Annotated in this window: 107 protein-coding genes and 2 pseudogenes (2 of these 109 cut by a window edge); 57 read left to right on the top strand and 52 right to left on the bottom strand. The window is 68.1% G+C overall.

The genetic code is table 11. The features are described from left to right. The 4 genes from AC2YG9_RS10745 to AC2YG9_RS10730 all read right to left on the bottom strand — a co-directional run. Positions 1-571, bottom strand: partial view of a phosphotransferase family protein gene (locus AC2YG9_RS10745; RefSeq protein ID WP_487297960.1) — the 5' portion only. 509 nt of this gene lie to the left of the window's left edge; only the first 571 of its 1,080 coding nucleotides appear in the window; it begins with the start codon at positions 569-571; the stop codon falls past the left edge of the window. Positions 572-801: 230 nt separating this feature from the next. Next, positions 802-1,020, bottom strand: a complete 219-nt coding sequence (locus tag AC2YG9_RS10740; protein ID WP_487297959.1) for a hypothetical protein — start codon at positions 1,018-1,020, stop codon at positions 802-804. After that, complete coding sequence (mnmA, locus tag AC2YG9_RS10735) at positions 1,017-2,198, bottom strand: tRNA 2-thiouridine(34) synthase MnmA (protein WP_487297958.1); 1,182 nt, start codon at positions 2,196-2,198, stop codon at positions 1,017-1,019. Before mnmA ends, AC2YG9_RS10740 begins: the two co-directional genes overlap by 4 nt. Before the next feature lie 298 nt (positions 2,199-2,496). Continuing rightward, the gene (locus AC2YG9_RS10730; RefSeq protein ID WP_487297957.1) at positions 2,497-3,033 is read right to left on the bottom strand and encodes a CDP-alcohol phosphatidyltransferase family protein; all 537 of its coding nucleotides are present in this window, start codon (positions 3,031-3,033) and stop codon (positions 2,497-2,499) included. A 421-nt stretch (positions 3,034-3,454) separates the two neighbouring features. On the opposite strand from AC2YG9_RS10730, the gene groES reads away from it, so the two are divergent. Both groES and groL read left to right on the top strand, forming a co-directional pair. Continuing rightward, positions 3,455-3,745: a co-chaperone GroES gene (groES, locus tag AC2YG9_RS10725; RefSeq protein ID WP_271066481.1), complete on the top strand. Its 291-nt coding sequence runs from the start codon at positions 3,455-3,457 to the stop codon at positions 3,743-3,745. 51 nt (positions 3,746-3,796) lie between these two features. Then, the gene (gene groL, locus AC2YG9_RS10720; RefSeq protein ID WP_487297956.1) at positions 3,797-5,449 is read left to right on the top strand and encodes a chaperonin GroEL; all 1,653 of its coding nucleotides are present in this window, start codon (positions 3,797-3,799) and stop codon (positions 5,447-5,449) included. A 325-nt stretch (positions 5,450-5,774) separates the two neighbouring features. Here the strand turns inward: groL and AC2YG9_RS10715 are convergent, their stop codons facing one another. Further along, positions 5,775-6,317: a demethoxyubiquinone hydroxylase family protein gene (locus AC2YG9_RS10715; protein ID WP_487297955.1), complete on the bottom strand. Its 543-nt coding sequence runs from the start codon at positions 6,315-6,317 to the stop codon at positions 5,775-5,777. Continuing rightward, complete coding sequence (locus AC2YG9_RS10710) at positions 6,314-6,769, bottom strand: hypothetical protein (RefSeq protein WP_487297954.1); 456 nt, start codon at positions 6,767-6,769, stop codon at positions 6,314-6,316. The genes AC2YG9_RS10715 and AC2YG9_RS10710 overlap by 4 nt, the downstream gene beginning before the upstream one ends. Positions 6,770-6,853: 84 nt before the next feature. On the opposite strand from AC2YG9_RS10710, the gene AC2YG9_RS10705 reads away from it, so the two are divergent. Together AC2YG9_RS10705 and AC2YG9_RS10700 are read left to right on the top strand one after the other, a co-directional pair. Further along, a complete protein-coding gene (locus AC2YG9_RS10705) occupies positions 6,854-7,171 on the top strand; it encodes a metalloregulator ArsR/SmtB family transcription factor (RefSeq protein ID WP_487297953.1) in 318 nt (105 codons plus the stop codon). A 76-nt stretch (positions 7,172-7,247) separates the two neighbouring features. Further along, the gene (locus tag AC2YG9_RS10700) at positions 7,248-7,937 is read left to right on the top strand and encodes a DUF6624 domain-containing protein (RefSeq protein ID WP_487297952.1); all 690 of its coding nucleotides are present in this window, start codon (positions 7,248-7,250) and stop codon (positions 7,935-7,937) included. Positions 7,938-8,151: 214 nt separating this feature from the next. On the opposite strand, the gene AC2YG9_RS10695 is transcribed toward AC2YG9_RS10700, so the two are convergent. Beyond that, positions 8,152-9,480 (bottom strand): acyl-CoA dehydrogenase family protein, encoded by a 1,329-nt coding sequence (locus AC2YG9_RS10695; protein WP_487297951.1) that lies wholly within the window; start codon positions 9,478-9,480, stop codon positions 8,152-8,154. A gap of 285 nt (positions 9,481-9,765) precedes the next feature. Here AC2YG9_RS10695 and AC2YG9_RS10690 point away from each other — a divergent pair, with 285 nt between their 5' ends. The 13 genes from AC2YG9_RS10690 (at position 9,766) to AC2YG9_RS10630 (ending at position 20,541) form a co-directional block, all read left to right on the top strand. Beyond that, positions 9,766-10,092, top strand: coding sequence for a DUF8200 family protein (locus AC2YG9_RS10690; protein ID WP_487297950.1), 327 nt, complete (start codon positions 9,766-9,768; stop codon positions 10,090-10,092). A gap of 138 nt (positions 10,093-10,230) precedes the next feature. Beyond that, positions 10,231-10,473: a hypothetical protein gene (locus AC2YG9_RS10685; protein WP_487297949.1), complete on the top strand. Its 243-nt coding sequence runs from the start codon at positions 10,231-10,233 to the stop codon at positions 10,471-10,473. 383 nt (positions 10,474-10,856) lie between these two features. Further along, positions 10,857-11,411: a F0F1 ATP synthase subunit delta gene (locus AC2YG9_RS10680; RefSeq protein WP_487297948.1), complete on the top strand. Its 555-nt coding sequence runs from the start codon at positions 10,857-10,859 to the stop codon at positions 11,409-11,411. Between the two features lie 4 nt (positions 11,412-11,415). Beyond that, positions 11,416-12,948 (top strand): F0F1 ATP synthase subunit alpha, encoded by a 1,533-nt coding sequence (atpA, locus tag AC2YG9_RS10675; protein ID WP_487297947.1) that lies wholly within the window; start codon positions 11,416-11,418, stop codon positions 12,946-12,948. A gap of 29 nt (positions 12,949-12,977) precedes the next feature. After that, positions 12,978-13,856, top strand: coding sequence for a F0F1 ATP synthase subunit gamma (locus AC2YG9_RS10670; RefSeq protein ID WP_487297946.1), 879 nt, complete (start codon positions 12,978-12,980; stop codon positions 13,854-13,856). Positions 13,857-13,886: 30 nt separating this feature from the next. Beyond that, the gene (gene atpD, locus AC2YG9_RS10665) at positions 13,887-15,524 is read left to right on the top strand and encodes a F0F1 ATP synthase subunit beta (protein ID WP_487297945.1); all 1,638 of its coding nucleotides are present in this window, start codon (positions 13,887-13,889) and stop codon (positions 15,522-15,524) included. Positions 15,525-15,529: 5 nt separating this feature from the next. Next, a complete protein-coding gene (locus AC2YG9_RS10660) occupies positions 15,530-15,769 on the top strand; it encodes a hypothetical protein (protein WP_487297944.1) in 240 nt (79 codons plus the stop codon). Beyond that, positions 15,769-16,032 carry an ATP synthase F1 subunit epsilon gene (locus AC2YG9_RS10655; protein ID WP_487297943.1) on the top strand — a complete coding sequence of 88 codons (264 nt, stop codon included), beginning with the start codon at positions 15,769-15,771 and terminating at the stop codon, positions 16,030-16,032. The genes AC2YG9_RS10660 and AC2YG9_RS10655 overlap by 1 nt, the downstream gene beginning before the upstream one ends. A gap of 109 nt (positions 16,033-16,141) precedes the next feature. Next, the gene (locus tag AC2YG9_RS10650) at positions 16,142-16,822 is read left to right on the top strand and encodes a hypothetical protein (protein ID WP_487297942.1); all 681 of its coding nucleotides are present in this window, start codon (positions 16,142-16,144) and stop codon (positions 16,820-16,822) included. A gap of 77 nt (positions 16,823-16,899) precedes the next feature. Beyond that, a complete protein-coding gene (gene sugE, locus AC2YG9_RS10645) occupies positions 16,900-17,226 on the top strand; it encodes a quaternary ammonium compound efflux SMR transporter SugE (RefSeq protein ID WP_487297941.1) in 327 nt (108 codons plus the stop codon). A 60-nt stretch (positions 17,227-17,286) separates the two neighbouring features. After that, positions 17,287-19,341: a S9 family peptidase gene (locus AC2YG9_RS10640; RefSeq protein ID WP_487297940.1), complete on the top strand. Its 2,055-nt coding sequence runs from the start codon at positions 17,287-17,289 to the stop codon at positions 19,339-19,341. Between the two features lie 78 nt (positions 19,342-19,419). After that, complete coding sequence (locus AC2YG9_RS10635; RefSeq protein ID WP_487297939.1) at positions 19,420-19,947, top strand: hypothetical protein; 528 nt, start codon at positions 19,420-19,422, stop codon at positions 19,945-19,947. A gap of 78 nt (positions 19,948-20,025) precedes the next feature. Then, positions 20,026-20,541 (top strand): hypothetical protein, encoded by a 516-nt coding sequence (locus AC2YG9_RS10630; RefSeq protein WP_487297938.1) that lies wholly within the window; start codon positions 20,026-20,028, stop codon positions 20,539-20,541. Positions 20,542-20,554: 13 nt separating this feature from the next. On the opposite strand, the gene AC2YG9_RS10625 is transcribed toward AC2YG9_RS10630, so the two are convergent. The 8 genes and pseudogenes from AC2YG9_RS10625 to rsfS form a co-directional block, all read right to left on the bottom strand. Then, positions 20,555-21,316 carry an alpha/beta hydrolase gene (locus AC2YG9_RS10625; RefSeq protein ID WP_487297937.1) on the bottom strand — a complete coding sequence of 254 codons (762 nt, stop codon included), beginning with the start codon at positions 21,314-21,316 and terminating at the stop codon, positions 20,555-20,557. Next, a pseudogene (locus tag AC2YG9_RS10620) lies at positions 21,313-22,413 on the bottom strand (alpha/beta hydrolase); the annotation flags it as partial. The pseudogene AC2YG9_RS10620 and the gene AC2YG9_RS10625, both read right to left, overlap by 4 nt. Before the next feature lie 24 nt (positions 22,414-22,437). Next, positions 22,438-22,908, bottom strand: a pseudogene (locus AC2YG9_RS10615) (RNA pyrophosphohydrolase); the annotation flags it as partial. Positions 22,909-22,958: 50 nt separating this feature from the next. Then, on the bottom strand, positions 22,959-24,167 hold the full coding sequence (locus AC2YG9_RS10610) for a divergent polysaccharide deacetylase family protein (RefSeq protein ID WP_487297936.1): 1,209 nt from the start codon (positions 24,165-24,167) through the stop codon (positions 22,959-22,961). 108 nt (positions 24,168-24,275) lie between these two features. Then, complete coding sequence (locus AC2YG9_RS10605; RefSeq protein ID WP_487297935.1) at positions 24,276-25,643, bottom strand: S41 family peptidase; 1,368 nt, start codon at positions 25,641-25,643, stop codon at positions 24,276-24,278. An 84-nt stretch (positions 25,644-25,727) separates the two neighbouring features. Further along, entirely contained in the window at positions 25,728-26,771 is a 1,044-nt protein-coding gene (locus tag AC2YG9_RS10600) for a murein hydrolase activator EnvC family protein (protein ID WP_487297934.1), read from the bottom strand. Between the two features lie 41 nt (positions 26,772-26,812). Beyond that, positions 26,813-27,277 carry a 23S rRNA (pseudouridine(1915)-N(3))-methyltransferase RlmH gene (rlmH, locus tag AC2YG9_RS10595; RefSeq protein WP_487297991.1) on the bottom strand — a complete coding sequence of 155 codons (465 nt, stop codon included), beginning with the start codon at positions 27,275-27,277 and terminating at the stop codon, positions 26,813-26,815. Further along, complete coding sequence (gene rsfS / locus AC2YG9_RS10590) at positions 27,274-27,720, bottom strand: ribosome silencing factor (RefSeq protein WP_487297933.1); 447 nt, start codon at positions 27,718-27,720, stop codon at positions 27,274-27,276. Before rsfS ends, rlmH begins: the two co-directional genes overlap by 4 nt. Before the next feature lie 137 nt (positions 27,721-27,857). Between rsfS and AC2YG9_RS10585 the strand changes: the two genes are divergently transcribed. Continuing rightward, positions 27,858-30,383: an ATP-binding protein gene (locus AC2YG9_RS10585; RefSeq protein WP_487297932.1), complete on the top strand. Its 2,526-nt coding sequence runs from the start codon at positions 27,858-27,860 to the stop codon at positions 30,381-30,383. Here AC2YG9_RS10585 and AC2YG9_RS10580 read toward each other — a convergent pair. The 5 genes from AC2YG9_RS10580 to AC2YG9_RS10560 form a co-directional block, all read right to left on the bottom strand. Continuing rightward, positions 30,380-30,928 carry a YbjN domain-containing protein gene (locus tag AC2YG9_RS10580; RefSeq protein WP_487297931.1) on the bottom strand — a complete coding sequence of 183 codons (549 nt, stop codon included), beginning with the start codon at positions 30,926-30,928 and terminating at the stop codon, positions 30,380-30,382. The two genes, AC2YG9_RS10585 and AC2YG9_RS10580, sit on opposite strands and share 4 nt — an antisense overlap. A gap of 81 nt (positions 30,929-31,009) precedes the next feature. Next, a complete protein-coding gene (locus AC2YG9_RS10575) occupies positions 31,010-31,666 on the bottom strand; it encodes a nicotinate-nucleotide adenylyltransferase (protein ID WP_487297930.1) in 657 nt (218 codons plus the stop codon). Next, positions 31,632-32,906, bottom strand: a complete 1,275-nt coding sequence (locus AC2YG9_RS10570; protein ID WP_487297929.1) for a glutamate-5-semialdehyde dehydrogenase — start codon at positions 32,904-32,906, stop codon at positions 31,632-31,634. The genes AC2YG9_RS10575 and AC2YG9_RS10570 overlap by 35 nt, the downstream gene beginning before the upstream one ends. 72 nt (positions 32,907-32,978) lie before the next feature. Continuing rightward, positions 32,979-34,409, bottom strand: coding sequence for an alpha/beta hydrolase (locus tag AC2YG9_RS10565; RefSeq protein WP_487297928.1), 1,431 nt, complete (start codon positions 34,407-34,409; stop codon positions 32,979-32,981). A gap of 27 nt (positions 34,410-34,436) precedes the next feature. Beyond that, positions 34,437-35,537 (bottom strand): dipeptidase, encoded by a 1,101-nt coding sequence (locus AC2YG9_RS10560; protein ID WP_487297927.1) that lies wholly within the window; start codon positions 35,535-35,537, stop codon positions 34,437-34,439. Positions 35,538-35,692: 155 nt separating this feature from the next. On the opposite strand from AC2YG9_RS10560, the gene AC2YG9_RS10555 reads away from it, so the two are divergent. Beyond that, entirely contained in the window at positions 35,693-36,940 is a 1,248-nt protein-coding gene (locus AC2YG9_RS10555; protein WP_487297926.1) for an acetyl-CoA C-acetyltransferase, read from the top strand. A gap of 170 nt (positions 36,941-37,110) precedes the next feature. Here AC2YG9_RS10555 and AC2YG9_RS10550 read toward each other — a convergent pair whose 3' ends face one another. The 3 genes from AC2YG9_RS10550 to AC2YG9_RS10540 form a co-directional block, all read right to left on the bottom strand. Next, positions 37,111-37,287, bottom strand: coding sequence for a hypothetical protein (locus tag AC2YG9_RS10550; protein WP_487297925.1), 177 nt, complete (start codon positions 37,285-37,287; stop codon positions 37,111-37,113). 82 nt (positions 37,288-37,369) lie between these two features. Next, a complete protein-coding gene (fixJ, locus tag AC2YG9_RS10545; RefSeq protein WP_487297924.1) occupies positions 37,370-37,975 on the bottom strand; it encodes a response regulator FixJ in 606 nt (201 codons plus the stop codon). Then, positions 37,968-39,440 carry a sensor histidine kinase gene (locus AC2YG9_RS10540; RefSeq protein WP_487297923.1) on the bottom strand — a complete coding sequence of 491 codons (1,473 nt, stop codon included), beginning with the start codon at positions 39,438-39,440 and terminating at the stop codon, positions 37,968-37,970. The genes fixJ and AC2YG9_RS10540 overlap by 8 nt, the downstream gene beginning before the upstream one ends. 147 nt (positions 39,441-39,587) lie before the next feature. On the opposite strand from AC2YG9_RS10540, the gene AC2YG9_RS10535 reads away from it, so the two are divergent. After that, complete coding sequence (locus AC2YG9_RS10535; protein WP_487297922.1) at positions 39,588-40,277, top strand: alternative oxidase; 690 nt, start codon at positions 39,588-39,590, stop codon at positions 40,275-40,277. 58 nt (positions 40,278-40,335) lie between these two features. On the opposite strand, the gene AC2YG9_RS10530 is transcribed toward AC2YG9_RS10535, so the two are convergent. Genes AC2YG9_RS10530 through AC2YG9_RS10515 form a run of 4 tightly spaced genes read right to left on the bottom strand, consistent with a single transcriptional unit; the run spans position 40,336 to position 45,346 of the window. Then, the gene (locus AC2YG9_RS10530) at positions 40,336-41,241 is read right to left on the bottom strand and encodes a DMT family transporter (RefSeq protein WP_487297921.1); all 906 of its coding nucleotides are present in this window, start codon (positions 41,239-41,241) and stop codon (positions 40,336-40,338) included. Next, complete coding sequence (gene greA / locus AC2YG9_RS10525; protein ID WP_487297920.1) at positions 41,238-41,717, bottom strand: transcription elongation factor GreA; 480 nt, start codon at positions 41,715-41,717, stop codon at positions 41,238-41,240. Before greA ends, AC2YG9_RS10530 begins: the two co-directional genes overlap by 4 nt. Positions 41,718-41,772: 55 nt before the next feature. Next, the gene (locus tag AC2YG9_RS10520; protein WP_487297919.1) at positions 41,773-42,204 is read right to left on the bottom strand and encodes a response regulator; all 432 of its coding nucleotides are present in this window, start codon (positions 42,202-42,204) and stop codon (positions 41,773-41,775) included. Next, the gene (locus tag AC2YG9_RS10515) at positions 42,194-45,346 is read right to left on the bottom strand and encodes a PAS domain S-box protein (protein ID WP_487297918.1); all 3,153 of its coding nucleotides are present in this window, start codon (positions 45,344-45,346) and stop codon (positions 42,194-42,196) included. Before AC2YG9_RS10515 ends, AC2YG9_RS10520 begins: the two co-directional genes overlap by 11 nt. A gap of 177 nt (positions 45,347-45,523) precedes the next feature. Here AC2YG9_RS10515 and AC2YG9_RS10510 point away from each other — a divergent pair, with 177 nt between their 5' ends. Continuing rightward, a complete protein-coding gene (locus tag AC2YG9_RS10510; RefSeq protein WP_487297917.1) occupies positions 45,524-47,179 on the top strand; it encodes a M20/M25/M40 family metallo-hydrolase in 1,656 nt (551 codons plus the stop codon). Here AC2YG9_RS10510 and AC2YG9_RS10505 read toward each other — a convergent pair. The 3 genes from AC2YG9_RS10505 to AC2YG9_RS10495 all read right to left on the bottom strand — a co-directional run bounded on the left by AC2YG9_RS10505 (position 47,176) and on the right by AC2YG9_RS10495 (position 48,056). Continuing rightward, positions 47,176-47,442, bottom strand: coding sequence for a hypothetical protein (locus tag AC2YG9_RS10505; RefSeq protein ID WP_487297916.1), 267 nt, complete (start codon positions 47,440-47,442; stop codon positions 47,176-47,178). The two genes, AC2YG9_RS10510 and AC2YG9_RS10505, sit on opposite strands and share 4 nt — an antisense overlap. A 132-nt stretch (positions 47,443-47,574) precedes the next feature. Beyond that, a complete protein-coding gene (locus tag AC2YG9_RS10500; protein WP_487297915.1) occupies positions 47,575-47,826 on the bottom strand; it encodes a hypothetical protein in 252 nt (83 codons plus the stop codon). Then, a complete protein-coding gene (locus AC2YG9_RS10495) occupies positions 47,823-48,056 on the bottom strand; it encodes a hypothetical protein (RefSeq protein WP_487297914.1) in 234 nt (77 codons plus the stop codon). The genes AC2YG9_RS10500 and AC2YG9_RS10495 overlap by 4 nt, the downstream gene beginning before the upstream one ends. 369 nt (positions 48,057-48,425) lie before the next feature. Between AC2YG9_RS10495 and AC2YG9_RS10490 the strand changes: the two genes are divergently transcribed. Beyond that, positions 48,426-48,833 (top strand): hypothetical protein, encoded by a 408-nt coding sequence (locus tag AC2YG9_RS10490; protein WP_487297913.1) that lies wholly within the window; start codon positions 48,426-48,428, stop codon positions 48,831-48,833. On the opposite strand, the gene AC2YG9_RS10485 is transcribed toward AC2YG9_RS10490, so the two are convergent. Further along, complete coding sequence (locus tag AC2YG9_RS10485) at positions 48,824-49,633, bottom strand: hypothetical protein (RefSeq protein WP_487297912.1); 810 nt, start codon at positions 49,631-49,633, stop codon at positions 48,824-48,826. The two genes, AC2YG9_RS10490 and AC2YG9_RS10485, sit on opposite strands and share 10 nt — an antisense overlap. After that, on the bottom strand, positions 49,630-50,277 hold the full coding sequence (locus AC2YG9_RS10480; protein ID WP_487297911.1) for a S24 family peptidase: 648 nt from the start codon (positions 50,275-50,277) through the stop codon (positions 49,630-49,632). The genes AC2YG9_RS10485 and AC2YG9_RS10480 overlap by 4 nt, the downstream gene beginning before the upstream one ends. An 80-nt stretch (positions 50,278-50,357) precedes the next feature. Between AC2YG9_RS10480 and AC2YG9_RS10475 the strand changes: the two genes are divergently transcribed. From AC2YG9_RS10475 to AC2YG9_RS10465, 3 genes are all read left to right on the top strand, one after another. Further along, positions 50,358-50,585, top strand: coding sequence for a hypothetical protein (locus tag AC2YG9_RS10475; protein WP_487297910.1), 228 nt, complete (start codon positions 50,358-50,360; stop codon positions 50,583-50,585). A gap of 67 nt (positions 50,586-50,652) precedes the next feature. Continuing rightward, entirely contained in the window at positions 50,653-51,183 is a 531-nt protein-coding gene (locus AC2YG9_RS10470; RefSeq protein WP_487297909.1) for a GcrA family cell cycle regulator, read from the top strand. Next, positions 51,180-52,961 carry a carph-isopro domain-containing protein gene (locus tag AC2YG9_RS10465; protein ID WP_487297908.1) on the top strand — a complete coding sequence of 594 codons (1,782 nt, stop codon included), beginning with the start codon at positions 51,180-51,182 and terminating at the stop codon, positions 52,959-52,961. Before AC2YG9_RS10470 ends, AC2YG9_RS10465 begins: the two co-directional genes overlap by 4 nt. Here AC2YG9_RS10465 and AC2YG9_RS10460 read toward each other — a convergent pair. Further along, on the bottom strand, positions 52,958-53,323 hold the full coding sequence (locus AC2YG9_RS10460) for a DUF2200 domain-containing protein (RefSeq protein WP_487297907.1): 366 nt from the start codon (positions 53,321-53,323) through the stop codon (positions 52,958-52,960). The genes AC2YG9_RS10465 and AC2YG9_RS10460 overlap by 4 nt on opposite strands. A 484-nt stretch (positions 53,324-53,807) precedes the next feature. Between AC2YG9_RS10460 and AC2YG9_RS10455 the strand changes: the two genes are divergently transcribed. Genes AC2YG9_RS10455 through AC2YG9_RS10445 form a run of 3 tightly spaced genes read left to right on the top strand, consistent with a single transcriptional unit; the run spans position 53,808 to position 56,137 of the window. Then, positions 53,808-54,494, top strand: coding sequence for a hypothetical protein (locus tag AC2YG9_RS10455; RefSeq protein ID WP_487297906.1), 687 nt, complete (start codon positions 53,808-53,810; stop codon positions 54,492-54,494). Next, complete coding sequence (locus AC2YG9_RS10450; RefSeq protein WP_487297905.1) at positions 54,484-55,026, top strand: hypothetical protein; 543 nt, start codon at positions 54,484-54,486, stop codon at positions 55,024-55,026. The genes AC2YG9_RS10455 and AC2YG9_RS10450 overlap by 11 nt, the downstream gene beginning before the upstream one ends. After that, a complete protein-coding gene (locus tag AC2YG9_RS10445) occupies positions 55,007-56,137 on the top strand; it encodes a ComEC/Rec2 family competence protein (protein WP_487297904.1) in 1,131 nt (376 codons plus the stop codon). Before AC2YG9_RS10450 ends, AC2YG9_RS10445 begins: the two co-directional genes overlap by 20 nt. A 472-nt stretch (positions 56,138-56,609) precedes the next feature. Here AC2YG9_RS10445 and AC2YG9_RS10440 read toward each other — a convergent pair whose 3' ends face one another. From AC2YG9_RS10440 to AC2YG9_RS10430, 3 genes are all read right to left on the bottom strand, one after another. Continuing rightward, positions 56,610-57,470 carry an OmpA family protein gene (locus AC2YG9_RS10440; RefSeq protein WP_487297903.1) on the bottom strand — a complete coding sequence of 287 codons (861 nt, stop codon included), beginning with the start codon at positions 57,468-57,470 and terminating at the stop codon, positions 56,610-56,612. 194 nt (positions 57,471-57,664) lie between these two features. Continuing rightward, a complete protein-coding gene (locus AC2YG9_RS10435) occupies positions 57,665-58,126 on the bottom strand; it encodes a RidA family protein (RefSeq protein ID WP_487297902.1) in 462 nt (153 codons plus the stop codon). Positions 58,127-58,133: 7 nt separating this feature from the next. Beyond that, on the bottom strand, positions 58,134-60,251 hold the full coding sequence (locus AC2YG9_RS10430; protein WP_487297901.1) for a PAS domain-containing hybrid sensor histidine kinase/response regulator: 2,118 nt from the start codon (positions 60,249-60,251) through the stop codon (positions 58,134-58,136). Between the two features lie 181 nt (positions 60,252-60,432). On the opposite strand from AC2YG9_RS10430, the gene AC2YG9_RS10425 reads away from it, so the two are divergent. From AC2YG9_RS10425 to AC2YG9_RS10410, 4 genes are all read left to right on the top strand, one after another. Further along, the gene (locus AC2YG9_RS10425; protein WP_487297900.1) at positions 60,433-60,612 is read left to right on the top strand and encodes a hypothetical protein; all 180 of its coding nucleotides are present in this window, start codon (positions 60,433-60,435) and stop codon (positions 60,610-60,612) included. Between the two features lie 153 nt (positions 60,613-60,765). Then, entirely contained in the window at positions 60,766-62,406 is a 1,641-nt protein-coding gene (locus tag AC2YG9_RS10420; protein ID WP_487297899.1) for a portal protein, read from the top strand. Then, positions 62,403-62,681, top strand: a complete 279-nt coding sequence (locus AC2YG9_RS10415; protein WP_487297898.1) for a Bbp19 family protein — start codon at positions 62,403-62,405, stop codon at positions 62,679-62,681. Before AC2YG9_RS10420 ends, AC2YG9_RS10415 begins: the two co-directional genes overlap by 4 nt. Beyond that, positions 62,674-63,531, top strand: coding sequence for a hypothetical protein (locus tag AC2YG9_RS10410; RefSeq protein ID WP_487297897.1), 858 nt, complete (start codon positions 62,674-62,676; stop codon positions 63,529-63,531). Before AC2YG9_RS10415 ends, AC2YG9_RS10410 begins: the two co-directional genes overlap by 8 nt. 11 nt (positions 63,532-63,542) lie before the next feature. Here the strand turns inward: AC2YG9_RS10410 and AC2YG9_RS10405 are convergent, their stop codons facing one another. Together AC2YG9_RS10405 and AC2YG9_RS10400 are read right to left on the bottom strand one after the other, a co-directional pair. Beyond that, positions 63,543-64,490, bottom strand: coding sequence for a hypothetical protein (locus AC2YG9_RS10405; RefSeq protein WP_487297896.1), 948 nt, complete (start codon positions 64,488-64,490; stop codon positions 63,543-63,545). Positions 64,491-64,582: 92 nt separating this feature from the next. After that, positions 64,583-65,143 (bottom strand): hypothetical protein, encoded by a 561-nt coding sequence (locus tag AC2YG9_RS10400; RefSeq protein ID WP_487297895.1) that lies wholly within the window; start codon positions 65,141-65,143, stop codon positions 64,583-64,585. A gap of 100 nt (positions 65,144-65,243) precedes the next feature. Here AC2YG9_RS10400 and AC2YG9_RS10395 point away from each other — a divergent pair, with 100 nt between their 5' ends. From AC2YG9_RS10395 to AC2YG9_RS10385, 3 genes are all read left to right on the top strand, one after another. Continuing rightward, positions 65,244-65,831, top strand: a complete 588-nt coding sequence (locus AC2YG9_RS10395) for a hypothetical protein (protein ID WP_487297894.1) — start codon at positions 65,244-65,246, stop codon at positions 65,829-65,831. Between the two features lie 179 nt (positions 65,832-66,010). Then, positions 66,011-66,436: a hypothetical protein gene (locus AC2YG9_RS10390; RefSeq protein ID WP_487297893.1), complete on the top strand. Its 426-nt coding sequence runs from the start codon at positions 66,011-66,013 to the stop codon at positions 66,434-66,436. 113 nt (positions 66,437-66,549) lie between these two features. After that, positions 66,550-67,173 carry a hypothetical protein gene (locus tag AC2YG9_RS10385; RefSeq protein WP_487297892.1) on the top strand — a complete coding sequence of 208 codons (624 nt, stop codon included), beginning with the start codon at positions 66,550-66,552 and terminating at the stop codon, positions 67,171-67,173. A 57-nt stretch (positions 67,174-67,230) separates the two neighbouring features. Here AC2YG9_RS10385 and AC2YG9_RS10380 read toward each other — a convergent pair whose 3' ends face one another. Next, positions 67,231-67,731 (bottom strand): hypothetical protein, encoded by a 501-nt coding sequence (locus AC2YG9_RS10380; RefSeq protein ID WP_487297891.1) that lies wholly within the window; start codon positions 67,729-67,731, stop codon positions 67,231-67,233. Positions 67,732-68,113: 382 nt separating this feature from the next. On the opposite strand from AC2YG9_RS10380, the gene AC2YG9_RS10375 reads away from it, so the two are divergent. The 15 genes from AC2YG9_RS10375 (at position 68,114) to AC2YG9_RS10305 (ending at position 82,316) form a co-directional block, all read left to right on the top strand. Beyond that, positions 68,114-68,986: a phage capsid protein gene (locus AC2YG9_RS10375; protein WP_487297890.1), complete on the top strand. Its 873-nt coding sequence runs from the start codon at positions 68,114-68,116 to the stop codon at positions 68,984-68,986. A gap of 211 nt (positions 68,987-69,197) precedes the next feature. After that, positions 69,198-69,707 (top strand): hypothetical protein, encoded by a 510-nt coding sequence (locus tag AC2YG9_RS10370; RefSeq protein ID WP_487297889.1) that lies wholly within the window; start codon positions 69,198-69,200, stop codon positions 69,705-69,707. 150 nt (positions 69,708-69,857) lie between these two features. Continuing rightward, the gene (locus AC2YG9_RS10365) at positions 69,858-70,460 is read left to right on the top strand and encodes a phage connector family protein (protein WP_487297888.1); all 603 of its coding nucleotides are present in this window, start codon (positions 69,858-69,860) and stop codon (positions 70,458-70,460) included. A 108-nt stretch (positions 70,461-70,568) separates the two neighbouring features. Continuing rightward, positions 70,569-72,857 carry a phage tail protein gene (locus AC2YG9_RS10360; RefSeq protein WP_487297887.1) on the top strand — a complete coding sequence of 763 codons (2,289 nt, stop codon included), beginning with the start codon at positions 70,569-70,571 and terminating at the stop codon, positions 72,855-72,857. Then, positions 72,847-73,338 carry a GNAT family N-acetyltransferase gene (locus AC2YG9_RS10355; protein ID WP_487297886.1) on the top strand — a complete coding sequence of 164 codons (492 nt, stop codon included), beginning with the start codon at positions 72,847-72,849 and terminating at the stop codon, positions 73,336-73,338. The genes AC2YG9_RS10360 and AC2YG9_RS10355 overlap by 11 nt, the downstream gene beginning before the upstream one ends. Before the next feature lie 17 nt (positions 73,339-73,355). Beyond that, positions 73,356-73,805: a hypothetical protein gene (locus tag AC2YG9_RS10350; RefSeq protein ID WP_487297885.1), complete on the top strand. Its 450-nt coding sequence runs from the start codon at positions 73,356-73,358 to the stop codon at positions 73,803-73,805. Continuing rightward, positions 73,806-76,139 carry a pesticin C-terminus-like muramidase gene (locus AC2YG9_RS10345; protein ID WP_487297884.1) on the top strand — a complete coding sequence of 778 codons (2,334 nt, stop codon included), beginning with the start codon at positions 73,806-73,808 and terminating at the stop codon, positions 76,137-76,139. A gap of 244 nt (positions 76,140-76,383) precedes the next feature. After that, a complete protein-coding gene (locus AC2YG9_RS10340) occupies positions 76,384-76,815 on the top strand; it encodes a hypothetical protein (protein WP_487297883.1) in 432 nt (143 codons plus the stop codon). 308 nt (positions 76,816-77,123) lie between these two features. Beyond that, a complete protein-coding gene (locus tag AC2YG9_RS10335) occupies positions 77,124-79,826 on the top strand; it encodes an SGNH/GDSL hydrolase family protein (protein WP_487297882.1) in 2,703 nt (900 codons plus the stop codon). Continuing rightward, positions 79,826-80,077 carry a hypothetical protein gene (locus AC2YG9_RS10330; protein ID WP_487297881.1) on the top strand — a complete coding sequence of 84 codons (252 nt, stop codon included), beginning with the start codon at positions 79,826-79,828 and terminating at the stop codon, positions 80,075-80,077. Before AC2YG9_RS10335 ends, AC2YG9_RS10330 begins: the two co-directional genes overlap by 1 nt. Positions 80,078-80,083: 6 nt before the next feature. Further along, positions 80,084-80,449, top strand: a complete 366-nt coding sequence (locus AC2YG9_RS10325; protein ID WP_487297880.1) for a tlde1 domain-containing protein — start codon at positions 80,084-80,086, stop codon at positions 80,447-80,449. Beyond that, positions 80,446-80,877, top strand: a complete 432-nt coding sequence (locus AC2YG9_RS10320) for a hypothetical protein (protein ID WP_487297879.1) — start codon at positions 80,446-80,448, stop codon at positions 80,875-80,877. The genes AC2YG9_RS10325 and AC2YG9_RS10320 overlap by 4 nt, the downstream gene beginning before the upstream one ends. Continuing rightward, complete coding sequence (locus AC2YG9_RS10315; RefSeq protein ID WP_487297878.1) at positions 80,819-81,091, top strand: hypothetical protein; 273 nt, start codon at positions 80,819-80,821, stop codon at positions 81,089-81,091. Before AC2YG9_RS10320 ends, AC2YG9_RS10315 begins: the two co-directional genes overlap by 59 nt. Further along, positions 81,088-81,339: a hypothetical protein gene (locus AC2YG9_RS10310; protein WP_487297877.1), complete on the top strand. Its 252-nt coding sequence runs from the start codon at positions 81,088-81,090 to the stop codon at positions 81,337-81,339. The genes AC2YG9_RS10315 and AC2YG9_RS10310 overlap by 4 nt, the downstream gene beginning before the upstream one ends. 80 nt (positions 81,340-81,419) lie before the next feature. Next, positions 81,420-82,316 (top strand): hypothetical protein, encoded by an 897-nt coding sequence (locus AC2YG9_RS10305; RefSeq protein WP_487297876.1) that lies wholly within the window; start codon positions 81,420-81,422, stop codon positions 82,314-82,316. A 12-nt stretch (positions 82,317-82,328) separates the two neighbouring features. On the opposite strand, the gene AC2YG9_RS10300 is transcribed toward AC2YG9_RS10305, so the two are convergent. Both AC2YG9_RS10300 and AC2YG9_RS10295 read right to left on the bottom strand, forming a co-directional pair. Beyond that, on the bottom strand, positions 82,329-83,072 hold the full coding sequence (locus AC2YG9_RS10300; protein WP_487297875.1) for a class I SAM-dependent methyltransferase: 744 nt from the start codon (positions 83,070-83,072) through the stop codon (positions 82,329-82,331). 9 nt (positions 83,073-83,081) lie between these two features. After that, complete coding sequence (locus AC2YG9_RS10295; RefSeq protein ID WP_487297874.1) at positions 83,082-85,064, bottom strand: acyltransferase family protein; 1,983 nt, start codon at positions 85,062-85,064, stop codon at positions 83,082-83,084. Between the two features lie 115 nt (positions 85,065-85,179). Between AC2YG9_RS10295 and AC2YG9_RS10290 the strand changes: the two genes are divergently transcribed. Together AC2YG9_RS10290 and AC2YG9_RS10285 are read left to right on the top strand one after the other, a co-directional pair. Next, positions 85,180-86,460, top strand: a complete 1,281-nt coding sequence (locus AC2YG9_RS10290) for an oligosaccharide flippase family protein (protein WP_487297873.1) — start codon at positions 85,180-85,182, stop codon at positions 86,458-86,460. Between the two features lie 46 nt (positions 86,461-86,506). After that, positions 86,507-87,145, top strand: a complete 639-nt coding sequence (locus AC2YG9_RS10285) for a Crp/Fnr family transcriptional regulator (protein ID WP_487297872.1) — start codon at positions 86,507-86,509, stop codon at positions 87,143-87,145. Here the strand turns inward: AC2YG9_RS10285 and AC2YG9_RS10280 are convergent. Genes AC2YG9_RS10280 through AC2YG9_RS10270 form a run of 3 tightly spaced genes read right to left on the bottom strand, consistent with a single transcriptional unit; the run spans position 87,142 to position 90,959 of the window. Beyond that, positions 87,142-88,725 (bottom strand): tetratricopeptide repeat-containing protein, encoded by a 1,584-nt coding sequence (locus AC2YG9_RS10280; protein WP_487297871.1) that lies wholly within the window; start codon positions 88,723-88,725, stop codon positions 87,142-87,144. The genes AC2YG9_RS10285 and AC2YG9_RS10280 overlap by 4 nt on opposite strands. 12 nt (positions 88,726-88,737) lie before the next feature. Beyond that, a complete protein-coding gene (locus AC2YG9_RS10275; RefSeq protein ID WP_487297870.1) occupies positions 88,738-89,394 on the bottom strand; it encodes a hypothetical protein in 657 nt (218 codons plus the stop codon). Further along, complete coding sequence (locus AC2YG9_RS10270; RefSeq protein WP_487297869.1) at positions 89,394-90,959, bottom strand: toll/interleukin-1 receptor domain-containing protein; 1,566 nt, start codon at positions 90,957-90,959, stop codon at positions 89,394-89,396. Before AC2YG9_RS10270 ends, AC2YG9_RS10275 begins: the two co-directional genes overlap by 1 nt. Positions 90,960-91,129: 170 nt before the next feature. On the opposite strand from AC2YG9_RS10270, the gene AC2YG9_RS10265 reads away from it, so the two are divergent. Continuing rightward, complete coding sequence (locus tag AC2YG9_RS10265; protein ID WP_487297868.1) at positions 91,130-91,414, top strand: hypothetical protein; 285 nt, start codon at positions 91,130-91,132, stop codon at positions 91,412-91,414. After that, positions 91,411-92,439: a hypothetical protein gene (locus AC2YG9_RS10260; protein WP_487297867.1), complete on the top strand. Its 1,029-nt coding sequence runs from the start codon at positions 91,411-91,413 to the stop codon at positions 92,437-92,439. Before AC2YG9_RS10265 ends, AC2YG9_RS10260 begins: the two co-directional genes overlap by 4 nt. Positions 92,440-92,445: 6 nt before the next feature. On the opposite strand, the gene AC2YG9_RS10255 is transcribed toward AC2YG9_RS10260, so the two are convergent. From AC2YG9_RS10255 to AC2YG9_RS10235, 5 genes are all read right to left on the bottom strand, one after another. Beyond that, a complete protein-coding gene (locus AC2YG9_RS10255; protein WP_487297866.1) occupies positions 92,446-93,141 on the bottom strand; it encodes a nitroreductase in 696 nt (231 codons plus the stop codon). A gap of 232 nt (positions 93,142-93,373) precedes the next feature. Next, positions 93,374-93,775: a hypothetical protein gene (locus AC2YG9_RS10250; protein WP_487297865.1), complete on the bottom strand. Its 402-nt coding sequence runs from the start codon at positions 93,773-93,775 to the stop codon at positions 93,374-93,376. A gap of 104 nt (positions 93,776-93,879) precedes the next feature. Continuing rightward, positions 93,880-94,221 (bottom strand): hypothetical protein, encoded by a 342-nt coding sequence (locus AC2YG9_RS10245; RefSeq protein WP_487297864.1) that lies wholly within the window; start codon positions 94,219-94,221, stop codon positions 93,880-93,882. A 132-nt stretch (positions 94,222-94,353) separates the two neighbouring features. Then, a complete protein-coding gene (locus AC2YG9_RS10240; RefSeq protein WP_487297863.1) occupies positions 94,354-94,713 on the bottom strand; it encodes a hypothetical protein in 360 nt (119 codons plus the stop codon). 83 nt (positions 94,714-94,796) lie between these two features. Further along, the gene (locus tag AC2YG9_RS10235) at positions 94,797-95,687 is read right to left on the bottom strand and encodes a hypothetical protein (RefSeq protein WP_487297862.1); all 891 of its coding nucleotides are present in this window, start codon (positions 95,685-95,687) and stop codon (positions 94,797-94,799) included. A gap of 194 nt (positions 95,688-95,881) precedes the next feature. Here AC2YG9_RS10235 and AC2YG9_RS10230 point away from each other — a divergent pair, with 194 nt between their 5' ends. Next, positions 95,882-96,796: a winged helix-turn-helix domain-containing protein gene (locus AC2YG9_RS10230; RefSeq protein WP_487297861.1), complete on the top strand. Its 915-nt coding sequence runs from the start codon at positions 95,882-95,884 to the stop codon at positions 96,794-96,796. A gap of 151 nt (positions 96,797-96,947) precedes the next feature. On the opposite strand, the gene AC2YG9_RS10225 is transcribed toward AC2YG9_RS10230, so the two are convergent. After that, a complete protein-coding gene (locus AC2YG9_RS10225; protein WP_487297860.1) occupies positions 96,948-98,051 on the bottom strand; it encodes a L,D-transpeptidase family protein in 1,104 nt (367 codons plus the stop codon). Between the two features lie 363 nt (positions 98,052-98,414). On the opposite strand from AC2YG9_RS10225, the gene AC2YG9_RS10220 reads away from it, so the two are divergent. Next, a complete protein-coding gene (locus AC2YG9_RS10220; protein ID WP_487297859.1) occupies positions 98,415-109,655 on the top strand; it encodes a hypothetical protein in 11,241 nt (3,746 codons plus the stop codon). Between the two features lie 81 nt (positions 109,656-109,736). Here the strand turns inward: AC2YG9_RS10220 and AC2YG9_RS10215 are convergent, their stop codons facing one another. Both AC2YG9_RS10215 and AC2YG9_RS10210 read right to left on the bottom strand, forming a co-directional pair. After that, positions 109,737-110,696, bottom strand: coding sequence for a D-alanyl-D-alanine carboxypeptidase family protein (locus AC2YG9_RS10215; protein WP_487297858.1), 960 nt, complete (start codon positions 110,694-110,696; stop codon positions 109,737-109,739). A gap of 24 nt (positions 110,697-110,720) precedes the next feature. Further along, positions 110,721-111,956 (bottom strand): TIGR03862 family flavoprotein, encoded by a 1,236-nt coding sequence (locus AC2YG9_RS10210; RefSeq protein WP_487297857.1) that lies wholly within the window; start codon positions 111,954-111,956, stop codon positions 110,721-110,723. 158 nt (positions 111,957-112,114) lie between these two features. Between AC2YG9_RS10210 and AC2YG9_RS10205 the strand changes: the two genes are divergently transcribed. Further along, positions 112,115-112,371, top strand: partial view of a hypothetical protein gene (locus AC2YG9_RS10205; RefSeq protein WP_487297856.1) — the 5' portion only. 1 nt of this gene lie beyond the right edge of the window; only the first 257 of its 258 coding nucleotides appear in the window; it begins with the start codon at positions 112,115-112,117; the stop codon is cut by the window's right edge — 2 of its three bases fall inside, at positions 112,370-112,371.

Below are 112,371 nucleotides of genomic sequence, written 5' to 3'. Positions count from 1 at the left end.
CGGAGGCCTGGTACTGCTTGGTCCAGCGGCTGACCTGGCGGCTGAAATAGTTGCCCGGCTTGCCGTAGTCCTCCAGGCCGATGGCCTTGTAGTCGACGTTGTGCAGGGCCGCGAGGGTGCCGATCTCGGCCTCGTAGATCTTGCGGCGGTCGGCGGGGCTGTAGTCGGGCAGGGTGCCGTCCCACAGGATGCGGCCCTCGACCTGTTCCATGACGTAGAAGATGGTCCCCAGGACGCCTTCGTCCATGCAGAGGGCGTAGGCCTTGGCGACCGGGAAGTTGACCTTGTTCAGCGCCGAGATGACGGCGAACTCGCGGTCGACGGCGTGGGCGGAGGGCAGGAGCTTGCCAGGCGGTTTGCGGCGCAGGACGTAGCGCTGGCCCGGCGTGACCAGCTGGTAGGTCGGGTTGGACTGGCCGCCCTTGAACTTGCGGATTTCCAGCGGGCCCTTGAAGCCTTCGACGTTGGCCTCGAGCCAGGGCAGCAGCTTGGCCTCGTCGATCCGGGTGCGCTCGTCGAGCGGCTCGGTGCCGCTGTTCAGGTCCTGGGCGCTGGGCGCGGCGTCGGCCATGGTCTCGTCCCCAATTCGTACGCTTGTTTGAAGTGGCGGCACTTTAGCGGGGGAAGGCGTCGGCGCAAGGACCGTTCCTCCCCCTCCCGGGGGAGGTGGCAGCGGCGTAGCCGCTGACGGAGGGGGTCACCGCTCAAGTCGGCGGGTAAAACTGATTGCAGTTGAACCGCCGGTGGGGACCCCCTCCACCATCGCTGCGCGATGGTCCCCCTCCCCCGATGGGGGAGGAACTATGTGAGGAGCACCGCCGCCACGAACAGGATGATCAGCGCCACCACCCCGACCCCCACGAACTGCGTCCAGAAGCGCAGCGGCTCGTCGGCGCGGACGATGTCCGGCATCTTGGTGAAGAAGACCGGCAGGGTCCCGGTCATCAGGCCACGGGCCAGCGCCACCAGGGCCAGGAGGCCGATGATCGCCAGGCTGACGCCAACGGGAAGGTCGATCACGCCGCCAGCTCCGCCCGCACCGCCGTGGCGATGAAGCCGCCGCCCAGGACCCGGTCAGGGGCTTCCGGGGCGTAGAGGACGCAGGCCTGGCCGGGGGCGACGCCTTCCTCGTGGGTGTCGAGGGCGACCGCGACCTGGCCGTCGACCAGGGTCAGGCGGCCGGGCACCGGTTCGCGGGTGGAGCGGACGCGGGCCAGGACCGGGCGGCCGGCGGCGCAGGCCTCCTCGATGCCTTCGGTCCCGAGCCAGTTTGTCTCTTTCAAGGTCAGGGCGGTGGTCAGCAGGGCCTCGCGGGGGCCGACGATGACCTGGCGCTTGCCCGCGTCGATGCGGGTGACGAACAGGGGGTCGCCGACGGCGATGTTGAGGCCGCGGCGCTGGCCGATGGTGTAGCGGGTGACGCCCTCGTGGGTGCCGAGGACGCGGCCGTCCATGTGGACGATCTCGCCCGGCAGCGCGCCCTGCGGGCGGATGCGGTCGATGACGGTGTGGTACTTGCCCTCGGGCACGAAACAGATGTCCTGGCTGTCGGGCTTGTCGGCGGCCGTGAGGCCGAGCTCGGCGGCGATGGCCCGGACCTGGGGCTTGCTCATGCCGCCCAGCGGAAAGCGCAGGTAGTCGAGCTGTTCGGCCGTGGTGGCGAACAGGAAGTAGCTCTGGTCCTTGGCCGGGTCGGCGGCGCGCCGCAGTTCGGCGCGGTTGCCGGCCTCCACGCGCTGGACGTAGTGGCCGGTGGCCATGGCCACGGCGCCGAGGTCGCGGGCGACGTCCAGGAGGTCGCGGAACTTGACCGTTTGGTTGCAGCGCACGCAGGGGATCGGGGTCTCGCCGCGCAGGTAGGCGTCGGCGAACTCCTCGATGACCTGGTCCTTGAAGCGGCTCTCGTAGTCGAGGACGTAGTGCGGGATGCCGATGGCGTCCGACGCCGTGCGGGCGTCGTGGATGTCCTGGCCGGCGCAGCAGGCGCCCTTCTTCTGGATGGCGGCGCCGTGGTCGTAGAGCTGCAGGGTGACGCCGACGACGTCGTAGCCGGCGCGGTGGAGCAGGGCGGCGGTGACGGTGGAGTCCACGCCGCCGGACATCGCCGCCACGATCCGGCTGCCGGCGGGTAAGGCCACGGCCGCGCGCACGGCGTCGAGCGCGGCGTCTACGGCGGAAGGGGCGAGGGCGGTCGTCATCGGCGGCTATGTAGAGGTTTGGGGGTCAAATTGCGAGGTGAGGGGCGGGGGCGGCGCTGGCGAAGCGGCGCCCATTATACCGCGTCGGCGGGGCAGGCGATACCGAAGGGCGGAAATAGGTCAGGGAAATCAATTTTCTAGCACCAATCGAAGACCCATCGAAGGACCGCCGGGCGGGTCTTTTCGACCTACCGGGACCACCCTTTTCACCAGCCGATGACCACCCTCGATCCGCGTCGCCCGTGAGGGCCGGTGCGCGGGGCGAGAGAGGGGACATACCCGGGATTGGAATTTGCCTTTAGTCGGCCCGCAGCCGCGCCAGGCCGGCGCGCAGGTAGCCGGCGACGGTGACCAGGGTGAGCAGGGCCGAGACCCCGACCAGCCAGCCGCCGATGTCGGTCGACTGGACCGGGCCGATGGGGAAGCCGGGGGCGGCGAGGAGGGCGAGGCCGGTGAACTGGGCGGCGATCTTGGCGGCCTCGAGTTTCGAGCCCCCGACGCGGGCGTCCGGGCCGAGGGCCTCGTTGAGGGTGGCGACGACGAAGCAGCGGCCGGCGAGGATGGCGGCGGCCGCGGCCACCCAGCCGTCGAGGGCGCCGGCGACGGCGAGGCCCAGCACCATGACGAAGGTGAGGAGCCGGTCGCCGACGAGGTCGAGCATGGCGCCGAGGCGGGAGGTCTCGTTGAGACGGCGGGCGACCTGGCCGTCGACGACATCGAGCAGGCCGGCGGCGAGGTAGACGGCGACGGCCGGCCAGCCGGCGTTGGCAGTCAGCAGCCAGAACAGCGGCGCGATCAGGGCGATGCGGAACAGGGTGATGGCGTTCGAGATCATTCTCGCAACGTCGCTCATCGGGGATGGGGCGGCAATCGCGGTCGTTCAAGCTCTCCGCCCTCTGGGCGGAGGACCGCTTTCGAGCCTTCAAGCGAGAAAGCAGGAGGCGGGCCCACCGGCGTTTGAAGGTTTGCGTGTCACCTTGGATGCTGGCGCGCTCGGACACAGCGCACGGCCGCCGGTGGAAGTCCCGCCTCCTGCTCTGTCGCTCGCGCTCCAGAGCGGTCCTCCGCCCCAAGGGCGGAGAGCTTGATCTCGCTGCGGCGTCTGACACGGAAACTTCGCAGCCCCGTCTCTTGACTCCCCAAGGCCCTCCACCTACTTCCCCGCCACCGTTGGCACTCACGGGAGAGGACTGCTAACAGCGGTCGCTCCCCTGCCTGCGAACACACAAATGCAGTCATCGATTGGAGAGCATCCGATGAAATTTCGCCCCCTTGGCGACCGCGTCCTGGTGAAGCGCGTCGAAGAAGAATCCAAGACCAAAGGTGGGATCATCATCCCCGACACCGCCAAGGAAAAGCCGCAGGAAGGCGAAGTCGTCGCCGTCGGCCCCGGCGCGCGTGATGACAGCGGCAAGGTCCAGCCCCTGGAACTGAAGGCCGGCGACAAGATCCTGTTCGGCAAGTGGTCGGGCACCGAGGTCAAGGTCGACGGTGAAGACCTGATCATCATGAAGGAAAGCGACGTCCTGGGCGTCCTGCAGGCCTAAGCGCCCGCTTCTTCCTTCCCTCCAATTTCCTACTGAAAGAAGGCAACCATCATGGCCGCCAAAGACGTCTATTTCTCCTCCGACGCCCGTGACCGCATGCTGCGCGGCGTCAACATCCTCGCCAACGCGGTGAAGGTGACCCTCGGCCCCAAGGGCCGCAACGTCGTGATCGAAAAGTCCTTCGGCGCCCCGCGCTCGACCAAGGACGGCGTCTCGGTCGCCAAGGAAATCGAACTGAGCGATCGCTTCGAGAACCTCGGCGCCCAGATGATCCGCGAAGTCGCGTCGAAGACCAACGACAAGGCCGGTGACGGCACCACCACCGCCACGGTGCTGGCCCAGGCCATCGTCGTCGAAGGCCTGAAGTCGGTCGCCGCCGGCATGAACCCGATGGATCTGAAGCGCGGCATCGACAAGGCCGTCGCCAAGGTCATCGCGGAGATCAAGTCGACCTCCAAGAAGGTCTCGGCCAACAGCGAAATCGCCCAGGTCGGCACCATCTCGGCCAACGGCGACAACGAAGTCGGCGAGATGATCGCCCGCGCCATGGAAAAGGTCGGCAACGAAGGCGTCATCACGGTTGAAGAAGCCAAGACCGCCGAGACCGAGCTCGACGTCGTCGAAGGCATGCAGTTCGACCGCGGCTACCTGTCGCCCTACTTCATTACCAACGCCGACAAGATGGAAGTCGTGCTCGAAGAGCCGATGATCCTGCTGTTCGAAAAGAAGCTGTCGGGCCTCCAGCCCCTGCTTCCGGTCCTGGAAGCCGTGGTCCAGTCGGGTCGTCCCCTGCTGATCATCGCAGAGGACATCGAAGGCGAAGCGCTTGCCACCCTGGTGGTCAACAAGCTGCGCGGCGGCCTGCGCGTCGCCGCCGTCAAGGCTCCGGGCTTCGGCGACCGCCGCAAGGCCATGCTGGAAGACATCGCCGTCCTGACCGGCGGTGAAGTGATCAGCGAAGACCTGGGCATCAAGCTCGAGAACGTCACCCTCGAAATGCTCGGCAAGGCCAAGAAGGTCACCATCACCAAGGACGACACCACCATCGTGGACGGCGTCGGCGGCAAGGACGGCATCGAAGCCCGCATCGGCCAGATCAAGAAGCAGATCGAGGACACCACCTCGGACTACGACAAGGAAAAGCTGCAAGAGCGTCTGGCCAAGCTGGCCGGCGGTGTTGCGGTCATCCGCGTCGGCGGTTCGACCGAAGTCGAAGTGAAGGAAAAGAAGGACCGCGTCGATGACGCCCTCAACGCGACCCGCGCGGCCGTGGAAGAAGGCATCGTCCCCGGTGGCGGCGTGGCCCTGCTGAAGGCCTCGAAGATCCTCGCGGGCATGGAAGGCGACAACGCCGACCAGACGCAAGGCATCGCCATCGTCCGTCGCGCCCTGCAGGCCCCGATCCGTCAGATCGCCGAAAACGCCGGCGTCGAAGGCTCGATCGTGGTCGGCAAGATCCTCGACAGCGACTCGGCCACCTTCGGCTTCAACGCCCAGACCGAGCAGTACGTCGACCTGGTCGCCGACGGCGTCATCGACCCGGCCAAGGTTGTGCGTACCGCTCTGCAGGACGCCGCTTCGGTGGCCGGCCTGATGATCACCACCGAAGCCGCCATCGTCGAGGCGCCGAAGAAGGCGGCCGGCGGCGGCGCTGGTGGCGGCATGCCCGGCGGCATGGGCGGCATGGGCGACATGGACTTCTAAGAAGTCCATAAAGTCGCCCATCACTTTGGGTGCTCGGATCGGCCAAGCCGATCCGAGTGGCGACATGGACTTCTAGTCCACGTCACTCAGCTACGAGTATGGGAAGGGCGGGATCGAAAGGTCCCGCCCTTTCTCTTGGGTCCTGCAGACGGCCTCACGCACCGCCGTCATCCTAGGCCTTGTGCCTAGGACCCATGGTCAGGCGGCCTGCGAACATTTGCCATGGAGGCGCGGCCGCGCCTCCACCCCACGGTTCGTGCAGGCGGACAAATGGGTCCTAGGCACAAGGCCTAGGATGACGAGGGTTGGGGAAGGCGCTGTTCCTCTATCCCCTGGCGGCGGCGATGGCCGACGAGCCGCCTCGCGTCGAGAGCCAGATGAGGGCTTCGGTCACGGCGCCGATCAGCCCGTCGAGCGGTGTGTGGGCCCCCGGCGCGCCGGCCTCGGCGAAGCTGAGGTGTTCCAGCTCCTCGACCTCGATTTCGGCGATGACCCGGGCAAGTTCCGGGTCGCGGTCGGCCAGCCAGCGCTTCTGGTCGATGAGGTGGCGGTGAACGGTGCGTTCGACCGCCGCCGTGCAGGTCATGATCGCCGAACGGCCCATCAGGCCGGTGGCCAGGCCGAGCAGGCCGCCGCCGAGGGACCACAGGCCCATCAGCCGGCAGGGCCGGGCGGCGCGGGCCGGCATCAGGGCGCGGAAGGCGGCGCGGTGGCGGATCTCATGGGTGAGGATATCGCGCAGGGGCGCGACCAGGTCGGGGGCGGTGAGGCGGGCCATGGCGATCTGGCCGCGGTAGATGGCGACGGCGCCATGTTCGCCGCCGTGGTTGACCCGCAGGATGCCGGCGATGATCCGCTCGGGGCTCAAGCGAACACCTCGTTCACGCGCGGGGCCGGGCGGCGGTAGCTGAACTTCCAGGTCGCCAGCCCCGCGACGATACCGGCGACGCCGATGACGGCCGGAAGCTCCATTGACCTGCCCCCGGTCAGGAGGAAGGCGACGAGGAAGGTGGAAGCTCCGACCCAGGTCATCCCGGTCATGGGGCCGCGCAGGCGCAGGGCATGCAGGACCGCCCAGCCGCCGGCCCCGACGGTGAAGGCCCCGATCATCCAGACGATGAAGATCGGGATGCTCAGAAACAGGCCGCCGGCGATGGTCCGCAGGAGGGTTCCCGGGATGCTGAGCGGCTCTTCAGCCGTCACGATGACCATGCCGAGGAAGCCGAGAAGGGTAACCACCGTGCCGGTGGCGCTGCCGACGACGAGCCCGAGCGTGGCCCGCCCGAGGCTGGTTTCCTGCCGTTCGTCATAGAACCACATCGGCGCCTCCTGTAAATAAGGAATGACTTAATTACCTAAACACCGTGTTTGCAAGCGTTTAATTTATCGCTTAAATAAGTGGTGATGCAGCGAGTCTTCGAAGCCCTCTCCTCGACCGTCCGGCGGAAGATCCTCGCCTATCTGGCGCATGCCGATCTGACGGCGGGGGAGATCGCCTCGCGGTTCTCGATCTCCAAGCCGGCGGTGTCGCAGCACCTCAGCGTGCTGGAGGCGGCGGGTCTGGTGAGCAGCGAGAAGAAGGGCCAGTTCGTGCACTACAGCCTGGTGCGCGAGAGCCTGGTCAACACCCTGAACGACTACGTCCAGGAGGTCTGTCCGGTGTCGCGGCCGCTGAAGGCCGAGAGCGCGGCGCTGGCCGGCAAGCCCAAGCCTGAAACCTGACGCCGCCGTTGCGCCCCGCCGGGGCCGCACTTTCGCCGCCGACGCGCCGGCCAATGGCAGGGTCGGGAGGAACGCCATGCTGCGGATTGCTATCGCCTGCCTGTTGCTGATCGCCGCGCCGGCGGTGGCGGCGGACGCCCCGCTGTCGCCTCAGGCCCAGGCCCTGATCGCGCCGGTCAAGGAAGCGCTCGATGCCGAGCGGGCCCGGCAGGCGGCGCTGCCGCCGGCGGCCAACGATTCCGAGACGCTGGTGCGCATGGGGGCGATGGACCAGGTTGGCCGGCGGGTGCTGACCAGGATCGACCTGACGGCCTTGCCGCCGGCCGAAATCCCTGCCGCCCGCAAGGCCATGTGGGCGCCGATCGAGGCGGCGGACGCGGAGAACCTCAAGGCGCTGTTGAAGATGGTGCCGGCCGAGGGATGGTTCCTGAAGAGCCGCTATGGCGACAAGGCGGCGGACGCAGCCTTCCACATCATCCAGCACAGCGATGTCGCGCAATGGAAGCGGTTCGTGCCGGTGCTGGAGCCGCTGGTCGTCACCGGCGAGGTCGACGGGCAGTCGTTCGGGCTGATGTACGACCGGCTGGCGATCAACGAGGGCCGGCCGCAGCGCTATGGCTCACAGATGACGTGCGAGGCGGGGAAGTGGGTCCCCGACAAGCTTGAGGACCCGGCGCGGGTCGAGGAATGGCGCAAGGCGATGGGGTTCCCGCAGACGTTCGCGGAATACCTGGAGCACTGGAAGACGTATCCGCCTTGCACGTGAGGGCCACGGGCGTCTTGTGAGTTCGCCTCTGGGCGTCCTTCTCCCCTCGCGGGAGAAGGTGGCGCGAAGCGCCGGATGAGGGGGCTCCCGGGTCTTTCAGCTTCGAAGCGACGGTAAGGCCGGGCTGTGTCGAAGGCCGGTGCGACCCCTCACCCGACCCCTTCGGGGCCACCCTCTCCCACAAGGGGAGAGGGGAGACCTGAGGCGAAACCTTCTAGTGCCGGGCCGGGATCGGCTGGGTGTATTCCCCGGCGGCCGCCGCCTGTTCAGCGAACTGCTTCTTGCGGGGGCCCAGGTAGCCGAACAGGAAGGCCGCCACTTTGCGGATCTGGATCTCTTCGCTGCCTTCGGTGATCCGGTAGCGGCGGTGGTGGCGGTAGATGTGCTCGAAGGCCTTGTGGCGGCTGTAGCCCATGCCGCCGTGGACCTGCATGGCCCGGTCGGCGGCCTCGCAGCAGAGGCGGTTGCCCCAGTAGTTGCACATCGAGACCTTGTCGGAGAGCTCCTTCTCGATCTGCTTGTGCTCCATGTGATCCATCTGCCAGGCGGTCTGGCGGATCAGCAGGCGCAGCATCTCGCACTGGGTGGCCAGCTCGACGAGGGGGAACTGGATGGCCTGGTTGTCGCTCAGCGGCTTGCCGAACGGCTTGCGCTGGCGGGCGTACTTCACACTTTCTTCGATGCAGTAGACGGCGGCGCCGAGCGAGGAGGCCGCCTGGCGGATGCGGTTCTGGTGGACGAAGGACTGGCCCAGACCCAGGCCCCGGTCGATCTGGCCCCAGTAGCTGTCTTCCGGAATCCAGCAGTCGAAGCTGATGCGCGGGTGGTCGGTGGGCATGTTGAAGGTCCACATCCACTCTTCGATCTTGATGTGCTCGCGGGGCACGATGAAGCAGGTGATGCCGGTGGCGTCGCCGTCCTTGCCCGAGGTGCGGGCGAAGACCATGACGTGGCTGACCACGTGCATGCCGGTGGTCCACATCTTCTCGCCCTTGATGCGCCAGCCGGGCTTGCCGTCCTTCTCTTCGCGCGTCCCGGTCGATTCCATGAAGGTGGCGTCGGAGCCGTGGTTGGGCTCGGTCAGGCCGAAGGCCGTGCGCATCGTGCCGTTCAGCACCTTTTCGCCGTCCCGGGCCATCTGCTCGGGGGTGGCGAACTCCTTGAACATCAGGATGAAGGGGTTGTTGCCGACGATGCTGTGTTCGGTCTGCAGGTCGTTGAACAGGCCCAGGCCCTTGGCGGCCAGGTGCTCGCGGATCACCGCCATGTCGAGGTTGGTGCCGGCCTTGCCGCCCATGTCCTTGGGCCAGGCGTAGCGCAGGTGGCCGGCCTCGTCGGCGGCGCGGCGGCATTCGGCCAGCAGCTCTTCCCACTCCTTGCGGGGCAGGCCGTTGTTGTCCCAGTCGGTGCGGGCGTGCTCGCGGCGATGATCGAAGAAGCGCTCGTTGTCGTCGCGGGCCTGGATCGGGTTGATCTTCTCCTCGATGAACCGGTCCAGCTCGGCGAGATAGTCGACGAGATGTTGGGGGAGGTTGAAATCCATGGCGCTCGTCCCGATGTGATTGTTATTGGCCGCCACTATGCGCCGCTTGACGCGCGCGGCAACCGTGACCCGGCGTAAGGCCCGCGACAAAAGATTTTGCGGGTCGGCCAAAAAAACCGCTTGCACGATTATAGGTTATCGTTGATATCTAAGCAGTGCTTAGTTCACGTCGCGTCGTTCGGTGGGGATACCGGACGACAGACCAGCGGCGGGTTCGAAGGCAAAAAGTCTAACTCGATCCAAGCGTAGCGTTTCCTCACCTCAAGCGCCCTGGAGGGCCTCCACATGAAATTCCAAGTCCTCGCGGCTGCCGCCGCCCTGTCGCTCGCCTTCGCCGGCACGTCGTTCGCCGCTGACGGCAAGATCGTCGTCTCGCTGAAGACCCCCGTCGCCGCCAAGACCAAGGTCGTCGCCGGCGGCGCCGTCTGGAACTGCGAAGGCGCCACCTGCGTCGCCGCCGCCGCTCCGGCCCGCACCGACACCACCAAGGGCTGCAAGGCCCTGAGCAAGGAAGTCGGCGAAGTCGTCTCCTTCGGCTCGCTGGGCAGCGACGACCTGGCCAAGTGCGGCGCGGTCTCGGCCACGACCCGTTCGGTCGCCTCGAACAAGTAAGAATTACCCCGCTCGGGCGGTCTCACCCACCGCCCGGCATTTCCTCGAGCAAACTCGACCTTGCGAATGGTCAAGGGGCGGCTGGTTCATCCGGCCGCCCCTTTTCTCTTTGTGGACCTGGGACTAGGAGATCGGCGCATGACCACGACACGCCTCGCCATCCTGCTCGAAGACGCCCTGACCGCCGCCGCCGCCGCCGACCGGCCGGTGCTGCCGGTGTCGCTGGCCGTCGATTACGGGGCCAGCGGCGAGGGCCAGCCGGCGGTGACCGCCGAGGTCGACCGCTCGACCAAGAGCCTGGTGTTCGTCAGCGCCCGCGCCACCTGGCCGGACGGGCGAGTCGCCGGCGGCGGGCAGGGCATCTTTCGGGTCATCTCCTAACCATCGTCATCCCGGACGGCCGCAGGCCGATCCGGGACCCAGGGGCCTCATCCCCGCGATCAGCGGCTGCGATACCAGCGCACGGCCCTTCCTGGGTCCCGGCTCTCCCCCCGGCTTTCGCCGGGGTGCGGCCGGGATGACGGAGAGGGGGAAGGGCTTACCCTGCGTGAGCGGCCGAAAGGGTCGAATTTCCCCGTCGCGCAACCTTATTTCCCCACGACATTGCGATGCACAACGCCCCGTGCTATCAGGCGCCCGGCTTCGGGCAGGCGGTTCGTAACGACCCCCTCGCCCACGTGCTTTTCTCAAGCGCTTTCAAGCCTTTAGGATCGTGGTGAGGGTAACCTTGCTGACGACGGACAGAACGCACCGGACGGACCAAATTGGCGGACGACAGCAAGACCAACGATGTGGGCGATCGATACGCCCAGGCCCTGTTCGACCTGGCCATGGACAACAACGCCCTGAAGGCCGTCGAGGCCGACATGGAAACCCTCTCGCGCGCGCTCGCCGAGAGCAAGGACCTCAAGCGCCTCGTCGAATCGCCGGCCTTTACCGCCGAAGACAAGGGCAAGGGCCTGGTGGCGGTCGCCGCCAAGTCCAAGGTCAACATGCTGACCGCCAAGTTCCTGGGTCTGCTGGCCGCCAACGGCCGGGCCCGTGACCTGGCCCTCGTGATCAACGCCTTCCGCAACCTGGCCGCCGCCCATCGCGGCGCGGTCACCGCCGAAGTCGTCTCCGCCCTTCCGCTCACGCCTGCCCAGTCGAAAGGGATCGCCGCGGCGCTCCGTCAGTCGCTGGGCAAGGAACCGGAAATCTCCACCCGCGTGGATCCCGCCCTTCTGGGTGGGCTCAAGGTCCGCGTGGGCTCTCGTCTGTTCGATGCTTCGCTGAAGTCGAAGCTCGACTCCCTGAAATTCGCCCTGAAGAGAGCGTAACGTTATGGACATCCGCGCCGCCGAGATTTCGGCCATCCTCAAGTCGCAGATCGCCGGTTTCGGCGAAGAAGCCGATGTCTCCGACGTCGGCTCGGTTCTGTCCGTTGGTGACGGTATCGCCCGCGTCTACGGTCTGGATAACGTCCAGGCCGGCGAAATGGTCGAGTTCCCCTCGGCCGGCGTGAAGGGCATGGCCCTGAACCTCGAGCGCGACAACGTCGGGATCGTGATCTTCGGCGCCGACAGCCAGATCAAGGAAGGCGACGAAGTCCGTCGTCTCGGCGAGATCGTGGACGTGCCGGTCGGCAAGGGCCTGCTGGGCCGCGTCGTCAACCCGCTGGGCGAGCCGATCGACGGCAAGGGCCCGATCGTCTCGACCGAGCGTCGCCGCGTGGACGTCAAGGCTCCGGGCATCATCCCGCGCAAGTCGGTGCACGAGCCCGTGCAGACCGGCCTGAAGGCCATCGACGCCCTGATCCCGATCGGCCGCGGCCAGCGCGAACTGATCATCGGTGACCGTCAGACCGGCAAGACCGCCGTCGCCATCGACGCCATCCTGAACCAGAAGGCCGCCAACGCCGGCGACGACGAGAGCGCCAAGCTCTACTGCATCTACGTCGCCATCGGCCAGAAGCGCTCGACCGTCGCCCAGATCGTCAAGACCCTCGAAGAGTCCGGCGCCCTGGAATACACCATCGTCGTCGCCGCCACGGCTTCCGAGCCGGCCCCGCTGCAGTTCCTGGCCCCGTTCGCCGGCTGCGCCATGGGCGAGTACTTCCGCGACAACGGCATGCACGGCCTGATCATCTATGACGATCTTTCCAAGCAGGCCGTGGCCTACCGCCAGATGTCCCTGCTGCTGCGCCGTCCGCCGGGCCGCGAAGCCTATCCGGGCGACGTCTTCTACCTGCACAGCCGCCTGCTCGAGCGCGCCGCCAAGCTGAACGAAGACAACGGTTCGGGCTCGCTGACCGCCCTGCCGGTCATCGAAACCCAAGCCAACGACGTCTCGGCCTACATCCCGACCAACGTGATTTCGATCACCGACGGCCAGATCTTCCTGGAAACCGACCTGTTCTTCCAGGGCATCCGCCCCGCCGTGAACGTCGGTATCTCGGTGTCGCGCGTCGGTTCCTCGGCCCAGATCAAGGCGATGAAGACCGTCGCCGGTCCGATCAAGGGCGAGCTGGCCCAGTACCGTGAAATGGCCGCCTTCGCGAAGTTCGGTTCGGACCTCGACGCCGCCACCCAGCGCCAGCTGGCGCGTGGTGAGCGCCTGACCGAGCTGCTCAAGCAGCCCCAGTACGCCCCGCAGTCGGTCGAAGAGCAGGTCTGCGTGATCTACGCCGGCACCCGTGGCTACCTCGACGGTATCGCCACCGCCGACGTCGGCCGCTTCGAAGCCGAGTTCCTGAGCCGCCTGCACAGCAAGCACCAGGACCTGCTGGACGCCATCCGCACGACCAAGGCGCTCTCGAGCGACCTGGAAGACAAGCTGAAGGCCGCCCTGGCCGACTTCACCGCGACCTTCGCTTAAGTCGGCTGACCAGGAGAGAGTAGCCCTCGATGGCCAGCCTCAAGGAAATGCGCAATCGGATCTCGAGCGTGAAAGCCACGCAGAAGATCACGAAAGCCATGCAGATGGTCGCCGCGGCCAAGCTGCGCCGCAGCCAGGACGCCGCCCAGAACGCGCGCCCCTACGCCGAGCGCATGGCTTCGGTCATCGCCAACCTGTCGGCGGGGGTGTCCGGTGACGGCGCGCCCAAGCTGCTGGCCGGCACGGGCAGCGATCGCCGCCACCTGGTGGTCGTCGCCGCCGCCGACCGTGGTCTGGCGGGTGGTTTCACCTCGTCCATCGTCCGCGCCGCCCGCGAGCGGATCAGCAAGCTGATCGCCGAAGGCAAGGACGTGAAGATCATCACGATCGGCAAGAAGGCGCTGCCGCCGCTGCGCCGGCTCTATCCCGAGCGGATCATCGAGAGCTACGACCTGTCGGCGACACGCACCCTGACCCTGTCGGTCGCCGCCCCCATCGCCGAGCGGATCATCGAGATCTACGAAGCGGGCGAGACCGACGTCGTCACCCTGTTCTACAGCCGCTTCAAGTCGGTGGTCAGCCAGACCCCGACCGCCCAGCAGCTGATCCCCGCGCAGGTGTCCGGCGGCGGCGCTCCCGCCGATCTGGGCGGCGCGGCCTACGAATACGAGCCGAGCGAGGAAGCCATCCTCGAGACCCTGCTGCCGCGCAACATCACGGTGCAGATCCTCTCGTCGCTGCTCGAGAACATGGCCGGCTTCTACGCCAGCCAGATGACGGCCATGGACAACGCCACGCGCAACGCCGGCGACATGATCCGGGCCCTCAACATCCAATACAACCGAACCCGCCAGGCGCAGATCACCAAGGAGCTGATCGAGATCATCTCCGGCGCCGAAGCCCTCTGACCGAATTAAGACCGCACGGAAGACCAAGACATGGCCACCGCCCCCAAGAAGCCCGCCGCCCCCAAGGCTGCTAAAGCCGCCGCCGCCCCGAAGGCCGCTGCCGCGCCGAAGGCTGCCGCTGCCGCCAAGGCTCCCGCCGCCAAGAAGGCCGCCGCCCCCAAGGCTGCGGCTCCCAAGGCCGTCGGCGGCGCCGGCAAGGCCGCCCAGATCTCCTTCGCCGCCGCCACCGGCCGCGTCTCCCAGGTCATCGGCGCCGTCGTCGACGTCGAGTTCACCGGCGCCCTGCCGGCGATCATGAACGCCCTGGAAACCGAAAACCGCGACCAGCGCACCGGCGAAACCTTCCGCCTGGTCCTGGAAGTCGCCCAGCACCTGGGTGAAAACTCGGTCCGCTGCATCTCGATGGACACCACCGAGGGCCTGACCCGCGGTCAGCCGGTCATCGACACCGGCGCCGGCATCCGCGTTCCGGTCGGTCCGGGCACGCTGGGCCGCATCATGAACGTCATCGGCGAGCCGATCGACGAGGCCGGCCCGATCCAGTCGGACATCTACAACGTCATTCACCGCGAAGCCCCGAGCTTCGAGGAGCAGTCGACCTCGGCCGAAGTGCTGGTCACGGGCATCAAGGTCATCGACCTGATGTGCCCCTACACCAAGGGCGGCAAGATCGGCCTGTTTGGCGGCGCCGGCGTCGGCAAGACCGTGACCATGCAGGAACTGATCAACAACATCGCCAAGGCTTACGGCGGTTACTCGGTTCTGGCCGGCGTCGGTGAACGCACCCGCGAAGGCAACGACCTGTATCACGAGATGATCGAGTCCAACGTCAACGTGGACCCGAAGAAGAACAACGGCTCGACCGAAGGCTCCAAGTGCGCCCTGGTCTACGGCCAGATGAACGAGCCCCCCGGCGCCCGCGCCCGGGTGGCCCTGACCGGCCTGACGCAAGCGGAATACTTCCGTGACGTGGAAGGCAAGGACGTGCTGCTGTTCGTCGACAACATCTTCCGTTTCACGCAAGCCGGCGCCGAAGTGTCGGCTCTGCTGGGCCGCATCCCCTCGGCCGTGGGTTACCAGCCCACCCTGGCCACCGAGATGGGCAACCTGCAGGAGCGCATCACCTCGACCAACAAGGGTTCGATCACCTCGGTACAGGCCATCTACGTTCCCGCCGACGACCTGACCGACCCGGCGCCCGCCGCTTCGTTCGCCCACCTGGACGCGACGACCGTGCTGAGCCGCGACATCGCCGCCCAGGCCATCTTCCCGGCCGTCGACCCGCTCGACAGCACCAGCCGGATCATGGACCCGCTGGTCATCGGTGAAGAGCACTACCGCGTCGCCCGCCAGACCCAGGAAATCCTGCAGCAGTACAAGCAGCTGAAGGACATCATCGCCATCCTGGGCATGGACGAGCTGTCGGAAGAGGACAAGCTGACCGTGGCCCGCGCCCGCAAGATCCAGCGCTTCCTCAGCCAGCCGTTCTTCGTGGCCGAGCAGTTCACCAACACGCCCGGCGCCTTCGTCGAGCTGAAGGACACCATCCGCTCGTTCAAGGCCATCTGCGAAGGTGAATACGACCACTTGCCGGAAGGCGCCTTCTACATGGTCGGCCCGATCGAAGAAGCCGTGGCCAAGGCCGAAAAGATGGCTCAAGAGGCCTAAGCCTGATGGAAGACGACGACATCGCCGCGGGTTACTGCTGTGACGACATGGAGACCTGCCTGTCGGCGGGTCCCGACGCGGCGCTGTTCGAACACGACAGCGGTCTGATCCTGCTCAACGCGGGCAAGACCGAGCAGGACGGGGAAGAGGGCAACCTCCTCATCTCCGTCCAGTTCTGTCCCTTCTGCGGCACCGAGCTGCAGACGGACGAAGATATCGACGCCGCGCTGGAGGCGGTGGACTGATGGCCGACAAGCTGCATTTCTCCCTGGTCGCCCCCGAGCGCGAAGTCTTCGCCGGCGAAGTCGACCGCGTCGACGCCCCCGGCATCGAAGGCGACTTCGGCGTCCTGGCCGGCCACGCGCCGTTCATGACCGCCCTGCGCGAAGGCAAGATCACCGTGGTCAACGGGTCGACCACCCGGGTGTTCGACGTCCATGGCGGCTTCGCCGACGTCACCCCGGCCGGCCTGACGATCCTGGCCGAACACGCCGTGGAAGCCGCCTAAACTATTACCGGCGTCATTTTTTCGCCGGGATTCAATCGTTGGCAGGTTGCGAGGGATCGCAAGGCGGTCTTTGATGCCGCCGCCTAATGTTCAAGAGGGTTGAAGTCCGATGCGTGTCGCCATCCTGTCCCTGCTCGCTGCGAGCGCACTGACCACCGCCGTGGTCGCCCAGGAAGCCGCGGCCCCCGCGCCGACCCCGGCCCCGGCCGCCGCGGACCCTGCCGCCCCGCCGGCCCCCGCGTCCGAAGCCGTCCCGGCTCCGCAAGCCGGCCCGCCGGCTCCGCCGCCCGCGCCCGAACCCCCGCCGCCTCCGCCCCCGCCGCCGGCCGCGCCGACCGAGGCGACCTCGGTGGTGTTCAACGACCTGATCAAGAAGGTCTGCTTCCCGCTGGTCCAGGGCGGCGACATCAACAAGCTGGCCCCGGCCTACGGGTTCAAGCTGAAGAAGCGCGACATGATCTGGGAAAAGACCTGGGCCCCGGGCCTGAAGGTTACCCTGCGCGACCAGGGCGTGAACAGGAACGTCTGCAACATCTCGGTCCAGCACACGATCAACGGCCTCGAGGCCACGATCACCGACCTGCACAACTGGGCCGTCTACAATGGCTGGACGCTGGAAGATAACGCCAAGCGCACCACCGACATGGAGCGCACCAACCGCAAGTGGTCGCATGTGACCGCCGACAACAAGCGCGAAGACATTGTGCTGATCACCGTCCGCAAGGTCGGCGGGACGCCGGTCAACAGCAAGTACGACCAGACCGACATCCTCTACGCCATCACGCCGTAAGGCGTTGAAGGGCCGGCGGGACGACCCGCCGGCCGCCTTCTCACTCGGGACGGCCCGGCTTCATAAGGAAAACTCCTATGGCCTGGATCATCCTCGTAATCGCCGGACTGTTCGAGACCGGCTGGGCCGTTGGCCTGAAATACACCGAAGGCTTCACCCGCCTGTGGCCGACCGTCTGGACGGCCATCGCCCTCGTCATCTCCATGGCCCTGCTCGGCTGGTCGGTGAAGACCCTGCCGCTGGGCACCGCCTATGCGGTCTGGACCGGCATCGGCGCGGTCGGGACGGTGATCGTCGGCATCATCCTGTTCAAGGAACCGGCCACCGTGGCGCGGCTGGTCTGCGTCGGCCTGATCGTCGCCGGAATCGTGGGCCTGAAGATTTTCTCAGGCCCCACGACCTGACCGCTTGAAGCGGGGGCGGCCCCGTCCGACAGTCGAGCCAAGACGCCGGACGGGACCACCATGACCATCTCCAGAAGCCTGGCGCTCGTCGCAGCCCTCAGTCTCGCTCTGGCCGCGCCGGCCCTGTCGGCGCCCAAGGGGACGATGAACGAGGAAATCCGCCAGGTGCGGGAGGTCCGCGCCCTGGCCCTGTCCCCGTCCGGCGGCCAGGTGGCGGCCGTGATCAGCGACAGCACCGCCGACGGCGGCAAGACCCACATCTGGCTGCTGCCCGCCGATGGCGGCGAGGGCCGCCAGCTCACCCGCTCGCCGGCCGACAAGGATGGCGGCGAGGACAGTCCCGCCTGGTCACCCGACGGCCGCTGGCTCTATTTCACGGCCAGCCGGTCCGACAGTCGCCGTTTGATGCGCCTGCCGCTCGACGGGGGTGAGGCCCTGGCCTTCCGCCTGGCCCGCAAGGGCGGCAAGCTCAGCGCCGCCTGGGCGGCGAAGGTGGACGGCGATGAGCTGTCGGTCGGCGCCGTCGCCGTCTCGCCCGATGGCCAATGGCTGGCGGTCACCGCCGCCGATAACGAGGACCCCAGGGTCGAGGAGGCCAGGGACCGCAAGGACGACGCCCGCCGCGTCGGCTTTGACCACCGGAAGACCCGCCTCTATCTGGTCTCCAGCGACGGCAGGACGGCGCGGGAGGTCGAGCTGCCGCTCGACGCCGGCACACCGGTCTGGACGCCGGACTCGCGGCGCATGACCGTGGTGGTCGATCCCGAGAGCGACGACCTCGGCCCCGCCTCGCAGGGCTGGATCGTGACGGTCGAAGGGTCGCCGCGCCGCATCGAGGGCCTGCCGCCCAGCGTCGGGGCCGTGCGGTTGACCGGCGCGGCGGATGGCGTCGTCTACCTGGCCCAATGTCAGGACGACACCCCGCCCGGATGCTCCGACCTCTATGTCCGCGAGAGCGAAGGGTCGGCGACGCGCAACCTGACGCGGGGTCTGAAGGGCTCGCTGGTCGGTGACTTCACCCTGACCCGCGACGGCCGCTCAGCGGTGATGCTGGTCGATGTCGGGGTGCGGCAGAGGGTCGGAGTCATTTCCCTGACCAGCGGCGAGATCGCCTGGGTCGACACCGGCCAGCCGGTGACCAGTGGCCTGGCGTCCAACCCCGGCCAGAGCGGCTGGACCTTCCAGACCGCCTCCAGCGTCCAGCCGAACACGCCCTTTGTCGTAAAGGCGTTGGGCGACAAGCCGGTCCGGCTGACCACCCCGCCCCTGGTTCCGGCCGGCTGGAAGCCGGTTCAGAGCAGGCTGATCAGCTGGCAGAGCGACGGCCTGACCATCGAGGGGCTGCTCTACCTGCCGCCGAATGCGCCCAAAGACGGCAGAGAGGGCAAGGTCCCCCTCATCGTCAACGTCCACGGCGGGCCGGCCGGCACCTTCCTCGACAACAACTCCAACCTCGTGAACCTGCTGGTCAGCCAGGGCTGGGCGGTGCTGCAGCCCAATCCCCGGGGCGGCACCTCCTACGGGACCGCCTTCCTGGCCGCCAACAAGAACGACATGGGCGGCGGCGACTATCGCGACATCATGGCCGGGGTCGATGCGGTGCTCCGCGACTATCCCGTCGATGAGAAGCGGATGGCCCTGATCGGCTACAGCTACGGCGGCGAGATGGCCGGCTTCGTGGCCGGCCGCACCGACCGCTTCAAGGCCCTGGTCAGCGGCGCGCCGGTCATCGACCAGTTCAGCGAGTACGGCACTGAGGACTCGAGCTGGTACGACCGCTGGTACTACGGCAAACCCTGGCGGAACTTCGAGGACGCCTGGCGCCAGAGCCCGCTGTCGACGGCCCACAAGGTCAAGACGCCCTTCCTGCTGCTGCAGGGCGAGGAGGACATCACCGATCCGCCCGGCCAGAGCTGGGAGATGTACCGCGCCCTGCGCCAGGAGGGCGTGCCGGTCGAGCTGATCCTCTATCCTCGCGCCAACCACAGCGTGCTGGGCGGCGCCTTCAGCGGCCGGGTCAGCCGCGAGCCCTGGCAGGGGGTCGATCTGCGGCGGCGAATGATCAACTTCATCCAGGGCGCCTTCGATGGCGAGAAGGTCCCGAAAGCGGAATAGGGGCGGAGTAACCCCCTTTCGGAGGTTTTCGGTCCCGGCGGCGGGCGACAAAGTGGGCGCAACCGGAGCACCGCCACCATGTCCCGTCTGCTGCTTCTCGCCGCCGCCCTGCTGGCCGCCCTGTCCTTCGCCGCGCCGGTCACGGCTCAGGGCGATAGCCCCGGCGCTCTTGTCGAGGCCGTCCAGGCCTGCCGGCGGTTCGTCGATGACGGCGCGACCGCCGCGGCCGCCTTCTCCGGCACGCGGCTGGCCAGCGCGCCGACCCACGCCGCCCTGCAGGGGGCCTTCCTCAAGGATGTCCGCGACACGGCCTGGTACAGCCGCACTCTGGCGCCGGGCGTGATCCGGGTGGCGGCCAGCCGTTCGGTCAACAACTGCAAGATTTTCCTGCTGGGCCAGCCAGGCAAGGCCGCGATCGACAAGGTCGCCGCCGAGGGTTTCTCCGGCTGGCGTGAAATGGCGTCCGATCAGGCCACCCGGTTCTTCTATCGCCGGCGCGCTGACGACAACCTGGCGGTGGCCAGCCTGCACCTGGGTCCGGAAGCTGTCAGCCAGGAGCAGATCGGGGCGCTGGTCGACGTCTACGTCATGCCGTCGTCGAAGTAGGGGAGGCAGCCCCCGGTTTTGGGGCTGACGGCCGTCGGCAAGAGGCGCTTTGTCGGGCTCGCTTCAAGGGAGTGCGCCATGCGTTCGTTGATCCTCGCCGCCGTCATCGCCTGCCTCGCCCTGCCGGCTGCCGCGCAGACGCCGGTCGATGACCTGACCGGCTTCAACCAGGCGGTTACGGCCTGCCGGATCATCGTCGAGGGGGGCAGCACGGCCACCGCCAAGGGCAAGGGGGGACTGGTCGATGGCCCACCCGATCCGCCGGCCCTGCAGAGCTTCTTCTTCAAGGACGCGACCCGGGTCGATTGGTGGCGCCGGCCGGTGACGGCGGGCCGGGTGCATGTCGGCTACGACCCGGCCAAGAACCAGTGCCGCGTCTTCCTGATGGCCACCCCGCGCCGCGACGCGATTCAGCGGACGTTGTCGGCGCTTCCGGCGGACTGGTTCGTCTATGAGGAAGGCAAGACCTCGGTGCGGCGGCGGGACGACGGCACCCTGACGGTCGCGACCATCCTGCCGGGCGACGAGAGCAAGGGTATCGGGCCCACGACCCTCTCGGCCATGGCCCACGTCTGGCACAATACCGCCAGGTAGCGGGCTGGCTTCGTCACGCGGCTTTCGACAGCTTGCCGTCCAGCCAGCCGAGGCAGCGGGCGGCGACAGCCTCCCAGCCGGGCTCGCCCGGCAGCCAGTGGCTCATCTCATCGAACACCACAGTCTCGCCGCCCATCCGCTGGGCGGTCTGGCGGACGGTGGCGGCCGGGTGGATGACATCCTTGCCGCCGGCGATGGCCAACACCGGCAGGCCGGGTTTGCTTGAGACCTGGGTGGTCATGAACGGGTCAAGCCACCAGTTCAGGGTCTCCCACAGGGCCCGGCCACTTTCCGGGACCATGCGGGCGAAGGCGGCGTCACGGTAGGCCTTGCTCGTGCGGTCGAGGCTGTAGCTATGGGCCAGGCCGCGGTCCGGGGCGATGGCCTGAAGCCAGAAAGGGCCCAGGGCATAGAGGCTGACGGCGCTCGCGCCTTCTTCCATGGTCGAGCCATAGACCCCCCAGGGGGCCGAGGGGGCCAGCAGGATCAGGGCCGACAGCCGGGCCTTTCTGGCGGCCATCTGGGCGACGAGGCCGCCCATGGAGTGGCCGACCAGGACCGGCGGCGCCTCGCAGGACGCGCAGACCGCGGCGACGTGGTCTGCATAGTCGCTCATCGACTTGCCCGCCGGGTCGGTCCCTGGGACGTGCCCCGGCAGGTCGGGAGTCAGGACGACATGGCCGGCCGCCTCGAAGGCGGTACGGAAGTCATCCCAGATCCAGCCGCCGCAGAAGGCGCCGTGGACCATGACGATCGGCGGTTTGGCGTGGCTCAAGATTTCGGCTTCGCGGCTGGTTTCCTGGCCGCCGGCTTCTTGGCCGCCGGTTTTTTGGCGGGCGCCTTGGCCTTGGCCGCCGGCTTGGCCGCGACGGCCTTCGGCGCAGACGCCTTCCTGGCGGCCGGCTTGGTCGTGGCCTCAGCCTTCGGCTTGGCGGCCTTTTTGGCCGGAGCCTTGGCGGGCGCCGGCTCGGCGACCATCGGAGCAGGGGCCGCCTTCGCCGCCGGTTTGGCTTTCGCGGGCGCCTTGGCCTTGGCCGGAGCGGCCTTCCTGGCGGCCGGAGCCTTCTTGGGCGCGGCCGCCTTCACGGCGGGCGGATCGGCGTTCAGGCCCTTGGTCGCCAGCCAGGCGGCGATGTCGGCGATGACCTGGTCGGCGCCCGGCTCGTCGATGATCCAGTGGGCGTTGTTGGGGTATTCCAGATAGTCGCCGCCGACCCGGCCGTACTTGGCCCCGACCAGCCGCACGTCGGCGATCGGGGTAGCCCGGTCCTTGGCCCCGCCGACGGTCAGCACCGGCACGGTGACCTTGCGCTCGTCGATGACAGCCATGCCGTGCTCATCCTTGGCCGGATAGGCCAGGTCGTTGTAGACGCCGCCGCTGTCGTAGACGGCGGTTGCATAGATCTCCGCATGCCGCGCGGCCGGCACGCGGTTGAGCACGCCCCATTTGAAGCCGGTCGGCCAGATCTTGTGGGGCTTGGTCTCGGGTTTTCCCGCGAACAGGATGTTGCCGAAGGTCACGGCCTGGGCGAGCGCGCTGCCGCTGCGGGCGTCGGCCGGCGAGGCGGGGGTCAGCAGGATGGCGGCCCGGCCGACGCCGCGCTCGGCCAGCTTCTGGGCGATCAGCGCCCCCATCGAATGGCCCATCAGCACCGGCGGCTGGCCGGTCTCGGCCTCCAGCTGGCGGGCCTGGGCCTCCATGGCGTCGACATAGTCCTTGAGGCGCAGCGACGGCAGGTCGGCCGGCGGCTTGCTGACCGTGCGCTTGTCCGGGAACAGGGTCGGGGTCTCGACCCGCCATCCCAGGGCGCGGAAGGCCGGCGCAAAGCGGTCCCAGGCCTGGCCCGTACAGCCCACGCCATGGATCATCAGGATCGCACCACTCATCGCCGTCCCCGCATATTGTCTGAAGGCTTGCGCCACCTGCTCATAGGCGGCGCGCTTGAACGGTACGATTAGGCCCGGGGCCTCGTCGAGTCGACCCCAGCGCCAATCGTCGAACTCGGGCGTTCCGTGGGCATCCAGCCGGACCTCCTTGTCCTTGCCGGTGAACCGCATGGCGAACCACACCTGCTTCTGGCCGGTCCAGCCCTTGGTGAACTTCGAGCCCCGCGCGTAGTGGGGGAAGTCATAGGTGATCCATCCCTCGGTGCGGCCGAGGATCTTGACCGAGGTGACGCCGGTTTCCTCCTCCAGCTCACGCCTTGCGGCGGCCTCGAAGTCCTCGCCAGGATCGATGCCCCCCTGCGGGAACTGCCAGCGGTGCAGGGTGTCCGTATTGGCGCGACGGCCCAGCCAGACACGGCCGTCGCGGTTGAAGAGGACGACCCCGACGTTGGGGCGATGCTTGGGAAACGAGTCGGTCACCGAACCATCTTAGGTCCGGGCGCCCGGGCGGCGAACCGCAAACACTTCGCCTAGCGTCCGGAGAGCAGCGCAGATGCCGGTGCGAGCTGAAATCCGCGGCTTTCCAGCGAGCGGGTCCAGACGGCGGCGCTTTCCAGCGTCACCGGATAGGCGAAGCCCGAGCCCAGGGCCTGGCCGTTGGAGCGGGCGGCGGCCTCGAGGGCGGAGAACTGGCGGGCGATGGCTTCGGCCGACAGGTCGCCGTCGACGATGCGGTCGGCGGTGGCGCGCGGCGGGCCCATGCCCTTTCGGGCGCCCAGGCCGTCGTCGATGAAGGCGACGCCGCGCTGCTTGAGCACGCCCGTAAAGCTGTTCATCGCCGGCCCAGAGGCCAGGAAGCGGCCGCCCTGGTAGTTGGTCAGGCCGAAATAGCCGCTGGCGCGCGACAGCACCCACTCGGTCTTCTTGGCGATCTCGCCCGGCGCGCCGCCGGCCAGCAGGGTGTAGGGGCCGGGGTCGTTCTGCGGGTAGTCGGTCGGCTCCATCGGGGTTTCCAGGAGCACCTCGTGACCGTGGGCGCGGGCCAGGTCGATCCAGCCCTGCAGGCCCTCGGCATACGGCGCGAAGGACAGGGTGACCTCGGGCGGCAGCAGTTCAATGGCGCGGCGGGTGTAGGCGGGGTTCAGCCCCATGCCGCCGACGATCAGGGCCACCTTGGGCTTGCCGTTGGGCGTGAAGGGGCGGGCGTAGGCCTGCCAGGGCTTCTGGCCGTTGCCGCCGATGACCGGCAGCAGGGCGCCGCCGGGGCCGGGCGCGGTCAGGCCGGCGATCGGCGCCTGGGGCAGGGCCGAGCCGCCGCCGGTGGCGATCATCGGGCCGCCGACGCCTTCGAGACGGCCGCCCTCGGGCAGGGTGATGACGGCCGAGCCGCCGATCATGCCGTTGTCGGCCAGATCGATGGGCTCGTCCGACAGGGTCATCTCGTCGGTGGTGATGGTCGGGCTCTCGCTCTCGTCGGCGAGGGCTTCCTTCCAGCCGGGGACGTCGGAGCCGGCCTGGGCCGCATGGGCGAGCGACAGGCGCACGACCGGGGCGCCGGCCTTGGCGTCGCCCATCACCATGATCAGGGTGATCAGGGTCAGCAGGAACAGCAGTCCCGCCCCGCCGGCGCTGAGCCATGGATTGGCCGCCACCCGCAGCGCGATGGCCCGCGCCTGTCCGCCACGGCTGACGGTCGGGGCGGGCGGGGTGTGCGGAATCTGCGGCTTGCGCGAGAACATGGGCGGACGGCGCCGGGGCTACTTGAAGGGTCCGCCGAAGATGCCCGGGTATGGTTAATGAACCATGGAATTTCCCTCTCCCGACAAGCGGGAGAGGGGCGCTTCGCTCTATTTCTTGGGTGTCGGCTTCGGAGCGACCGAAGCCACCTTCGGCGCGGGCGCCGGCAGCTTGGGCGTGGCCTGGACCGAGCCGAATTTCAGGACCTCGATGGCGCGGGCCAGCTGGAAGTCCTTCTTCTCGTCGAAAGTCAGCGGCGGGGCCTCGGCCGGGGTGTGAGCCTCGCGGCGCACCTTGCCCTCTTCGGCGTTCAGCGAGTTGCGCAGGGAGGCTTCGCTGAACTGGAAGGAGCGGTTGGCGATCAGTTCGGCCTGCTCGCGGGTGGCGGCGACCTCGAGGTCCGGCTCGATGCCGGTCTTCTGAATCGAGCGGCCGGCCGGCGTGTAGTAGCGCGCGGTGGTCAGCTTGACCGCCCCGTCGCCCTGGCCGGGCAGGGCGATGACCGACTGCACCGAGCCCTTGCCGAAGCTGGTCAGGCCGACCAGTTCGGCCCGCTTGCGGTCCTGCAGGGCGCCGGCGACGATCTCGGCGGCGCTGGCCGAGCCGTTGTCGACCAGCACCACGACCGGCAGGCCGTTGAGCAGGTCGCCGGCCTGGGCGTTGTAGCGCTCGATGTCCTTCGGGTCCCGGCCGCGCTGGCTGACCACCTCGCCGCCGTCGAGGAAGATGTCGGCCACGCCGACCGCCTGGTCGAGCAGACCGCCCGGATTGCGGCGCAGGTCGAAGACCAGGCCCTTCATCTTCGGGTTGGCCTTCTGCAGGGCCTTGATCGCCGCCACCGTTTCCTCGGTGGCGTTCTCGTTGAAGCTCGACAGACGGACGTAGCCGTACTCGCCCTCCATGCGGGAGGTGACGACCTTCTGCTTGATCACTTCACGGACGAGCGTCACGTCGAAGGGATCGGACTTCTCGCGGGCGATCGACAGTACGACCTTCTCACCTGGCTTGCCGCGCATCTGCTTGACCGCTTCGCTCACCGGCATGCCCAGCACGCTCTCGCCGTTGACGGCGGTGATGAAGTCGCCGGGCTTCAGGCCGGCGCGGTCGGCGGGGGTGTTGTCCATCGGCGAGACGATCTTGACGACCCCGTCCTCGCTGGTGATCTCGATGCCCAGCCCGCCGTATTCGCCGCGGGTGGTCTCCTGCATGTCGGTAAAGGCGTCCCCGTTCAGGTAGCCCGAGTGCGGATCGAGCGACGAGAGCATGCCCTCCATGGCCGCCTCGATCAGCTTCTTCTCATCGACCTCGACGACGTACTGCTTCTCGGTCATCTCCAGCACGTTGCCGAAGACTTCCAGCATCCGGTAGGTCTCGGACTTGGGCCGGGCCGTCGCCTGGGCCTGCTGGCTGATGTAGGCCATGGTTCCGGCGCCGAGGGCGAAGGCGCAGGCGCCGATCAGAAGATGCTTCTTGAACATGACCAACCTTAAAGGGCTCCAATGCGGCGCCTTGAGGGCCGCGATACGCAACAAAACTATCCCCGACAAACGGGAATATATCTCTTAACGCGCCGACAGCCAGCGAGCCGGATCCATCGGGGCCCCATCGCGCCGGAGCTCAAGATACAGCTCCGAGCTCCCCGGCGCACTTGCGGCCATGCGTCCCACCGGCTGGCCCGCCGTTACCGGGGTTCCGGCGGCGACGGTGGCCTGGTCGAGACCCGCCAGCACCAGATGGAAGCCGGTCGAGGTCCTGAGGATCAGAATGACCCCCCAGCCGGTCACCGGCCCAGCGAATTCAACCCGCCCTTGAACCGGACTGACCACCTCGCCGCCCGACGGCGCACGCAGCCACAGGCCCGGCGAGCTCGGCGCCGAATAACCGCGCACCACCTGGCCGGCGACCGGGCGGCGCAGTTGCCCTGGGCCCTCGCCCGAGGCCCGGCGGGGGAAGCTGTCGACCAGGGTCCCCGGCGAGCCCAGCTCGCGGCCCGCGGCCCTGGCGGTGTTGGGATAGCGGGCCTCGATGTCCTGTTGCTGGGCGAGCAGCCGTTCGAGGTCGCCACGCCGGCCGGCCAGGTGGCTTTCGGCGGTGAACAGGCTGGCGCTGGCCCCGGCCGCCTGGCGGCGCAGGTTGGAGATTTCCCGGGCCTCGTTGGCGTAGCCCTTGGCCCGGCGTTCGAGCTCGGGGGTCATGGCCCGCATCAGGATGGCGGCGCGCACGGCGTCGCGGGCGTCGTCAGGCCGGACAAGCAGGGCCGGCGGCGGGTCGCGGCGGAACAGGGTGAGCGCCGCCAGAAGGCTGCCGAGGCGCGAGCGCTCGCGGCCCATCTGCGCGGTCAGGGCCGTCTCGCGAGCGTTGAGCAGAGACAGGCGCTCACGGGCGGCGTCGACGTCGCGGCCGCCCTGGGCCTGGCTGGAGGCGATGCGGCGCAGCTCTTCGCGCAGGGCGGCGATCTCCTGGCGGGCGGCGTCCTGGCTCTCGGGGCTGCCCGGGCCGATGATCAGCATCGCACGGGCGGAGGGCGCGTCGGCCGGCTCCTGCGCCACGCTGGCGGCGGCCAGGGCGGAGAGTCCGAGAATGGTGGCTAGGGCGAGGGGGCGCATTCGCTTCCTGTATAGCGAATTCTTCGTCCGCCGGGTGAGCTTTAGTCGCGGTGATACGGGCTGCCGGCCAGGATGGTCACCGCCCGATAGACCTGTTCGGCCAGCATCATCCGGGCCATGGCGTGGGGCCAGGTCTGGGGGCCGAAGGCGAGGGTTTCGTTGGCGGCCTGGAGGATGCCCGGGTCCAGCCCGTCCGCCCCGCCGATGATCAGGACCAGCCGCCGCGTCCCACCGTCGCGCAGGGTCTCGACCCGGCCGGCGAAGGCGCGGCTGGTCCAGGCCTTGCCGTGCTCGTCGCAGGCTATGACGTGGGCGTCCTTGAGGTGGGGGATCAGGACTTCGGCCTCGGCGGCCTTGCCGGGTTTGCGGGCCTCGACCTCGAGGATCTCGACCGGACCCAGACCCAGCGCCCGGCCACTGGCCGTCGCGCGCTGGGCGTAGTCAGCGGCCAGGGCGGCCGCCGGGTCTCGCCCCAGCCGCCCGACCGTCAGCAGGGTGACCTTCAGTTGGCCGCCTTGATGTGGTTGGAATCGACCGACCAGATCTTCTCGATGTTGTAGAAGGTGCGGACTTCCGGACGGAACAGGTGGACCACGACGTCACCGGCGTCGATCAGCACCCAGTCACAGTGCGGCAGGCCTTCGACCCGGGCGCGGCCGTGGCCGTTGTCCTTCAGCGTGCGCAGCACGTGATCGGCCAGCGCGCCGACATGGCGGTGCGAACGGCCGGACGCCACGATCATGGAATCCGCCATCGGGCTTTTGCCCTTCAGGTCGATGAGGACAATCTCTTGAGCCTTATCGTCGTCCAGCCTGGACAGGATCAGCTCTTCGAGCGAGCCCGGACGGGGCTCCTCGGTGGAGGCCGGGATGACGGCTTCCTGCGCCTGGGGCGCCAACTCGCGGTTCAGCGGAGTGCTCCTTGTTCTCTCGCTACAAAAAGCAGCCATAGCAGGTTTTACGCGATCCGTCAGGCCAGTGATTCGACCCCTCGGCCCGACTGACCCAAAACCGGTTGCAGGACTGGCCCTTCACTCGCTCCGGTCAAACCAAATCTAAACACTCGGGCTGCTAGGACAGGCGTCTGATGAACGCCAGAACGACGTCCATTTCGCGCCGGTTCCTGATCAGCGTCGGCCTGTTGTCGATCGCGGTCACCCTGATCGCGTTCGGAGCGGCCTTCGTCGCCTTCCAGCAGGAGCTGGAGCGGCGCGAGATCGCCTATATGCGCGATTACGTCACCCAGCGGGCCAATCAGGAAGAGCGGCGCTTCACCGATCTCGCCACCCTGCACCGCGACGCGGGCGTGGCCATGAAGCTGCGCATGGACCAGCTTTCCGACCGTGAGACCAACGCGCTCTTCGACCAGTTCTTCCCGCTGAAGGCCGACGGCACGCGGCGCAGCCGTGACGCCGCGTTCGATGGCCAGAAGCTGCCGAATGGCGACTACCTCTACGGCGTCGGCGCCTTCATCAAGGACGGCGCCCATGTGCCGATGATCGAGAAGAAGGCGCTGGTCGCCGCCTATCAGGTGGCGCCGCGCTTCGGCGAGGCGGCGGTCACCCGCTACGACAACTTCTACTTCTTCACCCCGGGCACCCGGCTGGTGATGTTCGCGCCCGGCCGGCCCGACAGGCTGATGTTCTACCGCCATGAGGCGCCGGCCAATCTCGACATCTCTGGCGAGGAGATGAGCAAGATCACCGCCATGGCCGCAAATCCGGCCCGGAGCATCCGCTGCACCAGCTTGCAGCGGCTGTTGCAGGACGACGCCGGCGAGCGGCTGGCCACCGGCTGCATGACGCCCGTCGATGTCGAGGGCCGGCACATGGGCGCCTTCGGCTCGTCGATCGAGCTGTCGGGCTACTTCATGCGGGCCATCCGCGACACCAGCCGCGGGGCGGTCAACCTGATCACCACCGGCAACGGCGACCTGATCGCCTATCCGGGCTTCGCCACCCCCGGCAAGGCGCCGGAAGCCACTCTGGCGGCCTATGAGAAGGACATGGGTCTCAAGACCCTCATCGGCGAGATCAAGGCCCAGAAGGCCCCGCGCGGCGTCGTCCGCAGCGCGGACGGCAAATACATCATCGCCTATGGCCAGCTGCGCGGCCCCGACTGGTATTTCCTGATCCGCTATCCGGCCAGCGCCGTGACCATGGCCGCCGCCAAGTCGGCCGCCTGGATCCTGGCCCTCGGTCTGATCGCCGCCGCGCTGCAGGCGATGCTGGTCATGGGTATGGTCCGCAAGGCCATCGGCCGGCCGCTGCAGCAGCTGGCCGATTTCGCCGACACCCGCCGGCGCGACCCGCAAGGCCCCATCCCGGCCGCCGAATCGGTCGAGCTGGAAGCCATTGAGGCCCGCCCCGACGAGATCGGCGTCCTGGCCCGCGCCCTCAAGGCGGCCCGCGACGAGGCCACCCTGGTCATGGACGACCTGGAGAACCGCGTCCGCGCCCGCACCGCCGAACTCGAAAGGGCCAACCAGGAGAAGTCCCGCTTCCTGGCCAACATGAGCCATGAGCTGCGCACGCCGCTGAACGGCGTCGTCGCGGTGTCCGAGACCCTGGCCCGCGAGCAGACCACGGCGCGCGGCAAGGAGCTGGCCGAACTGATCTCCTCCTCCGGTCGGCTGCTGGAGCAGGTGCTGACCGACATCCTCGACTTCTCGAAGATCGAGGCTGGCGAACTGCGCCTGGAGCGGGGGGTGTTCGACGCCCAGACCCTGGTCAACCGCATCGGCGCCCTGCATGCCGAGGCCGCGGCCATGAAGGGGCTGGACCTCGACTGGTCGGTCGACGAAGCCGCCATCGGATCCTGGCAGGGCGATGCGGTGCGCATCACCCAGATCCTCTCCAACCTGCTGTCCAACGCGGTGAAGTTCACCCACGACGGCGGCATTACCCTGCATGTCGGCCGCCGCGAGCGCGGCCTGGCCTTCAGCGTCAGCGACACCGGCATCGGCTTCGACCGCGAGACGGGCGCCCGCCTGTTCCGCCGCTTCGAACAGGCCGACGCCTCGATCACCCGCCGCTTCGGCGGCACGGGCCTGGGCCTGGCCATCTGCCGCTCGCTGGCGGAGCTGATGGGCGGGACCATCCAGGCGGCCTCCAACCCGGGCGAAGGCTCGACCTTCGTGGTCACCCTGCCGCTGGAGCCCGCCGAGGCGGTGGTGGCCGGCGAGGCCGCCGCGCCCGAGGCCGAGGTCGATGGCGTCCATGTGCTGCTGGCCGAGGACCATCCGACCAACCAGCGGGTTGTCCGTCTGATCCTCGAGGCGGCGGGCGTCAGCCTGGACGTGGTCGAGACCGGCGTCGCCGCCCTGGAGCGGCTCAGCGTCCAGTCCTACGACGTCGTCCTGATGGACATGCAGATGCCCGAGATGGACGGTCTGACCGCCACCACCCGCATGCGCGAACGCGAGCGCGCCCAGGGCCTGCCTCGCACGCCGGTGATCATGCTGACCGCCAACGCGCTCGACGAACATGTCCAGGCCAGTCTGGCGGCGGGGGCCGACGCCCACCTGTCCAAGCCGGTGCGGGCCGACAGCCTGCTGGCGGCGATCTCGGCGGCGCTGGAGCCGGCCCCGGTTGAGCTGGCGGAGGCGGGCTAGGCCTCGACGGCCTTGTCCAGCTCTTCGTAGACCTCCATCAGGATGTCGTAGCCGGACAGGAAGTTATCGAGGTTCTTCTCGAGGTGGTCCTCGGTGACGCCGCCGTCGAGCATCAGGTAGTTCTCGAAATACAGCGACTTGCCGTCCTCGGAGACGTAGGCCTTGCCGATGTAGTAGTCGCGGTTGTAGCGATCGGCCGTGCGGCGGGCGAGGGCCAGGTTGCCGCTCTCCAGCTCCATCGAGGCGAAGTAGCGGACGCCCAGGCAGCCCTTCGGATAGCCGTCGGCGTCACAGGCCCGAACGTCGGCGCCCATGTAGAAGGGCGTCTTGTTCTGGGCCTCGATGGTCCAGCTCGGCTTCTCGCCTTCCTTGTGCTTGTCGGCGACGATCTTGGTCTTGAAGCCGCCCTTGCGCAGCACCTTGGCGACCTGCTCGGGCGTCACCGTATAGAGCACCTGGGCCTTGCCCGCGCGGGGCAGCTCGGCCGCCATCGCCGGCGTCGCCGCCAGCACCACTGCCGTCATCGCCAGCGCACGCCAGATCATCCCTTGAACTCCAGAAGGCCGGGCCATCGGACGCGGCCCCCGTGGACCCACCATAGCCCGGACCGGCGGCGGCTCTGCAAGTCAAGACTTGGTCCGCATCCGCTCGCGCATGGCCGTCGAGGAGGCGAAATTGAACGGCCCCCGCAGATAGACCCAGGCCGGCGTCTTCATGGTGGCCAGCAGCGGCGCCTCGCGGGCCGGGCGGCGGAAGTGGGCGAAGCGCTTGGCGGCGGGCGACAGCCGGGCTTTCAGCGAGGCCCAGGGGCGCGAGACGACAGCGACTGGGACCTCGCGCATCAGCTGGGTCCAGCCGCGCCAGCGGTGGACGTCCTTGAGGCTGTCGGCGCCCATGATCCAGACGAAATGGACGCCGGGGTAGCGGGCCTTCAAGAGACGCAGGGTGTCGATGGTGTACTGAGAGCCCAGCCGTGTCTCGATGTCGCTGACGATCATCCGCGAGTCGCCGATGGCCGCCGTGACCTCGGCAAGGCGCTGCTTCAACGGCGCCGTGTCCTTCGAACTCTTCAGAGGATTCTGCGGCGAGACCAGCCAGACGACGCGGTCCAGACCCAGCCGGGTGATGGCCGTGCGGGCGACGTGCAGATGCCCCTCGTGCACGGGGTTGAACGAGCCGCCGTAGAGGCCCACGCGCATTCCGGGCTTGAGGACGAAACCCGTCCGGAGGGCGGCCGGGCGGCCGGCCTCAGGGGCGTGTCTGGCCGGACCCGCGAACCACATACTTGAATGTCGTCAATTGTTCCGCGCCCACTGGTCCCCGGGCGTGCAGCCGGTCCGTGGCGATGCCGATCTCGGCTCCAAAGCCGAACTCTCCCCCGTCGGCGAACTGTGTCGAGGCGTTGACCAGCACGATGGCGCTGTCGACCTCGGCGATGAATTGCTCGGCCGCCGCCTCGTCCTCGGTGACTATGGCGTCGGTGTGGCCCGACCCGTAGGCGGCGATGTGACGGGCGGCGCCGGCCACCCCGTCAACGATGGCCACAGCCAGGATCGGCGCCAGGTATTCGGTGGTCCAGTCGGCCGTGGTGGCGGCCTTCATGCCGGGCTCGATGGCCCGGGCGGCGGCATCGCCACGCAGCTCGCAGCGCTCGCGGATCAGGGCGTCGGCGATGGGCGGCAGCAGGCGGGCGGCGGCGGCCTTGTCGATCAGCAGGGTCTCGGCCGAGCCGCAGACACTGACCCGGCGCAGCTTGGCGTTGACGACAATCCGCGTGGCCTTGCCGATGTCGGCGCCGGCGTGGACGAAGACGTGGTTGAGGCCCTCGAGATGGCCCAGAACCGGCGCCCGCGCCTCGGCCTGCACCCGGGCGACCAGGCCCTTGCCGCCACGCGGGATGATCAGGTCGATCTGGCGCTCGAGGCCGGTCAGCAGCTGGCCGACGGCGTCACGGTCGGTGGTGCGGACGATCTGCACAGCGCTCTCGGGCAGACCAGCGGCCCGCAGGCCGGTGGCGACACAGGCATGGATGGCCAGGTTGGAGGTGATGCACTCACTCCCGCCGCGCAGGATGACGGCATTGCCGGCCCGCACGCAAAGGGCGGCGGCGTCGGCGGTGACGTTCGGCCGGCTCTCGTAGATCATCGCCACCACCCCGATGGGCGTGCGCACCCGGGCGATGTCGAGGCCATTGGGCCGGGTCCAGCGAGCGATTTCCGCCCCGACCGGATCAGGGATAGCGGCGACGGTCTCAATGGCCTTGGCCAGATCCTCGACCCGATCCTCATCCAGCATCAGCCGGTCGAGCATCGGCCCCGACACCCCGGCGGCCTTGGCGGCGGTCAGGTCGCGGGCGTTGGCGGCGAGGATCGAGTCGGCCCCGTCGCGGATGGCGGCGGCCATGGCGGTGATCGCGGCCGTGCGCTGCTCAGCCGACGCCAGACGCAGGGCGCGCGCGCCGTCGCGCGCCGCCCGGCCCATGGCCAGCATCCTGCCCCGCAATGTCTGGCCGGCGTCGTCCATCCGCTCCGTATCCGGATTTGCTCGCGGTGAGCATTAGCGGGTTTGCCCCGGGGTGGATAGCCGACCCTTAGGTCAGCTCTCGCTGTAGTCGAACTCGAACTTCGGCGTCTCGGCCTCGAGGCATTTGCCGTCGACCGGCTTGGTCGGGTCCTGGAAGAAGCTGCGGATCATGCCCCGCGCGCACGGGCTGCCAAAGCTGACGCCGTGGGTGACGTTCGGAGCGATGAACAGCTGGCCCTTGCTGAAGCGGGCGACGGCGGCCTTGGCGAGGCTCGGCGGGCAGCCGGGGTCGATCTCGGCGGCGATGAACAGGGTCGGCACGTTGCTTGACTGCGGGCCGGCGTCGAGGGGGTCGGGCTGGCCGACCGCCCAGGCCTCGCAGACCTCGAAGTAGCGGGTCATCGAGGGCACGGCGAGGGCGGCGATCGGGTCGCCGCCGACCTCGGCCACCTTGGCCCGGTCCTCGAAGGGGAACTCCTCCTTGCACAGGTGGGTCAGATGCTGTCCTTCGAAATAGGGGCTGCGCTCGGCGCGGTGGGCTTCGAGGGCTGTGAAGTCGCCCTTGACGAAATTGGCCAGGTCCATCGGCATATGGCGGGCGCCGTAGCTGTCATAGGCGGCGTCCATCAGGAAGCCGGCCAGGTCATCGCGGGTATAGGCGCGGGCCTTGCCCTGCACCGGGCCGGCGTTGAACTTCGCGGCCAGGGCGACGAAGTCGGCCTCCACGGTCGGGAAGCGCTTGTGGCATTCGGGGTCGGCGGCGCATTTGCCGAGCACCACATGCACCGCGTCGCTGATCAGCTGCGGGCCCCCTTGCGCCCACCTGGCCTCGGGCGGCCAGGGGCTGTCCAGGACCACGGCGCGGATGCCTTGCGGCGCATGGCGCAGGATGCCCATGGCGATGCTGGTGCCGTAGCTGGCGCCGAACAGGTCTATTTCCTTGTAGCCAAGGGCCTGGCGCAGGTCCTGAACGTCGAGGGCCACTTCCTTGATGTTGTAGCGCGAGAGATCGACCCCGGCGGCGGCGTGCAGCTGGCCGCAGGCTTTCAGCGTATCGCCGGCGGCGGCGGTCAGCGGTCCGGCATCGTTCATGGCGACGTTGCCGCAGTCGAGCAGGGGCGAGGCCTGGCCCGAACCGCGCTCGTCGAAGAAGACCCAGTCCTGGTCGACAGCGATCATGTCCCTGGCCAGGGGCGAGCGGGCGACGCGCCCGGCGCCGGCGGCGGCAGCGCCGCCCGGTCCGCCCTGCAGGTAGAAGACCGGCGGCTGGCCGGCGCGGGGGTTCTGGGCCTTGATGACCACCACCGGGATGGCGACCCGGCGCGTGCTCTTGGCGCCGCGCGACTCGTCGACGATGAGGATGCCGCAGGCGGCGCGGCTGGCGGCGGCGCCGAAGTCACCCACGCAGGGGGCGGGCTTGTAGACCGGCTTGGCGGCCATGGCCGGGGCGGCGATGGCGAGACCGGCGCAGGCGAGCGCGGCGGCAAGAAGGGGGCGGATCATTCGGGACTCCGGAAAGGACGGACTAGACTAGGCGGTCCAGGTCTCGGCGAATACCCGGTGGAAGTTGGCGCCCAGCACCTTCTCGGCGACGCGGGCGGAATAGCCGCGCTTCAGGAGCTGGTCGGCGATGACGGCGCAGCGGTCGGAGCGGTTGAGGCCGGTGACGAAGGGAGGCGGACCCTCGCCCGGCGCGGCGACGCCGCTGGCCTTGCGGCGGGCGGTCTCGGCGTCCCAGGCCTTCATCATCTCGGGCGAAGTGTCGAAGGGGGTCAGGATGGTGTCGCTGCCGATGCCGACATGGTCTTCACCGGCGGTGTTCAGGGCGTGGGTCAGGTGGCCCATGTAGGCGGCCAGCGAAGGCTGTTCCGGCGCCACCGAGATGTAGCTGAGATCGAAGATGCCGATGACCCCGCCGCGCCCGGCCAGGGTGCGGATGAAGCGGTCGGACTTGTTGCGCGGGTGCGGACGGATGGCGCCGCTGCCGGCATGGGTGACCAACACCGGTTTGGTCGAGGCGGCGATGGCGGCCAGGCCCGTGGTCTCGTCGCTGTGGCTGATGTCGAGGGTGACGCCGAGGCGGTTCATCCGCTCGACCGCCTGGCGGCCAAGATCGGTCAGGCCGGTCGACTGTTTCGACATGACGCCGGAGCCGAACGGCGTGGTCAGGTTGTAGCTGAGGCCCATGATCAGCACGTCGAGGGCGCGGAACTGGTCGATGGCGTCGAGCTGGCCCTCGAGCATCTCGCCGGCCTCGAAAGAGGCGATGAAGCCGATCTTGCCGCTGTCCTTGGCGGCGCGGATGTCGGCGGCCTTGCGGACCTTGGTGAAGAGGTGGCTGTTGAAGCCTAGCGCCTTGTCGAGCAGGGCGCATTCCTCGGCGGTCTCGGCCCGGGTCTGGCTGCCCGGTCCGCCCAGCGTCATCTTGAAGGCGGTCAGGCCCGAGGCCCGGACCTGGGCCGACAGGGCCGCATCCATCGGGCCGCTGGGATCGAGCGGGGCGACCAGGTTGCCGTCGATGACGATGGCGTCCCTGTACAGCCGCCTGGCCTCCGGACTGACGCGCTCGGCCGCAAAGGCGGGCGTGGCGGCGAAGGCGGCAACGCCGGCCAGAAGCGATCGTCGGTTCATGTTGGGGTCCCTCAGCGCCGCGAACGATAGGTGGCGGCCTGCCCCGGTCAAATGAACTCGCGGAAAGGTGCCTTCCTCATGCGTCAAACAAGCGCTTGAATGCCGCAAGGTGAGGGCGTTTAGGTGCCCGCGAAAATCAATCGAGGAGGCGTTCCATGCCTGAAGCTCTGATCATCGACGCGGTCCGCACCCCCCGGGGCATCGGCAAGATCGGCAAGGGGGCCCTTGCCGAAATCCACCCGCAGGAACTGGGCGCCACCGTCCTGAAGGCCCTGGCCGAGCGCAACAAGATCAACACCGCCGAAGTCGACGACATCTTCTGGGGCACCAGCAGCCAGGTCGGCATGCAGGGCGGGGACCTCGGCCGCATGTCGGCGCTGTCGGCCGGCTACAGCATCAAGTCCTCGGCCATGACCCTTGACCGCTTCTGCGGCTCGGGCATCACCGCCGTCAGCCTGGCGGCCCAGGCCATCATGTCGGGCATGGAAGACCTGGTCATCGCCGGCGGCACCGAGATGATGTCGATGGCCGGCCGCCGCGCCCCCTCGGACGGCGCGCCGATGCTGATGGACCGCGGCAACAAGAAGCTGCGCGAGCTGCACCCGCAGTCGCACCAGGGCGTCTGCGCCGACGCCATCGCGACTCTGGAAGGCATCACCCGCGAGGACGTCGACGCCCTGGCCCTCGAAAGCCAGAAGCGCGCCGCCGCCGCCATCGCCGGCGGTCACTTCGATAAGTCCCTCGTGCCGGTTTACAACGCCGACGGCACCCTGGCCCTGGACAAGGAAGAGTTCCCGCGTCCGGAAACCACCGCCGAGGGCCTGGCCGCTCTGAAGCCGTCCTTCGCCGCCATGGCCGACGTGCCGCTGGACGAGGAAGGCACCACCTTCCGCAAGCTGATCACCGCGGTTCATCCGGGCCTGGATATCCAGTTCATGCACCACGCCGGCAACAGCTCAGGCGTCGTCGACGGTTCGGCCGCCCTGCTGCTGGCCTCGCCGGAATACGCCAAGAAGAACGGCCTCAAGGCGCGGGCCAAGGTCATCGCCACCGCCAACATGGGCGATAGCCCGACGCTGATGCTCAACGCCCCCGTTCCGGCGGCGAAGAAGGTTCTGGAGAAGGCCGGCCTGACGGTCGACGACATCGACCTGTGGGAAATCAACGAGGCCTTCGCGGTCGTCGCCGAGAAGTTCATCCGCGACCTCAAGCTCGACCGCAGCAAGGTCAACGTCAACGGCGGCGCCATGGCGCTGGGCCACCCGATCGGCGCCACCGGCGCCATCCTGATCGGCACCATGGTCGATGAGCTGGAACGGCGTGGCCTGAAGCGCGGCCTGGTCACCATGTGCGCCGCCGGCGGCATGGCTCCGGCCATCATCATCGAGCGCGTCGAAGGCTAGACCCTTTCAGGTTTTGATGTACGCATCAAAACCTGATCAAAAGGGTTTAGAATCAAACATTTAGAGCATGTCCGGGCGGGCGAACCGCATACACTTCGCCCTGACATGCTCTAGACCTTCGAAGCATCGAGACGAAGAGGGCCCCGGAGCGATCCGGGCCCCTTTTTGCGTCAGGCCGCGCGCTTCAGCGGCGCGGGCTCAGGCCGGCGGGCGGGGGTCGATTGCAGGGCCACGGGCGGGCGCTTCATCTGGTACAGGTTGGTGCTTATCCAGACGTACATCAGGGTGAAGAACAGGCTGCCGAAGGCGAGAACGACGCCGGTCAGGAAAAGGGTCTGGAAGGTCATGGCGGGCTCCTTGATTTGAGAGCCGATTGTCCCGCCTGACGAGGACGCCGAAAATTCGGGAATGGCCCCTAAGGGGTTCCCCCTAGCCCTCGGCCAGCAGGCACATCCGCACCAACTCGGATAGGGAAGCGGCCTGCATCTTGGTCATGACGTTGGCGCGGTAGATCTCGACCGTGCGCGGGCTGATGCCGAGGTCATAGGCGATGATCTTGTTGGGCTTGCCGGCCAGCAAACCATCAAGCACCTCGGCCTCGCGGCCCGACAGCGCGGCGCGGCGGTCTTTGACGTCCTGGCGAGTCTGGGCCCGCTGGCGATCGGCCTGGCTGCGGCCCAGCGCCGAATGCAGGGCCGACAGCAGGGCCTCGTCCTCGAACGGTTTTTCGAGGAAGTCGACGACCCCGGCCCGCATGGCCTCGATGGCCAGGGCGAGATCCGCGTGGCCGGTCATGACGATCACCGGCAGTCGGGCTCCGGCCGCCTTGACCCGGCGCACCATCTCCAGCCCGTTGATCTCCGGCATGCGCACGTCGGTCAGGATGCAGCCGGGCTCGAGCGCCTCCAGGGCGGCCAGAAAACTGACCGCGCTGTCATAGGCGCGGGCTTCGAGACCGGCGCTGTCGAGCAGAAACAGCAGGCTGTCGCGCATGGCCTCGTCGTCATCGACGATATGAACGACCCCGTCACTCATCGCGCAGCTCTCCATCGTTCACGGCCTGCAGGGTGAACCGGAAGGTCGCGCCGCCGCCAGGGGTTTGTTCGGGCCACAGCCTGCCGCCGTGCGCCTCGACGATGGTTCGGCAGATGGAAAGGCCCACCCCCATGCCCGCCGCCTTAGTGGTGATGAAGGGCTGGAACAGCTGGGCCTCGATCTCGGGAGCGATGCCCGGGCCGGTGTCGGCGACGCTGACCTGCGCCATGTCATCCCCAAACTCTGGCGGCGCCGGATCGATGCACACCGTCAGGTCCTTGCGGACGCTGTCCTCCATGGCGTCCATGGCGTTGCGCAGCAGGTTCAGCACCACCTGCTGAATCTGCACCCGGTCGGCCAGCACGGCGTCGACGGACGGGTCGAAGCGGAAGCGGACGATGACCCCCTGTTCCCGCGCCCCGACCAGGCCCAGCGCCGCCGCCTCCTCGACGATGCGCGGCAGGCTCTCGACCCGCCGCTCGGTCTCGCCACGGGCGGCGAACTCGCGCAGGCGGCGGATGATGTCGCCGGCGCGGAGAGCCTGATCCGCGGCCTTGTCCAAACCCGTACGGGCCTTGTCGGTCTGGCCGGTGGCGATGAGGCGGCTGGAGCCCTTGAGGTAGTTGGTTATTGCCGCCAGCGGCTGGTTGATCTCATGCGCCAGGGCCGAGGCCATCTCGCCCATGGCGGTCAGGCGCGAGACATGGATCAGTTCGCCCTGCAGCTCCTGCAGCCGGGCCTCGGTCGACTGGCGCTCGGTCAGGTCGCGGATGAAGCCGGTGAAGAACCGGCCCGTCTCGGTGCGGATCTCGCCGACCGCCAGTTCCATGGGAAAGGTGGTGCCGTCCCGCCGCTCGCCGACCACGACGCGGCCCAGGCCAATAATCCGTCGCTCGTCGGTCCGGTAATAGCGCTCCAGATAGCCGTCGTGCGCCTCCTTGTGGGGTTGCGGCATCAGCAGGCTGACGTTCCGTCCGAGCACCTCGGCGGACGTCCAGCCGAACAGGCGCTCGGCGGCGGCGCTGAACGAGCGGATCAGGCCGTCCTCGCCGATCACCACCATGGCGTCTGGAATGGTGTCGAGGATCGACTGCACATGGGCCTCGCGCTCGGCGAGCTCGCTGTTGATCCGGGTCGCCCGGCCCTGGGCCCGCTGGAAGATCTCGCCGCCGGCGACGATGCTGGCCGCGGCCAGGATGAACAGCAGCAGCGCGCTGCCGTCGTGGCCCATGGTCCAGACCGCGAGGGCGGCGACGACGGCCGCCAGGGCGCCGGGGATCAGGCCGCCGGTCGCCGCCGCCAGGACCACTGCCGGGATCATCAGCAGCGGCGTCGCCGCCTCGCCCAGCGCCGGCCCAGCCAGCACCTTGGCCGCCCAGCCGACCGACAGCCCGGCTCCGCCGGCCAGCAGGCCGAGCCAGAGCGGACGGGCCTGGTCGAGACGGAAGGGCGCGGGGTGGGACACAGGCCAGACCATAAGCCAAGGCCTGCGACAGGGCGACATAGGTAGATGCCCGTAAGGAGAGAACCGAAATTTTCGTCGGCGCCGGATAGGCGCAAAACGGGGTCATCGGCGGCCTCGGAACGGCTGCCCCTGACAGGACAGACGCCCATGACCGCCCCCGCTATCGACCTGACCGTCCATCACCAGCCGCGCGGCGCTTCGGACCGCGTCGCCTACGGTTTCGTCAAGGCGCTGCGCTTGTTCGCCGACACCTTCTTCGCCAAGCGCTACGGCCATCGGGCCGTGGTGCTGGAGACCGTCGCGGCCGTGCCCGGCATGGTCGGAGCCACGTTGACCCACCTCAAGTGCCTGCGCCGGATGTGCGACGACCGAGGCTGGATCAAGACCCTGATGGACGAGGCCGAGAACGAGCGCATGCACCTGATGACCTTTATCGAGGTCTGCAAGCCGACCGCCTTCGAACGCTTCGTGGTCGTCGCCGTCCAGTGGGTCTTCTACCTGTTCTTCTTCGGCCTCTACCTGGCCAGCCCCAAGACCGCCCACCGCGTGGTTGGCTATTTCGAGGAAGAGGCGGTGATCAGCTACACCCACTATCTGGCCGAGATCGACGAGGGCCGCTCGGAGAATGTCCCCGCCCCGGCCATCGCCCTGCGCTACTGGGGTTTGCCGGCTGACGCCCGGCTGCGGGATGTGGTCGAGGTGGTCCGCGCCGACGAAGCCCATCACCGGGACGTCAATCACGGCTTCGCCAACGAACTGGTCGGCCTGCCGGTCGGCGAGCCGGCGCCCTGTCCGCCGCATGTGGTGCTGGAACCCAACTGGAAGCGGGCGGCCTGACTTTCCGCCAAACCCGCCTGCGCCGAAAACGGGGCCCGGAGCGATCCGGGCCCTTTCCTTATGTGCGCTTGCGGCCCGTGTAGGCGGTGGCGGCGATCCCGAGGCCAATCAGGACGACCCCGGCCGCGTGATACGGATGGAAGGGCTCGCCGAGCAGGGCCACGGCCAGGACGGCGCCGAACACCGGCATCAGGTGCATGTACTGGCCGGCCGGGCCGGGACCGATCAGCTCGACGCCGCGGTTGAAGCAGAGGTAGGCCAGGAAGCTGGGAAAGAGGGCGACGTAGCCGATGCCGAGCAGGGCCTGCGGCGTGACCGCGAAGGTGCGGCCCTGGATCAGTTCGTGGGCGTAGAGCGGGGCGGTTACGAGGGCGGCCACGACGAAGGTGACCAGCAGCAGGCTCAAGGGGTGGACCTGCGGCCGACGGCGCAGCAGCAGGCTGTAGGCGGCGTAGAGCACCACGCCGATGAGGATTATGCCGTCGCCGGGGTTGAGGTGCAGGGAGAGCAGGGCCCAGGGCCGCCCCTCGCTGATCACCACCAGCACACCCAGCAGGGAGAGGGCGACGCCGGCCAGGGCGCCCAGGCCGATGCGGTCGCGCAGCAGGACGAAGCCGAAGAACAGGATCAGCGGCGGTATGGCCGCCTGCATCAAGAGGCTGTTGAGGGCCGTGGTGCTTTCGAGGCCCCAGTAGAGCAGGGCGCCGAAGGAGGCGACTCCGCTGACGCTGAGCAGCACGACCATCTTCCAGTGGCGGCGCAGGGTCGGGGCGTCGGTCTTCAGATGTCGCCAGGCCAGGGGCGCGACCAGCAGGCTGGCCAGCACCCAGCGCCAGAAGGTCAGGGTCATCGGCGGCACCACGCCGCTCATCGCCCGGCCGGCGATGCTGTTACCGGCCCAGAACAGCATGGTGGCGGCGAGCAAAAGCGGGGCCGCCTTCCACAGACGCTGCGAGAGACTCACGCGCCGATCGCCACGATCTCGACCTCGCCGCTCGCGACCATGGCCGTGTCGCCCTCGCCCTTGCCGAGCAGGGCCTGGGCGACGGGCGAGACCCAGGAGACGCTGCCCTTGGCGGGGTCGGCCTCGTCCTCACCGACGATGCGGAAGGTTTGGCGGCGGCCGTCCTCGCGGTCGAAGGTGACGGTGCAGCCGAACTGGACCGTGTCACAGGCCTCAGGAGTCGGGGTCAGCTGGGCGCTGGCGCGGCGGGCGTTGTAGTAGCGCAGGTCGCGGGTCGCCCGGGCCATGGCCGTGCGGTCGGCCGAGACGTCGCCCTGCTGGGCGGCGCGATAGGCGGCCTGGGCGGCTGTCAGGGCTTCCTCAAGGGCGGCCAGGCCCTCGGGCGTGACGAGGTTGGGGTGCGGGGAGATCGGGCGGTCCGGCAGGTCTGCCGCAGTGGCCTCGAGATCTCCCTCCTTGGTGAAGGCGACGCTCATTGCGCCATCCTACACCCTTGCATCGGCCTGTCCTGTCCGGAAGAGAGCGGCGGCTCTACAGGTAGAGCTCGTCGCCCTTCGGATGTTCGGGCGCCGCCTGCATGGCCGGGTCAGGCGCCCGCAGCAGGCGGCGGACGCGGCGCAGCAGCAGCTGGTCGTTGAACGGCTTGGCCAGATAGTCCTTGGCCCCCAGGCTGATGGCCCGGCGGACATCGTCGGCGGCGTTGCGGGCGGTCAGCATCAGGGTCGGCGGCGGGATGCGGCGGGTGCGCTTCAGCGCCTCCAGCATCTGGAAGCCGTCCATGCGCGGCATGCTGACGTCCAGCAGCATGGCGGCCGGCCGGTGCGAGGCCAGGGTGATCATCCCCTCGATGCCGTCGTTGGCGCAGACAGTGTGCAGGCCGTCGAGCTCCAGGCGGGTGCGCAACAGGTCGCGGATGTGTTCGTCGTCGTCGACAATCAGGACGAGGGGGGCGTCATGCCGCATTGCCGGCCTCCCGGGCAGCGGGGCCTTCGAGGGCCAGGTTGATGGCGGCCTGCAGGGCGGCCGGCTGGATCGGCTTGTCGATGACGCCGGCGAACACCCCGTCGATGCTTGCCTGGCGCTCTGCCGTGAAGGCCAGGATCGGCACGGCGTCGTTGGGCCCGCCTCCTTGGCGGATCGCCCGCGCCGCTTCGGGGCCGCCGAGCACGGGCATGCGCAGATCCATGAGGATGAGATCAAAGACGCCCTCGTTGGCCGCCCTCACCGCAGCGCCGCCGTCCGCGACCAGCTGGCACTCGGCGCCCATCGCCTCGAGCAGGGCGCGGGCCAGGTTGCGGTTGGCCGCGTTGTCGTCGGCCACCAGGATGCGCAGGCCCGTCAGGTCGGCCTCGGAACCGGCTTGAGCCTGGGTGGCCGAGGCGGCGGCGGCGAGGGGCGCGGGCAGCTCGAACCAGAAGGTCGAGCCCTGGCCTGGCGTGCTGTCGACGCCGATCTCGCCGCCCATGGCCTCGGCCAGACCCCGGCAGATGGCCAGGCCCAGGCCCGTGCCGCTGTGGCGCCGGGTCGAGGAGGCGTCGACCTGGGAGAACTTGCGGAACAGCAGGGCCTGGTGCTCGGGCAAAATGCCGGCCCCGGTGTCGGTGACCCCGACCCGTAGCCGGTCATTGGTCCAGCCCAGACGCACGCGGACGCCGCCCCGGTCGGTGAACTTCACGCCGTTGCCGATCAGGTTGAGCAGGATCTGGCGCAGGCGGCCCGGATCGAGCAGCAGGCCGGCGGGGGCATCTCCTTCCAGCGACAGGGTCAGGCCCTTGGCGTCGGCGTTGGCTTCGAACAGTTCGAGCGCCTCGCAGGCGACCGCGGCAGGCTCGCAGGCCTCGGGCCGGATCTCGACCTGGCCGGCTTCCAGCTTGGAGAAATCGAGGATGTCGTTGACCGTGGCCATCAGGGCCCGGCCGCCGTTCTGGATACGGCGGACATGATCCCGGGCCTTGTCCGGCAGGTCCGGGGTGGCGGCCAGCAGACCGGAGAAGCCGACGACGGCGGTCAGCGGCGTGCGGATTTCATGGCTCATGTTGGCCAGGAACTCGGCCTTGGCGGCGGCGGCGGCCTCGGCCGCGGCGCGGGCGGCGACCAGGTCGGCCTCCATGGCCTTGCGGCTGGTGATGTCGCGCAGAACGGAGACGGCCTCGACGATCTCGCCGGCCTCGTCGTGGATCAGCCTGGGACTGCCCTCCAGCCAGACTTCGCGGCCGTCCGGGGTGACGATGCGGTGCTCGCGGCGGGTCGAGCCGTCCGGCTCGATGCCCTCGAACAGGCTGTCGACCAAGGCCTGCGAGTGGGCCAGGTGGCCGGGCGCGACCAGGCTGAAGATCGACTGGCCGACCGCCGTCTCCGGATCGGCGCCGATGGCGCGGCAGGCCGGCGAGACGTAGCGGACGATGCCGTCGCGGCCGAAGCGGACCAGGATGTCGGAGACATTGTCGGCCAGGGTGCGGTAGCGCAGCTCGCTGTCGGCCAGGGCCTCTTCCATGGCCAGGCGTTCGGTGACGTCGCGCAGAATGGTGACGACCTCGGTGATCGCCCCCTCGGCGTCCCTGATGACACGCGGACTGCCCTCCATCCAGACCTCATGGCCATCCTTGGCCAGAACTCTGTGCAGGGGGCGGCTCACTGCGGTCCCGCCCAGCGTCTGGTTGATCATCGCGTTTGACGTCGCGCGATGGTCCGGAGCCACGAAATCGCTGATGAGTTGCCCGACGATATCCTCAGGTCGGTAACCCAGCCGCCCGCAGGCGGCGGAGATGTAGGTGACCCGGCCGTCAGGGGCGTAGCGGAGCAGAATGTCCGAAACCGATTCCGCCAGCGTCCGGTACCGTTCCTCGCTGGCGACAAGCGCGCTCTTCATGGTCCTGCGGGCGCTGACGTCGCGGATGACGACCACAATCTCGGAAGGCTGGCCATCCGCGTCCCGGACCAGCTTGAAATGGGCCTCGACCCAGACCGCCGAGCCGTCCTTGCGCACAGCCCTGAACTCCCGGGTCCGGTGCTCGGCGCCGTTGGCCATGTCGGCATAGACTTCGAACAGCTGCGGCCGGTCTTCCGGGTGGACGAAGGCCTGGGCGGTCCGGCCCGCCATTTCAGCCGGCTTGTAGCCCAGCAGGTCTTCGACGGCCGGCGAGATGTAGCCGCTGCGGCCGTCCAGCCGGATGCGGGTGATGACATCGCCCATGTTGTCGGCCAGGAGGCGGAAGCGGGCCTCGCCGCGGCGGGCCTCGTCCAGGACCGCGACCTGTTCGCTGATATCCTGCAGCACGCCGAAGACCGAGACCACGCCGCCATTGTCGTCGAACTCGCAGGCGGCCTTGCATGTGACCGTCCGCTCCCGCAGGTCGTGATCAGTCAGCCGGGCCTGGTATTCGAAGTCCACGCCCTTCTCGATGGCGGCGCGGAAATGGTTGCTCACCCGTTCGCGGTCTTCGGGGTGGTAGAAGCTGATCGTGTCGATGCTCTTGGGATCGAAGCGGTCCGGCGCCGTCCCATGAATGGAGAAGACGGCGTCGGACCAGGTCAGCTCGCGGTTGGCGCACTGGTATCGCCAGGCGCCGACGCCGGCCATCTGTTCGGCCAGGCCGATCAACGCATGTTCGCGGGCGGCGTCGCGGTCCTTCTTGCGAGCCTCCAGGCTCTCGACGACCATCTCGGCCAGCTGGACCAGACGATTGAGCTGGCGCTCGGAGGGGCGGGGGCGCGGAACGGTGTCAAAGACACAGAGGGTGCCCAGCGCCGCGCCCTCCGTGCTGGTCAGGACCGCGCCGGCGTAGAACCGAAGGCCGAGGCTGCCGGTCACAACCGGATAGTTATGAAAAATCGGGTGCCGGGTGGCGTCCTCGACGACCAGAACCCCGCCTCGGCCCAGGTCAAGGGCATGGTGGCAGAAGGCTTCGCTGCGCGGCGTGCCGCATTCGTCGACGCCAACGCGGGATTTGAACCACTGGCGGTCATGGTCGATGAGCGAGACGACCGACATGGGGGCGTCGAACAGGTCGGCGGCCAGGGCGGTCAGGCGGTCTAACGCCGGCTCCGGGGGGCTGTCGAGCACCTCGAGGGACCGCAGGACGGCAAGTCGGACAGATTCAGGCAAGCGCAACAAAGGAGACTCCGTTGGTCGGATTCCTGACCCCAGAGGCCTGCAAAGGTCTTAATTCCCGGTGCGGCGGGCTGACACAGGCTCAATACGAGATATCACCATTCTGTGTGTACCGCGTTGGCTCGGCCGGGCCAAAGGCGCTAACAAGGCCGGCCTCCTGGAGTGACCGTCATGCGTCTGCTGCTTGCCTTGTCCGCCCTCGCTCTCATCGCCAGCCCGGCCCTGGCCCGGCAGGTTGATCCCAAGGCGCTGTCGGAGGACACAAAGGTGCTGGCCTCGGACGCGTTCGAGGGCCGGGCGCCAGGCTCGGCGGCCGAGCAGAAGACGGTCGATTTCATCATCAAGAGGTTCAAGGAGTCCGGGCTGGAGCCGGGCGGGGAGAACGGCGGCTGGACCCAGACGGTGCCGCTGGTCCGCACCCAGGTGCAGCCGGGCGGCGCGATGGCCTTCACCGTGAGTGGCAAGGCGCGGCCGCTGGAGCAGTTCAAGGACATCTACGTCAACACGGTGCGGCCGACCGACAGCATCGCGGTCAAGGACGCGCCGCTGATCTTCGTCGGCTATGGCGTCAGCGCGCCGGAGCGTGGCTGGGACGACTACAAGGGCGTCGATGTGAAGGGGAAGATCGTCGTCTTCCTGATCAACGATCCCGACTTCGAGGCGGCGGCCGGAGAGCCCGTCGCCGGCAAGTTCAGCGGCCAGGGCATGACCTTCTACGGCCGCTGGGTCTACAAGTACGAGGAGGCCGCCCGGCGGGGGGCGGCCGGGGCGCTGATCATTCACGAGACGCCCGGCGCCGGCTACGGCTGGATTACCGTGGTCGCCCCGCGCGGCGAGAACTTCGATGTCGCCCGGGCCGACGGCGGGGCCGGGCGCGTGCCGTTCCAGGGCTGGATCGAACGCGGCGTGGCGGCCGACCTGCTGGCCGCGTCAGGCCTCGACCTGGAGATCCTGAAGAAAGAGGCCCGGACGGCCGGTTTCAAACCCGTCGAGCTGAAGGGCGCGACCTTCAGCGCCGATGTCGCGGTCAGCCACACCCGGGTCCAGAGCCAGAACGTGCTGGGCAAGATCACGGGGAGCAAACGCCCGGATGAGACGGTGGCCTATGCCGGCCACTGGGACGCCTATGGCCTGGCCGACAAGCCGGACGCGGCCGGCAAGCGGGTGCGGCCGGGGGCTCTGGACGACGCCATCGGCATCGCCGGCCTGTTCGAGATCGCCCGCAACCTGAAGGCCGGGCCGGCGCCGGAGCGGACGGTGCTGTTCGCCGCCTGGACCGCGGAGGAGCGAGGCCTGCTGGGTTCGGAGTACTTCGCGCAGCATCCGACCGTCGCGCTGGAGAAGATGGCCGGGGCCTACACCCTCGACGTGCTGCAGCCGGTGGGGCCGGCCAGGGACGTCGTGCTGGTCGGGGCTGGGCAGAATGATCTGGAGGACAGCCTGGCGGTGGCGGCGAAGGCCCAGGGCCGGGTGATCACCCCCGACGCCAAGCCCGAGCGCGGCCTCTTCTACCGCGCCGACCACTTCTCGCTGGCCAAGCGCGGGGTGCCGGTCATCCTGCTGATGGCGCTGGGCGGCGGGGCCGACCTGGTCGAGGGCGGCCGGGCGGCCGGCGACCAGTGGGTCACGGACTATACGGCCACGGCCTATCACCAGACCGGCGACGCCTGGAGCGCCGACTGGGACCTGCGCGGGGCGGCGATGGACGTCGCCCTGGTGCTGGAGGCCGGCAAGGCGCTGGCCAACAGCAGCGATTGGCCGGGCTGGAAGGCGGGATCGGAGTTCGGACCGGTGCGCGAGGCTTCGGCCGCGAGGCGCAAGCCCTAGCTGGCGGCGGCCTCGGCGGCGGCGATGCCGCTTTCCCCGACCTGGCCGATGACCGTGGCGATGCCCAGGACGTGCATGACGCCGTCGACGAAACGGATCTCGTCGTCGGCGAAGACCGGGCTGCGCTTGATCAGGGCGGCGTCGCGCAGGGTCAGGCGCAGCACCAGGTCCTTGGGTTGGTGACCATTGGCCAGGGCCTCGTCGAGCCGCTTGCGCAGCTGTGCCATGGTCATCGGCGGGGCGGGGACTGGGGTCTTGGACATGCGGCGCCTTTCGCCCCCGACGTCCCGCGGCGCGGGACCAGATATCGGGCAGGTCGGCAGAACAGGCCGGCAGGGTTCCTTGCGAATGCGGAACGGTCAGGCACTCTAGCACGGCTCATGGAACCGTGGGGCCTAATCGTCAGGCCCCGGCCCAACCCGCTCGGCGAGCACGGCCTCGGCGTCGCGCAGGCAGAGGCGGTGATAGCGGCGGGTGGCCGGGTCGTCGCCGACCGTCTCGGCCCGGTGCCAGGCGGCGAGCCGGACGAGGTCGTCGGGGCTAAGCGGCCGGGCGCCCCGACCGGCCAGGGGCAGCGGTCCGCCGAGCGCGAGGATTTCGCCGCCGCAGCGCCAGTAGCGGGCAAGCGTATCGGGGGCGGGCCTCAAGAGATCGGCCCGCTGATCAGGAAGGCGCGGCCCTGGCAATCCAGCCAGCCCTTGCGCGGAGCCGGCGGCGGCAGGCGGCGGCAGAAGCGCAGGCCCGCTCGATCGAAACTGTAGGCAAGGCCGCCGTCGGCGGCGGGTTGGAAGAAGACCCGGCCATAGTCGGGCTCGCGTGAGCCATCAGGGCGGAGTCGGGGCAGGGTGGCGAACCACGCCGGGTCGGCATGGCTCACCGGTCGCGAGGACGCGGTCAGGGGCGGCTCCTGGGATGTGGGGATGCGGAGCAGTATAAAACATACAGGATCGGCCGGTCAAGTCAGGCGAAAGGCGCGGTTCACAACCCAGGGGCGTTGGCGCGGGCGCTACGGCCTTTGACGGCTCGGCAATAACCCCAAATTGGGCAAACAGCCTTTTTGTCGCATGGACCCCGGGGGCCGGCGCGCTACCTAGCTGGCGGGACAAAACCGCTGTTTTTTTGACTGCAGGATCGTGCGGGGGGCCGCCGGACCGCTTCGAAGGATTGGGAACTGACGTTGAAGGGTATTCCGAACGATCCGGCGCTTCGCACGCCTACGCAGGAACGCTTTCTGCTGAAGTTGGGGATGGACTACTTCCTGCGGCAGCTGTCGGTGCTCAGCGCGCCGTTCGAGGGCGACGTCCTGCTGGCGGCGACCTTCGTGGCGATCGCCCAGGCGAGTGTGAAGCACCTCAATGAGCCGGGTCTGCCCAGTCCGCTGGCGGTGGAGGGGGTGTTCCCAGACGGGATGCGGCGACCGGTGACCATTGCATCGGTGGCCCGGACCCTGGGTCTGCCGCGGGAGACAGCGCGGCGGTACGTGCACCGGCTGATCGCCAGCGGCCATTGCCGCCCGGTCGGGGTGCGCGGGGTGACGGTGCCGGGGGAGGTGCTGCGCTCGGAGGCGATGAACGCCCTGGCCCGCGAGCATGTCGAGGCGATGCGCGACCTGTTCGACGGCTATGAGCGCAGCCGGGACATGCTTCAGCCCTGACCGGGGCGACCCGCGATCAGACTGATCACCAGCATGAGGGCCGCGGCGCCAAGGGCGGCGAGGCCGACCTGGGGCTTGTCGCCGTGCTCGGCGGCCCAGACGGCGATCAGACCCCAGACGATCGGCAGGCCATAGGCCAGGTGGCGCAGGCGCCAGATGACGCCGGCCCCGACCAGCAGCACGCCGGCGATGCCCGCGAACGCGGCTGGCCGGGCGAGGTCCGGACCGATCAGGCCCCAGGCGGTCAGGACGGTGATCAGGTTGATGAAGCTGGCGATGGTCAGCCAGCCGGCCAGCAGGCCCAGCGGCCAGAAGATGAAGAACCGCGTGCCCGGTCCGACCTCGCGCCCATGCGGCCGGGCGCGGAGCAGGCCGGTGGTCACCGCGGCGGCCGAGGTGACGATGATCAGGACGCTGAGCGCCTTCTGGTCGAAGGCCGCCGCGAACAGCCAGGCGGCGCAGCCGAGCAGGGCGATGACCGAGGGCCAGGCGACGGCCCGCAAGGGCGCCGACTCCGGCGTCTGACGCACCAGCTGCCAGACCCCGTAGACGAAGACGCCCAGGTAGATCAGCCCCCAAATCGAGAAGGCGTAGGGGGCGGCCCGCAACGTCTGATCGCCGTTGTCGGCGAAGGTGGCGGCGTCCATCAGCCCGAGGCTGGACAGCACCGGGGCGGCGCCGATGGCGAGGAGGACGGCGGCCATCACGGCGATGGACCGGCCGGCGGGTTTGACGGGGCGTTCGAAGGTCATGGCGCCCATGTAGGCCTGAACGTCCGGCGGTCGAGGCGGTTCGCTCACACCCGCAGCCCCATGAACGGCAGGGCCCAGAGCAGTTCGACGTCCTCGAGCGGCTTGTAGCGGGTGTTGATACTTTCAAGGGTCCAGAGGCCGGGCGCGGCGCCGCGGCGCAGGATCTTGACCATCTTCCGGCCGTCGGCGAGGCGGGCCATGACCTCCTGCCCGACCAGGGGGCTGGGATCGTCATAGCGGCGGCCGAAGATCAGGTGCTCGCCGTGGCGGAAGCGCGGCATCATGCTCTCGCCATCGACGGTCAGGACGATGCCGTCCTCGGGCACCATGGGGTCCAGCCAGTCGTGGGCGGCGCCCATCTCGTAGTCGTCGTCGAACAGGGCCTCGGCCCCGGCCGCCACCTTGCCCAGCACCGGCAGGCCGGCGCGCCTGGCCTTCATCGCCCCCTTGCCGGCGTACAGCCACTCGGCCCGCACCCCGAAGGCGCGGGCGTAGTCCTCGGCCTTGCGGAAGGAGAAGCTGGCGTTGCCGTTCTCGTTGCTGGCGTAGGTGTTGAGGTTCCAGCCGTGGGCCCGGGCCGCCTCGGCCGCCGAGCCCAGACCCTTGGCGCGGCGGGCGCGGCGCAGGCGTTCGGCGGCGCCCCTGAGAAGAGGGGCGGCATGAGGCGAAGACAGGTCGGCGGGCGGGCTCATGTAGGAAACCTACGTTAATTCCTGTATGTTGTCTACAGATGGGGGTTGAGTTCAGTCTGTATATTTAGTACAGTACCATCATGCCCGATACGACACCCCATCGGAGCCACCGCGACGTCATCGCCGTCGCGGGCGGCGCCTCGCGGCTGGCCCGGATGCTGAAATGCCCGGCCGGCCGCGCCCATCAATGGAAGCGCCTGGACTCGATTCCGCCGCGCTACTGGGCGGCCATCGTGCTGCGTGGCCACGCCAGCCTGGAAGAGCTGGCCGGGGCGGCGGCGCGGCGGCTGCGCGACAAACCCGGCTGACGGCGCGGCGCCCAAGCCCCCTTTTCCCTTCCCCCTTTTCCCTTCCCCCTGTTCACGAGTGACCGACATGCAGATCGTCGCCGACCCCGGCGCGGCGGGGTGTTCCCGCGCGCCTGTTTCCCAACCTTGTCGCCGCATCCGGGCCGAATGGCCGGGCGAGCGGCTGGACCAGCTTCGCCGCCTGTTCGACGCCGGGCTGTCGCACCTGCTGATCGCCGGCCGCATGGGCGTCGCCAAGGGGGTGATCAGCGCCAAGCTGGCCCGGCTCGGCTGGCGGCGCGGCGAGACGCGGGAGGCGGTGACGCCGATGCGCACCCTGCCGCCGCTGGTGGTCGAGCCCGCGCGCATGCGGCGGCTGGAGGATCTGGGCGAGGACGACTGCCACTGGCCGGTGGCCGAGGACGCGCGGGGGGTGCAGCTGTTCTGCGGCTGCGCCCGGGCCGGGAAGGCCTTCTATTGCGAGGGCCACCGCGCCCGCTCGGTGCGGCGCCCCCGCGCCTGGGAGCGCAAGGCCATGGAGCCGCGCGAGCCGGTGCGCCGCGAGGGCATGGGCTGGGACCGGTTCAAGGCCGAAGGGCCGGCGAAGGAGGAATGGTGAGCGCCTGGCCCCGAAGCCATCGGCGGATCATCGAGGAGGCCGGCGGGCCCAAGGCGCTGGCCAGGACGCTGAACTTCAAGCCGGACACGGTGCGCGGCTGGCGAACCCGGAACAGCATTCCGGGCTGGCACTGGCCCGAGGTGATCGTCGCCACCGGGGTAACCCCCGAGGAACTGCAGGCTGCGATCCTGGCCCGCAAGGCCGGCGTCCCGGCCGATGACGAAGCGCGGCCGAGCCGGACCGCCAAGACCGCCGCTGGTGCGGCGCGGCGCCAGCTGGAGGTCTTCTGCCAGACCATCGACGTGCCCGGCGTCGGGACGCGGCGGCAGGGCGATCCGCCCCTGCTGGCGGCCCATCACCTGCTGTGGCTGGAAAAGCTGGAGGCGGTCGAGCGCGGCGAGATCCGCCGGCTGATGGGCTTCATGCCGCCGGGGTCGGCCAAGTCGACCTATGCAGTGGATGTGTTCACGCCCTGGTTCCTCGGGCTGGAGCCCAACCGCAGCGTGCTGGTCGTCACCTACGCCACGGCCCTGGCGGCGCGGCGGGGCCGCAAGGCGCGTAGCGTCACCCGCCAGCCGGTCTTCGCAGGGGTGATGGACGTGCGCCCCGAGAAGACCCGGGCCAGCGCCATCGACTGGGCGCTGGACAACGGCAGCGAGTGGATGGGGGCCGGCATGCTGGCCGGGATCACCGGCAACCGGGCCGACTTGATCGTCATCGACGACCCGGTGAAGGGCCGGGCCGAGGCCGACAGCGAGCTGATCCGCCGCCGCACCCGCGAGGAGTTCGACGACACCGTCCGTACACGGTTGAAGGCCGGCGGCCGGATCGTGCTGATCCAGACCCGCTGGCATGAGGACGACCTGGCGGGCGGGCTGTTGCCGGCCGACTACGACGGCCGTTCGGGGCCGGTGCAATGCCGCGACGGCGAGGTCTGGGAGGTGGTCAACATCCCGGCCCAGGCCGAGCGGGCCGACGATCCGCTGGGCCGGCCGGTCGGCGGGCTGCTGTGGCCGGAATACTGGGGCGAGGACCACTGGCGCCAGTTCCGGCAGAACCCTCGGACCTGGAACGCCCTGTATCAACAGCGGCCGAGGCCCGAGGAGGGCGGCTATTTCCAGCGCTCCTGGTTTAGGCGGTTCCAGGAGGAGGAGCTGCCCAAGGCCCTGCGCTACTACGGCTCCAGCGACTATGCGGTCAGCGAGGGGCGGGGCGATTTCACCCGGCTGACGGTGTGGGGCGTCGACGAGCGGCTGAACCTGTGGCGAGTGGCCAGCTGGGGCGGCCAGACCAGCAGCGATGTCTGGATCGAGCGCCAGTGCGACCTGATCGCCGACTACCGGGGCCGGGGCGGCGTCCGCCGCTGGTTCGGCGAGGCGGGGGTGATCCAGCGGGCCATCGAGCCGATGCTGAAGGCCAAGCTGAAGCAGCGGCGGCTGAGCTGTTCCCTGGAGTGGCTGGGCTCGGCCCAGGACAAGCCGACCCGGGCCCGGGCGGCCCAGGCCCTGGTGCGCGAGGGGCGGATCTTCGTGCGCGACGACGGCGACGGGGACTGTTTCATCGACGAGTGCGTGGCGTTTCCGGCCGGGCGGCATGACGACGAGGTGGATTGCCTGTCGCTGATGGGCCGGGTCATCGACCGCCTGACGCCGCCCGTGCCGAGGTGGCGGCCGTTGCCGGAGTATGCGGAGAGCTACAACCCGCTGGACCCGCCGAGGGGGGACGAGGGCTGGGTGGGGTGGGAGTTTGCGGAGATGATGCGGGGGATCGACAACTAGGCGGCAGCCGGCGCCGTCCGCAGGATTTTCGCCATCGGCCGGCCCTTGGCCAGTTCATCGATCAGTTTGTCGAGGTAGCGGATTTCCCGCATCAGCGGGTCGGTGATCTCTTCGATGCGGACGCCGCAGATGACGCCCTTGATCTCGGTGCGGGCCGGATTGAGGGCGGGGGCCTGGCCGAAGAAGGTCTCGAAGTCGGTCTTGTCGGCCAGGTGGGCGGCGAACTGCCCGGGGCTGTAGCCGGTCATCCAGAGGATGATCTCGTCGACCTCGGTCCGGGTGCGGCCCTTCTTTTCGGCCTTGGCGATGTAGAGCGTGTGGACGCTGGCGAAGCTCATCTTGAAGATTCTGTGGCCGGACATTGCGCGCTCCTCAGCCGGGGGTCGCGACTATAGCGGTCTCGGCGGTGCAGGGCGATGGCCGGGTGGTTGACCATGGCCGGACGAGGGCGAGGGTGCCTCCGGGCCTTGGCGCCGACGCCTTCTGGATCATGTCAGCCAACCCCACGCCGTGACCCGCCTACGCCTGCGGCGCGCTCTATCCAGGGAAACAATGCGACTGGCTCCTAGTTTGGAATAATCTGCCCGGACGCCGCAATAGCTCCCAAGCGCATCAAACTGAAGTGCTGCGGCAAACAACAGCGCGGTCAGGCGGCGAAGGAAGCGCTTCGGCAGGGCAATCGGTTGTTCGAATGGCAGGACAGGACGTTGACCGCTTTGCGGGCCAAGCCGTAACAGAGGCAATCGATGAGCGGTGGGAACGTACCGCTGTCGTGATTAGTTGGCATGGGTCTTGAACGAATCCGCGTCACGGGCAGATTGCTCTAGCATCAGGTGGGAGTGCGACATGGCGGTCGAGGTTCTCGAGCGGACAGCATCAGTCGTGGTTCTCGGGAGTTTCAATCCACGCATCTTCCAGCCGGAATGGCTCCGGTCCCAAAAGATCATCGGCCAATCAGAGGCTAGTGAAGCACTCGCTGATTCCATCGAGTTTATCCATCCGGAAGTGACTTCCCTGCGATTAACGAACATGAGGTTGGTCGTTGAGCCAGAGCGATTTTTCGTCATATCGACCCAAGAGCCGTGGGAGCGCCTGAAAGATTTTGTAACCAGTTGCTTTCTCCTTCTGCCCCACACCCCATGTCGCGCGGTCGGCATCAATTACACGCACGCCTTCAGAGCCAGTTCGCGGGACCAATGGGATAAACTCGGCGACCTACTCGCTCCAAAGGATCCTTGGGCAAATTTGCTTGGTAATGAGCCTGGTGAGCGGATTGGCGGTCTGCGGTCCATGACGATGGAACGAAACCGTCGCCCGGACTCACACGCCGGATATTCCCGGGTGACGGTCGAGGCACTGGAAACTGGCGCTCCGGATACCAAAATCAGTACAAACGATCACTTCCAGCTGGACTCAAATGTTGACGGGTCTGGACAGGGTGTGGTGAAGCTCATCGACGGGGACTGGGATGCATCCATGCAGCGATCCCAGGATTTGGCAGCTAGCATAGTGGATTTGGCAAATGGCCTTTGACGGCGGTCTCCAAACGTCTGACTGGTCTCTACGTCCAACAGCGCCAACCGACGCTGAGTTGAAGCTGCAAGCCGCGTTCCCGACGCCTCCTTCAAGCACCTCAGCTAGAGAGATCGCTCCGACAGAAAGCGAGATTCGCCGCGAGCGGCCGCCAGTGAGCCCGCCTCGGCGCCCGGCAATTCACATTGATCTAGAGTCTCGCCTGACCGTCCTCCAAACTTGGGAAGGTTTTGTCGAAGAAATTGACGAGGAGGAAGGTACGTTCCGCGGTCGGCTAATGGATTTGTCGGCGGATGACACTGACGAGGAGTTCGCGGTGTTTTCGATCGACGATGTCGACCCTGATGACCGGGAGCTTCTGGTGATCGGCGGTGTTTTTCGCTGGATCATCGGTTACCGCGACATGCGTCACGGCAGGCGTGCGCGTGAGTCATCCATAGTATTTCGTCGCTTGCCGGCTTATTCAATTGCCGACATCGAAGCCGCTAAGGCTAGGGGTGAGCGGCGAGCGAATGCTTTTCGAGCAATCTAACTACGCTTCAGCACCCAAGTCTGACCAGCTGGAAGTCGCACTGATCGGTCCTGGCTATGGAGAGTCGGTGCTCTTCCACATAGGTGACGGGCAGTGGTTCGCGATCGACTCCTGCGTCGCGAAGGGGGATCCAAAGTCAGCTTCGCTCCGCTACTTGGAAGACATTGGCGCTGACCTCGGGAAGGTGTTCGCGATTGCGGCCTCACACTGGGATGACGATCATGTCAGGGGGCTGGCGGGATTGGTAAGCGCCTGTCCCTCTGCCAGCTTCATCATGGCCAAGGCCTTCGTCGCCGCCGAGTTCACCGCTTACATCGAACATCATACAACGCCGTTGACGACGAAGGTTCGGGGCGGGGCGCAGGAAATGCGCAATGTTCTCGATGTGCTGGAGGCCGCAGGCCGAACAGACATAATAGCGGCTTACCCAAACCGCTGCATCTACGGCCCGGCTGATCTGACCACGTCCCATGGACAGCCGATCGAAATTTTCACGCTGTCCCCTTCTGATGCTGAGTACGAGAACTTTCTAAACTGGGTGGCTTCCCAACTGCCTTCGGTACAGCAGACACGGAGAGTTGCCGTGTCGAGGATCAAGAACGACCTTTCAGTAGTCGTGCTGGTTTCGGTCGGTGACGATGCCATGCTGTTTGGCGGTGACCTGGAAGAAGAAGGAAGTCCAGATACTGGATGGACTGCCATCCTTAAGCGCACAGGGCGACCGCCAAACCGCTCAAATGTCCTCAAGGTGGCGCACCATGGCTCGCATAATGGCGACCACCCCGGTATCTGGTCAGAGCTGATGCAAGGGAGCCGGGTTGCGATCTTGGCTCCGTTCCGTCGCGGTCGTGTAAGCTTGCCAAAAGACACCGACATCGAGCGCATTTTGGTGAATGCTGACGATGCTTACTCCACCTCTCAGCTGACAGGGTCTCCGCTGCCCAAGCGGCATCCGGCCGTCGAAAGGACTATCAAGGAAGCCGCCATTGAGCACGGGGCGTTAGCCCAACGACCGGGCATGCTGAGGCTTCGGAAGACTGCTGGCGATCCAGGCAACTGGGCCATCGAGACTTTCGGGCGCGCTGTCCATCTCTCGAAGGTCTATGGCTAATTGCGGCCTCACAAAGCGATCAGTCTTACTAATTACATACCCGTAACCTCATTACATCTGCGTTATTCTCTTACATCGGCGTCATGACGCAAGCTTAACAAGCGTTTTCAGGTCTCCTTCAGTATACCTCCAATCACCGCAGCGCAGGGACGCGCTCGGAGACACAAACAGAGGGACTACTGCAATGACCGTTCGTATCGCCAACCTGGCCAGCCTGCTTCTCGCCGCGCTGCCCGTCGTCGCCATCCTGGGCATCGCCCAACTGGAAACCGCCGCGCGGGCCTTCGGCGCTTGAGCCGCCGCGCCCACCTCCACCGGATCTGACCGCTCCCCCCGGTCATCGATCCGGTGGAGCCTGCGGGGCCTGTGACTGTTGAACGAGAAAAGGCGCCCATCACGGGCGCCTTTTTCGTTTTGTGGGCCGCTGTGCCCCACCCTCCCCCGTAAAGCGGGGGAGGAAGAGGTTGCGCTTCTAGTCGTTGAAGCTGCTGGCCCGTTGGCCGGGCAGCGAGACCTCGACCCGGCGGTTGAGGCGGCGGCCGGCCGGGGTGGCGTTGGTGGCGACCGGCGAGGCTTCGCCGTGGCCGAACATCTGCATCCGGCCGGGGGCGACGCCCAGGGTCCGCAAGGCGCTGGACACCGCGCGGGCCCGGTTGCGCGACAGGGTCAGGTTGGAGGCGTCCGAGCCGACGGAGTCGGTGAAGCCGTCGATCCTGACGCGGACCGAAGGATTGGCGTCCAGGTAGTCGGCGAGGGGCTCGAGCCGCTGGGCCGCGCCGGGGCGCAGGGTCGCGCTGCCGGTCTGGAACAGGACGTCGTCGAGGGTGAAGACCGCGCCATAGCGGCCCTCGCGCATGCGGTAGTCGCGCATGCCCTGGCGGTTCCACTGATGGTCGCCGCGACGGCCGTGTTCGGCGCGGTCTCCGCGGTCGCCGCGGTCGCCACGGTCCGGGCCGTCATGGTCACGGCCGTCGTGGCGGCGGTCCCAGTCGAAGCGGGCGCGGTCGGGGCCGGCTTCGGCCAGGAAGGCTTCGTTGGCGGCCTGGGCTTCGCGGCGGTTGATGGCGCCGTTGCGGTCGAAGTCGAAGTTGCGCAGGACGAAGGCCTTGCCGCGCCGGGTCTCGCGCAGCTCGGGGACCAGGAGGGGGACGCCGACGCCGGTCAGCTGATAGGGGCGGCGGTCGTCGTCGCGGCCGCCGTTCCAGTCCCAGCTGCCTTGAGCGGCGGCGGGACCGGCGATGGGGCCGATGGTGATCAGCGCGATGAACGCGCCGCCGAGGATCTTGCGGGTCTGGGCCATGAAGGCCTCCTGGGTGGTGGGGGGATCGCACACCAGGGGCCCTGGGGCTTGAACCTGCTCTGAGGTCTTTTGACAGGCGAGGTTCATCGCGGCGGTCGAGCGCCCGATCTGACCTAGACCCTTTCAGGTTTTGATGTACGCATCAAAACCAGATCAAAAGGGTCTAGAATCAAACATTTAGAGCATGTCCGGGCGGGCGAACCGCATACACTTCGCCCTGACATGCTCTAGGCCGGCGCTTCGCCGGTCAGGACGACGACCGCCTCCAGCGTCACGGCGTTGTTGTTCGGCAGGGTGGCGCAGCCGAGGGCTGTTCGGGCGTGGCGGCCTTTCTCGCCCAGGCGTTCGATCAGCAGCTGTGAGGCGCCGTCGATGACCTTGTGGACCATCGGGAAGTCGTCGGCCGCGTTGACGTTGCCGCGCACGAACAGGATCTGCTCGATGCCCGCGGCATCGCCTCCGACCGCCTGCAGCATAACGGCCAACAGGTTTTCGGCGGCGCGGCGGGCGGCGGCCTGGCCGGCGGCCAGGTCGAGGTCGCGGCCGAGCTTGCCGGTGATCAGCACGCCGTCTTGCGCCGAGCTGATGGCGGAGATCGAAAGCAGGCGGCCGACGCGGACGAACGGCTGGTAGAGGCCGACGGGCTCGGGCGGGAGGTGGGGGCCGGCAGGGGTGTCGCTCGGCGCCATGCGATGCCTAGGCCGCGGCCGTTTCCGCCGCGATGGCCTCGGCGCGGGCGTCAGGCGCGCTCCAGCGGTCGAGGCAGGCGAGGAGGGCGGCGGTGTTGATCGGCTTGCCCAGGTGGTCGTCGACGCCGGCTTCGTGGCAGCGCTGGATCTGATCGGGCAGGACGTTGGCGGTCATGGCGATGATCGGCGGCTGGGGGATCGGCAGCTGGCGGATGGCGCGGGTGGCGGTCAGGCCGTCCATGACCGGCATCTGCATGTCCATCAGGACGAGGTCGAAGCCGCCGGTGCGCACGGCGTTCAGGCCCTGGAGGCCGTCGTGGGCCTCGGTGATCTCGACGTCGAAGGGGGCGAGGAGGGCGGCGACCAGCTCGCGGTTGACGGGGTTATCCTCGACCAGGAGCAGGCGCAGGGGGCGGTCGAGGTCGTGGCTGGCCGGGGCCTCGAGGGCGGGGGCGAGCTCGGCGGCGGGCAGGTCGAGCTCGAACCAGAAGGTGGCGCCCTGGCCGGGGCGGCTGGAGGCGCTGATGCGGCCGTTCATGCCCTCGATGATGCGGCGGGCGATGGCCAGGCCCAGGCCCGTGCCGCCGTACTGGCGCGAGATGGTGGCGTCGGCCTGGGTGAAGCGTTCGAACAGGGCGCCGATCTTGTCGGGAGCGATGCCGGGGCCGGTGTCGCGGACCTCGACGCGCAGGCGCTGGAGGTCGCCGTGCTTCTTGCGGGTCAGGCGGACGTGGACGCCGCCGCAGGCGGTGAACTTGACGGCGTTGGAGAGGAAGTTGAGCAGCACCTGGCCGAGGCGCGGGCCGTCGCCGAGCAGGCCGCCAGCGGCGTCGGCGGCGTCGAGGGTCAGGCGCAGGCCCTTGTGGGCGGCCTGCCCTTCGACCATGCCGAGGACGGAGCGGGCCATGACGGCGGGGTCGAAGGGGTGGCGGTCGAATTCCAGGCCGCCGGCCTCGAGCTTGGAATAGTCGAGGACGCTGTTGACGATGCCCAGCAGGGTGTCGCTGGCCTCGCGGATCAGGGCGACCTGGCGGGCCTGGGCGCCGTCGAGGCCCGTGGAGCGGCCCAGCACCTCCGAGAAGCCGATGATGGCGGTCAGGGGGGTGCGCAGCTCGTGCGTCATGTTGGCCAGGAAGTCGGCCTTGGCGGCGCCGCTGCTCTCGGCCCGGCGGGCGGCGGCGACGAGGTCGGCCTCCAGCGCCTTGCGGGCGGTGATGTCGCGCGAGGTCATGACCAGCTCGCCGGCCCCGAAGGCGACGATGCTGCTCTCGACCCACAGCTCGCGGCCGTCGGCGTGGACGATGCGGTAGTCGATGGTCTGGGGCTCGCCCGTCTCGCGGGCGGCGCTGATGGCGGCGATCAGCCGGGGCATGTCCTCGGGGCGGATGTTGTCGCGGGCCTTGCCGATGATCTCGTCCGGCTCCCAGCCGAAGACGCGCTTGGCCGAGGGGGAGATGTAGGACATGCCGCCTTCGGGCCGGTGGCGCGAGATGACGTCGGTGACGTTGTCGGCGAGGATGCGGTAGCCGGCCTCGCTGGCGGTCAGGGCGGCTTGCGCGTCCAGGAAGCTGCGGCGCGAGGTCATCATCTGCTTGAAGCCGGCGGCGCCGAAGCCGACGGCGATGGCCAGCATCAGCCAGATCGGACCCATGGCGGCGCCCGGGACCGGCACGGCCAAGGCGACGATCAGCATGCCGGCGGCGGGCAGGCCGCCGCTGACCAGGGAGCCGACCGGCGACTGGAAGGAGAAGGCCTGGCCGTAGCCGATCAGGCTGAGCCAGACGGTGACGGCGCAGATGGCGCCGGCGGTGGTCTGGCTGGTCCAGAACAGGGCGCCGACGAAGAACCAGGAGGCGGAGATGGCGACGAGGTTGGCGAAGTGGTTGGCGCGCTGGGCCGTGCTGGTCGCGGCGCCGGTCTTGCGGGCCCGGTACTGCGGCCAGGTGGCGAACCAGCTCCAGCCCTCCATGGCCAGGGTGGCGGCGGTCCAGGCGGCGGCGAGCGGCCAGGCCATGACCAGGCCCAGGATGGCGCCGACGCCGAGCGTGACCAGGATGCGCAACGGCAAGGCCTGGCAGCTGTGGACGGCGAGCTCGTCCAGTCCTTCGTCAAGCAGGTGGCGCATCCAGTCCCCAAACCCCCATGTACGCGGGGATCCCCGAATTTTTGACGATCATGCCGGTTTGCTACCAAGATTGGGTTAAGGGCGGAGACCGGCGTTATGTCGGCTGGGCGCCAGAGGGCTTTGGGGGCTTGCGGGGTCTGGACGTGGGATAATGGTTTCACCGCTTCGATAAGGAGAGACCATGGAACCGGACATCAAGCCGCCGCGCCCGGCCCCGCCGCCGCCGACCATCAACGACGCCCGCCAGCGGGCCGAGGAGGCCGACCGCCTGCGCCGGCGTCAGGGGCGGGGCGCCACCTTCCTGTCGAACGCGCTGGGCCGCAGCGCCGGCGGGGTGGCGACCAAGGTGCTGATGGGCTGAAGGACGGCGGGCCGTCGATTTTCCTGTTTCCCCGCCGACGTGGGATAATAGTCCCGCCGCTTCGATAAGCGGCTCCAACACAGACAGACCACGGACGACGCGCGGCGGAGGCCTCCTCCGCCGGCCTGCGAACCCGTGCGCCCGGAGCATTCAATGACCGACAGTCGCGCCGAAGAGGTGTTGCGCCGCCAGGCCCGTATGGAGGCCGAGCGGGCCCCGCTGGATGGTGTCTGCCAGGAGGTGGCCGAGCGGGTGTTGACCCGGCAACGGGACTTCACCGGCCGCCAGAGCGGGGCGGCGGCCTGGCGGTCGGAGAAGGTGTTCGACAGCACCGCGCCGCTGGCGCTCGACAAGTTCGCCGCCGCCATCGAGAGCATGCTGACCCCGCGCGCCAGCCGCTGGCACGAACTCGCCATACGAAAGTGGCGGGACCGGCAGGGACGGCCGGCGGCGCTGCCCGAGGGGGTGCGGGCCTGGCTGGGGCAGGTCAACGAGACGCTGTTCTCGGCCCGCTATGCGGCGGGCGCCAACTTCGCCTCGCAGGCGCACGAGACGTATGTCGGCCTGGGGGCCTTCGGGAACGGGACGCTGTTCGTCGATGAGGCGGAAGGCGGCGGGCTGCGGTATCGCTCCATCCCGTTCGCCGAGACCTGGTTCGCCGAGAACTTCCAGGGCCAGGTTGATACGGTGCACCGCAAGTTCGAGCTGACCGCGCGCCAGTGGGTTCAGCGGTTCGGCGACGAGACCCCGGACAGCATCCGGCGGGCGGCCGAGGACGAGCCGCACCGAAAGTTCGAACTGATCCACTGCGTCGGGCCGCGCGAGGACGCCGACTGGTCGCGCAAGGACTGGCGGGGGATGGCCTTCGCCAGCTGGTATGTCAGCTTCGAGGGCCGCAAACTGCTCAAGGAGCAGGGCTACAGGACCCTGCGCTATGCGGTGGCGCGCTATGTGACGGCGCCGCGCGAAATCTACGGGCGCGGGCCGGCGATGACGGTGCTGGCCGATATCAAGACGGTCAACGAACAACAGAAGACCCTGCTGCGCACCGGCCAGATGATCGCCGAGCCGCCGCTGTTGCTGTCGGACGAGGGCGGGCTGACCGCCTTCAGGCTGGCCCCGGGAACCGTCAATCGCGGGGCCTTGTCGCAGGACGGCAAGGAACTCGTCCGTCCCCTGAATATCGGGGGCAACCTGCCGATCACCCTGGAAATGATCAATCAGACCCGGGAGTCGATCAACCAGGCCTTCCTGGTCACCCTGTTCCAGATCCTGGTCGAGACACCGCAGATGACGGCCACCGAGGCCATGCTGCGGGCCCAGGAGAAGGGCGCGCTGCTGGCCCCGGTGATGGGGCGGCTGCAGTCGGAGCTGCTGGGGCCGCTGGTCCAGGCGGAGCTGGACATCCTGGCCGGGGCGGGCGCCCTGCCGGACATGCCGCCGGAGCTGGCGGCGTTCGAGGATGTCGTGGCCGACATCGACTACACCTCGCCGCTGGCCCGGGCCCAGAAGAGCGACGAGGGGGTGGCGATCCTGCGGCTGCTCGAGGATGCGGCGGCGGTCGGCCAGTTCGACCCCTCGGCGGTGAAGATGATCAAGGGCCCCGAGACCCTGCGGCGGCTGGCCGAAATCCGCGGCGCGCCGGCCGGGCTGTTGCGCAGTGCCGAGGACATGGCGGCGATGGCGGAGCAGGACGGGGCGATGGCCCAGCTGCGGGCGATGCTGGGGGCGCCGGGCCAGGTGGCGGGCGTGGCCAGGGATGCGGCGGCGGCCGGGCTGCCGGAGGGGCAATGATGGACATCCTGCACCCGTTGCTGCGCCGCAAGCGCGCCTATCAGAGCCTGTTCGGCGACGGCGCCCAGGGCGAGGCGCGGGCTGTGCTGGCCGACCTGAAGCGCTTCTGCATGGTTCCCGAGGCGCCGGTGGCGCGAAACACCGACGGGGCGGTCGATCCGCTGGCTTCGATGCGGCTGGTCGGGCGCCAGGAGGTGTTCAACCGCATCCGCGCCATGGTCGCCATCGACGACCGGACCCTGTTCAACCTGAAGGAAGAGGCCATTGATGAGTGAGCAAGTCCAAACCACGCCGGTGCTGTCGATCGAGACGCTGCTGGACGACCGCGAAGGCGAGGCGCCTAGTGCGGGGGCCTCGGGCGCGGGGGCCTCGGGCGAAGGGGCTGGCGCGCCCGCCTTCCTCGACCATTTCAGCGACGAGGCGACACGCGGCTATATGGAGCGCAAGGGCTTCAAGGACGTGCAGGCGCTGGGCGCCAGCTTCGCCTCGCTGGAGCGGATGATGTCGTCCGGGCGCGTGCCGCTGCCGACCGGGGAGGATGACGCCGAGGGCTACGACCGGGCGTTCGCGGCGCTGGGGCGGCCGGAGACGGCGGCCGACTACGGCTTTGGCGAGTTGGCCGGGGCGGACCCGGAGTTCAGCGGCCAGGCGGCCGAGTGGCTGTTCGAGGCCGGGGTCGGCAAGGCCCGGGCCGCCGCCCTGGCCGAGAAGTGGAACACCTATGTCGGCCAGCGCGAGGCGGCAGCGCAGGAAGCTTTCGAAGCGCAAAGCCAGGCCGACTGGATCGACCTCCAGCGCGAATGGGGGCCGAGGTTCGCCCAGAACACCGAGACATTCCGGCGGGGCGCGCTCACCTTTGGCCTGACGCGCCAGGAGATGGCGAGCATCGAGGCGGGGCTGGGCACGCGCCGCACGGTCGAGCTGTTCGCGAAGATCGGCGAGGGGCTGGCCGAGGACCGCTTCATCGAGGGCGAGGGCCGTTCGGGCTTCGGACTGAGCCGCGAACAGGCCGAGAGCCGTATCGCCTCGCTGCGACGCGACCAGGCCTGGCAGGCCCGCTGGATGGCCGGCGGGGCGGACGAGAAGGCGGAGTGGTCGCGGCTGACGAAGATCGCCGGGGGGTGAGCGTCAGGCGCTCACTTGCCCTTCAGCGTCGCAGCCACGATCGAGGCGTTGTAGTCGCGGTAGGCGGCGCGGACGAGGTTTTCCCAGGCCGGCAGGTCGACGATCACCGCATCGCCGCGCGCCACGCTCTCGCCCATGACCGAGAGGGGCGCGACGTCGGCGGCGCCGGCCTCGTCGCGGGCGAAAGGCGTGCCGACGCCGTAGTCGGCCTCCGGGCGGACGAAGAAGGCGAAGACGTTGTTCTTGCCGAAGGCCTTGGCGAAGATGATGCCCGAGGCGACGCCGCGGATGCCGAAGACGGCCGAGCCGCCGGCGCTGGCGGTGTTCCTTTTGGAGCCGCTCTGGACGGCGGCGGACATGTTGGCGAAGTCGATCACCAGGTTGGGAATGACGGCCAGGGTTCCGTTGGGCTGGCCTTTGACCAGGCGATTGTTGAACGGAGTCATGTCCATGAAGCTGGCGCCGCTGAGGTCGGCCTTGTAGGGCGCGAGCAGCGGAGCGTTGGTGGCGCCGACCGAGATGTAGCTCTGGCGCAGGCTCTTGTTGACGGTGATGCCGCCCCGGGCCTCGACCACATGGCGGTTGCCGGGCTGCAGCGGGATGGTGTTGGCGGCGATCATCGCCTGCGCCGTCTCGTCGGAGGCGACGGGCAGGCCGGCGGCGGCGAACTGGGCGCGCAGGTCGGCATGGGCCTCGTCGGCCAGCTTGCGCATGGTGGCCTCGTCGACGCCGGCCAGCACCTTGGTGTTGCGGGCGCGGGCGCCGCCGCCGACGGCGGTGGCCTGGTTCTCGGTGATGAAGGTGATCTGGTAGGTGGGCAGGACGATGGCGTTCGAGCCCTTGAAGTAGCCCTTGTCGTGGCTCGCCATCTTGATCGGGAAGGTCTGGGCGGCCAGGGCAACGCCGACCCCGAGGGTCAGGGTCGCGGCGATGGCGGCGGCGAGGGCGAGCTTCTTCATGACGGGACTCCGGCGGTGCGGCAGTTGCGCACTTTGAGTAGATTTCCCGGAGATTGCCGTCGTCCCCAAAATCAGGGGGTGGCGGGCGACCGTCAGTCGGAGATCTGGACCTCGTGGAAGGTGCTGCCGTCCCACACGGCGACGAAGGCGGTCGATTCCTGTGTGCCGTAGACCATAACGTCGCCGGAGAGGGTGACGTCTTCGATGGCGCAGACCGTGCCCGGATCACCGTGGCCCTTGCCGCAGGCGGTCTTGAAGGTTCCGGGCAGGGCCTTCTCCAGATAGCTGTTCTCGAGAACGCCGTAGAAGGGCAGGCGTACCTCGCCCTCGCCGGCGGAGCCACGGATGACCAGTTGGCGCGTTTCGCCGCTAGCCTCCAGAGAGGCGGTGTCTGGCTGGCCGTCCCGGTCGAAGTCGCCCGTGATCGGTTGCGGTGTCGTGCTGGTCGGTGTCGCCTTGCCGGCGGGGGCTTCGTGCATGATCTCGTTCACCTTGATCAGCGCCGGGCCGAGGATCACGGCCATCAGAGCGGCCAGGACGATGAATGGCGCGAGGACGGCGGTGATGATCCAGGGGATCATCCTGCGGTTCTTGCGGCGGACGCGCGCCTCCCGTTCGGCCGGGCTCTCAATCTGCGTATCGGGCGGGGCCATGGTCGGTCCTCAAATCACCGGGGCCGTTAGGGTCGGTACAGGCATTGTGGCTCCATCGGCGCAGACGAGTATTGGACTTTCCAAAGTTCGGATGTGACCATTGGTGTTGCCCCTGGAGGGCGAAAATCTGACGGGAAGCGAGATGAATTCCTTGTTGCGATTGGTCAGCGCCGGACTGGTGGCGGCTTTGCTCGTCGCTCCTGTGGCCACGCCCTCGACAGGGCACAGCCAAAACGGGCGAATTTATCCGACCAACGCCCAATGCACCGAAGGCTATTCGGCGAACACAGTGTTCCTCCACGCGTGCGACAACAGCAAAACCTACTACTGCCCACTCTCAAGCCGGTATGGTTGGGACACGATGTGCGTGCCGCTCAGCCCAGACGAGCTGAAGGCGCGCCAGGAGGCGGCTGCGCGGCTTGAAGAAGACCGTCGGTTGAACGCGGAGGCCGCTGCTCGTCGACAAGCCATGATCGACGAGCGGGTAAAGGTCCTGGGGCCGGCCCGGCGTCTGGAGGCTGAGCGGTACGTCGATATGAAGATTGCAGCCGAAAATGCCCGGCCGCCGGCCAAGAAGCGCGGTATCTGCAACCTGGTTTATGGATCGCCGCAAGAAGTGAAGCTCCGCGAGGCCGAGGAGAAGCGGAAGGCAGAAGGCCGGCCGGGCATTCCCGTCTGTCCGGCTTAGACTTCACCCGATCAAGGACCTTTCAAATGAGATCCTCTAGAGGAATACGAGAGCGTTTCGCGCCCAAAACAATCGCTGGCTCGGGTAGAGCGATCATTGTTCCTATGCTTTTAGGTGGCTTGCTATTGGCGTCTCCAGTCGCCAGCCAGGACCGAGGCGGTCCGTCTGGCAATGGTGAGGTGTCCTATGCACTGCCTTGCTCAGTCTATGGCGGCGTGGAAATCAATGGCTACTGCGTCAGAAATCCGACGCCCGCCCAACGAAGCCAGGCCGAGGCGGAGGCGAACGCGCTCAAGGCAAAACAGGCGGCCATTCGTCGCGAAGCCGATGCGCGGGCCGCCGAAGACCGGCGGCTGGCCGCAGAGGCGGCCGCACGTCGGCAGGCCATGATCGATGAAAGGCTGAAGACCATCGGACCAGGCCGACGGCTTGAGGCCGAGCGGTTCGTCGATATGAAGATTGCAGCCGAGAAGGCCCGTCCACCCGCCAAGAAGCGCGGCATCTGCAACCTTGTTTATGGATCGCCGCAAGAAGTGAAGCTCCGCGAGGCCGAGGAGAAGCGGAAGGCAGAAGGCAGGCCAGGGATCCCGGTTTGCCCGGCCTGACAGGGGCTCTATGTGTAGGCCCAAGGGCATTCGCCCGTGGCGGCTGTAGACGGCAAGCGGTGGTTTGATGACGTCCTGTGCCCGGGTAAGGCACCGCGACGACGGGGGAGGAAATGGTGACTGAACGTTGGCTCCTGAGTGGCCGCTCTTCCGAGCGCAGGACGGTATTGGCTGCGGTCGTGCTGCTGGCATCGGCATTGTTCCAAACCCCGGCAGTCGCCCAACCGCCCGAACAGACACAGCAGGGCGCCCAGGAATTTATCACCAAGGTCCTGACTCAAGGCGGTATCACACTCGAACGGCGGGATGCCGGCATGCCGGACTTCAACATGTTCGAGGCGAAGATCGAACTCTGCCGCTGGCAAGGCCAGAATGTCGGTTGTGGCGGATCGCGGATTGAGCGGCGTCACTTTCCGGCATTTGCCGTTCACTCGGTCTGGAAGGGCGAGGGAGAGAGGATATGCTGGACCATGGTCAGCCACTGGGGAGTGGGCGGCAACCCGTGGCAAGAGGGTCTGAATATCGGATCCTGGTACAACATACCAAAACTGACAGCGCCCGAGCTGCATTGGGACAAGATCGCTGAAGTCAAGGTCGCCGGGACATCGGTCTATGTCACCGGAATGGAGCCAGCGCTGAAGTTCAACCTGCCCAGTGAGGCGTTGGCGGCGCGGCTCGGCTACGCGATGGAATTCCTGCGCGCATCATGTGACCGCCTTGGCGAGACCGGGTTCTGACGCAGAGGTTCCGAAGGCGACCTCTCACCATGGAATTCAGCAAAGTCCCCCCACTGCCTAAAACGCCAAGCCTGCGGTGGGATCACATTCCTGCCGCAGGAACTCCATAGCGAACGTGGTCCGGGTAGCCAGCGCTTCAGTGGGGTATTGGAAACGGAACTTTCGGCAGCAATGATATCCATTACTATTCGACGTCCCCTTAAACGTAACGTGAACCCGGTTTGTTTCCTGTTTGACTTCGGCAACATCCTTCCAATTGATGTAATATAACTTTCTCTCTTTTATAGGGGTGTACCTGGTTCCACCTAAATTCTCATACTGATAATCTAGAACAACTTCAGCACTGGTTATGCAGTTGTCGTCCTTCTTCGCCATCCATAAAACAACCGACTTATCATAGACAAGCCTGCCGTTTATCATTTCGATCTCAAAGCGAATATTCTGGCTGGTGATTCCTAGAAATTGCTGAGCTGTCTCCGGTGTTTGTTGAGGCTGGGCCGCTACCGGACCGGAAAGAGCGACCGCTGCCGCAAACAAGACAAGCTTGAACTGGCGCATTGAAAATCCTTCCGAGTTCTGCCGCTGGTTGAATCTAAGGCAGAATATATCCGCTAAGCATTTGAGGTGTACTTGCTAGCGGAGATGTCGGGCGTGTCAAACGGTTCGGCCGTTTCCAAGCCGTCGATACGACGTTGGCCCGCGTTCCTCTCTCGAAGGGCTATTGCGCGGGAGTTACGGTATAATAGGTGAGCCGCTTCGATAAGGAGCGCCTCCCCAAAGTTTCCCCGCCCCCAAGCGGGACACGGACCCGCAGGCGATGCGGACAAGCCGATCGGTTCAGCTATCAACCCATCGGCGCGCAAGCGCGCCTCTTCCCCCACCACCACGCTTCGCGCGGTCCCCCTCCCCCGGAGGGGGAGGATATGGAGATCCTGCGTCCATGACGGACTTCTCAGCCCAATACCGTATCGAGTTCGCCAAGACCGCGAGCCTGCTTCTGCAACAGCGCGGCTCCAAGCTCCGAAATCATGTGATGGTCGGCAGCCACAAGGGCGAGGGCGCCTCGCCCGTCGACCAGTACGGCGTCACCGAGGCGCGTGAGCGCACCGGCCGCGCGGTGCCCAAGGAGAGCGCCAACACGCCCGTCGACCGGCGTTGGGCCTATCCGCGCTTCTTCGACTGGAGCGACATCGTCGACAACATCGACCTGTTGCAGACCGCCTCGGACCCGCAGAACCCGCTGGTCCAGGCCTGCACCGCCAGCCTCGGCCGGCGCATCGACGACGAGATCATTCGCGCCTTCTTCGCCGATGCGCGCACAGGCAAGCAGGGCGGGACGACGACGTCCTTCCCGGCCGGGCAGCAGGTGGCGGCCGGCGGCGTCGGCCTGACCTTCGAGAAGCTGCGTGCGGCCAAGAAGATCCTGATGGCCAACGAGGTCGACCTGGCCAATGACCCGATCGTCTGTGTGGTCAATTCGGTCCAGCACGACGCCCTGCTTGGCGAGATCGAGATCACCAGCGCCGACTTCAACGGCGGCGACCGGCCGGTGCTGAAGGAGGGGATCATCACCCGCTTCCTGGGTATCGAGTTCGTGCATTGCGAGCGGCTGACCCTGTCGGGCGCCAACCGCCGGGTGCCGATCTACGCCAAGAGCGGCATGCATCTGGGTATCTGGTCGGACGTGGCCACCGACATCGGCCCGCGCCGTGACCTGGAGGGCAACCCGATGGAGGTGACCGGCTCGGTGACCATCGGGGCGACGCGGACTGAAGAGAAGAAGGTCGTCGAGGTGCTCTGCACCGAGAGCTAGGCGGCCGAAGGCCGCCCTTCTCCCGCTTGCCGGGAGAAGGTGGCGGCGAAGCCGACGGATGAGGGCAGCGCCAGCCTGCGAAGGCTTGCGACAATGCTGAACGCGCCAGAACGCGCCCGTCCTGATCCGCCGGTGCTGCCCTCATCCGAGCCGCTGCGCGGCCCACCTTCTCCCGGCAAGCGGGAGAAGGGATCATTCAGGGAAATTCTCCATGGCTATCGCCAACACCAAATCCACCGCCGTTTCCAACCGTGACGCCAGCCCGCGTGTGCCCAGTCCCGCCCATCTGGTGCGGGGGCCGCTGTTCGAGGCGGTCGGGACGGTCGAGATCGCGGCCGCCGATGACGATACCTCCGTGTACCGCATGGCGCGGCTGCGCAGCTCGGACCGGGTCAGCCAGCTGACTGTGTTCAATGACGCCATCACCGGCGGGACCGGGTTCGACCTCGGCCTCTATCGCACCGCCGACGATGGCGGGACGGTGGTCGACGCCGACCTCTTCGCTTCGGCGATCAGCCTGGCCAGCGCCACGACCGCCGGCACGGATGTGACGTTCGAGAGCGCCGCCACCGATGTGGCCAAGATCGAGAAGCGGCTGTGGGAACTGCTTGGCCTCAGCGCCGATCCGCAGATCGACTACGACCTGGCCTTCACCGGTTCGACGGTCGGCACCGCGGCCGGGACCGTCAGCCTGCGGGTGCGGTTCACCGGCGGGTACTAGCTGCTCCCCCCTCGGGGGAGCTGTCGCCGCCGAAGGCGGTGACTGAGGGGGTCCGCTACCGGCGGTGGGGACCCCCTCCACCATCGCCTTCGGCGATGGTCCCCCTCCCCCGATGGGGGAGGAACTGGAACCTCACAGACGGAAGTGCAGATGCCCACATCTCCCACCGCGGTCGGCAATGCGGCGCTTGGCAAGCTGGGCCAGGGCGCGGTGCTGTCGTTCGATGATCCCGACGACCGGGCGCGCTGGCTGAAGAGCCGGTTCGCCGATGTGCGGGACCTGTGCCTGCGGGCCAACCGCTGGCATTTCGCCATGGCCCGGGCGCGGCTGAGCGCGGAGGCAACCGCGCCGACGTTCGGCTATGCGCGGTCATTTCCTCTGCCTACGGACTGTCTGCGGCTGGTCGAGGTCGGCGGGGTGGCGGTGACACCGGGCCTGGCCGACTGTCAGGGCGCCTCGCAACCGGCCTTTGCGCTGGAGGGCGGGCGGATCCTGACCGACGCGGCCGCGCCGCTGGAGGTCCGCTATGTGCGCCGGGCCGAGGATGTGGCGGGCTGGGATCCGCTGTTCGCCGAGGCCGTCGCCTGTCGGCTGGCCTTCGACCTGGCCGAGAAGCTGACCCAGTCGTCCGGCAAGAAGGAAGCGGCTATGCGCGACTATCAGCTGGCCGTGCGCGAGGCCGTCCGGGTCAACGCCATCGAGATGGCTCCGGAAACCGCGCCCGACGGGGCGTGGGTTCTGGCCAGGCTTTAACGCCGGCGAGAACCACCGACCCCGGCGCTGCCCCCACCACCACCCGCTTTGCGGGCGGTCGTTCGGCGCGTCCGCCTCACCCCCCAATGGGGGAGGCATGGAGCCAAGATGAAAGCCAATCCCGCCATCACCGGTTTCAACGCCGGGCTGCTGTCCCCCCTGCTGGGCGGGCGGCCGGACCTGGAGAAGTGGCAGTCGGGCCTGGTCCGCTGCGACAACCTCATTCCGCGTGTGCAGGGCGCCCTGCAGCGGGCGGCGGGCAGTGTGTTCGTCGGCGAGGTCAAGGACAGCGCCGCCCGGTGCTGGCTGGCGCCCTTCGTGTTCAGCCAGGCTGACGCCTTCGTGCTGGAGTTCGGACCGGGCTACATCCGCTTCTTCCGCGATCACGGGCGGCTGGTGACATTTTCCGAAGAGGGGGGCACCGAGGAGATCGTCGAGATCGAGAGCCCGTACCTCGGCGTCGACCTGACCCGGGCCGACGGCAGTTTCGGCGTGCGGTTCGAGCAGTCGGGGGATGTCGTCTATCTGGCCTGCGCCGGGCATGCGCCGCGCGTGCTGAAGCGGCTCGATAACGTGACCTGGGCGCTGGAGCTGTTCGAGGCCAAGGGCGGGCCGTTCCAGGACGCCAATATCGACGAGGCCCTGACGGTGTCGGCGGCGGGGACGTTGACGGTCGGCGGGACCGTGACCCTGACGGCGAGCGGCGACATCTTCGAAGCCGGCCATGTCGGCGGACTGTTCGAGCTGGAGCTCGAGGACGGGGCGGACGTGCGGGCCTGGCAGGTGCGGACGACCACCGACGTCGGCGACCGCAGGCGGGCCGACTGGCGCCACTATCTCTGCACCCAGGTCGGACCGGTCGACACCACAGACAAGCCCGCGATCTGCGGCGAGGAGCTGCCGGTCCACACGCGCGGCAAATACTGGGACGGCACCGGCGAGGAGCAGAAGGGCGACGGGGCGGTCGGCTCGATCGGGGTGGAGTGGGCGTATCTGCATTCCGGCTATGGCCATGTGCGGATCACCGGCGTGACCAGCCCGACGGAGGCGACGGGAGAGGTCCTGGCGCGGCTGCCCGACGAGCTGACGACACAGGCCAGCCATCGCTGGGCCTTCGGGGCCTGGTCGGCGGCGGCCGGATGGCCCGACAATGTCTGCTTCTTCCGCGAGCGGCTGAGCTGGTTCCGGGGACAGCAGGTCTGGCATTCGACCGCCGGGGATTTTGCGAACTTCGAGGCGCGGGAGCATGGCGAGGTGCTGCCCGACAGCGCCGTGGTGCTGTCCATCCAATCGGCCCAGGGCAATCCCATCGAATGGGTGACGCCGACCCGGTCGGTGCTGTTCATCGGGGCCGGCGGCGGCGAGCACAGCCTCAGGGCCCAGACCAGCAGTCAGGCCTACGGACCCGGCAACACCCAGCAGGATCCGGAAACGGGGTGGGGCGGGGTCGGGGTCGAGCCGGTGCAGGTCGGGGCCGGCGTGGTGTTCGTCGAGAAGTTGGGCCGGCGGCTGAGGCTGCTGGTTCCGGCCCAGGACGGATACGAGGCCCTGGACCTCAACAAGTATCGCGGCCAGCTTCGGTCTCCGATCGTGGCCATGGCCTGGCAGCAGACGCCGCATGAGAGCGTCTGGTGCGTGACCGGCGAGGGCGGGCTGGAGGCCCTGACCCTGCAGATGGAGGACAGGGTGTTCGCCTGGCGGCGCCACCAGTTGGCGGGCGCCGTGGAATCGGTGGCGGTGATCCCCTCGCCCGGGAGTCCTGGCGTTCCTGGGGGCCGGGACGACGTCTGGCTGATCGTCCGTCGACAGATCGATGGTCAGACTCGGCGCTATGTCGAACGGCTGGCGGCGGAATACGAAGCCGGGGACGACCAGGCCCTGAGCATCTATGCAGCCAGCGCCCTGACCTACGAAGGCGCGGCGACGACGACCCTGTCGGGGCTTCAGCACCTGGAGGGCGAGACCGTCACCGTGAAGGCCGACGGCGCGGCCCATCCGGACCGGCTGGTGACGGACGGGGCGATCAGTCTGCAGGCGGCGGCGAGCAAGGCCGTCGTCGGTCTGGCGGCGCCCTACGCCGGCCAGCTGATGCCGCTGGAAGCCGGAGCCGCGGCGGGCAGCGCCCAGGGGCGGCTCAAGCGTGTGCACGCCCTGACGGTGCGGCTGCTGGACAGCCTGGGTGGACGGTTCGGGCCGGCGCCAGGGCAGTGCGATCCGCTGCAGCACCGCCAGCCGAGCGAGGCCATGGATGCGCCGCCGCCCCTGACCAGCGGCGATATCGGGATGACTTTTCCCGGCGGCTACGACGGGGCGGCGACCATCGCCTTCGAGGGGGATGACGGCTTTCCTTTCACGCTGATCGGGCTCTATCCGGAGCTGGTGACCTATGAAGGTTGAGCCGTTCCGGGCGGTCCACCTCCAGGCCCTGACCCTGCAGCCGGCCCAGGCGGCCTGGCGGGGGAGGATCGACGGGGAGGCCGGGGCGGCGCTGGAGGCTACGGGCCTGGCGTGGACGCTCCGGGACGAGCGCCGGATCATCGGTTGCGGTGGCGTCATCGACCGCGGCGGTGGCCGGGGGGAGGCCTGGGCGCTGCTGGCCCAGGACGCGGGGTCGGCGATGCTGGCCGCCACCCGGGCCGTGCGCCGCTATTTCGAGACCGCGCCGTTTCGCCGGATCGAGGCGGTGACGGCGGTGGACTTCCTGCCGGCGGCGCGCTGGACGCGGCTGCTCGGCTTCCGTTGCGAAGGGCGAATGTGGGCCTTCTGCGATGAGGGCGGCGACGCGATGCGTTGGTCGATCACCTTTCCCGACACTCATTCCGAACAGCCGTTGCGGCCGGAAAACACCCATGGAGAGACGCAGACATGGCCTGGGTAGGCGCAGTCCTGAATATTGTGAGTTCGGTCGCCGGCGTGGCCGGCGGCGTTGCCGACGGGCAGGCTACGGCCGCGCAGCGCGCCTTTTCCAGCCAGGTGGCGCGCGAGAACGCCCGCACGGTCGGCGAGCAAAGCGCCATGCGGCGGGAGGCGATGCGGCGGCAGTCGAACCAGGTGCTGGGCGCGCAGGCGGCGGCGATCGCCGAGAGCGGCACGGGGATGGGCGGCTCGAATGGCCTGATCGCGGCGCAGGACGCGGCGCTGGCCGAGCTCGACGCCCTGAACGAACGTTACGAGGGCCGGCTGAAGATGGCCGAGTACGACAACCAGGCCGACCTGCTGGGCGCCGAGCAGGTGAGCGGCATGCAGCGGGTGTTCGGCAAGCGGGGTCTCGGCGGCCTGTCGTCTTTCAACCGGCATCAGAGCCGGTTCTCGAACATCACGGGCCACGAAGCGAGGGGCTGGTAGATGCCGATCATTCCGCGATACCAACCGCGCGGCGGACCCTCCGTCGGCGGACTGAACTATGCCGGCGCCTATGCGCCGCCGGGCGGCGAAGACTGGCGGCTGCTCGCCCAGGCCGCCAGGGCGGGTGGCGCGATCCTCGATGGCGTTCAGGCGCTGAACGGGACGCCGGAGGCGCCGGCGGAGCGGCCGCGGCGGGGAACCTCCAACCCGGAGAACCGACCCACCCCCTCGACCGAGGTGGTCGACGCCAAGGCGCGGGACCTGGTCTGGCGCCGACGGCAGCTGGAACGGCCGGACGCCGACCTCCAGGCTGTCGCCAGATCGCGTGACGCGGCGGGCCAGGGCCTGGCGCCGGCCGCCCGGGCGGTGTTCGACAGACTGAGCGGGCCCCGCGAGGCAGGCTATGCGGCGGCCGGTGCGCGTCTCGCCGAGGCGGAGCTGCGGGCGATGGCGCATCGGCTGTCGGAGGATCGCCAGGCGCTTGGCGTCGATGAGTATGTGCAGCTGGCCGACAGCGCCCCGGACCAGGCGCGGGCCGCCCTGGGGTCGGCGATCGGCGAACTGTCGGAGCGGCTGGCGGCCATGGGCGCCGGCGTCGAAACGATCGACGCCAGCCGTCGCGAGCTGTTGGGCGAGGCGGTCGGGCGGCGGATCCGGCTGACCCTGGCCGCCGATCCCGCGCGCGCGGCCAGGCTTCTGGAAACCGAGGGCGGGGTGCTGGAAGAGCGTGCGCAGGGGCGGCTGCGAACCGAGATCGAGGCCGAACAGACCCGACGCGCCGCACAGCAGGACCTGCAGCGACTGGCGGCCGGGCACGAGGGTGTGGAAGACGACCTGGAGGGGCTGCTGGCGGAGGCCGAAAACCTCGCAGGGTCCTCGCCGGATCGGGTGGCGGCCTATCGCGGCGCGGCCATCGGCGCCTGGGGGCGGGCGCAACGGGCGCGGGAGACGCGCGAGGATGCGGCGTGGTCGGCGGTGGCCGACCAACTGACGCCGGATTCCGCCGTCACCGGCTGGACGCAACTCGATCCCGGAACCTGGGGCGCCCTGGCCGACTGGCAGCAACAGGCCGTGCGGGACTATTTCGAAGCGCCGTGGCGCGAGCCGGACCCCAAGGTCGAAACCCTGCTGAAGACCATGGCCGGAAAGGATCCGGAAGGCTTCCGGGGGCTTGACCTTGGTCCCCTGGCGAGCCGGTTGACGCCGGCGCGATACGCCTATTGGCGGGAGCAGCAGATCGCGGCCCGGGCCCCAGGCTGGGAGGCGCGGCAGGCCCGCTTCGCGCAGGATGCGCGGATCATCGATGGCGTGACGGCCGGGCTCGATCTGGACGACGACCAGGCCTGGGCCGCGCGGGTCGCGGGCCAGCGGGGCATGGATCAGGCCCGCCTGCTGGCGGACGGGCCGCTCAGCGACGCGGCCCTGCGGGCGGCCTGTGGCGACGGCATGCAGGGCGTGCTGGACTTCTTTCAGCCGTGGCGAAAGGAGGAACGGCGGCGGGAGGCCGAGGAGAACGCCCAACTGGATCGGGAGGAGAAGCAGTATCAGGCGATCCTGGATTGGGTCCTCAAGGGCGCCGACATCGAGCAGCCCTACATCGAACGATGGGAGAACGATCTAACCAACGGCGTGCCAAATCCGCCAAAGACGGTCGGCTATGTTCCGTCCAGCGGCAGCGGCGTGACGATCGGCACCGGAGTCGATCTCGGTCAGAAAGGGCTGAAGGAGCTCCGGGAGATGAACCTGGACCCGGTGCTGTTTGAGAAGCTCAAGCCGTATCTGGGCGCCAAGGGTCCAGCCGCCGACGCGCTGCTCAAGGGCAAGCCGCTGGTGCTGACCCCGGAGGAGGCCGAGACGGTGACCAGGGCGTCGCACGCCTGGGAGCTGGCGCAACTCATGGGCGACTACAACCGCGACACCAAGATCGGACGGTTTCAGGATCTGCCCAGGGACGCCCAGACCGTGCTCTTCAGCCTCTTTCTGCAGCACGGCACGTCGAATCCGAAGAAGACGGCGCCGAAGCTCTGGCTGGCGGCCACGACCGGCGACTGGGCGGCGGTTGAGAACGAACTGCGGTATGGATTCCCCAAGGATCTACCGGACACCCGGCGACCGGCGGACGCCCAGAAGATCCGAGACGCCATTACTGCCGGTCGCCTGAAGCTGAAGCCCGGTACGGCGCTGAAACCCCTGCCGCCGCCGACGCCGAAGCCACCGAAGCGCCCGCCGCCGGCCATGCCCAAGGCGCCGCCGAAGCCCGCGGCCAAGGGGGCTCCGAAGCCCGGCAGAGCGCCCAAGCCGGGCGCCAGGGCTTCGGTCAAGAAGACCCCTTGACGTCGCCGATTTGTTCCCGTTTTGTTTGCGGAAATCTTGCTGGATTTCCCTCATGAACACTATGCGTCAGGTTGTTGGACTGGTCTTGGCCGCAGCTCTGTTGCTTCCGGCCTGCGGCTCTGCGGAACAGACCGATCCAGCGCCGCCGGCGCCCGTGCCGGCATCGGCGCCGAAGCCGAAACCCGCGGTTGCGCCGGAGACTCCGCGTTGGGTGAAGCTGCCGCATCGAGCGACAAGGGACGCCATGGACGAGCTTTCGCCGGACTATTTCGGCGGGCCCAAGCGCAAGTTGAGCCGATTTCTCGGAGCCCGCGGCAAGGACCAGATCGGGCGCACCAGGCTGGACGTGATCGTCAGCGAAGGCTTCAACGGCCATCGGGAGGTTCTGGAATCCGACACCTACCCCTTCTACCGGGTCTGGTTCAGTTTCCGGCCGCACCAGGCGTTTGAGCACACGGCCTTCGTCGTCTCGCGAGAGAATGAGATTCTCGCGGTGGCCAGCGTCCACGCCGACTGCGCGCCGGAGGCGTTCTGCGACGTCTCCGAGCAACTGGCGCTGCACATCTATGTGCCCAGGGGCGAGGCCACGCCCGACCGTATCGAGCCGCTGCGAACCTGGGCGAAGACGGAGAACATCTGGGCGCCCGCGCCGGAGCAGATCATCGAGCTCCCCTGACACGGACCCGCCCCCGCCGGCCGCAACCAGGGTCGCTGTCCGGCCAGGACAGAATCTCCTTGCCGCCGCCCATCGTGCGATAATGGTTTCGCCGCTTCGATAGGCGGCCGTCTCTACCGTCCCGGACCCGCCGCCGCCTCTGCCCGAGGCCGCTGGACGGACAAGCCGCACCCGCGCCTTTGTTTCGTCGCGCGTTTGATCCGAAAGCCGAGTCTCACTTTTCGGAACGCGCTCCAGCCACTCGAGATCCGCCGCCGCCGGCCGGCCCGCGTCCGCGGGTCCGCCACGCGCGCCGCAGAGGGAGCCGCATGACCGTCACCGCCCCGTCCCCCCGCTATGCAGCCTACGCCGGCGACGGCGGTTCGGGTCCCTTCCCGCTGCCCTTCCCCGTCCTGGAGGCGGACGACGTGCGGGCCGTGATCGTCGCCGCCGATGGCGGACGCGAGCCCCTGGAGGGCCTGGCCGTCGACGGCGCCGGCGCGCCCGAAGGCGCCCAGGCGACCACGCCGCGCGCCATCGTGGTTGGCGAGACCCTGGTCCTGTGGACCGATACCGCCCTGGTCCAGCCCGCCGACTACATCGCCGCCGACGCCTTCCCGGCGCAGACGCACGAGGCCGCCCTCGACCGCCTGACCCTGATCGCCCAGGACCAGCGCCGCGACCTGGCCCGCGCCCTGTCCGCCCCGCCCGGCGACACCCTCGGCCCCCTGCCGGACGCCGCCCGCCGCAAAGGCATGCTCCTCACCTTCGACCCCGAAACCGGCGACCCGGTGACGGACCGCGACTACGCGGGGTTTGTGGCGGAGGTGGCCTTGACTGCTGATCTGCCAGCCTCTGCTTTTTCGGCCGTCGTCGCGGAAGGCGCGGAGCAGGCCGCGCTGGTTGCTGCCGAAGGCGAGGCGCAGGTCTCCGATATCGAGGCGGCCGGCGAAGCCAATACCGCCAGCTATTTCGCCACCGACGCCGCCGGTCTGACGGCCGCCGCCACTGACGGCTTCTTCGGTGTCGTCCAGACCTACGGCAAGGGCATCGACTGGAAGATCGACAACGCCGGGGCGGCACTGTTCAAGGGCTATGGCGCGGGACCACTCGGCAGCGACATCCGCGCGGTCCGCCAGTCGCAGCTGTCGTCAAAGCTCTGCACGCAGTTCCCGCCTGGCTGGGAGGTCTGGTGGGCGCTGGACGCTGAGCTGGTCGACCGGGCCTACATTCCTTACCGCACGCCGCAAGAGCACCTTGGTCCCTACCGGCGGCCTTTGAACACCTTTGGCTTGGGCGACTTGCGCGACGAGTCCCCAACGACCCCGGTGATCACGCCTTATGCCATCAACGGTCCGTTGGGGGCGCTGACCGCCGCCAGCGTGGCATTCACCTCGACCGCGACGGTGCTTGGCATAACCAACACCGAAACCCACAAGCCCCCCAACGGGACAAGCATCACGATACGGATCAGTGCCACGACCCTTTCGGGGGCCGGCGCCAGAAACTACCGCATCGGCCAGGCGGGCACGGTCGACATCAACTACAAGGTGATCGCCCTGCCCGATATTAGCGGCGAGGATTTCACCGATCCCACAAACGCCGACATCATATTCACGTTCACGCTGACCTTCGACAGCAGCAAGCAGCTAGGCGTCTGGCCCGACACCAACGGTGACGCGACAACGGTTCATATCGGTTCGCTGGAAGTTGTCAGGGCAGACAGCAGCTTCCCATTGCTCGCCGACCAGACGTGGGGCGGCTACGTCAGCCGAGGCAGCGCCAGCATTGGCGGTATCGTTCTGGACAGCGAAGGGTGCTTCGCCAACGCGGGCCTGTCGGACCCGGGCCTGATCGATTTCCCGCCGTCCTGGCCATCGAACATCGACTACGCGTCGGGCAAGACCGAAGTGGTGCTTGCCGAATGTGTGGGCGGGGCTGGGGCCAGCGCCTACGCGGTGCTGTCCTCCGAAGATTACAACGCCGACCTTTCGCCGGTGACCAACAGCAACACGTTCGGTCTCCTGTTCAACAACACGACGGAGGAGGGGCAATACGCCCCCTATCCGAGCTACAACCTGAGCAGGCACGGGGCGAACGGCATCGGTCTGGGGCTTCAGGCCTGGTGGAACCGCTATGGCCCCAGCCATCACGATTACGGAGTCGGTGGGGCCAAGCTGCACGACCTGACACCGACTTTCGTGGCTTGGTCAGGCCGCGCTGAACGGCTGGGGACCTACAACTCCACCAAGGACATCACTCAGACCCTGCAGACCAACAGGATGCGCATCGCTGCCAAGGCCCGGAAGCGAGGCGTGGCGACCAATGCTGAGCTGTTTCAGGTGCTGCGGGCGATGCACGACCAGGCAGCAATCGCCGGCATGACGCCGGGCAACCTGGCCGATTGGATCGGGTTGATCGACGATAGCAACGGGACGCGCGGGGCCGGTGAATGGACTTTCCGCATCACGGCTGGCGGCTACATGGGCGTTGGCCAAGCAAACGTCGTGCTGCGCAACGAGAGCATCGGCGGCAAAGGGCTTTATAGCGGCGTCGCCTCCAGCTTCACGATCAACACGACGGACGGCTTCGTCTACATGCTGGAGCGACTCAAGCCATCCATCGCCTTCGCACTTGAGATGGGGCTTCCCGCAGCTGTCATGATGCGCGGCTTCACCAATGACTATCAGCAGGTCGCGCTCGACAGCGCCCGGGTGATTGGTGAGTACGAGCAGTACCTCTGGGACCCGATAAGGGCCGAGGGTGCGGACCTGATCCTCGTCAATCCCTTCCCGTCCTCGGTGCGTTTTCCGGGCGATACACTGCGTGCGCCGCTGATTGCGGGTCAGTCGGCCTACGCCGCTGCGAACGAGCGGACCTACCGCATCGCTCCGACCACCAACGCTTGGTCCTTGGCGGCGATGGCCAGCTACTACCAAGGCGACATGGTTCACCTCGACACTGCCACTGGCGACGTGGACGTGGCCAGCCAGATCAAGAACGGAATCATCAACTGGCGGGCGTCGCGCTGATGATCCCGCCAAAACTCCTCACCGACCTCTTCACCGGCGCCGACGGCCGCACCTGGGCGATCGGGCGGGTCTACAGCCTGCCGATGCTGCTCTGCGGACTGGCCTTGCCATTCGTGGCGGTTCTGCGCGGGCAGGCCCTGGACTTGATGGCGCTGGGCGGCCTGTTCGGCGGGCTGGGCGGTGGGGTCTGGGCCCTGATCCGGGGCACCAGCGCCACCGAGCCTTCGGCCCCGACCAACCCAGAGGACTAGATCAGAATGTGGACATACCACCAGCGCAGCGGCCGGCTGTTGCGCGACGACGCGCCCGTGGGCCAGGGCTACAGCGGCGATGGCCCGGCGCTGGCCGACGGCCGCAACAACCCCGCCATGGAGGCGGTGCGCGGCAAGGGACCGATCCCGCGCGGGCGCTGGCGCATCGGCCCGCCGCGCCACAGCCGCCGGGTCGGGCCCCATGCCATGGACCTGACGCCGGTCGGCCACGACGCCCACGGGCGGAGCGCCTTCATGATCCACGGCGACGACGCGGAAAACGACGCCTCGCGGGGCTGCATCATCCTGTCCCGGCCCCTGCGCCAAAGGATCAGCGGCAGCGGCGACAGCGAGCTGGAGGTGGTCGAATGAGCGGCCTCTTCACCCTGGCCGGCGGGCTGGTCCGGCGCTTCGCCGGTCCGCTGATCGTCGTGCTGACCGGGCTGTTGCTGGCGCTGGTCGTCGGCGGCCTGGCCTGGACCAGCTGGCGGGGCGCCGGGGCGGAGGCGAGAGCCCGCGAGGCGGCGCGACAGCGCGCCGGGGCCGAGGTCGCCCGGGCCTCGGACCAGGCCTCCCGCGCCGCCCTGGAGGCGGTCGCCGGGCAGGGACAACGCGAGACGGACCGCCAGGTCCGTGAACAGGAGACCCGTGATGACATCCTCTCCGCGCCGGACGCCGGCGCTTCTGCTGGCGCTGCCGGCTATGCTGGTCTTGCCGGCCTGTGCCGCCGTGCCGTCTACCGTGACCATCCCCGTTGCGCTGGACTGCGCCGGCCGGCTTCCGCCCCAGCTGCGCGCTGAGGTCGCGCCCGCCGCGCCGCCGGCCGACAACAGCATCGGCCAGTGGGTCGCCTTCGGCGACGCCCAGACCGGCCGGCTGGAAACCGCCAACGACCGCCGGGCGACGATGCTGTGGATCCTCGAGGCCTGCGAGGCCGAGGAACGCGCCGCCGCCGCCCGCCTCGCGCCCCGGCCGCCGTGGTGGCGGCGCCTGACCGGAAGGACCGGACAATGAGCGGAGACCGCCAGACGGTGGCAGGCGCCTACATGAAGATCGCCGCCCATGAGGAGCTCTGCGCCGAGCGCTATCGCGGCATCAACGAGAAGCTGTCCTGGGTGCTGCGCAGCCTGGTCGGCATGCTGCTGGCCTTGCTCGCCTGGGCGCTGGTGCAGCTGTATGCGCTGGAGCCGCTGCGGAGGGGGGACGCATTCAAGGCTCAACAAGCCGCCCACTCTAATGATAATCCACGGACGCGAATTTGACGTAGGCCAATGCAGGTGTGCCCAATTGTCGCGAAAGCGTGGGGGCGCTATTGAACTGGAACGTTCTGGAGTTCGTGGGAATGAGTGGAATCGATACCCTTCTGAGGATGCCGACAGTTCTCGATCGAGCTGACCGTGCGCGGGTCGTGTTGGAGCCCTTTCCTCATATCGTCATCGAGAACGCATTGCCGTCGGAGGTGTTCGAGGCGCTCTCATCCTCGTTTCCGACGCTGGGCGACCTACCCGCAGACTTAGCGGGGACAAATAACAGGCGCTTCAACTTGTATGCCTCTTGGGGCCCGACCGAACTGCCCAAGGACCAAACCCCAAAGCCTTGGCAGGCCTTCTTGGAAGCACACACCAGCGTCGAGTTCTCAAGAAAGGTGTTCGCGCTGTTTCCAGAAGCGACGGTCGACGGAGCCGCGCCGGATGAGCGTTGGATCAAGACCGAGGCATTTGGCGCAGGTTTGGCCGAGAAGCTCGGCTTCTCACGACCGGTTTCGGTCGATGACGTCATTGCCCGAGCGACAGTCGCGGTGAATACGCCGGTTTCGAGTCCCACGAGCGTGCGCGGCCCTCACGTCGATAGCATCTGGAAGGCCTACGTTGGCCTCTATTATGTCCGCTCTCCGGACGACGACTCGGTCGGGGGCGATTTGTCGCTTTACCGATGGAAGGGTGGAGCAAAGGTCGATCCTTGGACGAAGAAGGCCGATCCTGCGTTAGTGGAAGAGTTCACGACGGTTCGCTATGCGCCGAACACATATGTGCTGATGCTCAACACGCACGACAGCCTTCACGGTGTAACCGTTCGTCAGGCGACCGGCCATGTGCGGCGGTTCGCCGTGACCTCAGGCTGGTTCCCAGGGGTGGATGAATCCAGCCTGTTGGGGCGGCGGCGCGGTATCCTCGAACGGGTGAAAGCATTCGTTCGCCCCATCATGGCTCCGCCGAGCGTGGCGGAGTATCAGGATTAGAGCCGCAACTCGCTAGATTGGCTTTCTAAGGACCATCGAGAAACTCTCGGCCGCTTCAATCCCTGCTGTAGCGCGGAACGCGAGCATCCAAGCACGCCACAATACGTAGATCGGCGGAAACGGCAGGAAGTACCCGCTGATCCAGAACGGTCGTAGTTCTTCGACTTCCAGACCGGCCCGTTGTGCAAGTTCGCTAAACTGTTTTGGCGTGCATCGGTCATAGCAGGCTGGCCAACCGCCCTTTCCGCCCTGATCGGGAAGCGTCCCAAGGAGCCGACGTTTCATTCCTTCGGGAATAAGCAGGTTGATACGAGCAAATACCGCGTTGCCCGAGGGCATGTAGATCACAGCCCTGCCGCCGGGCTTGAGGATGCTCGCCACCGCACGAAAGCCCCCTTCGGTATTGGGCAAATGCTCAAAGCAGCAATGCGATATGACAAGGTCGGCGTCGCCTTGCCCGATGAATGTCGTTGCATCCGCCGCGACGGACACGTCGTAGGCCCCCTCGGGAGCCATACTGAGTTCTTCGGCGGACAGGTCGAGCCCTGTGACGTGCATTCCTTCGCGCGCCTTGAGATCCGGTGAAACCATAGGGTATCGCCCGCTGCCCAAATCCCAGACCCTCAAGGGGCCTTTGAGGTGGCTCGGGAGAAGCGTGCGGCGGTAGTACTGACTACCCTCGATGGACCATTCGGTGGGCAGCAGCTTGTCGAAGGCCCGGGAAATTCTCGTAGCAAGATCAGTCAGTCGTCCCATGCTTCGTTCCTAGCGTTGGTTCGACCGCGAAGTCGACAGTATGTCATTCAGCCGTGATTGAACGAGGTGGCCAACGAAGGCCGACCCTTGAAGCGTAAGGTGTCCACCGTCGTATTGGAGGGGCTCACCCGTGGGCGTTTGCGTTCGGCATGTCCCCGCTGTGCAAAGTGCAGCATAGAGGGAGACGTAGGGGACGCCGTGGTTCGCCGTCACTTTCGCTAACCGGCCGTCGGCTATCGGGACCAATCCCATCAGATGCCGTTGAGGCAGCGATGAGTCCGTGCGCTGCTCTGCGGCGACTAGCAGGCGGGGCAATAACTGATCGTAGCGCGGCACCGGTCCAAGCACGACCACGGGAATATCTAATTCTCGGAACGTTTCGAGCGTCCGCTCCAGAGCACTGACGTCGGTGGGTTCCCAGCGCGCCGCGAGAACGACGAGGTCGATGTTCTGGCTTTGCAAACGCCGACCGTAGATCTCTTCAAGCAACCCGTTGCAGATCGCATCCTTGCTCTTGGAAGGCCAGGTCGGTCGACAGCCACCAGCAGTTGCCTGCATCAGGTTCGCTTCTGGAATTGCCGCTGCGAGCCCAGACCACAGGTGGGCGGCATGGCTGTCGCCAAGCAGCAGCACATTCTTCCGCCCACCGACCGACGTGAGGCACTTCTCGGCGTCCACTTGGTCCCGCAGGCCTATCCCAGCCATGCAGCTTGGATCCTTCATCGTCAGCAGCGGACTTTGCGTCAGGAAGCTAGCTGTCTGATTGGCTTGAGCCGACATGCGCGCCGGAAAGCCTCCGAACAGGATCAGGAGCGCGGCAACAGCTGAAAGAGCTGCGGCCCCGATGACCCCGAAAGCATACATCTTCGGGCGGTCCAGCCAGCGGCCCTGTGGAGAAAGCCAGCTGCGCCCCCGAAATGGCTGCTCAATAATCTTGTAGGACGCCCACGCCAGAACAACGGATAGGGCGATCATGAGGGCCTTCTCGACCTTTGGGTCGAGGCTCTCGCCAAGGAAGAAGCTGGCCCGCTGAAGGACGATAACGGGCCAATGCCAGAGGTACAGGGAATAGGAAATCAGGCCGAAGAACTGCATCGGCTTGAGGGAGAGAAGCCGACCGGCAAGCGTCGGGCCAGCGCTGCCTGCATGCAGCAGGGCGGCGGCGCCGAGGCAAGGCGCGAGGGCCGCGACCCCCGGGAAGGGCGTTTCGGCTGTCAGGAAAAGGACTGACGCTCCGATGGCAGCCAAGCCGATTATGGCCGTGAGTTCCCGCAGCCAGCGGTGCTGCAGGGCGGGAATGGCACCTACGGCAAGGAGAGCGCCAAGCGCGAGCTCCCAAGCTCGAGTGTGAAGAAGATAGAAGCTCGCCGTTTGCTGGTGTTGGGAACCCCACCAACTCCAAACGAAGGACAGGAGCGCCACAACCGCGATTCCGAGCTTTACGCTGCCGGGGACGTGCCTCGATTCTCCACTGCTTTCTGGCGGATCGGCTTTCCCAGGACGCCAACGCCACAGCACCAGCAGTGCCAGAGGCATCACCAGATAAAACTGCTCCTCTACGGCCAATGACCAAGTATGAAGAAGGGGCTTTTGATGAGCGGCCTGTTCGAAATAGTTAGTGTCCAGCCAGAACAGGACGTTGGAGCCAGAGAATACCGCCGCCAGAAGGGTCTTGGCATAGTCAACGACCTCGGCGGGCGTGAGCAACAGACTCACGGCGACCGAGGTTAGCCCCAGCATCGCAAAGAGGGCGGGGAATATTCGCCGGATGCGCCGTTCGTAGAAGCCAGACAAAGAGAGAGCCGTGCGGCCGTTTGCGGTCGTTTGCGCCAACTCCTCGGCGACGATGCCAGTGATCAGGTAGCCAGATATGACGAAGAACACGTCCACGCCCACGAAGCCGCCAGGGGTCTGTGACAACCCGGCGTGATAGGCCACGACCGGCAGAACGGCGACCGCGCGCAATCCGTCGATATCGCTTCGATGTTTCAAGACGCCCCGCACTAGATGGTCATGGTTCTTTTAGGCGGGCCGAGCAGGAACACAACGTCTGGGTGGCGGCCATCCCTCGGATTGGCTAAGCGAGAGCATGCTTAGAAACAGCGCTATGTTGCGCGGCGCTGTCGCGTCGATGGCGATCCAGGGGCTCAACGTTGGCCTGGCCTTCGCCGGGTCCGTGGTGCTGGCCCATGTCCTCGCCCCCGCCCGGTTGGGCGTCTACGCCTTCGTGCTGTCCTTCGCGACCGTGCTGACCGTCCCCGCCATGTTCGGGGCGCCGACGCTGGCGTTGCGCGAAGTTGCGGCGACGAAGGCGAGGGGCGACTACGGCCTGATGAAGGGGCTGCTGACGCGGCTGCACCAGTTTGTCGCCGTCTCCAGCCTGGTGATCGCCATCCTCGCCGCCGGGTTCGCCCTGCTGACCCCATGGGGGCGCGGCGATCCGGCCACGGTGCTGTGGGGCGTCGCCCTGATTCCGCTGATCCCGCTGTCGGCGCTGCGCGGCGGGGTGCTGCGCGGGTGGGGGGCGGTGGCGCAGGGGCAGTGGCCGGACCTGGTGCTGAAGCCGGCGGTGTTCCTGCTCGGGCTGGGCGTGGTGTTCCTGGTCGGGTGGAAGCTGGGGCCGGACGAGGCCATGGCGCTGACGGCGCTGTCGAGCCTGGCGGCGCTGGCCGTCGGCTGGTGGCTGTATCGGCGGCTGAGGCCGGCGCAGCTGGCGGCGGCGAGCCCGGTCTATCGCAGCCGCGCCTGGCTGGCGGCGCTGGTCCCCATGGGCGCGGCCGGCGGGGCCATCCTGGTCAACGGCCAGATCGGCGTGCTGCTGACCGGACTGGCCGGGGCCGAAGCGGTCGGGCTGTACCGGCCGGCCATCCAGACCTCGCTGATCGCGGGCCTGGGCTATACCGCCGTCATCGCCGCCCTGGCGCCGCGCTTTGCCGCCGCCCATGCGAAGGGCGACCGGGAAGGGCTCGCCCGGACGGCGGCGGCCGGGGCGGCGCTGGCGGTCGTGACCTGCCTGCCGTTCGTGGCGCTGTTCGGGGTGGCCGGCGGGCCGCTGATGGGGTTGGTGTTCGGGGCGCCCTATGCGGCGGCCGGGCCGGCGCTGGCGGTCATGACCCTTGCCCAGCTGTGCAATGCGGTGTTCGGGCCGGCGTCCTCGGCGCTGATCATGGCCGGGCATGAGCGGCGGGCGGCGGTGGCCTTCGTGGCGGCGCTGGCGGTCCATGCGGGGCTGGGCGTGGTGCTGATCCCCCGGTTCGGGGTCGATGGCGCGGCCTGGGCGTATCTCGGACAGATGGCGGTCATGAACCTGATCCTGTGGGGCCAGGCGAAGGCGATGCTGGGCGTCGACACCGGCGTCTGGGCGGCGTGGAGATTGCTGCGCCGCTGATCTATTGTCCGGGCCGATGGAGCCGGGGCCCGATCTGACAGCCTTCGTGGCGCGCGTCTTCGCCTGTTCGCCGGCGACGGCGGAGGCGGTGGCGCGGCGCGCGACGGCCCGCGTCTATGCGGCCCGGGCCGTGGTGCTGCGTCAGGGCGACGCCTGCAGCGATACCTGGCTGGTCATGGCCGGGCGGGCGCAGGCGCTGGTCTATGGCGTCGACGGCCAGCTGGCCCTGGTTCAGGAGTATGAGGACGGCGACCTGTTCGGGGCCATCACCGCCCTGGACAGCGGGCCCCAGGCGGCCGACGTGGTGGCGGTCGAGACTCTGCGCGCCGCCCTGTTCCTGAGCGCCGACTTCCTGGAGCTGATCGAGGCGCACAGCGCCGTCGGGCTGGCGGTGTCACGGCTGCTGCTGCGCCAGCTGCGCAGCGCCACCGGGCGGATGGTCGAGCGGATGACCCTGACGGCGGCGGCGCGGACCCGGGCCGAGCTGCTCAGGATGGCGGTGGACGAGGGCGGCCGGCGGGTGATCCGCCCGGCGCCGGTCTGGTCGGCGCTGGCGGTGCGGATCCATACGACGCGCGAGACGGTGTCGCGCGAGATCAGCAAGATGGAGCGCCGCGGCCAGATCCGCCGCGAGGAAGGGGCCATCGTCCTGGTCTCGCCCCGCGCCATCGAGGCCGATATCTAGTAGACGTTCAGGCTGTAGACGCCGCGGTCGACATCGTCGCCGGGTTGGCCGTCGCCGACCGGCGGCAGTTCGCCGACCGGCTCGCAGGGCACGGCCTCGCCCTCCGGACCGGAGGCCAGCAGGCTGGCGAACAGCGCATCGACCAGGGCCGCGCCCGGCGGCACGGAGGCCAGCAGCCGGGCGGCCGTCCGCGGCGGCGGACCCATCATCAGGCACGACAGGCGCCGGCCGATCCCGGCCGCGCCGGCGATGCGGCCCGCGCCCAGCAAGGGGGCGGCGATGCGGGCGGTGGCGACGGCCTGCTCACAGGTCTCGAAGGTCAGCAGCAGGGCTTGGCCGGTCCACAACGGCGGCTCGGCGAACGTGACGTCCAGCCGGGCAAGGGCGTCCAGCAGGGCGGCCGCCACGGTGTCGGCCTGCTCGGGGGCCGGGGCGATGGCCAGCACGGCGACGATCCGGGCTCCGTCGGGAACGGTCAGCTTCGCGGCCGCCGGAACCGAGCCCAGGCGCGGGGCGGCGAGGCCCAGGCTGCGCCGACCGGCCTTGGTCCAGACCTCGCGGGCCCATTGCGTCACAGAGGGGGCCGTGATGGCCGCGGTCTCGCCGGTATCGGCCTCCGGGATGGTCAGCTGGATGGCCTCGCTGGCCAGCAGCCGGGCCTGCATCGCCGCCCGCCCCATGGCCGCCCGCCCGGCCAGTTTCAGGCTCAGGGGGTCGGGACGATCCGCCAGGCCGGCGACGACGCAGACCGTGTCGGCCCGCGCCAGCACCGTGTCGAACCGCTCGGCCCAGGCCTCGCCGAAGGCCTCGACGCTGGCCGCCCGGAAGGCCGTCCGGCCGGCCGGCAGCACCAGATGCAGCTCCGCCCCGCGCGCCAGCAGGGCCTCGGCGATGACGATGTCGGCCCCGGCCGCCAGGGCCCCGTAGCCGAAGCCGACGGTCTCGGCCTCCAGCACCTGGGCCACCCGGGCGGCGAGGTCGGCGTCCCGCGGGTCGACCCCCAGATGGCCGGCGAAATGCAGCGCCCGCGGCGGCCGGAACGGCTCCAGCCAGTCGGCCGGCGCGCCTTGCGCCTCGAGGATCAGGGCGAACTGGCGCAGGGTCGAGGCGTGGTCTTCCCAGGCCTTGGGCGCCAGGGCCACCGCGCCCTGCAGGGTCAGCCAGGCCTCATGGGTGCGGCCGAGCAGCAGCTCGGCCTCGGCCCGCGTCGCCTCGCGCCAGTAGGGGGTGTCGGGTTCGGCATCGCCCTGGTCCAGCCGGGCCAGCACCTTCTCGGCCAGCGCCGCCGCCCGCTGCGGCTCCCCGGCCAGCAGCGACAGGCTGGCGGCGTTGATCAGCGGATAGGTCGCCCAGTTCATCGCCCCGGCCGCCCCATAGGCCTCCGCCGACCGCGCATAGAAGGCGCGGCGCGCGTCCCCGTCGGCCCGCCGCCCCTGATCCTTCAGCAGCCGCCCCTTGAGGGACAGGACGGCGGCATCGTCGGTGACGCTGTCCAGGCCGGCGTCCTGGAACAGCCGCAGGGCATGATCCAGGGCGCCGGCGCGGGCATGGGCGATGATGGGGAGGAGGGAGGGGGGCACGGGTGAGTGGCTCTAGGGGATTCCGGCCCCGCCATTGTCAGGTACATTTGGGTCGAAGATGAGGGGCAGTGTCTTGCCCGTCTCAGAATCTTTCATGGTGATGTGAAAGTTGAACCCGCGTAGCTCCGCGATGTCGTTCCGGTCCCGCGGCCGCAGCAGGATCGACCAGCACAGGAAGCGACAACCTTTGGGAGGAGTGCCGCCCGCAGGAAGCTGACGGTTGCCGTCACTGTCGAAGAAATGAAGGTTGGTGTCTTCAATCCTGTCTGCCGGGGGTTTGATCTTGTGGGTCACGCCTGGCTGGTCGCGCGAAAACGCCCAGTCAATTTCCTTGTGGAGCTCCAGCAGCAGAATTCGGGGATGGTTGGGGTCGCCCCCCTCCATGTCTTCCATTCGGATGTCCCAGGGTGTGTCCTCGCGGTAGACTGGATCAACCATTCCGTGGATCAGCCCCTTCACATACTCTTCGACATCCTTGTCCTTCGGCGGCTTGGTGGCCGCTGTCGGAGATAGAACCCTGAACCGAAGTCCCTTGATGGGCGTGCCATCGACATCCTTCTCCCAGACGATGGTCAGGATGCGATGCTGTATCCAGGCTTTGGCCGGCTCGTCGGGCCCGCCAATGTGAATGGGTGCGTAGTCGTTTCTCGGGGGGGCAGGTTCGCCCATCACGGTTTCTCCTTGAATGACGGATCACTTAGTTTCGCGAGCGCTTGGTCTGCGTAGGTCGCTTGATCGCGCCAGCTGACATTGGTCGGATCCATTGCCGAGAGGCTCCGGAACGTCGCGCCGGCCGCGCGCAAATGTCTCCGGGCAGCTGCGACGTCGCCTTGGCGATACGCGATGGTCGATAGCGCCCGCTGACTGATGGCCCAGCTGGCTTTCAGTTGGGCGTTGTCGGGATCTCGCCGCAAGAGCCCTTCGAGAAGGTCGACCTGGGCCAGCCGGTTGATCTGCGCTGCTCCCAAGTCACCCAATTCTACTTGCACGATCGCCAGCCAGGCCAAGCGCGTCGCTACGTCCACCTTTAGCTCCACGTCGTCTGGAGCAATTTCCAGCGCTCGGCGCATGGAGTTCAGCGATTCCTGGCAATGCACCAAGGCCCGCGACAAGGCTCGTTCCTGCTCGACCGCCAAGGTGCAAAGATTGCCTTGCGCATAGCCAACCTCCTGGCTTCCGCGCTTGGAGCCCGGCTCTTCGGCCCCCAGCCTTTCAGCCAGGGTCAGGTACGTGTTCCAGGCCACCCTGGCCGCTCCGGTGCGGCGGTCAAGATAGTCAGCATATCCGCGCCAGTACGCACTCTGAGCATGGGTGAACAGCCGATTCGGTTCTTCCGGCTCGGCGGTCAGCAAGGTCGAGCTGACCCGCCAGGCTTCGTCAAAGTGGGCCCGCGCTTCTCCGACATTACCTTGGGCAGCTTCGTCTTCGCCCATGGCATGCAACAGCCTGGCCCATTTGGCCAAAGAGTCGGCGGGCAGCCGATCAACGCGCTGAGAGCGGTAGTAGGCCAGCGCTCGGGCGTTGACCGCCTTCATCAGAGGCAGTCGCCCAAGCGACTTGAGGTCGTCGCGCAGATCTGTGCGCATAAATTCCACGAGCTTCTCTGCTTCCCTGCGCTGATGATCGGACTCCGCTCGAGCCTCGAGGGCGACCACCATCATTCCCCCCATCGCTACCATCCCGATGAGGGCCGCCGCCGTGATCGCCATCACAGCCCGCAGCCGTCGCTGGGCGTCGCGCTGGATCAACTGATCGACGCCAACGCTGGCCATTCCGGCTACCAATTTCAGTAGCGCCAGCCGGTCGCCGTCGCGCTCGCGGCGAAAATCCGCCGCCAGCGGCTCGGCGCCACTGTTCGCTAGGGTCAGCGGAAACGCTTCCGCCGGTTCCCCACGGATCAACGCTGCAAAGATCGGCCGATCCGGATGCAGTTCCCGGAACAGCTCGATCTCCCGCCCGACCCACGGCGAGGCCGCCGCGTCCGGCGAGCAGACCACGACCAGGCAGTCGGACACCGCCAGCGCCGCCCGTACCTGGGCGCTGAGGTCATGCGCGGCGGGCAGTTCCTCACGGTCCTTGAAGATCGGTGTCAGCCGCCGTTCGGCGCCCAGCCGCTTGGGCAGGACATAGCCTTCCAGCCGCTGGTGCAGACGGGCGACGAAGACGGCGTCGCGATGGCTGTAGCTGATGAAGGCGCGATACCGCGCACCCGCCGCCCCCGAACCGTCCGCCATTCGCGTGTCCCCCGACCGCCATCCCGCCAAGCTGACAGAGGCGAGGTCCATGCACAACACGTGAAGGTTGCGTGACGGCCGTCACGGCGGTCGGCCGCCCAAAGGGGGTCAATAGGCGGCGGGCGGATCAGGTGATCGCTTTTGGGCCCGGACATCCTGGAGGCAGTCCCATGCCAAACGTGAAGGTCGAGGTTGAGACCGAAATAAAGAGAAACAAGTACGAGATTCTGATCGACTCCAAACAGACGCCGATCGACGACGACGGCGTCGGCAACCGCGTCTGTGCTCCCGGCAAGCATGTCCTGTTCTGGCGCATGCGAGGCAAGGCTGGAGACAGCCTGAAGATCAGGCTCTCCCAGGCCTCGCGGGAAATACTGCCGAAGTTCGAGAGCAAGATTCCGGACGATGAAAAGCTCGGCTTCGGCGTCAGCGAATTCATCGTAGAGGCCGAATGATGCGCACGCTCACACCTGTCATGGCCGGCCTCGCGCTGGTCGCCTGGTCGGGCCAGGCCTTTGCTGACGACGACCGCGCAGCAAAGGAGATCGCGCCCTCCCGCGCCTTCGCCCAGAAGGCGCCAACCGATGCCGACACCGCTGCTGCGAACCGGTTCCAGGTAACCGCCAGCAAGGGCGAGTCCGAGGTCACCCTGAAGTTCGGCGACGGCGACGAATACGGCGATGACCGGTTCGGCCGAACCTCGGACTGGAGCGTCGCGATCTCGGTTCCGCTCGGTGATGGCAAGAACGCCGCGGATCTGGCCACCATCGACGACATCGGCGACGGCCTGTCGGTCGAGGCCAGCTGGCGATTCACCCGGACCTCGGTCGATGCGCCGGATACGCAGCTGCTGCTTGATTCCTGCGCCCGGCTGCGTCGCGAAGGCGACACGAGTCCCTGTGACGCCACGTTCTTCAAGAAAAATGATCCCGAAGGATATCAGAAGTACCTGGACATGGCCTGGGGCAAGACCCCCTTCGTCGTCGGCGGCGGGGCCACGATCGCCATTGATCACGACGACTACGACTACCTCGACGCCACCACTCTCAAGGACCGCTCGGAGGAAAAAACTTCTGCCTCGCTCAAGGCGTTCCTGACGATCCAGCCGCTGCGCCGTCAGCAGTTTTTCGAGTTCAGCTACAAGCGCTCCATCAGCTGGGAGAGTCAGGACGAGGTGATCCTCTGCCCGGCCGGCGGCGGCGTGCTGACGTGCAAGAAGGGCGCAGGCGGGCCTCCCGGCAAGACGGAGCGAGACCTGCTTTCAGCGGAGTACCGACAGGGGCTCGGCAACGACTTCGCCTTCAGCTTCAAGCTGAGCTACGACGCGCGCAACGACGTGACCGGCGCTGACCTGCCGCTCTACTTCGTCAAGGATGGCAAGGGCGGCCTGTCGGGCGGCGTGCGGTTCGGGTGGCGTAGTGACTCAGGCGATACGATCGCTGCCGTGTTCATCGGCGCGCCGCTTCCCTTTGGTGACTGACTATCCTCAGAACCCGTGGAACACCGCAAACCCTTCCACGGGTTCCCGGTCCGCCACCAGGCTGTTCACCGCCGCGGTTTCATCCGGCCAGCCCAGCGACAGGCCACAAACCACATACTGCTCATCCGGCACGCCCAGCACCCGCTTGGTCACCGTCCAGTAGTTGTTCCAGGCGCCCTGGGCGCAGGTGCCCAGCCCCCGGGCGGCGGCGGCCAGCATCAGGGTCTGGATGAACATGCCGATGTCGAGGAAGCTCATGGCGTCCAGGTCATTGTCGATGGTGAAGATCAGCCCGACCGGCGCGTCGAAGAACTGGTAGTTGCGCCCCCACTGGCGCCAGTTGGCCGCCTGGTCGCCCTTCGGGATCTCCAGCAGGCCGTACATCGCCTTGCCCAGGGTGCGCATGCGGCCCAGGTAGGGATCGCGCCGGGCGCCGGACCGGCGCGGGAATTCGGCGCCGTTGTCCTGTGGGTCAGTCTCGCGGTGGGCCAGCACCTCGCGCTCCAGCCGCGCCCGCGCCTCGCCGGCGACGACATGCACCTTCCACGGCTGGATATTGGTCCCCGACGGCGCCCGACGGGCCTCCTCCAGCAGTTCGCGGACCAGCGCCTCGGGCACGGGATCGGGCTTGAAGGCGCGGATGGAGCGGCGGGCGCGCAGGGCGTCATTGAGCAGCAAGGGGTCGCTCCGGACTTGGGACATGTTGGTTTCCAACCCGTCCCTTCTTACGCGGTCCCCTCTTGGGCGGAAACGGGGACACGTTGGTTTCCAACCTGTCCCCTCTTCCCGTTATCTATCATGCTTTGTGATCTGGTAGCTCTGCGCCGCAGTGGGCGCCGGCGTGGCGGCGGCGCCAAGGCTTGGAAGGCTGGCCCCCACAGCCAAAGCGAGCCGGGCGGCAAAGCGTTTGAGATTGATCATGACTCTTCCCGCATCAAAAGACGCTGATGCGCACCGTTGGCCCATAGTCCCAGGTCAGGGTGACCTCCTGGCCGCAGGCCGTGAACTTGACTGGCTTCTGGTAGTTGAGCCGGTAGCCGTTGGTCGCGAGGCCGGGCGCCTTCATATCCACGACACCGTAGTAGTCGGCGTCGTCGTTGCCCTGATTGGCCTGGACGATCCGGATCTTCAGATCGCCGAAGGTGACCACCTCCCCGACCTGCACCCGCTGCTCCCAGGCGCCATTCGGAGTCTTTCCAACCTGGCAGCTCTGCGCCATGGCCGGCGCCAGGCCACGCGCCGGCGACTCGGGTGAAAGGCAGAGGGCGGACAGGCCGCAAAGGCTGGCCAGACCCGCGTGAACGAGCCGGGCGGTGATGGTTCTCGTCGTCATCATGGGGTCTCCACGGATGGGCCAGGTGGCGCGGCGGTGGCGCGGCCTGCTATAGGTATCCTGTCGCCGTTATCCGATTGCCGCGCGAAGCGCCGGAATGTCAGACCTCACCGCCTGGGTTCAAGCCACCATTGGCATGAGTCACTGGGCGGGTTCGTGAGGCAGACGCCGCACTCGTCAATCAGACCGCCTCCGCCGGTCGAGCAAACGCCAAGCACGAGCTTCGGGGACGTCGCCGCCACTTGTTGGTCCGCACTGAACATCTGCGGGGTCGCTGGTCCGCAGCTGTAGACCCGCGAGCAAGCCCCAGGCGCCTCCGGAATGGTGACGAAATTGGCGTAAGGCGTCCAAACACCCGGTTGCGCCTGCGCAACTGCGTCTCCGGATGTCGATCCGATCACCGCGATCAGGCCGATCACCGCGATCGCAGCCATGATTTGTCTGTTCATTGTCCGGTCTCCCATCTGTGTCGTTCGGTTTGCGCCCCCACGATACGCGCAAGGGACGCTACAGAATCACCGCCGCGCCCACTGGCGCGCATCAGGACGCGTCCGGGATTCCTGGCCCAGGACGCGCTGCTGCTATGGCCGCCAGGAAGTATCGATATGACTATCAAATACTGTGCGAGACATTTCCAATCTCTTGGCTTCCTGAGCATTCGCGTAGCTGTCGTAGGTGTAGCACTGTCCCTGCTGAGCGGTCTGACTATAACGTGCCTGCACGAAATTCGTGAACGGCGTTTCGTGACTGTAGCTTGCCGCGTCCGATGAGACGAAGATGGACGAATAATAGGCAATGCCTGTGCGGTAATCTGGTACGACGCACCACATCTGATGAGTCATGCCTTGCGCAGCCGCCGGTCGGACCGAAATGACGCCAGCCGTCATCATGGCGCATAGGCTGATTGCCATCATGGTGAGAGCACGGATACCGATTTTCATTCGTCTTCTCCCTTTGCGCGGAGGCCGCAAAACCCCGCTTTCGCCTGAAAATTCTGCAGGTCACGCTGTCGAGGGCCTGATGCTCAGCAGTGCTGGAACACCAGCCTCTTGTTCTCGACATAGACCGACGGTCTTGAGCCGATGCACGCCGCTCCGCTGGCGCTGACTTCGTTGTGGTCGACGACCCGGCCGTCGGACATGGCGCTGCCCGGGGTCACCGGGGTGAAGGGGAACTCGAAGCGGGCGCCGGCGCGGATGTCGTAGGTCTTGTATTCGCGGCGCGAGCACAGGTTCCAGTCGCCGGCCGCCTCGTAGGTCGCCTTCATGCAGAAGGAGATGGTGATCGTCTTGCCGCAGATATTGCGGAAGGCATAGATCATCTGGATGCCGGAGCGCACGGGCGCTTCAGTCGTGACGCAGGTGTTCCAGACGTCGCCATCGCCGCCGCCGCCCGATGCGGCGGGGGCCGGGGCGGGTCGGCCGCCGCCGCCTCCGCCACCCGACGGGAACTGGCCGTCGCGCAGGCCAAGCGGGCCGGGGCCGGCGTCGGTGACGATGCTCTCGGCGCCGCCTCGGTAGGGTTGGCAATTGCCCCACCTCGTCCAGTGCGGTGAGCAGCCGCCGATCCAGGCGCCCGACGCGTCAGGGTCCAGTTTGCCGGCGACGTAGGCCTGGACCTGTCCTTCGAGAACCCCGTTCACAAAGCGTCCGCGGTAGGAGTTGCTGTAGGCTCCATACGTCAGAGAGCCCTCGCCGTTGATGAGCTGGCCCCGCTGGCAGCCGGTGCCCTGGTAGCTGAGCTTCGCGATCCTGCGGGCTTCGGCAGCGCTCATCGTGTTGGCGCGGGTCCAGATGACGATGCAGCCCTCGGCCGTCGCGACCTGCAACCAGGTCGTCTGGTCGTCGGCCGGCTGGGCGGCTGCCGGGGAAGATGTCGTCAACAGGGCCAATGCGGCGCTGGTCGCGGCTGCCATGGCGGCGTTTGCTGGTGAGCGGTCCCGACGCATATGTTTCCCCCGATGTCTTTGCCCTGGTCGACCACTCTGGATCGCGTTTCGTTCGCGTAACGACGTTTGGCTTTCCGAAACGGGGTGTCATAAAGTCGTTCTGAAGAATCTCTGAAGGGTTGGGGGGGATGGCCCAAGCAAGCTTCATGGGAGGGGAAAGCATGCCTCGGCGGCGCTGGTCGTTTGGCGCGTGCACGTTTGACGAGGCAAGCTGGTCTCTGACCGTGGACGGGTGTCGCGCGACGATCGAGACAAAGCCGCTCGAGGTGCTTCGCGAGCTGCTTGTCAGCGCGGGGAGCGTTGTTTCAAAGGACGAATTGCTGGACCGGGTCTGGCCGGATGTGACGGTCGTCGAAGCTTCTCTGCCGACGGCGGTCTACAAGCTCCGCACCGCAATGCACGACAATCGTCAGGGCGCGACGATCATCGAGACCGTTCCGGGTCGCGGCTACCGGATTGTCGCCCCCGTCACCCTGGAGAATGTGCCCGCGCCCGGCGCGGCGGTGAATGCCGCTATGGCGCGTGTCCCGGTATTTTGGCCTGCGGATCGTGTTGGCTGGCGCCCGATGAGTGTGGTGCTGGGTGGGGCGGCGATCGCGATGCTTCTGCTTGCCGCGGCGCCGTTCTACGACCAGATCCGCCCGACCCGGCAGGTCTTCACTGACCGTGAAGTCTCGAACGCCTTGCGGCGTCTTGACGTCAAGGCGATCGAAGACATGCTGGCAGCCGGCTGGGATCCGAACGCCTTCACGGGCTCCGAAGGAAACCGCGCGCTCCATACTGTCATGGAAATCTGTGAATGGGACCGCGGGCACGACCAGCGGCGCCTGCTCCTCATGGCGCGCACCCTGACCGAGGGCGGCGGTCGGCTGGACCTCCGCAACGCCTGGGGCGACACGCCTTATTCGATTGCGGGTGCGCAGCGCTACTGCGGCCCGGATCACCCGGTAACGCAGAGCCTGCGCGAAACGTGCTTCTCCGGGTTTCGTCCGCTGGGCGAGCGCTGTCTGGCCACCTACCAGCTAAGGAGCGATGCAGCACGGGAACCGGTGATTGCATCGGCGGCAGTTCGCTAGCTGGGGCGCGGGCGCGGGCGCGCCGGATCGGCGCGGCGGACTTTCTGGCGAGACTGGAGGTCGCCGGTGATCCTGGCGGGGTGGTCGGCGACGCCATCGCCGGCGATTTGGGTGGAGACACGTTGTATCAACGTGTCCGCTTTTTCTTCCGTCAGGTCTTGGCCTTCGGTTTCGCCTTCGCCTGTTCCTCGCGCAGCCCCCCGGCCGAGGCTTCGATGAAACTGACCTTCGCCCCGGCCTTGAGCCGGCTGGCCAGTTCCTGCGCGTCCCAGTTGGCTAGCCGGATGCAGCCGTGGCTGAACTTCTTGCCGATCTCCTTGGGCTCGTCCGAGCCGTGGATGCCGAAGGTTTCCTTGCTGAGGCCGATCCAGACGCTGCCGACCGGATTGTTCGGCCCGGCCGGCAGGGTCAGCTTCCCCTTCACGCCGGGTTGGCTGTAGGTCAGACGCTTGGGGTCGAAGGTGTAGGTCGGATCCTGCGCCACGCCGGTGACCTTGAGCAGGCCTTCCGGCGCCGGCCGCTCGTCGCTGCCGATGGTCGAGGGATAGAAGGCTAGCAGCTTGCCGCCGGCGTCGAAGGCCCGCAGCGCCTTGTCGGCCTTGTCGACCTCGATCAGCGCCACATCGGCCGGCAGGGCGTCATCGCCGACCTGGGCGACGACGATCTTCGCGCCGGCGGCGAAGTCGCCGCCGGGGTTGAGCTGGTCCAGCAGCTCCTCGGTCATGTGAAACTTCTCGGCCAGCGCCTCCTTGGCGCTCTCGAAGCCCATGGCCGGCAGTTTCGCCTGTTCCGTCATCCTGTCGCCAAGCGTGACGAAAGGCCCCTTCACGTCCTCGGCCGTGATCACATAGTCGGCCAGCACCGGCCGGCCATCCGCGGCGGTCAGCTTGGCGAAGACCTGCTCGTCCATCTCGCCGTCGACGGGCAGGGCATTGGCCTCCTCATAGGCCGCCACCGCCTGGCGCAGGTTCTCGCCGGCCGTGCCGTCGATGACGCCGGGCGAAAACCTCGCCCGGTCGAGCAGGATCTGCGCGCGCAGCACCGCCGGCGCCCGGGCATCGTCCGTGGGCGGAGCGGCGAACGGCGCCTGGTTGACCGCGCCGGGCGACAGGCCGCCGGCAAGGGTTGGTGACGGCGTCGGCGAGGCCTCCTGCGGCGGGATCGGCGGCCCCTCCGCCTCCGATTGCGGCGCGGGTCCGCACGCGGCCAGGAGGAGTGTGACGCCGGTCACGGCGAGCAGGGGGCGAAGTGTCATAGCGCTGTAAGCCTTGGGCGTCGTGGTCGGTTCCCGGCGCCCGGAGGTTGAACCCTGAATGCTCAAGATGAGTATTTTCCCCAAAATGGGCCATTGGCGGAAATCGTTGTTGAACCGTCCTCAAACCCATGTTCGATCGCGGGCATTCGCTTGGGGAAGCGCTGGGTTGGGAACGTCGAAGCCTGTCTGTCTGCGAACGAGCGCCGGGCGCAACGCCCGGCATCGACATACCGCAAATGGGGATAGCGCCAACGCCGCGCCTGAGCGAACCCTGTTCCCAAACTGGGTAGGTTGCGCCTGCCTGTCATCACAATCGTCCTCCGGCCGCTGGCCGGCTGAACGGCGTTCTTAGGGAGTTACACCATGGCTGACATCACGGGCACGAACGGCGACGACACCCTGGTCGGCACCGCCGATAGCGACGTCATCACCGGCGGCGACGGACAGGACACCGTCGATGCGGGCGGCGGCGCCGATACGGTCAGCGGCGGTCTGGCGCGAGATGGACTCTATGGCGGCGATGGCGATGACACCCTGAACGGCGACGAAGACAATGACGTCCTGGCCGGCGGGGCCGGCGCCGATACGCTCAACGGCGGCGCCGGCAACGATACGCTCAACGGGGGCGGCACGGGGCTGACCGTCGGCACGGCCTTCATCGCCAATCCCAATCCGCCTGGTCCCTCGGTGCAGATCACCACCTATTTCGTGACCAACGGCTCGATCGATGACGGCGTCGTCGATACCCTGAACGGCGGAGACGGCGACGACTTCGTCACCATGGGCGCGGGCGATATCGCCGATGGCGGGGCCGGGACCGACTCCATCACCCTGCTGCTGCGCACCAGCGCGAACGCCCTGAACATCGACTTCTCGGTCGATGCCCAGGCCAGCCTGTCCGCCGCTTCGGGCGGCAGCGTGAGCAATTTCGAATCCTACTCCATCTATGCCTCGGACTTCGACGACAGCTTCGTCGGCGGCGCCGCCAATGACGGGTTCTTCGCCTTCAGCGGCAACGACAACCTTTCCGGCGGCGACGGGAATGACCAGCTCGTCGGCGGCCTGGGCTCGGACGTCCTGAACGGCGGAATCGGCAACGACAGCCTCTATGCCGGCGACAACCTCTCGACCAACAACCTGCTGTCCCAGCACGGCGCCGACTTCGCGGCCGACACCCTCAACGGCGGCGACGGCAACGACACCCTTTACATCGGCATGGGCGACACCGCCGACGGCGGCGACGGCACGTCCGATACGGTCTACGTGGCATTCACGGAAGCCACCAGCGGGGTGAACGTCGATTTCAGCACCGACTCGGAAGCCCGCCTGGAAGCCGCCTCAGGCTCCAGCCTCGCCAACTTCGAGCGCTACAGCGTCTGGGGCAGCGCCTTCGGCGATACCTTCATCGGCGATGCCGGGGTCAATAACATTTCCGGCGACGCGGGTGACGACACGCTCAGCGGCGGCCTCAGCGGTGACCTGCTCCGCGGCGACCTGGGACGAGACGTTCTCGACGGCGGCGATGGCAATGACCTGCTGTTCGGCGGCGAAGGCTCAGACCGGCTCACCGGGGGTCTGGGCAACGACCAGATCCAGGGCGACAGCAACGGCGCGTCCGGGATCATCACGGGACGGGGACCGGATACCGCTGTCTACAGCGGCCTGCGCGCAGACTACACCATCACCACCAATGGCAACGTCACCACGATCAGCGGCCCCGAGGGCACTGACACCCTGACGGATATCGAGTTCGTCGAATTCTCCGACCAGACGGTGACGCTGTCGGCTTCGGCGGGTGTGCGTTTGACCAGCGTCACCGGCGGCGGCGACATCAACGGCAGCGCCTTCCAGGACGACCTGCGCAACAATGGCGCGGCGGCCAACCTGAACGGCGGCGACGGCGACGACACCCTGACCGGCGGTCCGGAGGGCGACTACCTGAACGGCGGCGCGGGCAGCGACCGGCTGGAGGGCAATGGCGGCGACGACCGGCTGGAAGGCGGCGAGGGCGACGACATCCTCAACGGCGGCGCCCAGACCCAGTTCGGCAGCGACCAGGCCGTCTACTACGGCGCCACGTCGGGCGTGACCGTCGACCTGAACATCCAGGGCGTGGCGCAGAACACTGTCGGCGCCGGCATGGACACCCTGATCGGCATCGAGGCGGCTCACGGCAGCGCCCACAACGACACGCTTATCGGCGACGCCCAGGGCAACTACCTCGGCGGCGGCGGCGGCAATGACAGCCTGACCGGCAACGACGGGAATGACTTCCTCGAAGGCGGCGACGGTGATGACACCATGGACGGCGGCGCCGGAACCGGCGACGGCGTCGGCTTCTACAACGCCTCGAACGGCGTGACGGTGAACCTCAACCTGCAGGGCAGCGCCCAGAATACCGGGCAGGGCAGCGACACCTTCACCAATGTCGAGAACATCTCCGGCTCTCACAACTTCGGCGACAGCCTGACCGGCGACGGCCAGAACAACTACATCGACGGCGATGGCGGCGATGACACGATCAGCGGCGGCGCCGGCTTCGACAACCTGCGCGGCGGGACGGGCAATGACGGCCTCTACGGCGGTGCGGACAATGACACCCTCAGCGGCGGCCTCGGCGATGACGCTCTGGACGGTGGCGACGGAACCGACGACAGCGTCGACTTCTGGGACGCTGCGAATGCGGTGACGGTCAACCTCGGCCTCGCCGGCCAGAACACCGGCCAGGGCTTCGACACCATCACCGGGGTGGAGAACATCACCGGCTCGAACAATTTCGGCGACACCCTCACCGGCAACGGCGGCGACAACGACATCTTCGGCAATGGCGGCGATGACACCATCGCCGGCGGCGCCGGCATCGACTACCTGGGCGGCGGCGCCGGCGCCGACACCATCAATGGCGACGACGGCAACGACACCGTGCGCGGCGACCTCGGCGACGATGTCATGAACGGCGGCGCCGGGACTGACCGGGTCGATTACTTCAGCGCGGCGAACGCCGTCACGGTGAATCTCGGCATCACCACCGCCCAGAACACCGGCGAAGGGATGGATACCATCACCGGCGTCGAGCAGATCACCGGCTCGCAGTTCGGCGACACCCTGACCGGCGACAACAGCGCCAACTTCATCGACGGCCAGGACGGCGCCGACACCATCTCGATGCTGGCAGGCAGCGACAACGTCAACGCCGGCGCCGGCAACGACACCGTCTTCGGTGGGGACGACAATGATTTCCTGCATGGCGGCCTCGGCGACGATTCGCTCGACGGTGGCGCGGGCACGGACATGGCCCAGTACTACGGCGCCACGGCCGGTGTGACCGTCAGCCTGGCGCTGCAGGGCCAGGCCCAGAACACCGGCGCGGCCGGCCTCGACACCCTGACCGGCTTCGAGCAACTGGGCGGGTCGGATCATGGCGACACGCTGACGGGCGATGCGGGCAACAACTACATCGATGGCCAGCTCGGCGATGACATCCTGAACGGGGGCGACGGCGCCGATACCCTGGTCGGCAACCTCGGCAACGATGTGATCAGCGGCGGCGCCGGGCTCGACAACGCCAGCTACAACAACGCCACCAGTGGCGTGACCGTCAGCCTGATGCTGCAGAACGCCGCCCAGAACACTGGTTCGGCCGGCATGGACACCCTGAGCGGTATCGAGAACCTGACCGGCTCGGCCCACGCCGATACCCTGACGGGCGACAATTCCGGCAACAACATCAACGGCGGCAACAGCGATGACACCCTGTTCGGGCTGGGCGCCAACGACACCCTGCTCGGCGGCAGCGGCAATGACACGCTGAACGGCGGCGACGCCAACGACAACCTGCAGGGCAGCGTCGGCAACGACACCCTGAACGGCGACGCCGGGTTCGACACCGCCGGCTATGGCGAGTTCAGCGCCAGCGTCACGGTCGACCTGCGCATCCAGGGTACGAGCCAGAACACCGGCGCCGGCGGCGTCGACACCCTCAACAGCATCGAGAATGTCAACGGCGGTTCGGGCAATGACACCCTGATCGGCGACGAGATCGGCAACTTCAACTTCGGCGGCGCCGGCAACGACACCATGCTCGGCAACGGCGGCGACGACCAGCTGACCGGCGGTCTCGGCGACGACACGATCGACGGCGGGGCCGGGGGCGACGTCGCCACCTGGGGCGATGCGACCAACGCGGTGACGGTCAGTCTGCTGCTGCAGGGTCAGGCCCAGAACACCGGCTGGGGCAATGATACGCTGACCAACATCGAGTACCTGTCGGGCTCGGGCTTCAACGACACCCTGACCGGCGACCAGTTCAACAACAGCCTGAACGGCCAGAACGGCAACGATACGCTGAGCGGCGGCGACGGGGATGACGCCGTGCGCGGCCAGAACGGCGACGACATCATGTCGGGCGGACTGGGCAATGACTTCCTGACCGGCGGCGAAGGCAGCGATGTCATCGACGGCGGCGACGGCATCGACCGGCTGGGCGTTTCCCTGGTGGCGACCGACCCGCAGACCGGCGCGACCATCGACCTGAGCATCACGACCGCCCAGGACACCGGTCATGGCATCGACACCATCACCGGCATCGAGCATGTCAACGGCACGATCTACAATGACACCCTGAGCGGCAACGCCGCCGACAACTGGGTGGCCAACGGCATCGGCGGCAATGACACGCTGAGCGGCGCGGCCGGCAATGACCTTCTGGACATCACCGGCGGCGACCATGTGGTCGACGGCGGGGCGGACAACGATACGCTCGGCTTCAACGCCGCGGCCGCCGCGGTCAACGTCTCCCTGGCCCTCCAGGGCGCCGCCCAGACGACCGGCATCGGGAACGTCACGATGTCCAATGTCGAAAACCTCTCGGGGTCCGACTTCGATGACACCCTGACAGGGGACGGCAACGCCAACACCCTCAGCGGCAGCGCCGGCGACGATACCCTGAGCGGCGGCGGCGGGGCCGACGTGCTGCTGGGCGACGGCCTGCGCTATGTCGATTTCGGAACCTTCGGGGCCTCCGGCGCCATCACCCAGTACGAGGACGTCGGGGTCGATTTCGGCGACCCGGCCTACAACGGCGCCGACAGCCTGGACGGCGGCGAGGGCGATGACCGCCTGGTCGGCGCCGGTGGTGACGACGAGCTGACCGGCGGGGCGGGCAACGACACCCTCGAAGGCGGCATCGACGAGGATACGGCGGTCTACGCCGGCCTGCGCTCGGCCTACACCCTGACCCGGGTCAACGAGACCACCTGGACCATCAGCGGCCCGGACGGGACCGACACCCTGACCAACATGGAGTTCGCCCGCTTCTCCGACCAGACGGTCAGCCTGGTCGGCCCGCCGCCCATCGTCGGCACCGAGAACGGCGAGTACATTCCCGGCACGGCCGATGACGATGTCATCCAGGGCCTTGGCGGCGATGATGTGATCGAAGGCTTCGCCGGCAACGACGAGATCGATGGCGGCGACGGCAACGACGAGCTCTACGGCTACGACGGCGATGACCACATCATCGGCGGCGCCGGCGCCGACTTCACGGGCGGCAACGCCGGCAACGACCACATCGAGACCGGTGCGGGCGACGATTATCTCCGTGGCAATGAGGGCGACGATATCCTCGATGGCGGCGACGGCATCGACCGGGCGGCCTTCGCGCCGCTCTCCTTCGATGTCCAGGCTGGCGCCACGGTCGACCTGCGCCTGCAAGGCGTGGCCCAGGATACCGGCCATGGCATGGATACCCTGATCGGCATCGAGAACGTCTCGGGCACCTACCTCGACGACGTGATCACCGGCGACGACAACAGCAACTGGCTGTGGGGCGGCTCGAACGGCAGCGGCGCGACCGGCAACGACGTCATCGACGGCCAGGGCGGCAACGACCTGATCCAGATCGGGACCGGCAACCATGACCTGCAGGGCGGCTCGGGCATCGACACCGTCAGCTTCGACGGCAACGGCACCGACATCACCAGCGCCGGTGTCACCATCGATCTGACCCTGCAGGGCGGCTCGCAGGACACCGAGCAGGGCCTCACCGTCCTGGCCGGCTTCGAGAACGTCAGCGGCTCGGCGTTCGATGACAACATCACCGGCGACGGCGCGGCCAACACCCTTGGCGGCGCGGCCGGCGACGACAACCTCAACGGCGGCGCCGGGGCGGACATCCTGCTCGGCGACGGCGAGGTGGCTCTGGACAGTCCGTTCGGCTTCTCGGGTCCCATCGTCACGGTCAATGACATCGCCGAGGCCTACGCCAACCCTGCGCTCAGCGGCGCCGACACCCTGGACGGGGGCGAGGGCGCCGATACCCTGATCGGCGGCGGCGGCGATGACATCCTCATCGGCGGCGTCGGGTCCGACAACCTGCAGGGCGGCGCCGGCTTCGACGTCATCAGCTATGCCGGCAACGCCACCGGCGTCACGGTCAACCTCAACTTCGGCTCGGTCAACGACGGCACGGGAACCGACACCCACTCCGGCATCGAAGGGGTTATCGGCACCGCCTTCCTCGACAACCTGCTGGGCAACGCCGGCGACAACAGCCTCGACGGCGGCGATGGCCATGACTTCATCGCTGGCGGCCTGGGCAACGACATCGTCCGTGGCGGCGCCGGCGACGACTTCGTGCGCGGCAACGACGGCGACGACACCATCGATGGCGGCGACGGCAACGATCGGGCGGCCTTCTCGCTGAGCGCCGGCGATGTGCAGGCGGGCGTCACGGTCGACCTGCGGCTGCAGGGCACGGCCCAGGACACCGGCCATGGCATGGACACCCTGACCGGCATCGAGAACGTGTCCGGTAACCAGTTCGATGACATCATCACCGGCGACGACAACAACAACTGGCTCTGGGGCGGGTCCAACGGCTCCGGCGCCACCGGCAACGACACCCTCGACGGCCAGGGCGGCGACGACCTGATCCAGGCCGGCAACGGCAACCACGACCTGCGCGGCGGCGACGGCATCGACACCGTCAGCTTCAACGGCAACACCTCCGACGTCACCTCGGCCGGGGTCACCATTGACCTGACCCTGCAGGGCGGCTCGCAGGACACCGAACAGGGCATCACGGTGCTCGAGGGCTTCGAGAACGTGTCCGGCTCGACCTTCGCGGACAGCCTCACCGGCGACGGCGGGGCCAACACCCTCGCCGGTTTCGGCGGGGACGATTCCCTGTCCGGCGGCGACGGCGCTGACCTCCTGCTCGGCGACGGCGTCGTCGCCAGCTCCAGCACCACGGGCTTCTCCGGTCCCAGCATGGTCCACGAGGACGCGGCCGTAACCTACAACAACCCGGCCCTCAGCGGGGCGGACACCCTGGACGGCGGCTCGGGCAACGACACCCTGATCGGCGCCGGCGGCGATGACATCCTCATCGGCGGCATCGGCGCGGACAATCTGCAAGGCGGCGACGGCTTCGACGTCATCAGCTATGCCGGCAACGCGACAGCCGTGAACGCCAACCTGGCCCTGACCACCGTCAACGACGGCACGGGGACCGATACCCACTCGGGCATCGAAGGGGTCATCGGCACGGACCACAACGACAACCTGCAGGGCAACGGCTCCGCCAACAGCCTCACCGGCGGCGACGGCGATGACGTCCTGCGCGGCCAAGGCGGCGATGACCTGGTTCAGGGCGGCGCGGGCCTCGACAACGTTCGCGGCAACGCCGGCAACGACACGGTCCGCGGCGGCGACGACAGTGACTACGTCCAGGGCGGCGACGGCGATGACACCATCGACGGTGGCGCCGGTCTCGACCGGGCGGCCTTCTTCGACGCTACCGTCGGGGTGACGGTCGACCTGTCGGTCCAGGGCGTGGCCCAGAACACCGGCCAGGGCATGGACACCCTGATCGGTGTCGAACACGTGTCGGGCACGGCCTTCGACGACGTCCTTACCGGAAATGGCGACGCCAACTGGATCTGGGGCAACCTGGGCGCCGACGTCATGAACGGCGCGGGCGGGGATGACCTGCTGCAAGTCTCCGAAGGCGCCCAGACCGCCAACGGCGGCGACGGCGTCGACACCGTCCTGCTCGGCCTGCAGTCCGGCGCGACCGTCTCCCTGGCGGTCGGTGGGGCCCAGGCCTTCACTGGCGGCAGCATCACCCTCACCGGTGTCGAAAACCTGTCGGGCAGCGGCTTCGCGGACACCCTGTCCGGCGATGGCGGCGCCAACGTCCTGGCCGGCGGCGGCGACGCCGACGTCCTCTCGGGCGGCGACGGCGCCGATGAACTGCTTGGCGACGGCGAGATCGGCCTGGAGACCAACCAGGGCGGCGGCGGGGCCATTACCCGCCGCGACGACGCCGGCTATGCCGGCGCCGACACCCTGAACGGCGGGGCCGGTGACGACATCGTCCGCGGCGGTGGCGGCAACGACACCATCGACGGCGGTGACGACACCGACACCGCGGTCTTCGCCGGCAACCGCGCCGACTACACCATCGCCTTCGGCGGTGGCGGCGTGGTCACCGTGACCGGGGCAGACGGGGCCGACAGCATCACCAACGTCGAGTTCTTCCAGTTCGATGACGAGACGGTCAGCCTGGCTGACCTGGTGCCCGTCACCCTGGCGGCCGACGCCCTGACCATCACCCGCACCCTGGCGTCGGACCTCAAGTCCGAAGTCCTGCTGGCCAATGACGGCCTGGCGGGCGGCTACACGGTGGTCGGCATCCGAAATGTGGTGAACGCCACTGTCGACCTGGTCGGCGGCCGGCTGCACATCGTCGCTACCGGGCCGAACGCCAGCTTCGAGTACATCGCCGATGGTCCGGATGGTCCCAAGGCCGGGGCGGTCAACGTCACGACCCTGGTCACCACCAACGTCGTCGATACGGTCAGCGGCGGAGCGGCCAATGCGGCCGACCTGCAGGGCCAGAACGGTAACGACACCCTGACCGGCACGGCGGGCGAAGACCGCCTGGTCGGCGGCCTCGGCAATGACATCCTGGATGGCGGCGCCGGCGTCGACGAACTGATCGGCGGCGGCGGCAACGATACCTTCCGCGTCACGGCCGGCGACCTGATCACCGAACTGACGGGCGAGGGGACCGATACCGTCGAGGTGGCCAACGGCAGCTACACCCTGGGCGACAACCTCGAGAGACTGGTCCTGCTGGCCGGCGCCGGGGCGGTCAACGCGACCGGCAACGGGCTGGACAACACCCTGGTCGGCAACGCCTCCAGCAACGTCCTGGACGGCGGCCTCGGCGCCGACATCCTGCAGGGCGGAGCCGGCGATGACACCTATGTCGTCGACAACGTCGGAGACACCATCTCCGACGTCGGCGGCGGCGTCGATACGGTGCAGACCACGCTCAACACCTACACGCTTGGCTCGACGACCCTGGAGAACCTGACCTTCACCGGGACGGGGAATTTCACCGGCACGGGCACCACCCTGGTCAACACCATCATTGGCGGCGCGGGCAATGACCGCCTCGACGGCCTGGGCGGCAGCGACACCACCATCGGCGGGCTTGGCGACGACACCCACGTGGTCGGCTCGGCCGGCGACATCATCGTCGAGCTGGCCGGCCAGGGGACCGACACCCTGGAGGCCAGCGCCTCCTATGTGCTGGCGGCCGGGGTCTCGATCGAGAACCTCGTCGCCACCGGCGCGGCGGCGGTCAGCCTGACCGGCAACGAGCTGAACAACAGCCTGACCGGCAACGGCGCGGCCAACGTTCTCAACGGCGGCGCCGGCGCTGACGCCATGGCCGGCGGCCTGGGCGCGGACACCTACATCGTCGACAACGCCGGCGACACGGTGACCGAACTGGCCGGCGGCGGCATCGACACCGTCCAGTCCAGCGTCGACTACACGCTGGGCGCCGAAGTCGAACGCCTGACCCTCATCGGGGTGGCCGGCTCGGCCACCGGCAACAGCCTGGACAACGTCCTGATCGGCAACGCGCAGGACAACATCCTGAACGGCGGCCTCGGCGCGGACATCATGCAGGGCGGGACCGGCAACGACATCTACCATGTCGACAACGCCGGGGACGTGATCACCGAGAGCGGGGCGGGCCTCGACACCGTCTTTGCCACCCTGTCCAGCTACACCCTGGGCGCGGCGCTGGAGAACCTGACCTATACCGGGTCGGGAACCTTCACCGGCACGGGCAACGCGGCGGCGAACTTCATCAACGGCGGGGCGCTCAATGACAGCCTCAGCGGCCTGGCCGGCGATGACGTCCTGAACGGCGGCCTCGGGGCCGACGCGATGAACGGCGGCGACGGCAATGACACCTACTATGTCGACAACGCCGGCGACACGATCACCGACAGCACCGGCATCGACACGGTGTTGACGACCCGCAGCTTCACCCTGGCGGCCAATCTGGAGAACCTCTTCTACAACGGCGCCGGCGCGGCTTCCCTGACCGGCAACAGCCTGGCCAACATGATCGCCGGCGGAGCCGGCGACGACTTCCTCAAGGGCCTGGCCGGGAACGACACCCTGTCCGGGTCCGGCGGGTCTGACGACCTGCAGGGCGGCGACGGGGATGACATCCTCGATGGCGGCGCGGGCGCGGACACCCTGCTGGGCGGGCTTGGCAACGACACCTTTGTCATCGATGACGCGGGCGACGTGGTCACCGAGAACGCCGGCCAGGGCACGGACAAGGTGCGCACGGCCCTGGCCAGCTACACCCTGACCGCCAACGTCGAGAACCTGGACTACATCGGATCCGACGCCTTCACGGGCGTGGGCAACGGCCTGGCCAACGTCATTACCGGCGGCGCCCTCGGCGACAGCCTGTCGGGCGGCATCGGCAACGATACGCTGAACGGCGGCGGCGGCGTCGACACCCTCGACGGCGGCGACGGCACGGACATCCTCGACGGCGGCGCCGGCGCGGACAGCATGACCGGCGGCATCGGCAACGATACCTACCTGGTAGACGACGCCGGCGACCTGGCCATCGAACTGGCGGCGGGCGGCACGGACACCATCCGCGTCACCGCCTCCAGCTACGTCATGGGGGCCGAGATCGAGATCATGCAGTTTGTCGGGACCGGGTCGTTCACCGGGACCGGCAACGCCTCGATCAACACCATCATCGGCGGAACCAGCGCCGACACCATCGACGGCGCGGCCGGGGCCGACACCCTGCGCGGCGGCTTCGGTGGCGACACCCTTAACGGCGGGCTCGACAACGACAAGCTCTACGGCGAGGACGGCAATGACGTCCTCAATGGCGGTGACGGCAACGACACCCTCTACGGCGGCGCGGGCATCGACACCCTGTCCGGCGGGGCGGGCCGCGATGTCTTCGTCATGCAGGTGGCGGCCGACAGCGGCGTGGGTGTGGGCAACCGCGACCTGATCACCGACTGGGACGCCGCCGACGTCATCGACCTGCGGGCGCTCGATGCGATCGCCGGCGGGGCCGACGACGCCTTCCTCTACATCGCCAGCGGCGCCTTCAGCGCCGGGGGCGTCGGTGAGGTGCGTTGGGAAGTCTCGGGCGGCAACACCCTCGTCCAGGGCGACCTGAACGGTGATGGGATTGTCGACTTCGAGCTGCAGATCGCCGGGGTCCAGACGCTGAACAACCTCGACTTCCTGCTCTGATCCAGCGGGTCGCTCTCCGATCCCCGAGCGGAGAGCGAAACCCTGCGGGTTGCATGAAGCCGGCAGGGGGATGGGCGGGTCCTAGATGGGCTCGCCCGTCCACTCCCAGTGCCAGGGCTCGTAGGCGTAGTTGACGAAGCCGAAGCGGCCGGCGTTGCGCACCATCCAGCGATAGGCCGGGGTGCGCGACTGGGTCAGGCGGTTGAATTGCGCCGTCGAGGCCGGATCGCCGCCCGGCGCAAGGCCGACATGGATATCCAGCGCCAGCCCGGTCCGATGGGCCGAGCAAAGGGTGCGGCGCACGCCGTCGCAGTTCAGGTCGATCAGGCAACGGGCGGCATCAGCCTCCGGATCGCGATAGGCGGAGAAGATCTTCAAGGCGTTCGGCTGGCTGAACACCGACGGCGCCTCGGCGCGGGCGGCGGCGACCATCCGGCGATAGGCGGCCAGGGCGCCGGGGCGCAGCTGCATGGGCCGTCCATAGACCTCGCCGGCCGCCGCATAGGTCAGGTTGCTGGTCGGCGGCGGGCAGTCTTCCGGATTGATCTTCGCGAACGGCCGGGCCCGGTGCCAGCGCAGGCGCATGGCCTCGAACACCGCGGGCGTCATCACCCCGTCGGCGACCGGCCCGTTGCGCCGCTGCCAGGCGGCCAGGGCGGCCGCGAAGCCCGGCTGGTCCCAGGCGCAGGCCGTGGCGATCTCGTTGGCGATCAGCGGCGCATAGAGCTCCCAGCCGATTTCCTCGGACCCGAACGGCGACCAGATCAGGCTGCGGGCCGTTTCCGCGTTCGTACGGGCGGCGGCGGCATAGCGGCTGTTGTCGCAGTCCCGGGTCAGCACGGGCGGCGGCGAGGGCGGCCGGCCGACGTAGGTCTCGCCCGTGTACGGCTCCTTGAGGCTCGGGGTCTGCGCGTCCGGCGCGGCCAGGAACCAGACCCCGACCGCGACGATGATCGCCAGCAGGGCCAGGGCCGCGGCCCAGCCCAAGGCCCGCAGCAACCCTTGGATCAGCCGGTCGAGAAATCGCAGGATGGCCTGCATGCCGCCTCCAGACCGATCATCCGGTCACGGCTGGCCTAGCGCGTCAATCGCCGGAAGGTTCAGGCGGCTCGCAACCCCCCGCGCCGCCGCGAGCCCGGAGGCCAGGGTGGCCTGCAGCAGATAGCCGCCGGTCGGGGCCTCCCAGTCGAGCATCTCGCCGGCCGCGAACACGCCCGGCAGCCGGCGCAGCATCAGGTTCTCGTCCAACTCACCGAGCCGAATGCCGCCGGCGCTGGAGATGGCCCGGTCCAGGCCCTGCATTCCGGTCAGGGTAATCCTCGCGCCCTTGATCAGGGCCGCCTGGCTGCGCGGCGAGATGGGGATCGGACCGCCGGTCGCCTCGCGCATCAGGCCGATGGCGGCCGGCGACAGGTGGGCCGCCTTGCGCAGGTGATTGGACTGGCTCTGGCGCCCCTGCGGCGTGACCAGCCGGGCGGTCAGCTGCCCGAGCGTCTGGTCCGGATGCAGGTCGATGGACAGCTCCGCCTTGCCGTCCCGGGCGATGGCCTCGCGCAGGCCCGCCGACAGGGCGTAGATGGCCCCGCCCTCCAGGCCATAGCCGGCGATCATCGCCTCGCCGCGCACGGTCTGGTCGCCATGGGTCAGGGCGATGGCCTTCAAGGGCTGGCCGGCGAAGCGGTCCCTGAAGATGTCGCTCCAGGCGACGTTGAAGCCGACGTTGGCCGGCTGAAACGGCGCGATCTCGACGCCGCGTTCCGCCAGCAGGCCGGCCCAGACCCCGTCGGACCCCAGCCGGGGCCAGCTGGCCCCGCCCAGCGCCAGGAGGGTGGCGTCGGCGGTCTCTGTGACCGGCCCGTCCGGTGTGTCGAAGCAGAGCGCGCCGTCGGCGGTCCAGCCGGTCCACCGGCTGCGCAGCGTCAGCGTGACGCCAAGCTCGCCCAGACGGCCCAGCCAGGCGCGCAGCAGCGGCGAGGCCTTCATGGCCTTGGGAAACACCCGGCCGCTGGAACCGACGAAGGTCGGCTGGCCCAGGCCCTCGGCCCAGGCGATCAGGGCCGCCGGGGTGAAACCCTCGAGCAGGGGACCGGCCCAGTCGGCCGCCTCGCCATAGCGGCCAAGAAAGGCGTCCAGCGGTTCGGAGTGGGTCAGGTTCAACCCGCCGCGGCCGGCCATCAGCAGCTTGCGGCCGGCCGACGGCATGGCGTCATGCAGCCGCACCCTGGCCCCGGCCCGCGCCAGGGCCTCGGCGGCGATCAGGCCGGCGGGACCGGCGCCGATAATGGTCACTGTCGGGATCATGGGGGCTTGTAGCAGGTTCGCGGCTCCGTGAACGGTCGTGATGGACCAGTGGGCGGCGCGGCGCGTTTCAGGTTTCGGGAAAATATAGGCGCCGGGCTGAAACCAACCGGAGTCTTGTGCGCTTCCCTTCCGTGCATCAGACACGGAGGGAACATCCAATGCGTATTGTCATCACCGCCGTCGCCGCTCTCGGCGCCCTGTCCCTGGCCGCTTGCGGCAGCCCCGCCGAGAAGGCCGCTGAAAAGCAGGCCGATCAGGTCGAGGCCACGGGCGAAGCCAAGGCCGACGCGCTCGAAAACGCGGCCGACGCGGCCCCGACCGAAGCCAAGGAAGACGCGCTGGACGCCAAGGCGGACGCCACCGAGAAGGCTGCCGACGCCAAGGCCGACGAAATCGAAAAGAAGGCCGAGCAGTA

The sequence above is a fragment of the Caulobacter sp. SRI_014 genome (genome assembly GCF_057586315.1).
This window is presented reverse-complemented; position numbering and strand designations above follow the sequence as displayed.

Bases quoted from the DNA above. Each gene is read 5' to 3' on its own strand.
- AC2YG9_RS10580 (WP_487297931.1), bottom strand. From the start codon at position 30,928: ATGATCTGGCGTGCGCTGGCGATGACGGCAGTGGTGCTGGCGGCGACG.
- AC2YG9_RS10710 (WP_487297954.1), bottom strand. From the start codon at position 6,769: ATGTGGTTCTATGACGAACGGCAGGAAACCAGCCTCGGGCGGGCCACG.
- AC2YG9_RS10435 (WP_487297902.1), bottom strand. From the start codon at position 58,126: ATGGCGCCGAGCGACACCCCTGCCGGCCCCCACCTCCCGCCCGAGCCC.
- AC2YG9_RS10565 (WP_487297928.1), bottom strand. From the start codon at position 34,409: ATGATCCGCCCCCTTCTTGCCGCCGCGCTCGCCTGCGCCGGTCTCGCC.
- AC2YG9_RS10365 (WP_487297888.1), top strand. From the start codon at position 69,858: ATGCCCACATCTCCCACCGCGGTCGGCAATGCGGCGCTTGGCAAGCTG.
- AC2YG9_RS10600 (WP_487297934.1), bottom strand. From the start codon at position 26,771: ATGCGCCCCCTCGCCCTAGCCACCATTCTCGGACTCTCCGCCCTGGCC.
- AC2YG9_RS10355 (WP_487297886.1), top strand. From the start codon at position 72,847: ATGAAGGTTGAGCCGTTCCGGGCGGTCCACCTCCAGGCCCTGACCCTG.
- AC2YG9_RS10455 (WP_487297906.1), top strand. From the start codon at position 53,808: ATGGCGGTCGAGGTTCTCGAGCGGACAGCATCAGTCGTGGTTCTCGGG.
- AC2YG9_RS10470 (WP_487297909.1), top strand. From the start codon at position 50,653: ATGCAGATCGTCGCCGACCCCGGCGCGGCGGGGTGTTCCCGCGCGCCT.
- AC2YG9_RS10240 (WP_487297863.1), bottom strand. From the start codon at position 94,713: ATGAAAATCGGTATCCGTGCTCTCACCATGATGGCAATCAGCCTATGC.
- AC2YG9_RS10450 (WP_487297905.1), top strand. From the start codon at position 54,484: ATGGCCTTTGACGGCGGTCTCCAAACGTCTGACTGGTCTCTACGTCCA.
- AC2YG9_RS10415 (WP_487297898.1), top strand. From the start codon at position 62,403: ATGATGGACATCCTGCACCCGTTGCTGCGCCGCAAGCGCGCCTATCAG.
- greA (WP_487297920.1), bottom strand. From the start codon at position 41,717: ATGAGCGTCGCCTTCACCAAGGAGGGAGATCTCGAGGCCACTGCGGCA.
- groES (WP_271066481.1), top strand. From the start codon at position 3,455: ATGAAATTTCGCCCCCTTGGCGACCGCGTCCTGGTGAAGCGCGTCGAA.
- AC2YG9_RS10340 (WP_487297883.1), top strand. From the start codon at position 76,384: ATGGACGAGCTTTCGCCGGACTATTTCGGCGGGCCCAAGCGCAAGTTG.
- AC2YG9_RS10245 (WP_487297864.1), bottom strand. From the start codon at position 94,221: ATGAACAGACAAATCATGGCTGCGATCGCGGTGATCGGCCTGATCGCG.
- AC2YG9_RS10320 (WP_487297879.1), top strand. From the start codon at position 80,446: ATGAGCGGCCTCTTCACCCTGGCCGGCGGGCTGGTCCGGCGCTTCGCC.
- AC2YG9_RS10270 (WP_487297869.1), bottom strand. From the start codon at position 90,959: ATGGCGGACGGTTCGGGGGCGGCGGGTGCGCGGTATCGCGCCTTCATC.
- AC2YG9_RS10290 (WP_487297873.1), top strand. From the start codon at position 85,180: ATGTTGCGCGGCGCTGTCGCGTCGATGGCGATCCAGGGGCTCAACGTT.
- AC2YG9_RS10585 (WP_487297932.1), top strand. From the start codon at position 27,858: ATGAACGCCAGAACGACGTCCATTTCGCGCCGGTTCCTGATCAGCGTC.
- AC2YG9_RS10690 (WP_487297950.1), top strand. From the start codon at position 9,766: ATGAAATTCCAAGTCCTCGCGGCTGCCGCCGCCCTGTCGCTCGCCTTC.
- AC2YG9_RS10700 (WP_487297952.1), top strand. From the start codon at position 7,248: ATGCTGCGGATTGCTATCGCCTGCCTGTTGCTGATCGCCGCGCCGGCG.
- AC2YG9_RS10610 (WP_487297936.1), bottom strand. From the start codon at position 24,167: ATGTTCTCGCGCAAGCCGCAGATTCCGCACACCCCGCCCGCCCCGACC.
- AC2YG9_RS10490 (WP_487297913.1), top strand. From the start codon at position 48,426: ATGGACTACTTCCTGCGGCAGCTGTCGGTGCTCAGCGCGCCGTTCGAG.
- AC2YG9_RS10605 (WP_487297935.1), bottom strand. From the start codon at position 25,643: ATGTTCAAGAAGCATCTTCTGATCGGCGCCTGCGCCTTCGCCCTCGGC.
- AC2YG9_RS10640 (WP_487297940.1), top strand. From the start codon at position 17,287: ATGACCATCTCCAGAAGCCTGGCGCTCGTCGCAGCCCTCAGTCTCGCT.
- AC2YG9_RS10310 (WP_487297877.1), top strand. From the start codon at position 81,088: ATGAGCGGAGACCGCCAGACGGTGGCAGGCGCCTACATGAAGATCGCC.
- AC2YG9_RS10560 (WP_487297927.1), bottom strand. From the start codon at position 35,537: ATGAACCGACGATCGCTTCTGGCCGGCGTTGCCGCCTTCGCCGCCACG.
- AC2YG9_RS10210 (WP_487297857.1), bottom strand. From the start codon at position 111,956: ATGATCCCGACAGTGACCATTATCGGCGCCGGTCCCGCCGGCCTGATC.
- AC2YG9_RS10695 (WP_487297951.1), bottom strand. From the start codon at position 9,480: ATGGATTTCAACCTCCCCCAACATCTCGTCGACTATCTCGCCGAGCTG.
- AC2YG9_RS10225 (WP_487297860.1), bottom strand. From the start codon at position 98,051: ATGACACTTCGCCCCCTGCTCGCCGTGACCGGCGTCACACTCCTCCTG.
- AC2YG9_RS10215 (WP_487297858.1), bottom strand. From the start codon at position 110,696: ATGCAGGCCATCCTGCGATTTCTCGACCGGCTGATCCAAGGGTTGCTG.
- atpA (WP_487297947.1), top strand. From the start codon at position 11,416: ATGGACATCCGCGCCGCCGAGATTTCGGCCATCCTCAAGTCGCAGATC.
- rsfS (WP_487297933.1), bottom strand. From the start codon at position 27,720: ATGGCTGCTTTTTGTAGCGAGAGAACAAGGAGCACTCCGCTGAACCGC.
- AC2YG9_RS10685 (WP_487297949.1), top strand. From the start codon at position 10,231: ATGACCACGACACGCCTCGCCATCCTGCTCGAAGACGCCCTGACCGCC.
- AC2YG9_RS10275 (WP_487297870.1), bottom strand. From the start codon at position 89,394: ATGGGCGAACCTGCCCCCCCGAGAAACGACTACGCACCCATTCACATT.
- AC2YG9_RS10480 (WP_487297911.1), bottom strand. From the start codon at position 50,277: ATGAGCCCGCCCGCCGACCTGTCTTCGCCTCATGCCGCCCCTCTTCTC.
- AC2YG9_RS10220 (WP_487297859.1), top strand. From the start codon at position 98,415: ATGGCTGACATCACGGGCACGAACGGCGACGACACCCTGGTCGGCACC.
- AC2YG9_RS10300 (WP_487297875.1), bottom strand. From the start codon at position 83,072: ATGGGACGACTGACTGATCTTGCTACGAGAATTTCCCGGGCCTTCGAC.
- AC2YG9_RS10385 (WP_487297892.1), top strand. From the start codon at position 66,550: ATGGTGACTGAACGTTGGCTCCTGAGTGGCCGCTCTTCCGAGCGCAGG.
- AC2YG9_RS10535 (WP_487297922.1), top strand. From the start codon at position 39,588: ATGACCGCCCCCGCTATCGACCTGACCGTCCATCACCAGCCGCGCGGC.
- AC2YG9_RS10475 (WP_487297910.1), top strand. From the start codon at position 50,358: ATGCCCGATACGACACCCCATCGGAGCCACCGCGACGTCATCGCCGTC.
- AC2YG9_RS10555 (WP_487297926.1), top strand. From the start codon at position 35,693: ATGCCTGAAGCTCTGATCATCGACGCGGTCCGCACCCCCCGGGGCATC.
- AC2YG9_RS10405 (WP_487297896.1), bottom strand. From the start codon at position 64,490: ATGAAGAAGCTCGCCCTCGCCGCCGCCATCGCCGCGACCCTGACCCTC.
- AC2YG9_RS10460 (WP_487297907.1), bottom strand. From the start codon at position 53,323: ATGTCCGGCCACAGAATCTTCAAGATGAGCTTCGCCAGCGTCCACACG.
- AC2YG9_RS10370 (WP_487297889.1), top strand. From the start codon at position 69,198: ATGGCTATCGCCAACACCAAATCCACCGCCGTTTCCAACCGTGACGCC.
- fixJ (WP_487297924.1), bottom strand. From the start codon at position 37,975: ATGAGTGACGGGGTCGTTCATATCGTCGATGACGACGAGGCCATGCGC.
- AC2YG9_RS10630 (WP_487297938.1), top strand. From the start codon at position 20,026: ATGCGTTCGTTGATCCTCGCCGCCGTCATCGCCTGCCTCGCCCTGCCG.
- AC2YG9_RS10325 (WP_487297880.1), top strand. From the start codon at position 80,084: ATGTGGACATACCACCAGCGCAGCGGCCGGCTGTTGCGCGACGACGCG.
- AC2YG9_RS10650 (WP_487297942.1), top strand. From the start codon at position 16,142: ATGCGTGTCGCCATCCTGTCCCTGCTCGCTGCGAGCGCACTGACCACC.
- AC2YG9_RS10425 (WP_487297900.1), top strand. From the start codon at position 60,433: ATGGAACCGGACATCAAGCCGCCGCGCCCGGCCCCGCCGCCGCCGACC.
- AC2YG9_RS10235 (WP_487297862.1), bottom strand. From the start codon at position 95,687: ATGGCAGCCGCGACCAGCGCCGCATTGGCCCTGTTGACGACATCTTCC.
- AC2YG9_RS10445 (WP_487297904.1), top strand. From the start codon at position 55,007: ATGCTTTTCGAGCAATCTAACTACGCTTCAGCACCCAAGTCTGACCAG.
- AC2YG9_RS10335 (WP_487297882.1), top strand. From the start codon at position 77,124: ATGACCGTCACCGCCCCGTCCCCCCGCTATGCAGCCTACGCCGGCGAC.
- AC2YG9_RS10410 (WP_487297897.1), top strand. From the start codon at position 62,674: ATGAGTGAGCAAGTCCAAACCACGCCGGTGCTGTCGATCGAGACGCTG.
- AC2YG9_RS10430 (WP_487297901.1), bottom strand. From the start codon at position 60,251: ATGCGCCACCTGCTTGACGAAGGACTGGACGAGCTCGCCGTCCACAGC.
- AC2YG9_RS10570 (WP_487297929.1), bottom strand. From the start codon at position 32,906: ATGGACGACGCCGGCCAGACATTGCGGGGCAGGATGCTGGCCATGGGC.
- AC2YG9_RS10655 (WP_487297943.1), top strand. From the start codon at position 15,769: ATGGCCGACAAGCTGCATTTCTCCCTGGTCGCCCCCGAGCGCGAAGTC.
- AC2YG9_RS10265 (WP_487297868.1), top strand. From the start codon at position 91,130: ATGCCAAACGTGAAGGTCGAGGTTGAGACCGAAATAAAGAGAAACAAG.
- sugE (WP_487297941.1), top strand. From the start codon at position 16,900: ATGGCCTGGATCATCCTCGTAATCGCCGGACTGTTCGAGACCGGCTGG.
- AC2YG9_RS10520 (WP_487297919.1), bottom strand. From the start codon at position 42,204: ATGCGGCATGACGCCCCCCTCGTCCTGATTGTCGACGACGACGAACAC.
- AC2YG9_RS10505 (WP_487297916.1), bottom strand. From the start codon at position 47,442: ATGTCCAAGACCCCAGTCCCCGCCCCGCCGATGACCATGGCACAGCTG.
- AC2YG9_RS10230 (WP_487297861.1), top strand. From the start codon at position 95,882: ATGCCTCGGCGGCGCTGGTCGTTTGGCGCGTGCACGTTTGACGAGGCA.
- AC2YG9_RS10360 (WP_487297887.1), top strand. From the start codon at position 70,569: ATGAAAGCCAATCCCGCCATCACCGGTTTCAACGCCGGGCTGCTGTCC.
- AC2YG9_RS10400 (WP_487297895.1), bottom strand. From the start codon at position 65,143: ATGGCCCCGCCCGATACGCAGATTGAGAGCCCGGCCGAACGGGAGGCG.
- AC2YG9_RS10550 (WP_487297925.1), bottom strand. From the start codon at position 37,287: ATGACCTTCCAGACCCTTTTCCTGACCGGCGTCGTTCTCGCCTTCGGC.
- atpD (WP_487297945.1), top strand. From the start codon at position 13,887: ATGGCCACCGCCCCCAAGAAGCCCGCCGCCCCCAAGGCTGCTAAAGCC.
- AC2YG9_RS10305 (WP_487297876.1), top strand. From the start codon at position 81,420: ATGAGTGGAATCGATACCCTTCTGAGGATGCCGACAGTTCTCGATCGA.
- AC2YG9_RS10510 (WP_487297917.1), top strand. From the start codon at position 45,524: ATGCGTCTGCTGCTTGCCTTGTCCGCCCTCGCTCTCATCGCCAGCCCG.
- groL (WP_487297956.1), top strand. From the start codon at position 3,797: ATGGCCGCCAAAGACGTCTATTTCTCCTCCGACGCCCGTGACCGCATG.
- AC2YG9_RS10660 (WP_487297944.1), top strand. From the start codon at position 15,530: ATGGAAGACGACGACATCGCCGCGGGTTACTGCTGTGACGACATGGAG.
- mnmA (WP_487297958.1), bottom strand. From the start codon at position 2,198: ATGACGACCGCCCTCGCCCCTTCCGCCGTAGACGCCGCGCTCGACGCC.
- AC2YG9_RS10260 (WP_487297867.1), top strand. From the start codon at position 91,411: ATGATGCGCACGCTCACACCTGTCATGGCCGGCCTCGCGCTGGTCGCC.
- AC2YG9_RS10730 (WP_487297957.1), bottom strand. From the start codon at position 3,033: ATGATCTCGAACGCCATCACCCTGTTCCGCATCGCCCTGATCGCGCCG.
- AC2YG9_RS10705 (WP_487297953.1), top strand. From the start codon at position 6,854: ATGCAGCGAGTCTTCGAAGCCCTCTCCTCGACCGTCCGGCGGAAGATC.
- AC2YG9_RS10420 (WP_487297899.1), top strand. From the start codon at position 60,766: ATGACCGACAGTCGCGCCGAAGAGGTGTTGCGCCGCCAGGCCCGTATG.
- AC2YG9_RS10670 (WP_487297946.1), top strand. From the start codon at position 12,978: ATGGCCAGCCTCAAGGAAATGCGCAATCGGATCTCGAGCGTGAAAGCC.
- AC2YG9_RS10375 (WP_487297890.1), top strand. From the start codon at position 68,114: ATGACGGACTTCTCAGCCCAATACCGTATCGAGTTCGCCAAGACCGCG.
- AC2YG9_RS10345 (WP_487297884.1), top strand. From the start codon at position 73,806: ATGCCGATCATTCCGCGATACCAACCGCGCGGCGGACCCTCCGTCGGC.
- AC2YG9_RS10250 (WP_487297865.1), bottom strand. From the start codon at position 93,775: ATGATGACGACGAGAACCATCACCGCCCGGCTCGTTCACGCGGGTCTG.
- AC2YG9_RS10255 (WP_487297866.1), bottom strand. From the start codon at position 93,141: ATGTCCCAAGTCCGGAGCGACCCCTTGCTGCTCAATGACGCCCTGCGC.
- AC2YG9_RS10575 (WP_487297930.1), bottom strand. From the start codon at position 31,666: ATGTGGTTCGCGGGTCCGGCCAGACACGCCCCTGAGGCCGGCCGCCCG.
- AC2YG9_RS10380 (WP_487297891.1), bottom strand. From the start codon at position 67,731: ATGCGCCAGTTCAAGCTTGTCTTGTTTGCGGCAGCGGTCGCTCTTTCC.
- AC2YG9_RS10635 (WP_487297939.1), top strand. From the start codon at position 19,420: ATGTCCCGTCTGCTGCTTCTCGCCGCCGCCCTGCTGGCCGCCCTGTCC.
- AC2YG9_RS10330 (WP_487297881.1), top strand. From the start codon at position 79,826: ATGATCCCGCCAAAACTCCTCACCGACCTCTTCACCGGCGCCGACGGC.